The 115,343-nt window shown below is 63.4% G+C and carries 93 protein-coding genes, 1 tRNA gene and 1 riboswitch (2 of these 95 running past the window's edge); of the genes, 67 read left to right on the plus strand and 27 right to left on the minus strand.

Features of this window, described 5'->3' with window-relative positions:
- The 6 genes from murC to lpxC form a co-directional block, all read left to right on the plus strand.
- Window positions 1-1,275 carry the 3' portion of a UDP-N-acetylmuramate--L-alanine ligase gene (gene murC, locus OUZ45_RS02775; protein ID WP_266168394.1) on the plus strand. Its footprint begins 168 nt before the window's first position, so 1,275 of the gene's 1,443 nt are visible here — the last part of the coding sequence; its start codon lies off the left edge, out of view; it ends in the stop codon at window positions 1,273-1,275.
- Window positions 1,272-2,219: a D-alanine--D-alanine ligase gene (locus OUZ45_RS02780; protein WP_266168395.1), complete on the plus strand. Its 948-nt coding sequence runs from the start codon at window positions 1,272-1,274 to the stop codon at window positions 2,217-2,219. The genes murC and OUZ45_RS02780 overlap by 4 nt, the downstream gene beginning before the upstream one ends.
- On the plus strand, window positions 2,216-2,959 hold the full coding sequence (locus OUZ45_RS02785) for a cell division protein FtsQ/DivIB (RefSeq protein WP_266168396.1): 744 nt from the start codon (window positions 2,216-2,218) through the stop codon (window positions 2,957-2,959). The genes OUZ45_RS02780 and OUZ45_RS02785 overlap by 4 nt, the downstream gene beginning before the upstream one ends.
- Window positions 2,956-4,188 carry a cell division protein FtsA gene (ftsA, locus tag OUZ45_RS02790; RefSeq protein WP_266168397.1) on the plus strand — a complete coding sequence of 411 codons (1,233 nt, stop codon included), beginning with the start codon at window positions 2,956-2,958 and terminating at the stop codon, window positions 4,186-4,188. The genes OUZ45_RS02785 and ftsA overlap by 4 nt, the downstream gene beginning before the upstream one ends.
- A 151-nt stretch (window positions 4,189-4,339) precedes the next feature.
- On the plus strand, window positions 4,340-5,527 hold the full coding sequence (ftsZ, locus tag OUZ45_RS02795; protein WP_266168398.1) for a cell division protein FtsZ: 1,188 nt from the start codon (window positions 4,340-4,342) through the stop codon (window positions 5,525-5,527).
- Window positions 5,528-5,969: 442 nt separating this feature from the next.
- A complete protein-coding gene (gene lpxC, locus OUZ45_RS02800) occupies window positions 5,970-6,884 on the plus strand; it encodes a UDP-3-O-acyl-N-acetylglucosamine deacetylase (RefSeq protein ID WP_266168399.1) in 915 nt (304 codons plus the stop codon).
- Between the two features lie 237 nt (window positions 6,885-7,121).
- On the opposite strand, the gene OUZ45_RS02805 is transcribed toward lpxC, so the two are convergent.
- Window positions 7,122-7,604: a DciA family protein gene (locus tag OUZ45_RS02805; protein ID WP_266168400.1), complete on the minus strand. Its 483-nt coding sequence runs from the start codon at window positions 7,602-7,604 to the stop codon at window positions 7,122-7,124.
- A 29-nt stretch (window positions 7,605-7,633) separates the two neighbouring features.
- On the opposite strand from OUZ45_RS02805, the gene OUZ45_RS02810 reads away from it, so the two are divergent.
- Both OUZ45_RS02810 and secA read left to right on the plus strand, forming a co-directional pair.
- Window positions 7,634-8,563 (plus strand): peptidoglycan DD-metalloendopeptidase family protein, encoded by a 930-nt coding sequence (locus OUZ45_RS02810; protein WP_266168401.1) that lies wholly within the window; start codon window positions 7,634-7,636, stop codon window positions 8,561-8,563.
- Between the two features lie 242 nt (window positions 8,564-8,805).
- Window positions 8,806-11,541: a preprotein translocase subunit SecA gene (secA, locus tag OUZ45_RS02815; protein ID WP_266168402.1), complete on the plus strand. Its 2,736-nt coding sequence runs from the start codon at window positions 8,806-8,808 to the stop codon at window positions 11,539-11,541.
- A 93-nt stretch (window positions 11,542-11,634) separates the two neighbouring features.
- On the opposite strand, the gene OUZ45_RS02820 is transcribed toward secA, so the two are convergent.
- The 6 genes from OUZ45_RS02820 to OUZ45_RS02845 all read right to left on the minus strand — a co-directional run bounded on the left by OUZ45_RS02820 (window position 11,635) and on the right by OUZ45_RS02845 (window position 18,673).
- Window positions 11,635-12,486 carry a symmetrical bis(5'-nucleosyl)-tetraphosphatase gene (locus OUZ45_RS02820; RefSeq protein ID WP_266168403.1) on the minus strand — a complete coding sequence of 284 codons (852 nt, stop codon included), beginning with the start codon at window positions 12,484-12,486 and terminating at the stop codon, window positions 11,635-11,637.
- Complete coding sequence (apaG, locus tag OUZ45_RS02825; RefSeq protein ID WP_266168404.1) at window positions 12,486-12,869, minus strand: Co2+/Mg2+ efflux protein ApaG; 384 nt, start codon at window positions 12,867-12,869, stop codon at window positions 12,486-12,488. Before apaG ends, OUZ45_RS02820 begins: the two co-directional genes overlap by 1 nt.
- A gap of 83 nt (window positions 12,870-12,952) precedes the next feature.
- Complete coding sequence (rsmA, locus tag OUZ45_RS02830; RefSeq protein WP_266168405.1) at window positions 12,953-13,741, minus strand: 16S rRNA (adenine(1518)-N(6)/adenine(1519)-N(6))-dimethyltransferase RsmA; 789 nt, start codon at window positions 13,739-13,741, stop codon at window positions 12,953-12,955.
- Between the two features lie 26 nt (window positions 13,742-13,767).
- On the minus strand, window positions 13,768-14,769 hold the full coding sequence (pdxA, locus tag OUZ45_RS02835; RefSeq protein WP_266168559.1) for a 4-hydroxythreonine-4-phosphate dehydrogenase PdxA: 1,002 nt from the start codon (window positions 14,767-14,769) through the stop codon (window positions 13,768-13,770).
- 14 nt (window positions 14,770-14,783) lie between these two features.
- Window positions 14,784-16,124 carry a peptidylprolyl isomerase gene (locus tag OUZ45_RS02840; protein ID WP_266168406.1) on the minus strand — a complete coding sequence of 447 codons (1,341 nt, stop codon included), beginning with the start codon at window positions 16,122-16,124 and terminating at the stop codon, window positions 14,784-14,786.
- Between the two features lie 38 nt (window positions 16,125-16,162).
- On the minus strand, window positions 16,163-18,673 hold the full coding sequence (locus tag OUZ45_RS02845; RefSeq protein WP_266168407.1) for an LPS-assembly protein LptD: 2,511 nt from the start codon (window positions 18,671-18,673) through the stop codon (window positions 16,163-16,165).
- A gap of 123 nt (window positions 18,674-18,796) precedes the next feature.
- Between OUZ45_RS02845 and msrB the strand changes: the two genes are divergently transcribed.
- On the plus strand, window positions 18,797-19,201 hold the full coding sequence (msrB, locus tag OUZ45_RS02850; RefSeq protein WP_266168408.1) for a peptide-methionine (R)-S-oxide reductase MsrB: 405 nt from the start codon (window positions 18,797-18,799) through the stop codon (window positions 19,199-19,201).
- A 7-nt stretch (window positions 19,202-19,208) separates the two neighbouring features.
- On the opposite strand, the gene OUZ45_RS02855 is transcribed toward msrB, so the two are convergent.
- The 3 genes from OUZ45_RS02855 to OUZ45_RS02865 are packed head-to-tail and all read right to left on the minus strand — an operon-like array spanning window position 19,209 to window position 21,316.
- On the minus strand, window positions 19,209-20,126 hold the full coding sequence (locus OUZ45_RS02855) for a histone deacetylase family protein (protein WP_266168560.1): 918 nt from the start codon (window positions 20,124-20,126) through the stop codon (window positions 19,209-19,211).
- Between the two features lie 9 nt (window positions 20,127-20,135).
- Window positions 20,136-20,702, minus strand: a complete 567-nt coding sequence (locus tag OUZ45_RS02860; protein ID WP_266168409.1) for a cob(I)yrinic acid a,c-diamide adenosyltransferase — start codon at window positions 20,700-20,702, stop codon at window positions 20,136-20,138.
- Between the two features lie 8 nt (window positions 20,703-20,710).
- The gene (locus OUZ45_RS02865; RefSeq protein WP_266168410.1) at window positions 20,711-21,316 is read right to left on the minus strand and encodes a hypothetical protein; all 606 of its coding nucleotides are present in this window, start codon (window positions 21,314-21,316) and stop codon (window positions 20,711-20,713) included.
- Window positions 21,317-21,419: 103 nt separating this feature from the next.
- On the opposite strand from OUZ45_RS02865, the gene ubiH reads away from it, so the two are divergent.
- The 3 genes from ubiH (at window position 21,420) to OUZ45_RS02880 (ending at window position 24,812) form a co-directional block, all read left to right on the plus strand.
- A complete protein-coding gene (ubiH, locus tag OUZ45_RS02870; protein WP_266168411.1) occupies window positions 21,420-22,685 on the plus strand; it encodes a 2-octaprenyl-6-methoxyphenyl hydroxylase in 1,266 nt (421 codons plus the stop codon).
- Window positions 22,682-23,899 carry a UbiH/UbiF/VisC/COQ6 family ubiquinone biosynthesis hydroxylase gene (locus OUZ45_RS02875; RefSeq protein ID WP_266168412.1) on the plus strand — a complete coding sequence of 406 codons (1,218 nt, stop codon included), beginning with the start codon at window positions 22,682-22,684 and terminating at the stop codon, window positions 23,897-23,899. The genes ubiH and OUZ45_RS02875 overlap by 4 nt, the downstream gene beginning before the upstream one ends.
- A 124-nt stretch (window positions 23,900-24,023) precedes the next feature.
- Window positions 24,024-24,812, plus strand: a complete 789-nt coding sequence (locus OUZ45_RS02880) for a dienelactone hydrolase family protein (protein ID WP_266168413.1) — start codon at window positions 24,024-24,026, stop codon at window positions 24,810-24,812.
- Window positions 24,813-24,943: 131 nt separating this feature from the next.
- Here the strand turns inward: OUZ45_RS02880 and OUZ45_RS02885 are convergent, their stop codons facing one another.
- Entirely contained in the window at window positions 24,944-25,945 is a 1,002-nt protein-coding gene (locus tag OUZ45_RS02885; protein WP_266168414.1) for a polyprenyl synthetase family protein, read from the minus strand.
- 186 nt (window positions 25,946-26,131) lie between these two features.
- On the opposite strand from OUZ45_RS02885, the gene OUZ45_RS02890 reads away from it, so the two are divergent.
- From OUZ45_RS02890 to OUZ45_RS02900, 3 genes are all read left to right on the plus strand, one after another.
- The gene (locus OUZ45_RS02890) at window positions 26,132-27,334 is read left to right on the plus strand and encodes an MFS transporter (RefSeq protein WP_266168415.1); all 1,203 of its coding nucleotides are present in this window, start codon (window positions 26,132-26,134) and stop codon (window positions 27,332-27,334) included.
- A 94-nt stretch (window positions 27,335-27,428) separates the two neighbouring features.
- Entirely contained in the window at window positions 27,429-28,418 is a 990-nt protein-coding gene (locus OUZ45_RS02895) for a DedA family protein/thiosulfate sulfurtransferase GlpE (protein ID WP_266168416.1), read from the plus strand.
- A 370-nt stretch (window positions 28,419-28,788) separates the two neighbouring features.
- Entirely contained in the window at window positions 28,789-29,517 is a 729-nt protein-coding gene (locus OUZ45_RS02900) for a response regulator transcription factor (RefSeq protein ID WP_266168417.1), read from the plus strand.
- Here the strand turns inward: OUZ45_RS02900 and OUZ45_RS02905 are convergent.
- A complete protein-coding gene (locus OUZ45_RS02905) occupies window positions 29,514-29,804 on the minus strand; it encodes a hypothetical protein (protein ID WP_266168418.1) in 291 nt (96 codons plus the stop codon). The genes OUZ45_RS02900 and OUZ45_RS02905 overlap by 4 nt on opposite strands.
- Window positions 29,805-29,838: 34 nt before the next feature.
- On the opposite strand from OUZ45_RS02905, the gene OUZ45_RS02910 reads away from it, so the two are divergent.
- From OUZ45_RS02910 to OUZ45_RS02935, 6 genes are all read left to right on the plus strand, one after another.
- Window positions 29,839-36,177, plus strand: coding sequence for an ESPR-type extended signal peptide-containing protein (locus tag OUZ45_RS02910; RefSeq protein ID WP_266168419.1), 6,339 nt, complete (start codon window positions 29,839-29,841; stop codon window positions 36,175-36,177).
- Between the two features lie 148 nt (window positions 36,178-36,325).
- Window positions 36,326-38,227: a S8 family peptidase gene (locus OUZ45_RS02915; RefSeq protein WP_266168420.1), complete on the plus strand. Its 1,902-nt coding sequence runs from the start codon at window positions 36,326-36,328 to the stop codon at window positions 38,225-38,227.
- Between the two features lie 509 nt (window positions 38,228-38,736).
- A complete protein-coding gene (ssb, locus tag OUZ45_RS02920; protein WP_266168421.1) occupies window positions 38,737-39,279 on the plus strand; it encodes a single-stranded DNA-binding protein in 543 nt (180 codons plus the stop codon).
- 564 nt (window positions 39,280-39,843) lie between these two features.
- Window positions 39,844-41,547: a P-loop NTPase fold protein gene (locus OUZ45_RS02925; RefSeq protein ID WP_266168422.1), complete on the plus strand. Its 1,704-nt coding sequence runs from the start codon at window positions 39,844-39,846 to the stop codon at window positions 41,545-41,547.
- Window positions 41,548-41,832: 285 nt separating this feature from the next.
- The gene (locus OUZ45_RS02930; RefSeq protein WP_266168423.1) at window positions 41,833-42,831 is read left to right on the plus strand and encodes a hypothetical protein; all 999 of its coding nucleotides are present in this window, start codon (window positions 41,833-41,835) and stop codon (window positions 42,829-42,831) included.
- Between the two features lie 132 nt (window positions 42,832-42,963).
- Window positions 42,964-44,004 carry a hypothetical protein gene (locus OUZ45_RS02935; RefSeq protein ID WP_266168424.1) on the plus strand — a complete coding sequence of 347 codons (1,041 nt, stop codon included), beginning with the start codon at window positions 42,964-42,966 and terminating at the stop codon, window positions 44,002-44,004.
- A 318-nt stretch (window positions 44,005-44,322) separates the two neighbouring features.
- On the opposite strand, the gene OUZ45_RS02940 is transcribed toward OUZ45_RS02935, so the two are convergent.
- The 4 genes from OUZ45_RS02940 to OUZ45_RS02955 all read right to left on the minus strand — a co-directional run bounded on the left by OUZ45_RS02940 (window position 44,323) and on the right by OUZ45_RS02955 (window position 48,912).
- On the minus strand, window positions 44,323-45,540 hold the full coding sequence (locus tag OUZ45_RS02940) for an AGE family epimerase/isomerase (RefSeq protein ID WP_266168425.1): 1,218 nt from the start codon (window positions 45,538-45,540) through the stop codon (window positions 44,323-44,325).
- A complete protein-coding gene (locus tag OUZ45_RS02945) occupies window positions 45,537-46,514 on the minus strand; it encodes a carbohydrate kinase family protein (protein WP_266168426.1) in 978 nt (325 codons plus the stop codon). Before OUZ45_RS02945 ends, OUZ45_RS02940 begins: the two co-directional genes overlap by 4 nt.
- Before the next feature lie 9 nt (window positions 46,515-46,523).
- Window positions 46,524-47,756, minus strand: coding sequence for an L-fucose:H+ symporter permease (gene fucP / locus OUZ45_RS02950; protein ID WP_266168561.1), 1,233 nt, complete (start codon window positions 47,754-47,756; stop codon window positions 46,524-46,526).
- A gap of 103 nt (window positions 47,757-47,859) precedes the next feature.
- Entirely contained in the window at window positions 47,860-48,912 is a 1,053-nt protein-coding gene (locus tag OUZ45_RS02955) for a LacI family DNA-binding transcriptional regulator (RefSeq protein WP_425601663.1), read from the minus strand.
- 142 nt (window positions 48,913-49,054) lie between these two features.
- On the opposite strand from OUZ45_RS02955, the gene OUZ45_RS02960 reads away from it, so the two are divergent.
- The 4 genes from OUZ45_RS02960 (at window position 49,055) to OUZ45_RS02975 (ending at window position 55,619) form a co-directional block, all read left to right on the plus strand.
- Entirely contained in the window at window positions 49,055-51,421 is a 2,367-nt protein-coding gene (locus OUZ45_RS02960; protein WP_266168428.1) for a GH92 family glycosyl hydrolase, read from the plus strand.
- Window positions 51,422-51,754: 333 nt separating this feature from the next.
- On the plus strand, window positions 51,755-53,551 hold the full coding sequence (locus OUZ45_RS02965) for a sensor histidine kinase (RefSeq protein ID WP_266168562.1): 1,797 nt from the start codon (window positions 51,755-51,757) through the stop codon (window positions 53,549-53,551).
- Window positions 53,548-53,994, plus strand: coding sequence for a response regulator (locus tag OUZ45_RS02970; protein WP_266168429.1), 447 nt, complete (start codon window positions 53,548-53,550; stop codon window positions 53,992-53,994). The genes OUZ45_RS02965 and OUZ45_RS02970 overlap by 4 nt, the downstream gene beginning before the upstream one ends.
- Before the next feature lie 50 nt (window positions 53,995-54,044).
- Window positions 54,045-55,619, plus strand: a complete 1,575-nt coding sequence (locus tag OUZ45_RS02975) for a response regulator (RefSeq protein WP_266168430.1) — start codon at window positions 54,045-54,047, stop codon at window positions 55,617-55,619.
- Between the two features lie 489 nt (window positions 55,620-56,108).
- On the opposite strand, the gene OUZ45_RS02980 is transcribed toward OUZ45_RS02975, so the two are convergent.
- Together OUZ45_RS02980 and OUZ45_RS02985 are read right to left on the minus strand one after the other, a co-directional pair.
- Window positions 56,109-57,524 (minus strand): sigma-54-dependent transcriptional regulator, encoded by a 1,416-nt coding sequence (locus tag OUZ45_RS02980; RefSeq protein WP_266168431.1) that lies wholly within the window; start codon window positions 57,522-57,524, stop codon window positions 56,109-56,111.
- 94 nt (window positions 57,525-57,618) lie between these two features.
- Window positions 57,619-59,295 (minus strand): sensor histidine kinase, encoded by a 1,677-nt coding sequence (locus OUZ45_RS02985; RefSeq protein WP_266168432.1) that lies wholly within the window; start codon window positions 59,293-59,295, stop codon window positions 57,619-57,621.
- 403 nt (window positions 59,296-59,698) lie between these two features.
- Between OUZ45_RS02985 and sucC the strand changes: the two genes are divergently transcribed.
- From sucC to OUZ45_RS03015, 6 genes are all read left to right on the plus strand, one after another.
- On the plus strand, window positions 59,699-60,862 hold the full coding sequence (sucC, locus tag OUZ45_RS02990) for an ADP-forming succinate--CoA ligase subunit beta (protein WP_323137512.1): 1,164 nt from the start codon (window positions 59,699-59,701) through the stop codon (window positions 60,860-60,862).
- 11 nt (window positions 60,863-60,873) lie between these two features.
- Window positions 60,874-61,746, plus strand: a complete 873-nt coding sequence (gene sucD, locus OUZ45_RS02995; RefSeq protein WP_266168434.1) for a succinate--CoA ligase subunit alpha — start codon at window positions 60,874-60,876, stop codon at window positions 61,744-61,746.
- A 236-nt stretch (window positions 61,747-61,982) separates the two neighbouring features.
- On the plus strand, window positions 61,983-62,507 hold the full coding sequence (locus tag OUZ45_RS03000) for a Csu type fimbrial protein (RefSeq protein ID WP_266168435.1): 525 nt from the start codon (window positions 61,983-61,985) through the stop codon (window positions 62,505-62,507).
- A 13-nt stretch (window positions 62,508-62,520) separates the two neighbouring features.
- Window positions 62,521-63,243, plus strand: a complete 723-nt coding sequence (locus OUZ45_RS03005; RefSeq protein ID WP_266168436.1) for a fimbrial biogenesis chaperone — start codon at window positions 62,521-62,523, stop codon at window positions 63,241-63,243.
- Window positions 63,244-63,252: 9 nt separating this feature from the next.
- Window positions 63,253-65,646 carry a fimbria/pilus outer membrane usher protein gene (locus OUZ45_RS03010; RefSeq protein ID WP_266168437.1) on the plus strand — a complete coding sequence of 798 codons (2,394 nt, stop codon included), beginning with the start codon at window positions 63,253-63,255 and terminating at the stop codon, window positions 65,644-65,646.
- Window positions 65,643-66,590 carry a Csu type fimbrial protein gene (locus OUZ45_RS03015; protein ID WP_266168438.1) on the plus strand — a complete coding sequence of 316 codons (948 nt, stop codon included), beginning with the start codon at window positions 65,643-65,645 and terminating at the stop codon, window positions 66,588-66,590. Before OUZ45_RS03010 ends, OUZ45_RS03015 begins: the two co-directional genes overlap by 4 nt.
- Window positions 66,591-66,993: 403 nt before the next feature.
- Here OUZ45_RS03015 and OUZ45_RS03020 read toward each other — a convergent pair whose 3' ends face one another.
- Window positions 66,994-67,896, minus strand: coding sequence for a LysR family transcriptional regulator ArgP (locus tag OUZ45_RS03020; protein ID WP_266168439.1), 903 nt, complete (start codon window positions 67,894-67,896; stop codon window positions 66,994-66,996).
- A gap of 120 nt (window positions 67,897-68,016) precedes the next feature.
- Here OUZ45_RS03020 and OUZ45_RS03025 point away from each other — a divergent pair, with 120 nt between their 5' ends.
- The 3 genes from OUZ45_RS03025 to OUZ45_RS03035 all read left to right on the plus strand — a co-directional run bounded on the left by OUZ45_RS03025 (window position 68,017) and on the right by OUZ45_RS03035 (window position 71,458).
- Window positions 68,017-68,634: a LysE/ArgO family amino acid transporter gene (locus OUZ45_RS03025; RefSeq protein WP_266168440.1), complete on the plus strand. Its 618-nt coding sequence runs from the start codon at window positions 68,017-68,019 to the stop codon at window positions 68,632-68,634.
- A gap of 62 nt (window positions 68,635-68,696) precedes the next feature.
- Window positions 68,697-70,328 (plus strand): NAD+ synthase, encoded by a 1,632-nt coding sequence (locus OUZ45_RS03030; protein WP_266168441.1) that lies wholly within the window; start codon window positions 68,697-68,699, stop codon window positions 70,326-70,328.
- 359 nt (window positions 70,329-70,687) lie between these two features.
- Window positions 70,688-71,458 carry a GNAT family N-acetyltransferase gene (locus tag OUZ45_RS03035; RefSeq protein WP_266168442.1) on the plus strand — a complete coding sequence of 257 codons (771 nt, stop codon included), beginning with the start codon at window positions 70,688-70,690 and terminating at the stop codon, window positions 71,456-71,458.
- A gap of 72 nt (window positions 71,459-71,530) precedes the next feature.
- Here OUZ45_RS03035 and OUZ45_RS03040 read toward each other — a convergent pair whose 3' ends face one another.
- Window positions 71,531-72,370 (minus strand): outer membrane protein assembly factor BamD, encoded by an 840-nt coding sequence (locus OUZ45_RS03040; protein WP_266168443.1) that lies wholly within the window; start codon window positions 72,368-72,370, stop codon window positions 71,531-71,533.
- Window positions 72,371-72,440: 70 nt separating this feature from the next.
- Here OUZ45_RS03040 and rluD point away from each other — a divergent pair, with 70 nt between their 5' ends.
- Together rluD and pgeF are read left to right on the plus strand one after the other, a co-directional pair.
- The gene (rluD, locus tag OUZ45_RS03045) at window positions 72,441-73,418 is read left to right on the plus strand and encodes a 23S rRNA pseudouridine(1911/1915/1917) synthase RluD (protein WP_266168444.1); all 978 of its coding nucleotides are present in this window, start codon (window positions 72,441-72,443) and stop codon (window positions 73,416-73,418) included.
- Entirely contained in the window at window positions 73,405-74,175 is a 771-nt protein-coding gene (pgeF, locus tag OUZ45_RS03050) for a peptidoglycan editing factor PgeF (protein ID WP_266168445.1), read from the plus strand. The genes rluD and pgeF overlap by 14 nt, the downstream gene beginning before the upstream one ends.
- Window positions 74,176-74,291: 116 nt before the next feature.
- On the opposite strand, the gene otsA is transcribed toward pgeF, so the two are convergent.
- Genes otsA through otsB form a run of 3 tightly spaced genes read right to left on the minus strand, consistent with a single transcriptional unit; the run spans window position 74,292 to window position 78,281 of the window.
- Window positions 74,292-75,674, minus strand: coding sequence for an alpha,alpha-trehalose-phosphate synthase (UDP-forming) (gene otsA / locus OUZ45_RS03055; RefSeq protein WP_266168446.1), 1,383 nt, complete (start codon window positions 75,672-75,674; stop codon window positions 74,292-74,294).
- Between the two features lie 2 nt (window positions 75,675-75,676).
- Window positions 75,677-77,506 carry a glycoside hydrolase family 15 protein gene (locus OUZ45_RS03060; RefSeq protein ID WP_425601664.1) on the minus strand — a complete coding sequence of 610 codons (1,830 nt, stop codon included), beginning with the start codon at window positions 77,504-77,506 and terminating at the stop codon, window positions 75,677-75,679.
- On the minus strand, window positions 77,478-78,281 hold the full coding sequence (otsB, locus tag OUZ45_RS03065; protein ID WP_266168447.1) for a trehalose-phosphatase: 804 nt from the start codon (window positions 78,279-78,281) through the stop codon (window positions 77,478-77,480). Before otsB ends, OUZ45_RS03060 begins: the two co-directional genes overlap by 29 nt.
- Window positions 78,282-78,462: 181 nt before the next feature.
- On the opposite strand from otsB, the gene clpB reads away from it, so the two are divergent.
- Window positions 78,463-81,051, plus strand: a complete 2,589-nt coding sequence (gene clpB / locus OUZ45_RS03070) for an ATP-dependent chaperone ClpB (protein ID WP_266168448.1) — start codon at window positions 78,463-78,465, stop codon at window positions 81,049-81,051.
- 507 nt (window positions 81,052-81,558) lie between these two features.
- Here the strand turns inward: clpB and OUZ45_RS03075 are convergent.
- Entirely contained in the window at window positions 81,559-83,574 is a 2,016-nt protein-coding gene (locus tag OUZ45_RS03075) for a phosphocholine-specific phospholipase C (protein ID WP_266168449.1), read from the minus strand.
- A 619-nt stretch (window positions 83,575-84,193) separates the two neighbouring features.
- Window positions 84,194-84,412: riboswitch (cobalamin riboswitch) on the plus strand.
- Between the two features lie 110 nt (window positions 84,413-84,522).
- Between OUZ45_RS03075 and btuB the strand changes: the two genes are divergently transcribed.
- From btuB to OUZ45_RS03130, 11 genes are read left to right on the plus strand one after another with little or no spacing between them, the layout of a single operon-like run.
- Window positions 84,523-86,403, plus strand: coding sequence for a TonB-dependent vitamin B12 receptor (gene btuB / locus OUZ45_RS03080; protein ID WP_266168450.1), 1,881 nt, complete (start codon window positions 84,523-84,525; stop codon window positions 86,401-86,403).
- A gap of 30 nt (window positions 86,404-86,433) precedes the next feature.
- The gene (locus OUZ45_RS03085; RefSeq protein ID WP_266168451.1) at window positions 86,434-87,015 is read left to right on the plus strand and encodes a hypothetical protein; all 582 of its coding nucleotides are present in this window, start codon (window positions 86,434-86,436) and stop codon (window positions 87,013-87,015) included.
- 20 nt (window positions 87,016-87,035) lie between these two features.
- Complete coding sequence (cobO, locus tag OUZ45_RS03090; RefSeq protein WP_266168564.1) at window positions 87,036-87,635, plus strand: cob(I)yrinic acid a,c-diamide adenosyltransferase; 600 nt, start codon at window positions 87,036-87,038, stop codon at window positions 87,633-87,635.
- A complete protein-coding gene (locus OUZ45_RS03095) occupies window positions 87,632-88,927 on the plus strand; it encodes a cobyrinic acid a,c-diamide synthase CobB (protein ID WP_266168452.1) in 1,296 nt (431 codons plus the stop codon). Before cobO ends, OUZ45_RS03095 begins: the two co-directional genes overlap by 4 nt.
- Window positions 88,928-88,929: 2 nt before the next feature.
- The gene (cbiB, locus tag OUZ45_RS03100; RefSeq protein ID WP_266168565.1) at window positions 88,930-89,868 is read left to right on the plus strand and encodes an adenosylcobinamide-phosphate synthase CbiB; all 939 of its coding nucleotides are present in this window, start codon (window positions 88,930-88,932) and stop codon (window positions 89,866-89,868) included.
- Window positions 89,861-90,862, plus strand: coding sequence for a threonine-phosphate decarboxylase CobD (gene cobD, locus OUZ45_RS03105; protein ID WP_266168453.1), 1,002 nt, complete (start codon window positions 89,861-89,863; stop codon window positions 90,860-90,862). Before cbiB ends, cobD begins: the two co-directional genes overlap by 8 nt.
- Window positions 90,859-92,334, plus strand: a complete 1,476-nt coding sequence (locus tag OUZ45_RS03110; protein ID WP_266168454.1) for a cobyric acid synthase — start codon at window positions 90,859-90,861, stop codon at window positions 92,332-92,334. The genes cobD and OUZ45_RS03110 overlap by 4 nt, the downstream gene beginning before the upstream one ends.
- On the plus strand, window positions 92,322-92,843 hold the full coding sequence (cobU, locus tag OUZ45_RS03115; RefSeq protein ID WP_266168455.1) for a bifunctional adenosylcobinamide kinase/adenosylcobinamide-phosphate guanylyltransferase: 522 nt from the start codon (window positions 92,322-92,324) through the stop codon (window positions 92,841-92,843). The genes OUZ45_RS03110 and cobU overlap by 13 nt, the downstream gene beginning before the upstream one ends.
- Window positions 92,840-93,886 carry a nicotinate-nucleotide--dimethylbenzimidazole phosphoribosyltransferase gene (gene cobT / locus OUZ45_RS03120; RefSeq protein WP_266168456.1) on the plus strand — a complete coding sequence of 349 codons (1,047 nt, stop codon included), beginning with the start codon at window positions 92,840-92,842 and terminating at the stop codon, window positions 93,884-93,886. Before cobU ends, cobT begins: the two co-directional genes overlap by 4 nt.
- Complete coding sequence (locus OUZ45_RS03125; protein WP_266168457.1) at window positions 93,883-94,458, plus strand: histidine phosphatase family protein; 576 nt, start codon at window positions 93,883-93,885, stop codon at window positions 94,456-94,458. The genes cobT and OUZ45_RS03125 overlap by 4 nt, the downstream gene beginning before the upstream one ends.
- The gene (locus OUZ45_RS03130) at window positions 94,455-95,177 is read left to right on the plus strand and encodes an adenosylcobinamide-GDP ribazoletransferase (protein WP_266168458.1); all 723 of its coding nucleotides are present in this window, start codon (window positions 94,455-94,457) and stop codon (window positions 95,175-95,177) included. Before OUZ45_RS03125 ends, OUZ45_RS03130 begins: the two co-directional genes overlap by 4 nt.
- A 24-nt stretch (window positions 95,178-95,201) precedes the next feature.
- Here OUZ45_RS03130 and OUZ45_RS03135 read toward each other — a convergent pair whose 3' ends face one another.
- Complete coding sequence (locus OUZ45_RS03135) at window positions 95,202-97,643, minus strand: TonB-dependent receptor plug domain-containing protein (protein WP_266168459.1); 2,442 nt, start codon at window positions 97,641-97,643, stop codon at window positions 95,202-95,204.
- A 231-nt stretch (window positions 97,644-97,874) separates the two neighbouring features.
- On the opposite strand from OUZ45_RS03135, the gene OUZ45_RS03140 reads away from it, so the two are divergent.
- The 19 genes from OUZ45_RS03140 (at window position 97,875) to OUZ45_RS03230 (ending at window position 114,086) form a co-directional block, all read left to right on the plus strand.
- Window positions 97,875-98,147, plus strand: a complete 273-nt coding sequence (locus OUZ45_RS03140; protein WP_266168460.1) for an FmdB family zinc ribbon protein — start codon at window positions 97,875-97,877, stop codon at window positions 98,145-98,147.
- A gap of 105 nt (window positions 98,148-98,252) precedes the next feature.
- Window positions 98,253-98,846, plus strand: a complete 594-nt coding sequence (locus OUZ45_RS03145) for a DUF3011 domain-containing protein (RefSeq protein WP_266168461.1) — start codon at window positions 98,253-98,255, stop codon at window positions 98,844-98,846.
- Window positions 98,847-98,974: 128 nt separating this feature from the next.
- Complete coding sequence (gene aspS / locus OUZ45_RS03150) at window positions 98,975-100,747, plus strand: aspartate--tRNA ligase (RefSeq protein ID WP_266168462.1); 1,773 nt, start codon at window positions 98,975-98,977, stop codon at window positions 100,745-100,747.
- 182 nt (window positions 100,748-100,929) lie between these two features.
- Window positions 100,930-101,571, plus strand: a complete 642-nt coding sequence (locus OUZ45_RS03155) for an esterase/lipase family protein (protein WP_266168463.1) — start codon at window positions 100,930-100,932, stop codon at window positions 101,569-101,571.
- Window positions 101,572-101,682: 111 nt separating this feature from the next.
- Entirely contained in the window at window positions 101,683-102,417 is a 735-nt protein-coding gene (locus OUZ45_RS03160) for a YebC/PmpR family DNA-binding transcriptional regulator (RefSeq protein WP_266168464.1), read from the plus strand.
- 41 nt (window positions 102,418-102,458) lie between these two features.
- Window positions 102,459-102,980, plus strand: a complete 522-nt coding sequence (gene ruvC / locus OUZ45_RS03165) for a crossover junction endodeoxyribonuclease RuvC (protein ID WP_266168465.1) — start codon at window positions 102,459-102,461, stop codon at window positions 102,978-102,980.
- The gene (ruvA, locus tag OUZ45_RS03170) at window positions 102,977-103,576 is read left to right on the plus strand and encodes a Holliday junction branch migration protein RuvA (protein WP_266168466.1); all 600 of its coding nucleotides are present in this window, start codon (window positions 102,977-102,979) and stop codon (window positions 103,574-103,576) included. The genes ruvC and ruvA overlap by 4 nt, the downstream gene beginning before the upstream one ends.
- A gap of 1 nt (window position 103,577) precedes the next feature.
- Window positions 103,578-105,482, plus strand: a complete 1,905-nt coding sequence (locus tag OUZ45_RS03175; protein WP_266168467.1) for a potassium transporter Kup — start codon at window positions 103,578-103,580, stop codon at window positions 105,480-105,482.
- 109 nt (window positions 105,483-105,591) lie between these two features.
- A complete protein-coding gene (gene ruvB, locus OUZ45_RS03180) occupies window positions 105,592-106,641 on the plus strand; it encodes a Holliday junction branch migration DNA helicase RuvB (RefSeq protein ID WP_266168468.1) in 1,050 nt (349 codons plus the stop codon).
- Entirely contained in the window at window positions 106,634-107,068 is a 435-nt protein-coding gene (gene ybgC, locus OUZ45_RS03185) for a tol-pal system-associated acyl-CoA thioesterase (RefSeq protein ID WP_266168469.1), read from the plus strand. The genes ruvB and ybgC overlap by 8 nt, the downstream gene beginning before the upstream one ends.
- A gap of 24 nt (window positions 107,069-107,092) precedes the next feature.
- On the plus strand, window positions 107,093-107,782 hold the full coding sequence (tolQ, locus tag OUZ45_RS03190; protein WP_266168470.1) for a protein TolQ: 690 nt from the start codon (window positions 107,093-107,095) through the stop codon (window positions 107,780-107,782).
- A gap of 15 nt (window positions 107,783-107,797) precedes the next feature.
- The gene (gene tolR / locus OUZ45_RS03195; protein WP_266168471.1) at window positions 107,798-108,244 is read left to right on the plus strand and encodes a protein TolR; all 447 of its coding nucleotides are present in this window, start codon (window positions 107,798-107,800) and stop codon (window positions 108,242-108,244) included.
- Window positions 108,231-109,169 carry a cell envelope integrity TolA family protein gene (locus OUZ45_RS03200; RefSeq protein WP_266168472.1) on the plus strand — a complete coding sequence of 313 codons (939 nt, stop codon included), beginning with the start codon at window positions 108,231-108,233 and terminating at the stop codon, window positions 109,167-109,169. The genes tolR and OUZ45_RS03200 overlap by 14 nt, the downstream gene beginning before the upstream one ends.
- Window positions 109,170-109,176: 7 nt before the next feature.
- On the plus strand, window positions 109,177-110,493 hold the full coding sequence (gene tolB, locus OUZ45_RS03205) for a Tol-Pal system beta propeller repeat protein TolB (RefSeq protein ID WP_266168473.1): 1,317 nt from the start codon (window positions 109,177-109,179) through the stop codon (window positions 110,491-110,493).
- A 243-nt stretch (window positions 110,494-110,736) separates the two neighbouring features.
- Window positions 110,737-111,246 carry a peptidoglycan-associated lipoprotein Pal gene (gene pal / locus OUZ45_RS03210; RefSeq protein WP_266168474.1) on the plus strand — a complete coding sequence of 170 codons (510 nt, stop codon included), beginning with the start codon at window positions 110,737-110,739 and terminating at the stop codon, window positions 111,244-111,246.
- Window positions 111,247-111,248: 2 nt separating this feature from the next.
- Window positions 111,249-112,142 (plus strand): tol-pal system protein YbgF, encoded by an 894-nt coding sequence (gene ybgF / locus OUZ45_RS03215; protein WP_266168475.1) that lies wholly within the window; start codon window positions 111,249-111,251, stop codon window positions 112,140-112,142.
- Between the two features lie 260 nt (window positions 112,143-112,402).
- Complete coding sequence (gene queE, locus OUZ45_RS03220; RefSeq protein WP_425601665.1) at window positions 112,403-113,104, plus strand: 7-carboxy-7-deazaguanine synthase QueE; 702 nt, start codon at window positions 112,403-112,405, stop codon at window positions 113,102-113,104.
- 165 nt (window positions 113,105-113,269) lie between these two features.
- Window positions 113,270-113,950, plus strand: a complete 681-nt coding sequence (gene queC / locus OUZ45_RS03225) for a 7-cyano-7-deazaguanine synthase QueC (RefSeq protein ID WP_266168476.1) — start codon at window positions 113,270-113,272, stop codon at window positions 113,948-113,950.
- Between the two features lie 60 nt (window positions 113,951-114,010).
- Window positions 114,011-114,086: transfer RNA gene (locus tag OUZ45_RS03230), tRNA-Lys, on the plus strand.
- A gap of 177 nt (window positions 114,087-114,263) precedes the next feature.
- Here the strand turns inward: OUZ45_RS03230 and OUZ45_RS03235 are convergent.
- Window positions 114,264-115,106 (minus strand): isocitrate lyase/PEP mutase family protein, encoded by an 843-nt coding sequence (locus OUZ45_RS03235; protein ID WP_266168477.1) that lies wholly within the window; start codon window positions 115,104-115,106, stop codon window positions 114,264-114,266.
- A gap of 52 nt (window positions 115,107-115,158) precedes the next feature.
- Window positions 115,159-115,343, minus strand: the final stretch of a protein-coding gene (locus OUZ45_RS03240) for an SDR family oxidoreductase (protein WP_266168478.1). Its footprint extends 523 nt past the window's final position; 185 of the gene's 708 nt are visible here — the last part of the coding sequence; the start codon falls outside the window, past its right edge; the stop codon is at window positions 115,159-115,161.

Consider the following 115,343-nt stretch of genomic DNA (forward strand, 5'->3'; position numbering starts at 1 on the left):
TTGCAGCGGCTGGGCGTTACCGTGCATGTCGGTCACGCCGCCGAACACATTGGCGACGCGGACGTGGTGGTGACTTCCAGCGCGATCCGCCAGGACAACCCGGAATTGGTCGCCGCGCGTGCCGCACGTATCCCGGTGGTGCCGCGCGCCGAGATGCTTGGCGAGCTGATGCGCTTCCGCCGAGGCATCGCCATTGCTGGCACGCATGGCAAGACCACCACCACTAGCCTTACCGCCAGTGTGCTGGCCGAAGCCAACTACGATCCGACCTTCGTCATCGGTGGGCAGCTCAACGCCGCCGGTGCGAATGCGCGGCTCGGCACCGGCCAGTATCTGGTCGCCGAAGCGGACGAGTCGGACGGCTCGTTCCTGATGCTGTCGCCAGTGATTGCCGCAGTCACCAATATCGACGCCGATCACCTGGAGAACTACCAGGGCGATTTCGCGCTGGTGAAGAAGGCCTTCGCCGATTTCCTGCATCGCCTGCCGTTCTACGGCCTGGCCGTGTTGTGCGTGGACGATGCGGAAGTGGCCGAACTGGCCAAGGCCACCACGCGCCGCGTGATGACCTACGGCATCGACGCGAATGACGCCGACGTGCGCGCGATCAACCTATCGCAGCGCGGCTTCGAAATGCATTTCGACCTGCTATTGCCGGGCCGTGCGAAAGCGTTGCCGGTGAAGCTCAACCTTCCGGGTCGGCATAACGTGCTCAACGCGCTGGCTGCGGCAGCTATCGGCTGGCAGCTGGGCGTGGAAGCGGAAGCGATCGCGCGCGCGCTGGAGCATTTCCAGGGCGTGGGCCGCCGCTTCCACCGTCGCGGCGAAATCGCACTCGATAAGGGCACCGCGCTGCTGGTCGACGACTATGGCCACCATCCGCGTGAGCTCGCCGCGGTATTTGCTGCAGCGCGCGGCGGCTGGCCGGAGCGACGACTGGTGGTGGGCTTTCAGCCGCATCGCTATAGCCGTACGCGCGATCTGCTGGACGACTTCGCCAATGTGCTGGCCGAAGCCGACGTTCTGGTCTTGACGGACGTCTATCCGGCCGGCGAGGCGCCGATTGCGGGCGCCGACGGTCGCGCGCTTGCTCGTGCGGTGCGCGCGCGCGGCAAAGTCGACCCGGTGCTGATCGATCACCCGCGTGAGTTCAAAGACACCCTGCCGGCGCTGTTGCGCGACGGCGACCTGTTGCTGCTGCTCGGGGCCGGCGATATCGGCTCGGCGGCGGTGGAGCTGGCCCTGGCCGGCCATTTGAAGACGAGCAAAGCATGAAGACCATTACCGATCCCGCACAGTTTGGCCGCGTCGCCGTCGTTTTGGGCGGAAGCTCGGCCGAGCGTGAGGTGTCACTGGATTCCGGCCGCAATGTGTTGGCGGCCTTGCAGGCGCGTGGCGTGGATGCGCATGCCATCGATGGCATCCCGGCGCTGCTCGACGCCGTGCGGGCAGGGCATTTCGCCCGCGTGTTCAACATTCTGCACGGCGGCGGCGGCGAAAACGGCGAGCTGCAAGGCGCGCTGCAGTCGTTGCGTGTGCCGTTCACCGGTTCGGGCGTGCTCGGTTCGGCGTTGTCGCTGGACAAGATCCGCGCCAAGCAAGTGTGGTTGTCGCTGGGTCTGCCGACGCCGCGCTTCAAGGCGCTGCCGCGCGGTGCCGATGTGCATGCCGCCGCGCGCGAGATCGGTTTTCCGTTGATTGTGAAACCCGCCTGGGAAGGTTCCAGTGTCGGTGTCACGCGGGTCTTCGATGAGAAGGATCTTGATGCTGCCGTGGCGTTGGCTCAGCGTTATCCCGGCGATCTGCTGATGGAAACGCTGATCGAAGGCGATGCCAGCGAAGGTGGCGAATTCACGGTCGGCATCCTCGGCCGCGAAGTGTTGCCGACCATCAAGATCGTGCCGAAGGGCGACTACTACGACTACAACGCCAAGTACATCGCCGAGGACACGCAGTACATCTGCCCCGGCTTGAACGGCGGCGCTGAGCAGGAGATGCGTCAGCTGGCGCTGACTGCATTCGATGCGCTGGCCTGCAGCGGCTGGGGTCGCGTCGATGTGATGCGCGACCGTCACGGCAAGAACTGGCTGCTGGAAGTCAACACCGCGCCGGGCATGACGTCGCACTCGTTGGTGCCGAAGGCCGCCAAGGCCGTGGGAATCGACTACGAGACGCTGTGCTGGCGCGTACTGGAATCGAGCTTCCAGGAGGGTTCGTGAGGGGAACCATCCGCCTCGTTGCCTGGTGTCTGGCCATCGCGTTGGTGGCACTGCCGATTGTCGGCGTGCTGCGCGGGTGGTTTGCGGCCAATCGTTGGCCTGTGACCCAGTTGACGGTGCAGGCCGAGTTCAAGCACGTGAGTGCGGATGACGTCCGTGCCGCCGTGCTGCCGCGTCTCGGCAAGGGTTTCTTCGCGCTCGATCTGGATGCCGTGCAAAAGGCCGTCGCCGCGTTGCCATGGGTGGAATCGGTCGAGGCGCGCAAGCGCTGGCCCGACATGCTGCTGCTGCGCATCTATGAGCGCCAGCCGTTTGCGCGCTGGAACGACAAGCAATTGATCAGCCGCCAGGGCCTGGTGTTCGACGCGCCGCAAGCCGATGCCAACGAGAACCTGCCCAGCTTGCATGGTCCCGACGCGCGTTTGGCCGAGGTGGTGAGTTTCTACGCCGAAACGCAGAAGGCATTCGGCGGCACGCACGTGGGCATTGCCGGCGTGTCGCTGTCGGAGCGCGGCAGCTGGAGTCTGACCACGTCGACCGGCGCGCAGATCGTACTCGGCGATCGGGACCAGGCAGGAAGGCGTTTGCGTCGCTTCCTTGATGTCTATCCCCAATTGATGGCAGGCCGCACCGATGGTTTCGCCTATGCCGATCTTCGCTACACCAACGGATTTGCCGTGCGATGGCCGCAGTCGCAAGCACCGGCCGCCGTCACTACCAGAGGCACGCCCCGCACATGAAAACCCGTAACGACAAGCAGCTGGTCGTTGGCCTGGATATCGGCACCTCCAAGGTGGTGGCCATTGTGGGCGAGTACGAACCGGGCGAGCCGATCGAGGTGATCGGCATCGGCACCCACGTGTCGCGCGGTCTCAAGCGTGGCTCGGTGGTGGATATCGAATCGACCGTGCACTCGATTCAGCGCGCGGTGGAAGAGGCCGAGCTGATGGCGGGCTGCGATATTCGCTCCGTCTATGCCTCGATCTCCGGCAGCCACCTGGAGACTAAGAACTCGCACGGCACGGCGCCGATCCGTGATCGCGAAGTGACGCCGGGCGATCTGGACCAGGTGCTGGAGGCCGCCAGCGCGGTGGCGATCCCGGCTGACCGCAAGGTTCTTTATAAGGAGTCGCAGGAGTACCGCATCGACGGTCAGGACGGTATCCGTTCGCCGGTCGGCATGAGCGGTGTGCGTCTGGAGGCCAGCGTGCATCTGGTGACAGGCGCGGCGGCTGCGGTGCAGAACATCAGCAAGTGCATCCAGCGCTGCGGGCTCACGGTGGATGAACTGGTGCCTTCCTCGGTGGCCAGTGCGAAATCAGTGCTGACCGATGACGAGCGCGAGCTGGGCGTGTGCCTGGTCGATATAGGCGCTGGCACCACCGACATCGCTATCTACACCCAGGGTTCGATCCGCTATACCAAGTCGCTGCCGGTGGGTGGCGATCAGGTCACCAACGATATTGCCTACGGCGTGCATACGCCGACCGCACATGCGGAGGAGATCAAGATCAAGTACGCCTGCGCGCTGGCGCAGCTTGCTCACGCGGAAGAAACCATTCAGGTGCCCAGCGTCGGCGATCGACCGCCGCGTCGCCTGGCCCGCCAGTCGCTCGCGCAGAGCGTGCAGGCGCGCTACGAGGAAATTTTCGAAATGGTGCAGGACGAACTGCGCCGCTCCGGCTACGAGAGTTTGGTAGCGGCGGGCGTTGTGCTCACCGGTGGCGCCTCGCGCATGGAAGGTGCGCTGGAGCTGGCTGAAGAGATTTTCCACAAGATGGTGCGCATCGGCGTGCCGCAGCACGTGAGCGGTCTCGGCGAAGTCGTCGCCACTCCCCTGCATTCCACCGGCGTGGGCCTGCTGCTGCATGGCGCGCGTTCGGGTGGCATGCGCTCGGGCGGTACGGGCGGTGGCAGCGTCGGTGGGCTGGTCGAGAAGCTGCGCGGCTGGTTGGCCAAGAATTTCTGAGCGGATAAGGGCGTAGCTCTTTCCGACTGACGACTACGAGTGGCGCAGGAGGCGCCGCCATGGGTGAATGGATGTTCACCCACCACCACCGGCCGACAGGAGTTGGACCGCGTGGTTACAACGACAACGAAAGCTCTACGGAGGACGGGAAATGTTTGAACTGATCGAAAAACTCGCACCAAATGCAGTGATCAAGGTCATTGGCGTCGGTGGCGGCGGCGGCAACGCTGTGGCCCACATGCTCAATGCAAACATCGAGGGCGTCGAGTTCGTCGTCGCCAACACCGACGCGCAGGCCATGAAGAGCTGTGGCTCGCGTACCCATCTACAACTCGGCGGTAACGTCACCAAGGGTCTCGGTGCCGGTGCCAATCCGGAAGTGGGCCGCCAGGCTGCACTGGAAGATCGTGAGCGCATCGAGGAAATGCTCGAGGGCGCCGACATGGTGTTCATCACCGCTGGCATGGGTGGTGGCACCGGCACCGGCGCTGCGCCTGTGGTGGCGCAGCTGGCCAAGGAGAAGGGCATCCTGACCGTGGCCGTGGTGACCAAGCCGTTCCCATTCGAAGGCCGTCGCCGCATGCAGGTCGCCCTGAAGGGCATCGAGGACCTGTCGCAGCATGTCGACTCGCTGATCACCGTGCCGAACGAGAAGCTGCTGTCGGTGCTCGGTCGTGAGGTCACTCTTCTTAATGCGTTCAAGGCCGCCAATGACGTGTTGCAGGGCGCCGTGCAGGGTATCGCCGACTTGATCACCGCCCCGGGCCTGATCAACGTCGACTTTGCTGACGTGCGCACCGTGATGTCCGAGATGGGTATGGCCATGATGGGTTCGGGCACCGCTCGTGGCGATGACCGCGCTCAGGCCGCCGCAGAGGCTGCGATCAACAACCCGCTGCTGGAAGACGTCAACCTCAATGGTGCCTGCGGCATCCTGGTGAACGTCACCGCGGGTCCGAACCTGACCATGCGCGAGTTTGATGAGATCGGTCGCGTCATCCATGATTTCGCCAGCGAAGACGCTACCGTGGTCATTGGTACCTCGCTCGACCCGGAAATGCAGGACGACGTGCGCGTGACAGTGGTGGCCACCGGCCTCAACCGCGCCACGGTTCGCCAGCCGGTGCGTCCGGTAGTGACCCAACAGGTGGAGATGCGCCAGCGTCCGCGCCCAGTGGTGCTGCGCACCGGTACCGGCAACGAAGTGGTCGACTACGCTCAGCCGGATGTCGTCGCCAGCACCACCAGCCGCCACGACACAGCCGCACCGGCCAAGGGCTCGGATCCCAGCTTCGACTATCTGGACATTCCGGCCTTCCTGCGTCGCCAAGCCGATTGAGAAAAAAATGTTCAAAAAGGAGTGAACAAACGTCAGATTGACTTGTCAGTCACACAACCCATTGGGCGCGTACTGCAAAGTTTGCGTTCAAGTCGCCCTGGTTTCGTCAGGGGGAAGGGCTGACGCCAGTCTGGATTGCTCCAGGAAGTTGTGACAAGACTGTGCGTCTGGGATGACGCATGACTGGCCAGAAACAACGTTTCTTGGCGGGTCCAATGCTCCGCCGCCGGATTCCCGTCCCGGCGCGGGGCATTGTGTCGACCCTAACCATCTGACGGAATTGAGGTATTTAGCTGTTCATGGCGCCAATGGCTACCTTTCAAGGATGAAAGGAAGATGAAAGCGTGGACAGTCTGTACGGGCCGGTTTGCTTTTTCAGTGGTTAAGACTGTGTTAGCATCCGTCCCCTGTTGGCTGCTGCCCCTTGCAGGTACCAAATAAAATGATCAAGCAGCGTACGCTCAAGAACATCATCCGTGCCACCGGAGTCGGTCTGCATACCGGCGACAAGGTGTACATGACGCTTCGGCCGGCCGCGCCAAACACGGGCATCGTGTTTCGCCGCACCGACCTCAATCCTCCGGTAGAAATCGCTGCACGCCCCAACAACGTCGGCGACACGCGTTTGTCGACCACGCTGGTCAATGGTGATGTGCGGGTCTCCACGGTGGAGCATCTGCTTTCCGCGATGGCGGGCTTGGGCATCGACAATGCTTATGTCGATCTGTCGGCGCCGGAAGTGCCGATCATGGACGGCAGCGCGGGTCCCTTCGTGTTTCTGCTGCAGTCCGCGGGTATCGAAGAACAAACCACCGCCAAGCGCTTCATTCGTATCAAGAAGCCGATCAAGGTGCAGGAAGGCGACAAGTGGGCGAGCTTTGAGCCATTTGAAGGCTTCAAGGTCGGCTTCTCGATCGAGTTCAATCACCCGATCATCAGCAAGCGTACTTCGCGTGCCGAAATCGACTTCTCCACCACCTCCTTTGTGAAGGAAGTGAGTCGCGCACGTACCTTCGGCTTCATGCGCGACATCGAAATGCTGCGCGAACACAACCTCGCGCTCGGCGGTTCGATGGACAACGCCGTGGTGCTGGACGACTACCGCGTGCTCAACGAAGACGGCCTCCGTTACGAGGACGAGTTTGTGAAGCACAAGATTCTCGACGCGATCGGCGATCTTTACCTGCTGGGTCACAGCCTGATCGGTGCCTACTACGCGCACAAGTCCGGGCATGAGCTCAACAACAAGCTGCTGCGGACCTTGATGGCGGACGCTTCCGCCTGGGAAGAAGTCAGCTACCAGGACGATCCGGCCACCTCGCCGATCTCTTACGCGCATCCGGCTCAAGCCATCTGATTCATTGGGCCTGGTCCCAGTCTGAACAAACTGAACGGCCGCGTCGAAAGACGCGGCCGTTTCTTTTGTGATATACCTCGCCCCCTTGTGCTGCCGTGATTCACGTCCTGGAGATGTCACCGTCTTTCAGACCCGTGAGTGCATGCTATAAACCTGGCACCGCCAAACGGGTGCCGGGATGGCACGTTGCCTCACGGCGGCAATTCGACCTGTTAGTGCAGGGGCGACGGGCTGGGATCAGTCGCCTGGGTTTTTCCTGGAACCAGAAATTTCGGCGATGGACGCCAGCTCGAGGAACAGGCGCCGCAATTCGGGGTCTGAAGTCGAGATTGCCGCGGCCTTTAGATGGTCTGCGGCAGCGGGCGAAAGCGGTTTTGACCGATCCGGTGCGATTTCGACCGGCGGAGGGGGGGCCACTTTCACGGTGATGTATCCGGCGCGCACGCCAATGGCATGCGCGGCAGCGAGGATTTGCGCCTGCATTAGGCGGAGCCTCGAAGCCAGCGCCGGGGATGGAGCCAAGAATGCGAGACGGCCGTCGTGCAGGTTGGCAAACCTTACCTGTTCGCGGAGTGGTGACGGCAACGTCTGGCGCAGGGCGCGGTCCAACGCCTCTAGCTCACCGGCCTTACGGGCCAGTGCGGCGAAGGGGCCGCATTCGGTGAGGGATTTCGGTCCTGATCCGGTGCGGCGGGAAGCGTGGGATACGACGCGCTGCATGGGTGCCGACATCTTCGACGTGGAAAAACATGCAAATCATACTCGTCTCACGCACCAAGCGGGTGCCGAAAACCTTCAACCTCACCGATCGGCGCTTGCGCTATCGGTTGATCGGAATCGCAGCTGGCGCCGTGCTCGCTTGTGCCGGCCTGGGCGCTACGGTGGCGCTGGCGGTGGCCAGTCCGCGTGACCAGGCGTTGTCCGAACTCCGCCTTCTGCGCCAGCAGGTATCGCAGCAGAACGGTCAGCTCGGCGATGTTCGCAAGGACGCCCAGCGTGAGATCGATGCACTGGCGATGAAACTGGGCCAGCTTCAGGCGCAGTCGACCCGTCTCAACGCCCTCGGCGAGCGGCTTACCCAAGTGGGCAAGCTCGACGACGGTGAGTTCAATTTCGATGAGCAGCCAGCGGTCGGCGGCGTCGAGGACACGACCGACAGCGCCTACGCGCTACCTTTGGCTCTCGACACCAGCATCGATCAGTTGGCTAACCAGTTCGATAGTCAGCAGGCGCAGCTTTCAGCGCTACAGAGCTTGCTGCTGGATGCCAAGGTTGAATCCAATCTCAAGCCGACCGGCATGCCGGTGCAGGGCTACATCTCTTCCTATTTCGGTGGTCGCCCCGATCCGTTCAGCGGCCACGCGGCGCACCATACCGGCATCGACATCTCCACCCCCACCGGTACGCCGGTGCAAGCGGTGGCCGAGGGGATGGTGACGTTCGCGGGTATCCGCAGCGGCTATGGCGACGTGATCGAGATTGACCATGGCAACGGTTACATGACCCGCTATGCGCACAACAGCGCGTTGTTGGTGCGTCCGGGGCAGCGCGTGCACGTGGGCGACGTAGTGGCGAAGGCGGGTTCCACCGGTCGTTCGACCGGCTCCCACGTGCATTTCGAGGTTTGGTACAAGGGCAATGTCGTCAATCCGCTGGCGTACGTGCGCAATCACCGCTGAAGTCGGGCCTTCCCTTGGGTTGCCCTCTTGAAACTCCTTCCCGGCGACGCCAGACAAGAGGGCCGGGAACGATGACGGGGCGCCTCCGCAAGAGGTTGCGGGAAATCTAGGCCGATTCCGATATAGGTAGCCGTACGTCAGGCTTTCGTTTGGGATCGTCGACCGACCCTAGTATCATTATTCCTTTCGTCCCGCCCGTTTACGTCGGCGGGCCGCCAACGACTCCAGGATTCGGAAGATCGATGCTCAATCGCGCCCTGACCAGCCTTTTCGGTAGCCGCAACGACCGCGTGCTGCGCCAGCTTTCCAAGTCCGTTGCACGTATCAATGCGCTCGAGCCTGAGTTCGAGAAGCTGAGCGACGAAGCGCTGCGCGCCAAGACCGATGAATTCAAACAGCGTATCGCCGCCGGCGAGTCGCTGGACAAGCTTCTGCCGGAAGCCTTCGCTGTCGTGCGCGAAGCCGCCAAGCGCGTGCTCGATATGCGTCACTACGACGTACAGATGATCGGTGGAATGGTGCTGCATTCCGGCCGCATCGCCGAAATGCGTACGGGTGAGGGCAAGACCCTGGTGGGCACGCTGCCGGTGTACCTGAACGCGCTGGAAGGCAAGGGCGTGCACGTGGTCACCGTGAACGACTACCTGGCTCGCCGCGACTCCGCGCAGATGGGCAAGCTGTACAACTTCCTCGGCCTCTCGGTGGGTGTGGTGTGGCCCGGCATGGACCATGCCGACAAGGGCGCTGCCTATGCCGCGGACATCACCTATGGCACCAACAATGAATTCGGTTTCGACTACCTGCGCGACAACATGGCGTCGAGCAAGGATCAGCGCTATCAGCGCGGCCTGAACTACGCCATCGTCGACGAAGTGGACTCCATCCTGATCGACGAGGCGCGCACCCCGCTGATCATTTCCGGCCCGGCCGAGGATTCCCCGCAGCTGTACATCGCGGTGAACAAGATCGTGCCGAAGATGCTGCGCCAGGAGAAGGAAGACGGCGCCGGCGACTATTGGGTCGACGAGAAGCAAAAGCAGGTACACCTGTCCGAAGAAGGCATGTCGCACGCCGACGAGCTGCTGCGTCAGGCCGGTGTCATCGACGCCGACAGCGGTCTGTACGACTCCAAGAATCTGGCGATCGTTCATCACCTCAATGCTGCGCTGCGCTCCAATGCCATCTACCACCGCGACGTCGACTACATCGTGCGCGACGGTGAAGTTGTCATTGTCGATGAGTTTACCGGCCGTACTCTGCCGGGCCGCCGCTGGTCGGATGGCCTGCACCAGGCCGTGGAGGCGAAGGAAGGCGTGCCGATCCAGCGCGAAAACCAGACGCTGGCGACGATCACCTTCCAGAACCTGTTCCGCATGTACAAGAAGCTGGCCGGCATGACCGGTACGGCCGACACCGAAGCCTACGAGTTCCAGCAGATCTACGGTCTTGAAGTGGTGGTGATCCCCACCCACAAGCCAATGATCCGCCAGGACAACTCGGACATGGTCTTCCTCGGCCAACAGGCCAAGTACGAAGCGGTGATCGAGGACATCCAGGATTGCCACAAGCGCAAGCAGCCGGTGCTGGTGGGTACCACCTCCATTGAAGTGTCCGAGCTGCTGTCCAAGCTGCTCAGCAAGGCCAAGATCCCGCACGAAGTACTGAATGCGAAACAGCATGAGCGCGAGGCGCACATTGTGGCCCAGGCGGGTGCGCCGGGCTCGGTAACCATCGCCACCAACATGGCCGGTCGCGGTACCGACATCGTGCTCGGCGGCAGTTTGGAGGCGGCTCTCGCTGCACTGCCGGAAAGTGCCAGCGATGCCGATCGGGTTCGCGTGAAGTCCGAATGGAAGAAGAAGCACGAGCAGGTGCTGGAGGCCGGCGGCTTGCACATCGTGGGTACTGAACGCCACGAATCGCGCCGTATCGACAACCAGCTGCGTGGCCGTTCCGGACGTCAAGGCGATCCGGGCTCCTCGCGCTTCTACTTGTCGCTGGAAGACAACCTGTTGCGCATTTTCGCTGGCGACTGGGTCGGCCGCTGGATGCGCATGTTTGGCATGAAGGAAAACGAGGCGCTGGAAGACCGCATGGTCAGCCGCCAGATCGAAAAGGCGCAGCGCAAGGTCGAGCAGCACAACTTCGACATCCGCAAGCACCTGCTCGAGTTCGATGACGTGGCCAACGACCAGCGCAAGGTGATCTATCGCCAGCGCGATGAGTTGCTGGAAGTCGACAACGTCTCCGACACCATCGCCGATATCCGCGATGACGTCGTCAACGAGCTGGTGCATCGCCACGTGCCGGCCGACAGCATCGACGAGCAGTGGGACATCGCCGGTCTCGATCGCGAGCTGGAAAGCGAGTTCGGCCTGTCGCTCGACCTGAAGCATTGGATCGAGCAGCAGCACGAGGCGGACTCGGGCACGATCCTCGCCCATGTGCGCGAGGCGGCAGAGGGGCTGTTCAAGGCCAAGGAAGAGCAGATCGGCGCCGACACCATGCGCCAGCTCGAAAAGCACATCATGCTCAGCGTGGTGGACAACGCCTGGAAGGAGCATCTGGCCAGCATGGATTACCTACGTCAGGGCATCTACCTGCGCGGCTATGCGCAGAAGCAGCCCAAGCAGGAGTTCAAGCGCGAGTCGTTCGAACTGTTTTCGAGCATGCTCGATCGCATCAAGATCGAAGTCGTGCAGATGCTGGCGCGCATCCGTATCCGTAGCGAAGAAGAAGTCGCCGCGATGGAAGTGGAGCAGCAGCGTTTGGCTGAGCGTTTGGCGCGCCAGATGCACGCCACGGGTGGCGGTGCGCCGGTGGGTGCATTAGGCGCCGACCCGGAGGCTATCGCGGCAGGCAGCCTCGCCATCGCGCAGGCGGTAGATCAGCAGGACGGTCCCAAGGTGGGTCGTAATGATCCCTGCCCCTGCGGTTCGGGCAAGAAGTACAAGCACTGCCACGGTCAGTTGAGCTGAGTTTTTCTGATAGCGGAATAAAGGAAGGGGCGGCACGTGTCGACGTGCCGCCCCTTTTTGTTTCTGGCATCTACAGAAGTGGTTTTGCCTGGCTCAGTCGCCACCGCCCGGCACACGCTTGCGGTAAGGCTCGGCATCCACCGCGGTGTATTGGGGTTCTTCGCTGTCCAGGCGCATGGCGGTGAGTTGACCGCCCCATACGCAGCCCGTGTCGATGGCATACACACCCATGCCGGCAAAGCGGCCGAGCGCCGACCAGTGACCGCAAACAATCCGCGTCTCGCGACGGCGCATGCCGGGCACTTCGAACCAGGGATACATGCCGGGCTTCTGCGTGCCAGGGATGCCCTTGCTCTCAAAATCGATACGGCCATGGATATCGCAATAGCGCATGCGCGTCAGCGTATTGATCGACGCGCGCAGACGCTCGATGCCTTGCAGGCGGCTGGACCATGCGGCGGGGCGATTACCGAACAGATTCTTGAGGATGCGCGAATGACGCGGGCCGGACAGTTCGCGCTCCACTTCCAGAGCGGAGCGCTGCGCCTGACGCAGCGTCCATAGAGGTGCGAGGCCGGCGTGGACCATGGTCCAGCCCAGCTGTTCGTCATGATGCAGGAGTTTTTGCGAGCGCAGCCATTCGAACAACACCGGCGCATCGTCTGCAAACAGCACTTCGCGCAGCTCGGGGTTGACCTTGGACTGCGCCTCAGGCCGGCGCTGGGCGATGGCGAGCAGGCTCAGGTCGTGGTTACCCAGTGTCACCACAGACTGCTCGCGCAGGCTGTGGATCAGACGTAGGGTATCCAGCGATTGGCCGCCGCGGTTCACCAGGTCGCCGCAAAACCACAGGCGGTCGCTAGCCGGATCGAAACGCAGTTTGTCGAGCAGACGCTGCAACTCGGGCTGACATCCCTGCACGTCGCCGATGGCGTACGTAGCCATCAGTGCAAGGTACGCGGAATAGAGAGCGTGAACGGTGGGATCGGTGCCTCGAAACGGGTGCCGTCGTCGGCCAGCATGTCATAGCTGCCGCACATGGTACCCACCGCGGTTTCGAGCACCGCGCCGGAGGTGTATTCGAAATCGTCGCCAGGACGCATCCACGGCTGCTCGCCGACCACGCCGTCGCCACGCACTTCCTCGACCTTGCCGTTGGCGTCGGTGATTACCCAATGCCGCGCCATCAGCCGCGCCGGCACGTCGCCGTCATTGCGCAGCGTGATGGTGTAGGCGAAGACGTAGCGGTTGTCACCGGGCTTGGACTGGTCGGGGACGAAGCGTGTTTCGACCTGCACGTCGATCGTGTAGGAAGCTTTCTCAGTCATGTCACGATTGTAAGGCTTGCTGCCATGCATGGGGCAAGCGTGTGCATTGATGGCTGAACCACGACAACGCGACGAGGTGCGTTTCAGCCGCCCGTCGGAACTTTGGCCAACCGCACGAAATCCATCGGGGCCAGGGTCTCCGCGCGAGCCTTGGGGTCGACGTCGGCCGCCCTGATGGCCTCGCTGTCCATCAGCTGGCGCAGGGCATTGTTCAGCGTCTTGCGGCGCTGGGCAAACGCGGCCTTCACAACCGCATACACGCGCGCCGGGTCGGCATCGTGCAACTGTGCCACCGGCAGCGGCGTCACGCGCACCACCGCCGAGTCCACCTTTGGAGGTGGTCGGAATGCGCCAGGCGGCACGGTGAACAACGGCTCGACACGGCAGGCCAGCTGCAACATCACGGACAGACGTCCATATACCTTGCTGCCGGGCTCGGCGGCCATGCGATCGACCACTTCCTTCTGCAGCATGAAGTGCATGTCCTGGATCGCCGCGGCATGCTCGACGCAGTGAAACAAGATGGGGCTGGAGATGTAATACGGTAGATTGCCCGCGATACGCAGGCGCTCCACGCCATGGCGGTGGGCGAGGGCGGTGAAATCCACCTTCAGCACGTCGGCATGGATGATGCTGAGTTCGCCCACTGCGGCGGCGCGGGCCTGCAAATCGGGAATGAGGTCGGTGTCCAGTTCGATCGCGGTGAGTTTGCCGGCGACGGCGAGCAGCGGCAGCGTCAAGGCGCCTTCGCCGGGGCCGATTTCCACCACGAAATCATTCGGCTTGGGCGACACGGCGCTCACGATGCGCTCGATGTAGCGCTTCTCATGAAGGAAATGCTGGCCGAAGCTTTTCTTGGGGCGGGCGCTCATGGGTTTCCTGAAAAAAGCGGGCAGGCTCAAGCCTGTCGGATCGGCACGTTGCGGCGGGCCACCAAAGCCAACGCCATGCTCGCCGCGGCGATCAGGCTGGATGGATCGGCGCGGCCGCTGCCGGCGAGATCCAACGCCGTCCCGTGGTCCACCGAGGTGCGGATGAAGGGCAGGCCGAGCGTAAGGTTGACGGTGCGATCGAAGGCTTCGCTCTTGAGCACCGGCAGCGCCTGGTCGTGATACATCGCCACCACGGCGTCGTAGCGCTCCCGCTGGGCGGGCACAAAGGCGGTATCGGCAGGTAGCGGTCCGATCAAGGTCAAGCCGCTGGCTCGAAGGGTCTCCAGCACGGGGATCATCGTGTCGATCTCTTCGCGTCCGAGGTGGCCCTCTTCGCCTGCATGTGGATTGAGGCCAAGCACGGCAATGCGCGGCTGCGAGTAACCGAACTTGTCGCGCAGCTCGGCATGCACGATGCGCAGCGCGCGCGCCAGCGATTCGGATGTGATGGCAGCCGAAACCGCGGATAACGGTAAATGCGTGGTGACCAGGGCGACCCTTAACTCGGGGCTCGCCAGCATCATCACCACATCGCTGCGGCTGCGTTCGGCGAAGAACTCCGTGTGTCCGCTGAAGCGGATGCCGCTGTCGTTGATCGAGGATTTCTGCAGCGGCGCGGTGACCACGGCGTCGTAGCGCCCGCTCATGCAGCCGTCCGCGGCCTCGGCCAGCGTCGTCAATACATGGCGGGCATTGAGCGGGTCCGGGTGGCCCGGGCGTTCCGTCGCCGCCAGCGGTACGTGTTGTACGCGCAGCGTGCCTGGCCTGCGCTGTAGCAAGGGGCTGCTGTCGTCGTCGGTCAGTTCGATGGTGGCGCCGCAACGTTGTGCGGCGCGCTCTAATAACGCGCGATCGGTGACCGCAACGAAATTGGCCGCCAGCGAAGTGGCGGCCAATCGAATCAGCAGTTCGGGGCCGATGCCCGCCGGCTCGCCAGCGGTAACGGCGAGCCGAGGTAGCGCGCCTATGTTCAAGGCATCTCTCAGGAAGACTTGCCCTGCTGCGCAGGCTCGCGCAGTTCCGGCACCAGAATGTTGACGTAGGCGCTTGAGCGCATTTCGCGCAAGTAATCCTCGTAAGCCTGCTCCGCCTTACGATTGCCGATGGCCTGGCGGGCCTGGTCGCGCTCGATCTGGTCGGTGAGGTCGCTCTGGCGCACGCCCAGGCGCTGCAAGATGTGCCAGCCGGCTTCGCTCTGGAACGGCTGCGACACCTGGTCGTCCTTCAGCTGAGCGATTTGCTGGCCGATGATCGAGCCCCAGGCCTGCTGCGGGAACCAGCCCATCTCGCCACCAGCGTTGGCGGTGGTGTTGTCCTTGGAGTTGTCCTTCGCCAGTTTGGCGAAGTCCTCATGCTTGTTGACGATGCGGTTGTATAGATCCTGCGCCTTCTGCTGGGCCTGTTCCGGCGTCATCAGCTCGCTGGGCTTGATCAGAATCTGGCGAGCATGGAACTCCGGCACGACCTGGCGGCTCGGTGCACGCTGCTCCATCAGCTTGAGGATGTGGAAACCGGTGGGGCCGCGCAGCGCCGGGCTGATGTCGCCAGGCTTCATACCGGAAACGGCATCCGCGAAGGCCGGAGGCACTTCGTCCATGCGGCGCCAGCCGAGATCGCCACCGTCCAGCGCGTCTTGCGCATCGGAATAGCGAATGGCCGCGGCGTGGAAATCCATGCCGCCCTTGGCCGCCGCGATGGCCTCTTCGGCCTTGTGCTGCGCAGTCTGGATTTCGGTGGCGCCAGCGCCGGAGGGCAGGCTGATCTGGATGTGCGCCAGGTGGATCTCGCCGGCCTTGTAGGTCGGGCTGGCCAGCAGGTTGTTGATCTCGCTGTCGGTCACGTTCACCGAGTCACGTACCACGCTTTCGTGCAGGCGCTGGGCGATCAACTGCTCGGAGAGCTGCTGGCGGAACGCGGCGAAGCTCGAGCCTTCCTGCTCCACAGCGGCGCGCAGCTGTTCCGGCGACATTTTGTTCTGTTGGGCAACGGCATTGACGGCCTGGTCGATATCGGCGTCGGAGACGCGTATGCCCTGGTCGTTCGCCTTCTGCACTTGCAGCTTCATCAGGATCAGGCGATCCAGCACCTGCCGCTGCAGCACGTCCATCGGCGGCAGCTGGCCCGGCTGGCTGGCGTACTGCTGCTGCACCGAGCGCACGGCTTCGTTGAGTTCGCTCTGCAGGATCACGCCCTCGTCCACCACCGCCACGATGCGGTCGAGCGGTTGCTTGCCGGAAGCTGCCTGCGACAGCAGCTGGGCATGAACGGGAAGGGCGGTCGCGGTGGCGACCGCGAGCAGGAACAACGCGAGCGGCTGCTTCATTCGGTGAGGGCCTTCAATCGCCTCTGGCGACCGGAAAGTTATTGATAGCCAAGGATACCACGGCGCAACAGGCCTTCTGCCTGGCTGTTGAACGCGCCCAGACCCTTGAACTGCAGTTCGAACATGATCGCGTTGTTGGCGTTGGCATGCTGCGTATTGAAGTTATAGGTGTTGACGTAGTGACGGCCGATCACACGCACGGCTACACAGCAGCTGTCGTACTCGATGCCGGCCAGCGCCTCGACAGTGCGCTTCTCCAGCACCGAATATGTCCAGCGTCCAAGGATGCGCCAGCGATCGGAGATCGGGTAGACCGCGGAAGCGTCATATTGTTCCAGTAGGCCGCGGCGATAGCGGTAGGAGAAATTGACAATGCCATCGACGCCGATGCGGCGCTGCAATTCCACGGCACCCAGATCGGTGTTGCGGCCGACAAAATAGGGTTTGCCCGTAATGTCATTGCCCGCCAGCATCCGGGTGTGGGGGTTCCACTGATAGGAGCTGTTGAGGCGCCATTGGTCGTTGAGCTGGACGCTCAATTGGGCCACATAGTCCGATCCAGACCAGTCCGTCGGTGCGCTGACGGTGTTGGCACCGTTGGGCAACTGCACGCGCTGCTGGTTGAAATAGCGAATTTGGCCAAAGCTGGCCGACAGCCGCTCCACACCGTTGTCGTCCAGTAAACGCGTGGTCACCGCGGCGGTCAGGTTGTTCGCATTCATTTGACGATCCGCGCCGGAGTACTTGTTCGGCGAGAACAACTGCCAGTAGTCGAACGACATCAGATTGGTGTCGAACAGCGGCAGGTTGTTCTGGTCGCGGTACGGCACGTACAGGTAGTACAGGCGCGGCTCCAGCGTTTGCGTATAACTGTTGCCGAACAGCGACGTGTTGCGGTCGAAAACCAGGCCGCTGTCCAGGCTCACGATCGGTAGCGAGCGGCTGGGCGAGCGTTGACTGAAAGGTGTGGTGATGCCCGGGCTATTCGGATTGTTTGGATTGAGAAAGCCGAAATAGCCGTAACGCTGGTAGCCGCCAGTGAGCTCATAGCCGGTATAGCGATAAGCCACCTTGGGTCGTACGAACCAGGCTGCACCACGGAAATCGGCGGCCAGGTAGGGGTACAGATCCAGGCGATTGCCCTCGACCACATCGTTCTTGCGGAACGCCACCGCCTCCGTATCGGCGCCGAACTCCAGCCATCGCTCGACCGGCAGGTTCAGGTTGAAGGTGGCGCGCGGCCAGCGCTTGTACTGCACGACCGAGTCGGGCAGGTTGGGGTCGACGTTCTGGTAGGTATCCGCGCCGAACGAGGCACTCCACCACCTGCCGCCGCCGTTCACATAGGCGCTGGAGGTCAGCGTGCCGATGGCCGAGGTGTACAAGTCGTTGCCGAAATCGCGCAGATAATTGCGGTCCGACGAGCGGTTGATGCTCGTGTTGAACGACCACGGGCCGATCAGGTGCGAGCTGTCGTTGAACTTCACCAGGTAGCGGTCGGTGCCCTTGGTCTGCTCGACGCTGTTCGGAGCGGTCTTGCCATTGTCGTTGGGCAGGTATTCGATGTTCAGCTGACCGCTGGAGCCTGGGATCAGGTTCAGATAGCGGAACTCGCCCGCCAGCATCAAGCCGCGATCGACATAGATGCGCGGATCGAGCGTGGCGTCGTAATTCGGCGCCAGGTTCAAATAATAAGGCGTGCTGAGCATGAAGCCCGAGCGGTTGGAGCTGCCGAAGGTCGGGTTCAGGAAGCCACTCTGGCGCCGGTTGTCCACCGGAAAGCTGAAGTAGGGAAAGTACATGATCGGCACACCGCCAAGGCTCATGGTGGCGTTGCGAGCTGTACCCCTGCCGCTTTCCTTGTCGATGCGTAGATCCTTGGAGCGGATTTCCCACAGATGGTGGCCGACGTCGCAGGTGGAATAGGTCACCGCGGTGTAATGGGTGCGCTGGGCGTCGAGCATCTGGCCGCGTTTCGCCACGCCGTTGCCGCGCGACTCCAGCATTTGATAGCGCACGTCGTCGGCGATGCCGGTGCTGGCGTCGGTGTTCCCGCGCATATGTTCGGCCGACATCAGCTGACCGGCTTCCTGGTAGCGCACGTTGCCGCGCGCGTCGTAATCGGTGGTGTCGCTGTTGTAATCGGCGGTGTCCGACTGCATGCGCTGGTCGGCGCGTTCCAGCTTTACGCGGCCCTGCAGGTGATAGACGGTCTGGTCCGAGCTATCGACCTGTTCGGCGTATACCTCGGTGTTGGAGGTATCGCGCAGGGAGCTGTCCTTGCTCAAGGTCGGGTCGTAGAACTCAAGCATCGCGTTCGGGCGGCACATCGCGTAATTGAGCGGCCGCCGCGCGCAGTGGAACGAGCCCAGAGCGCAGGTCGGCGTGGCGTTGGCCTCCGAGTTCTCCGTCGGTGCTGGCGCTGGCGCCGCGCCTACATCAGGAGCGGTCGACTGGGCTTCGGCTTGGCCGCCGAACAGGGCGAGGGCCGCGGCTACCGCCAGCAGGCGGCGCGGGGGCAGGTGGCGCAAGGTCAGCTTAGGCGTCACGATGGCAATCTGTCGGCTCGGGAAGGTCGTTAAGCTAGCAGAAAGACCCCATATTCGGCAGGCGCGGCCTATACGGGCCATGAGGACAGACTCTTTCCTTTCCCCTGCACGTGAGGATTCAGCATGAGCCAGACCAAGCTGGGCAAGACCGACGCCGAATGGCGTGCCGAACTGACGCCTGAGCAGTACGCCGTGTGCCGCTGCTCGGCCACCGAGCCGCCGTTCAGCGGCAAGTGGTATCGACACAAGGACGCTGGAACCTATGTTTGCGCGGCTTGCCATGCCCGCCTATTCGCGTCCGAAGCCAAATACGACTCCGGATCGGGCTGGCCGAGCTACTTCCAGCCATTGACCCGTGCCTCGGTCAGTCTGCACAAGGATGAGAGTCACGGCATGAGCCGCACCGAGGTGCGTTGCTCGGAATGTAGCTCGCATCTGGGGCACGTATTCCCGGATGGCCCCAAGCCGACCGGGCTGCGCTACTGCATCAATTCGGCGGCGCTGGATTTCGTCCCGGCCGGCAAATAACGCCAATTCAAAGCATCAGCTCGCTGACATGCGCGCTGGCACTGGCGGCCAGCGCGTTGAGGTCGTAGCCGCCTTCCAGGCTGGAGACCAGCCGCCCGTCAGCATGAGCCCGGGCCAGGTCGACCAGGCGGCCGGTGATCCAGGCGTAGTCCTCGGTGCTGAGCCGCAGATCGGCCAATGGGTCGTTGCGATGCGCATCGAAACCCGCGGAGACCAGCACCAACTGTGGCTTGAACGCGTATAGCCGGGGTAGCAGGGCGCCTTCCCATAGTTCGCGGAACTCGTAGGAGCCGTCACCCGGGGAAAGTGGGGCGTTGACCACGTTGCCCACCCCTCGCTCATTCTCGCGCCCCGTTTCCGGATACAGCGGCGATTGATGGCTGGAGATGAACAGCACGCGCGGTTCGCGCTCGAAGATGTCCTGCGTGCCATTGCCGTGATGCACATCGAAATCGGCGATGGCTACACGCTTGAGGCCATGAGCCGCCAGCGCGTGGGCGGCAGCCACGGCGATGTTGTTGAACAGGCAGAAGCCCATCGCCCGATTCGGTGTGGCGTGATGGCCGGGCGGACGGACGGCGCAGAAGGCGTGCCCGCCACGGTCGCCCATCACCGCGTCGACAGCAGCGACTGCCGCACCTGCTGCATGCAGGGCGGCCTCGGCTGAGGCGGGCGACATCAGTGTGTCCTCGTCTAGGCGCATCGTGCCCGAAGCCGGAGCGGTCGCGAGGATGCGGTCGACATAATCGGCATCATGCACGCGCAGCAATTGTTCGCGTGTGGCGCGCGGTGCCTCGATGCGATCAATGGCGGCGAAGCGATCGTGATCCAGCGCTTGCAGCACGGCACGTAGTCGCGCGGGCGACTCGGCGTGTCCAGGGCCGGGATCGTGCTGCAGGCAGCTGGGATGCGTATATAGCCGCAGCATGCGGCGTCAGGCTTTCGGTTTGCGGCGACGCTCGTGCTGCCACAGCACTTCGCCATGGCCGCTGGCACGGGCCAGTACACGCGCGATCACAAACAGCAGATCGGACAGTCGATTGAGATAGCGCTGCGCCTGCGGGCGAACATCTTCCACGCGCGCCAGCGCAATCACCTCGCGCTCGGCGCGGCGGCACACCGTGCGCGCCAGATGGCAGCTGGACGCGGCCATGCCGCCACCCGGAAGGATGAAATCCTTCAGCGGCGGCAGCGGTTCGTTGAAGCCGTCGAGCACATGCTCCAACCGCTCGATGTCCGCATCTTCGACCATCGCCATGCCGGGAATGCACAGCTCGCCACCAAGATCGAACAGATCGTGCTGCACCTGGGTCAGGGCTTCGCGCACAGCGTCGTCCACACCCTCGGCGGCCAGCACCATACCGATGGTGCTGTTGAGTTCGTCCACGGTGCCGTAAGCGGCGACGCGCAGCGAATCCTTGGCTACGCGCGAACCGTCGCCGAGGCCGGTGCTGCCGTCGTCGCCGGTGCGCGTGTAGATTTTCGAGAGGCGGTTACCCACGTGCTACCTCAGTGCGGCAGCTTGGGCTGGCTGACGTGATTCAGCGTGCGCGTCAACTGCAGGACCAGTGCGTGTACCGCCAGGCCGAGCGCGGCATACAGCGCCATGGTCTCGAGGAAGAACAGATACCAGTCACCCAGGTTGGAGAACCAGGCGGCCATGCTGCGCGGCTGCGGCACGCTGCTGCTCAGCCAATAGAAGCTGCCGTTGGAAATCACGTAGCACACGGCCCAGCTGGCCAGCATCGCCATGGCAGCGAGGCCCAGGCTACGCAGGTTCAGGCCGGTCTTCTGGCCGGCCAGCCAGCTGCCGCCCATCCACAGGCTGAAATACGACGGCACCAGGAACCAGTAGGCCGCTGACACACAGTAGTGGTCCCAGAAATTGATGCCCTGGTTGCTGATCACCAGGTAGTCGACCAGCACTGCCTCGGCCATCAGCAGGGGGAAGGCCCAGCGCACCGAGCCGCGCAGCCAGAAGCCAGCCAGGAAGAAGATGCCCCAGGAGGCGTCCCACACGTCGTGATGGAACAACGAGAGATGCACGCGGGTGGCGGCCATGACCAGGGCGAGAGCCAGGAAGATGCCAAGCCGCTGGTTTTGCGTCGTAGCCATGAGTTGCTCCAAAGTGTTGCGCAAAATTCAGGCAGCAAGTCTATCCCAATTGGATGTGGCCCAGATGGGGTGAGCCGCCTCTTGGCGCGTATCATGCGGCCCCATGACTACCCCACTCATCTCCAGTCATACCCCTGTTCGGCAGCCTGCTCTCATCCAGCCGGCTCTCACCCAGCCCGTCCTCATCGTCGGCGGTGGCCTGGTCGGCGCCAGCCTCGCGATTGCGCTGGATGCCGCTGGTTGCGATGCCATCCTGGTCGAAGCCGCCGCCCCGCGCGTCGATACCCAACCCAGCTACGACGAGCGCAATCTCGCGCTGGCTCGCGCCACAGTGAACGGTCTCGATGCCATTGGCGTCTGGCGTCACGCGGCGGCGCAGGCCACGCCCATCAAGCACATTCATATCAGCCGCGCTGGCGACTTCGGCAGTGCACGCATGGATGCCGAGCGCGAGGGCGTCGATGCGCTTGGTTGGACGCTGCCGGCCCGTGAGTTGGGTGTGGCGCTATTACGCCGCCTGGACGAATGCACGCGATTGCGGCGGTTGGCACCGGCGAAGCTGGAGGCGCTGGAACCCCTCGCCGATGGCTGGCGTGCACAGATACGTACCGCCGAGGGGCTGCAGTCCATCGACGCGGCGCTGGTGGTCGGCGCCGACGGCACGGCGTCGTACGTGCGTGAGCAGCTGGGCATCGAGGCCGAGGTACACGATTACCAGCAAACACTTTTCGTCTGTACCGTGACGCCCGAGCGTGCTCATGCCAACCGTGCGTACGAACGATTCGCCGACAACGGCCCTGTGGCGTTGCTGCCGCTGACCGAGCGTCGCTGCGGCTTGGTTCTAACCGTGCCTTCCGAAGAAGCCGATGCAGTCGTCAAGCTGGATGACGCCGGCTTCATCGCGTTCGCCCAGCAGCGCTTCGGTTGGCGCCTGGGCAGACTCGGCCGACCAGGCAAGCGTCATCCTTATGCGATCAAACGTGTCGCCGCGCAGCGGCTGATCGGGCCTCGCGCGGTGCTGGTCGGCAATGCCGCGCAGACCGTGCACCCCATCGGTGCCCAGGGGTTCAACCTCGGTCTGCGCGATGCGCTGACCTTGGCCGAGCTAGTCGCAGACGCTGACGATCCTGGTGCTGCCGATTTGCTGGAACGCTACGCCGCACGTCGCGTCCCGGACCGCGAAGGCACCATGACGATGAGTCACGGCCTGGTGCAGCTCGCCTGCTTGCCACAGCCGCTGCTGGGACCGTTGCGCTCACTGGCGCTGCTCGCCTGTGATCGCGTGCCGCCGTTGCAGCGTCTGCTGGCGCGGCGCGGCATGGGTTTTCGCGGTGAATCGCCACGTGCTGTGCTGGAGCGCTTGCCATGAATGCCTTGTCTTCCGTACGCGGCGAATCCACACGCCGACGCGGCCCCGCACTCGATGTCGCCGTGGTGGGTGGTGGCATGGTCGGAGCGGCGGCAGCATTGGCATTCGCTCGTGCCGGGTTCGCCACCGCACTGCTGGAGGCGCGCGAACCAGCTCCCTGGTTGGCGACGGATGAAGTGGATTTGCGCGTGGTGGGTCTGGCGCCGTCCTCAATCGCGCTATTGGATGATATGGGCGTCTGGACGTCCATCCGCGATTCGCGAGCCGGCCCCTATGCGCACATGCATGTTTGGGATGCCGAGAACGGCGCCTCCATTCATTTCGATGCCGCGACCGAGGGGCACGATCTGCTCGGCTACATCGTCGAGAACAGCCTGGTGCAATGGCGGCTCTGGCAGGCGCTGGAAGCTGCCGGCGTGCGCCGCCTGTGTCCGGCCGAAGTGCGTGGCTTCGAAGCTCAAGCGGATCGCATCCAGATCGAGTTGGCCGATGGCGAGTCGATCGCTGCGAGGTTGCTGGTGGCTGCTGATGGCGCCGGTTCGCCGCTGCGCAAATTGGCGGGCATCGAGACGCATGGGCGCGACTACGCGCAGCGCGCCGTCGTAGCCCACGTCTCCACCGAGCGGCCGCACGAAAGCACAGCATGGCAACGTTTTATCGGCACCGGCCCGCTGGCGCTGCTGCCGCTGGCGGATGGACGCAGTTCGATCGTGTGGTCGCTGCCGGAAGATGAAGCACGGCGCGTATTGGCTCTAGATGATCAGGCTTTTCTGGACGAACTGGGCATAGCCAGCGATTTTCGTCTCGGTCGCATCACCAGGAGCACGCCGCGCGCCGCATTTCCGCTCAAGCTGCAATTGGCCGAGCGCTACCAGGCCGAGCGTTTCGTGCTGCTTGGCGATGCCGCGCACGCGGTGCATCCCTTGGCCGGGCAGGGCGTCAATCTCGGCCTGCGCGATGTGGCCGAGTTGCGCGACACATTGGTCGACGCACGCGACGCCGGTCGCGACATCGCTGCGGAGCATGTATTGCGGCGCTATGCGCGCCGCCGGCGCAGCGCCGACACGCTGGATGCCATGAGCTTCGATGCGCTGGCGCGTGTGTACGCCTGGCAAGCAGCGCCGCTGGTGGCTGCGCGTGGTCTGGGTGTGCGCCTGATCGATTGTCTGCCGCCGATCAAACGCCGCCTGGCGGAACATGCCTCGGGGTTGTAAGGGGTAGGGATGTAAGAAGTAAGGTGCAAGCATGATGGGGCAAAGGAAGGATGGGGTGCTTCGGCTCGCGCCTTGCTCCTAACCCTTTGCCTCTTACCGGCTCTTAACCATTTGAGGGTAGACCATGCGTATCGCGCAACTTGGTTGTCTGCTGTTGCTCTCCGGTTTTGTCTTCGCCGCACAGGCGAAGATGGTGCACAAGCCCGTCGAATGGACGCAGGACGGCACCCGCTTCCACAGTGTGCTGGTCTACGACGATGCCATAGCCACGAAGCGTCCCGGCCTGGTGATGGTGCCGAACTGGTACGGCGTCAACGACATCGCATTGCAAAAGGCCGAGGGCATCGCCGGCAAGGAATACGTCATCCTGGTCACTGATATGTACGGCGAGCAGATCCGCCCGACCAACGACGACCAGGCCATGGCGGCTGTCAAACCGCTCTACGCAGACCGCGCCTTGATGCGTAAGCGTGCGTCGTTCGCGCTGGACCAACTGAAAGCGCAGGCCAAGACCGCGCCGATCGACCTGGCCAAGCTCGCCGCCATCGGCTTCTGCTTCGGTGGATCAGCGGTGCTGGATCTGGCCCGCAGCGGTGCCGACGTGGCTGCCGTGGTGTCATTCCACGGTGGTCTGGATACCGATAATCCCGAACTCGCCAAGCAGATCAAGGCGCGCGTGCTGGTGATGAACGGCGCCGACGACAAGGGCACCATGCCAGACGCCGACAAGTTCATGGACGAGATGCGCAGCAGCAAGGCCGATTGGGAATTCGTGGTGCTCGGCAACGCCGTGCATTGCTTCACCGAAACCGACCGGCACAAGGAAGGGTGTGCCTATGACGAGCGCGCCGCCAAGCGTAGCTATCGCCTGATGAGCGACTGGCTGCATGGTGCGTTCACCGGTACACCTTGATCGAATCATGTCCGTGTCCTGCGCAGGACACGGAAATCAAGACGTCACCCAAACTGACTGTAGGAGCCCACCCTGTGGGCGACCCGCGCCGTGCAAACCGGCAGTCCTGCCGGTTTGCACGGCGCGGGTATCTAAAACGTCCGCTGCACCGAATAATCAGCCAGCGCCATCAACGCATCGCGATGCGTCGATGCCGGCAGCGCAGCAAGGGCTGCGCGGGCTGCATCAGCATGCGACACGGCACGTGCATGCGTGCGCTCCAGCGCGCCGGAATCGCGGATGGCGGCAATGATGCGATCCAGCGAATCCAGCCCGCCGTGCTCAATGGCATGGCGCAGCGACTGCACCTGTTCGGCGCTGGCGTTTTGCAGCGCGTAGATCAGCGGCAAGGTCGGCTTGCCTTCGGCGAGGTCGTCGCCGATGTTCTTGCCCAACGTGTCGGCGTCACTCACGTAGTCGAGCAGATCGTCGGCGATCTGGAAGGCGTAGCCCAGCTCCATGCCATAGCGGCGCAGCGCGATGATTTGATTGTCAGGCAGGCCGCCGAGGATGCCGCCCAGCTCGGTGGCGGCGGCGAACAGTACCGCCGTCTTGCGTTCGATCACGGCTAGATAGGCAGCTTCGTCCACATCGGCGTTGCCGATATTGAGCAACTGCAGTACCTCGCCCTCGGCGATGGTGTTGGTGGTGTCGGCGAGGATGCGCATGATGCGCATGTCGTCCAGTTCCACCATCAGCTGGAATGAGCGCGAGTACAGAAAGTCGCCGACCAGCACGCTGGCCGCGTTGCCCCATAGCGCGTTGGCGGTCTTGCGGCCACGGCGCAGGTCCGACTCGTCCACCACGTCGTCGTGCAGCAAGGTGGAGGTGTGGATGAACTCGATCACCGCAGCGAGCTTGATGTGCTGGTCGCCCCTGTAGCCCGCCGCACCCGCTGCCAGCACGTGCAGCATCGGCCGCAAGCGTTTGCCGCCGCTGGCGATGATGTGGTCGGCGATCTGGTTGATCAGCACGACGTCCGAGGACAGCCGGTGGCGGATCAGGCCATCCACTCGCTGCATGTCGGCGGCGGCAAGCGCTCGCACGGCGGCGAAGTCGGTGGGGCGGATATCAGCGGCGGGCATCGTGGTCATGGGGTGGTCGCAGCATCGTAGCGTTCGATTATAGGGGCACGGCAGCGGAGTTTCGTTGCATCCGGGCCCAGGGCGCATGCCGCGACGCCTCGTCGCAGGTCGCAACCATGGGGCGCCCGTATAATCGGGGTTTACCACGTGCCGAATCGGCACGTCAGGCCGTTCCTTTCGATAAGTGGTTCCCCGGTGAGCAAACTCTCCAGCCTCGAACTGCGCAGCGCGCTCGCCCTGGCCTGCGTCATCAGCCTGCGCCTGTTCGGCCTGTTCCTCATCATGCCGGTGTTCTCGCTGTACGCGCAGCAGATGACGGACGCGACACCGCTGCTGATCGGGCTGGCGCTGGGTGTCTACGGCCTGGGCCAGGTCATGCTGCAGATCCCGTTGGGTCTGCTGTCCGACCGCATTGGTCGCAAGCCGGCGATCACGCTGGGATTATTGGTGTTTGCTGCGGGTGGCCTGGTCGCTGCGTTGTCGCACACACTGGTCGGCATCGTGGTCGGGCGCGCACTGCAGGGCATGGGTGCGGTGGCCGGCGCAGGGACCGCACTCGCTGCCGATCTCACCGCGGAGGAAAACCGCGGCAAGGTGATGGGCATCATCGGTGTATCGATTGGTATCGCCTTTCTGCTCGCGTTGATCCTCGGTCCGCCGCTGGAAGCACTGCATGGTCTGTCTGGATTATTCGGTGCCACGTCGATCCTTGCGCTGGCCTCGCTGGCGCTGTTGTGGCTGATCGTTCCGACGCCGGCGCGCCGGAGAGCGCCCGCCGCGGCCTCGTTCGGCCACGTACTGGCGATGCTGCGCGATGGCCGCATGCTGGTGTTGAACGGTTCGGTGTTCTTCCTGCATGCCTTGCTGACGGCAAGCTTCGTCGGCTTGCCCTTGCTGCTGGCGGACAAACTGCACCTGCCCGTGAACCGGCACTGGGAGCTCTACCTGCCGGTGATGACGATTGCCGCCTTCGTGATGGGTGCCTGCATACACCGCATGCGCGAGGTGGCGCAAAGCCTGCGCATTGTCGCTATCTGCGTAGTGGCTATTGGCGTGTCGCTGCTCGGCTTCGCCTTCTCCGGTGATCACCTGGCTGCGCTCGGTGTCATGGCGGCCGTGTTCTTTTCTGCCTTCAACTTGCTGGAGGCGGCTTTGCCGAGTCTGGTGTCCCAATTGGCGCCGACCTCGTTGCGCGGTGCGGCGATGGGCGCGTATTCCACCAGTCAATTCCTTGGCGCTTTCGTCGGTGGCGCGATCGGTGGCATCGCCCTGGGCAAGCTGGGTACGGGTGGTGTTTTCGTCTGCGCGGCGGCGCTGACTCTGGTGTGGTTGCCGCTGGTATGGGCAGGTGCTCGCCGTATGGCCGCAGCACCGGCCGCAGCAGGCGTGACGGCCTAGGCGGTAACCCGCAGAAAGGGTTTGCAAACCCTCGGGTCCGGCCCAATGATGAGCATCCTCGATGGCGCGGAACCGGGTGCTGGGGTGCGGTCCGATGGCTCATGAAATCATTGCGTTGCTGGCCCAGTACGGGCTGATTCTCGTCTTCCTCAATGTGTTGGTGGAGCAGGCCGGCGCGCCGGTACCTGCCGTACCCACTCTAGTGGTGGCCGGTGCCCTCACCTCGAACGGGCAGTTGCCGCTGGCCGGCGTGTTGGGTGTGGCCTTGCTGGCCTGTCTGATCAGCGACTTGGCTTGGTACTGGGCGGGGCGCCGCTTCGGTTCCGGGGTGATGCGCACTATCTGCCGCGTCTCGCTGTCTCCCGATTCCTGTGTGAAGCAGTCCGAACTGCGCTTCCAGCGCTGGCGCGGGCAAGTGTTGCTGGTGGCGAAGTTCGTGCCCGGGCTATCCACCGTGGCGCCGCCGCTGGTGGGCGCACTGGGGCTGCGCCCCATGGCGTTCGTGGTCCTGGATGGGCTTGGCTCGCTGCTCTGGCTCGGCGTGGCCGTGGGGCTCGGTTATGCGCTGGCGCCGGAAATCGACAAGGTGCTCGACGCGCTGGGCAATGCCGGCACCATCGCGCTCGAACTGGTCGGCAGCCTGCTGGCGCTCTACATCCTGGCCAAATGGTGGCAGCGCCACCGCCTGCTGGTCTCGCTGCGCATGGCGCGCATCACCGTGGACGAACTCGCACAGGCCATCGAAGAGGAGCCGCTGCCGGTAGTGATCGACGTCCGTTCGCAGGCGGCGCGGCTGGTGGACACACGCATCATTCCCGGCGCCCTGCTGGCTGACATCTCCGGCATCGACCGCACCGTGCACGATATTCCGCTCGACGCCGAGCTGATCATCTATTGCAACTGTCCCAACGAAGCTTCCGCCGCCGTTGCCGCCAAGAGTCTCATGCAGCAGGGTTATCGTCGCGTGCGTCCTCTGCTAGGCGGATTGGATGCCTGGGAAGCGGCGGGTTACACCATCCACCGGTTGTCATCCGACCAGGCCGATGCTCTGGCTGAAAGCCTGCCGACGCAGAACGCGGCCTGAGGCAATCCGGCAGGTGCCGACCGAACCGGCACTTCGCTTCGAATGGCGCTGCGGGCGCCCTCTGGAGATCATGCCGCCTACGTGGAATAGATCAGAGGGTCCCTAGCAGAGCATCGCTGTTGGCGAGCATGCGCGGGCAGGCCTCTAACGACGGATAGGCCTCCATTTTGGGCATCGCCCCGGTGCGGCCCTGTTTGATCACGCCATGGACAGCAGTGCACAGATTTCAGGTCAGTCCTATGGCTTGGACCGGTCTAACCCTTGAAGGTCTCACGTCCATGACGCAGGGACCATGTTGCCTGCGTGTTGGAGACGATGGATCGGCGTTCGATCTGATCTATTGCGCAAATAACCGCCAGGGGAAATACGGATGACTCAATGGATGCCCCAGGGGTTGGTGGCGATGTCCGCTTCACTCGGCGTTGTCCCGATCGGATCGCGCATTGAGCCTGATGACCTGACGCTGATGCATTCACTCATCGACTACGGTTTCGCCGTGTCTGAAATCGATATCGGAAAGTTCAGTCAAGCGCCGTCGATGGACGCGTTCAGCGTCATCATGCTTATGGCGGACCGATCTTCCGTTTCTGATAACGACTGGATTCGACAACTTCGCGAATCCACATCGGGTGGCATTGTCGTACTCGCCGATATCGACACGAGCGCAACGCGCGTTCATGCACTCAATAGTGGTGCGGATGCTTATTTTTCACGACCAGTCGATGCTGAAATTCTGGCGGCCACGCTGCTGAGTCTTACGCGCCGCATTCGAATGCAGCACAAGACACAACCCTCTTTTCGCCCATGGCGGTTGAGTAGTGATGGGTGGCACATCACCTCACCCAAGAGCGAATGCATTCGTTTGACGCATCTGGAGCGTTGCCTCATGAGGCTGTTGGTCGACGCCAACGGCGAAACGCTCGAACGCGAGGCGCTACTCGCCGCGCTCGCCGAAAAATCTCATTCGCTCGATTCGCCGCGGCTCGATAGGCTCATTCATCGCTTGCGAAGAAAAATGGCTTGCCTGAGCGCTGAGACTTTTCCTCTTCAAACCGTGCGTGGCTCTGGTTACTGCTTCAGAGCGCAGTCGACCGGCTAACGCACGCCGCATAACGCTTTCTTCAGTTCCGCGCGCAGCATCAAATGGATGGTGCGTCGGATGATCGTGTCTGTCTTCTTCTTCCCTTTGGTGAAGTACGCGGAGGTATGGGAAGGCGGCGTGAGTGACTTGCCTTGTGGGCTGATCGATTCTGCTTGCGGGAACGGAGAGGTTGAGTGTTTGGACATCCAGACACCCAAAAGGTTGAGGTCATCGAAGGATGCGTCAATCGACTTCTCTGCATTGTGGGCGACCGGATGAAACATTCGGATGACATGCAGGGGCATGTCGTAAGCCCCGTTAATCAGCAGGAGAGATGGCGTGAACAGGATTTTTAGCAAGGTTTGGAACAAGTCGTTGGGGATGCTGGTTGTGGCATCGGAATTTGCGCGTGCGAATGGCAAAGGCGGCGCCTCTCGTCGGTTGCGCGCTGCCGTGGGCGCAGTCGCGCTGACCTTCGGTGTGGCCGCCGCTGGCGTGCATGCCACCGATAACCAGGTCGCGAAATTGGCGGCGGACACCACCGTGACACCCGAATCGGCGAGCGATGGTCAGCCGAACCCGGACGGTAGTTTTGCCACGGGTGGCGGCACCGCGACAGGAGCCAATGCCACGGCCATCGGTCATGACAGCCAGGCTATGGGCGCAGGCACCACCGCCGTCGGCGGCAACGCCAAAGCGTTGAAGGTCAGCGCCTCCGCTTTTGGTAGCAACGCGAAGGCAGCGGAAACCAATACGACCGCGTTGGGCACAAACGCCCAGGCCTTGCAGGCCACCGCAACGGCAGTCGGTGCGAATGCGCAGGCACGCTCCAACGCGGCTACCGCCGTAGGTTATGACTCGCGTGTGCTCGATGCGGCCACCAATGGCACGGCTGTGGGCTCGCGCAGCCAGGCACAGGCCGACAACAGCGTGGCGCTGGGTGCCGGCTCCATCGCCAATCGCGTCAATACCGTTTCTGTCGGCTCCGCCGGCAACGAGCGTCAGATCGCGAACGTCGCCGCCGGTACTCAAGCGACCGACGCAGTGAACAAGTCACAGCTCGACGCTGTCAGTGACAGCGTCAGCGACGCGCAACACTACTTCAAGGCCGATGGCGCGCACGACGGCAGCGACGATGCGGTGATTAACGGTAACGGCGCGATTGCTGTGGGCCGTAACAGTCAGGCGACCGCCAATGCGGCTACCGCGGTTGGTGGAGACAGCTCGGCCAGTGGCATCGGCAGTTCGGCCTTCGGTCAGAATGCGATGGCCTTTGGGGACGCCTCGGTTGCCGTTGGTCAAAGCGCGCAATCGTGGGGTTTTGGTAATACCGCGGTTGGCGCCAGCGCTGTGGCTGACGCTGATCAGGCCGCTACGGCACTAGGTGCATTGAGTGCGGCCTCGGGCACCGGCTCCACCGCGGTGGGTGGCATGGCTAACGCGGTCGGCCCGGGCAGCTTGGCTGCTGGCTTCAGCGCGATCGGTTACGGCGCGGCCAGTGTGGCGAATGGTGCTTACAGCGCTGCGATCGGCGACTTCAGTGTGGCTACGGGTCATGACGCCTGGGCGCTCGGTAAGGCATCCATTGCTATCGGTGATACATCTGCCGCTGTTTCCGACGGCGCTATCGCCATCGGTGGAAGCAGTAACGCTAATGGTCAGCAAGGTCTGGCGTTGGGTGATCAAGCCCTGGCCGACGGCGACTATGCCACCGCTGTTGGCGGCACCAGTTATGCCAGCGGCACCGGCGCTTCCGCGTTTGGTAACGGGGCGGTGGCTATGGGTGACTTCGCCAACGCCATCGGTTACGGCAGCGTGGCAACCGGCGAGAACGGTATTGCGATGGGCAACGGCGCCACGGCGAGTTCCGATTATTCCATCGCTCAAGGGTGGAATAGCAACGTCGGCGCAAATGCGAAAGGTGGCACTGCCATCGGTACGCTAGCTGGTATCGGCGACGGCGCTTCGGGTGGTCTGGCCATCGGCACGGTCGCCTATGTCGGAAAGAACGCGCTCAATGGACTGGCTATGGGCACGCTCGCGGGTGTCGCCAGTGGTGCGCAGAACGCGTTGGCTATAGGTACGTGGACGCTAGCTTCTGCCGATTCGGCGGTCGCTATCGGTGGCATTTATGCCGGTAGAGGCAATGTGATCCGCAGTACATGGGCGGATGGTGCCGAAAGCGTGGCCGTGGGCGCTGGTGCCCGAGCCTTCGGCGAACATGCCGTCGCACTCGGTGCGATGAGCTACACGACGGCGGACAATGCGATTGCCCTGGGTGATTTCTCGGTCGCCGATCGCGCCCACACCGTCTCGGTCGGCAGTGCCGGCAGCGAGCGTCAGATCACCAACGTGGCAGCTGGCACGGAAGCCACCGATGCGGTGAACAAGTCGCAGCTGGATGCAGTCGCTGCCGAAGGTCACGCCACCAGCAAGTACTTCAAGGCCAATGGCGTTGTCGGCCTGTTCGACGACGCTATCGCCGATGGCGACCGTGCGATTGCCGTAGGCAGTGACAGTCAGGCCCTGGGCTCGCATGCGACGGCGATCGGTGCGGGATCACACGCCAGTGGTGAACAGTCGCTGGCCATTGGCGACGATGCCAACGCCGCGAACTACAACGCGATTGCGATCGGTTCCAACGCGGTGTCCAGCGGCTGGGCGTCGATGGCGATGGGTCTTGGCGCCGTGGCGGATGGCGCACGCGGCATCGCCATCGGCGAAGGTGCGCACGCTTCAACCATGGGCACTGCCATGGGATGGGGCAGCCAGTCGACGGGCATGTACTCTACCGCTCTGGGTGGTGCTGCCTATGCCACCGGCTACAGCACGCTTGCCGCCGGTGCAGGTGCAACGGCGCTAGGCAACAACGCGACGGCGCTGGGTGCCGGAGCGGGTAGTTCCATCACCGTCGATCAGATCACCGCTGTCGGCTCCAATGCAGTAGCGAATGCCTTCCGGGGCACCGTTGTGGGTGCCGATAGCTATATCGCGGCGCCACAGAGCACGGCGATTGGCGCCAATGCCTTCAGCTTTGGCAACAATGGCACCGCCATCGGCGAAAGCAGCGAAGTGGCTTACGGTGCGGACAACGCGGTAGCACTGGGTTCGGGTTCGTATGCGGATCGCGCGAACACGGTTTCGGTCGGCGCTTCGGCGACCTGGACCGACGGCTATGGCGTTGAGCATCCGGCACTACAGCGACAGATCACCAACGTGGCGGCTGGCACGGAAGCCACCGATGCGGTGAACAAGTCGCAGCTGGATGCAGTCGCTGCTGAAGGTCACGCCACCAGCAAGTACTTCAAAGCCAATGGCGTTATCGGCCTGTTCGACGACGCTATCGCCGATGGCGACCGTGCGATTGCCGTAGGCAGTAACAGCCAGGCCTTGGGTTCGCATGCGACGGCGATCGGTGCGGGATCACACGCCAGTGGTGAACAGTCGCTGGCCATTGGCGACGATGCCAACGCCGCGAACTACAACGCGATTGCGATCGGTTCCAACGCGGTGTCCAGCGGCTGGGCGTCGATGGCGATGGGTCTTGGCGCCGCGGCGGATGGCGCACGCGGCATCGCCATCGGCGAAGGTGCGCACGCTTCAAGCACGGGCACGATTGCCTTGGGTTGGGGCAGTCGGTCGACAGGCAGGTTCTCCACCGCTGTGGGTGGCGCTAGCTCTGCCATCGGTTACAACACGCTCGCCGCTGGTGCGGGTGCATCGGCGCTAGGTAACAACTCGACGGCGCTGGGTGCCGGTGCGGGCAGTCGTGGCTACGTAGTCGATCAGATCACCGCTGTCGGCTCCGGTGCATCAGCGGGTGCCTACCGAGGCACTGTTGTGGGTGCCGGTGGCTATATCGCCGCCTGGGCGCCGCAGAGCACGGTAATCGGCGCCAATGCCTTCAGCTTTGGCAACAATGGCACCGCCATCGGCGAAAGCAGCGAAGTGGCTTACGGTGCGGACAACGCGGTAGCACTGGGTTCGGGTTCGTATGCGGATCGCGCGAACACGGTTTCGGTTGGCGCTTCGGCGACCTGGACCGACGGCTATGGCGTTGAGCATCCGGCACTACAGCGACAGATCACCAACGTGGCAGCTGGCACGGAAGCCACCGATGCGGTGAACAAGTCGCAGCTGGATGCAGTCGCTGCCGAAGGCCACGCCACCAGCAAGTACTTCAAAGCCAATGGCGTTATCGGCCTGTTCGACGACGCTATCGCCGATGGCGACCGTGCGATTGCCGTAGGCAGTAACAGCCAGGCCTTGGGTTCGCATGCGACGGCGATCGGTGCGGGATCACACGCCAGTGGTGAACAGTCGCTGGCCATTGGCGACGGTGCCAACGCCTCGAACTACAACGCGATTGCGATCGGTTCCAACGCGATGTCCAGCGGCTGGGCGTCGATGGCGATGGGTCTTGGTGCTGCGGCGAACGGTTACTACGCATCAGCCTTCGGCACAGGTAGCTTGGCCGACGGCGATTTCACGACGGCAGTAGGTGTGGGGGCGATGGCCATCGGCAATGCAGCCACGGTCTTCGGTGCTGAATCTTATGCCAGTGGCAACTACGGCCTGGCCGTGGGCGCTCGTGCTAATAGCGGTGGCGAAGACTCGATTGCCCTGGGCCATACCGCCATTGCCGGCGCCGACGGTGCGGTTGCGATCGGTGGCATCTACGTGCCACCGCCGGGTGAGGTGGGCTTTCTGGAATCCACGATAGCAACCGGACGTAATGCGGTTGCCCTGGGAGCCAGCGCAATGGCCAACGGTGCGGACAGCGTCAGCCTGGGTGCGGCTTCGGTCGCGGCTGTTGACCATGCCACCGCAGTGGGTGCGGGGGCGCAGGCCGTTGCCTCTGGCTCGACGGCGATTGGTTACAACTCGACCACCACGCGCGACAACACGGTATCGGTAGGTAGCGATATCAGAGGCATCAACCGTCAAATCACCAACGTAGCGGCTGGCACCGAAGCCACCGATGCGGTGAACAAGTCGCAGCTGGATGCAGTCGCTGCTGAAGGTAACGCCACCAGCAAGTACTTCAAGGCCAATGGCGTTACCGGCCTGTTCGACGACGCTATCGCAGACGGCGATTTTGCGATTGCCGTAGGCAGTGACAGTCATGCCTCGGGCTCGCATGCGACGTCGATCGGTGCGGGATCACACGCCAGTGGTGAACAGTCGCTGGCCATCGGAAGCATGAGTTCAGCCTCCGGTTTGAACAGCACAGCCATCGGTGCGGACAGCCATGCGGGTGGCGATTGGGGGACGGCCACCGGCGCATTCAGCAATGCCGGTGGTCTTGGCGCCACTGCCTACGGAGCCAATGCGCAAGCGGCGAATACCTTCGCGCTGGCGCTTGGCAGCAAATCCTGGGCACTCGCGGAAGGCTCGATCGCTGTCGGTACGGAAAGCTTAGCCAGGGCGACTCATGCGGTGGCCATTGGCACGGCGGCTCAGGCGAGCTCCTTTGGCGCGGTCGCCATCGGCGGTAAGTCTGGCAGTGACGGCGGTTTGGCCCAAATCACCTGGGCGGCTGGCACCGAAAGCGTGGCACTGGGTGCCGGTGCGCAGGCCTTCGGCAAACAGGGAGTCGCGTTGGGCGCGATGAGCGAAGCACGGGCAGACGACTCCGTCGCCCTTGGCAGCTTCTCCATCGCCGATCGCGCCCACACCGTCTCTGTCGGCAGTGCCGGCAACGAGCGTCAGATCACCAACGTGGCAGCTGGCTCGGCTGATACCGATGCCGTCAACGTGAAGCAGTTGAACACGGCCATCGAAGGTGTCGGCGGCGATCTGGCCAATGCGGTGAAGTACGACGATGCCAGCAAGTCGAGGATCACGCTGGAAGGCTCGGGTGGCACGGTGATCGGCAATGTGGCCAGCGGCAAGCTGAGCGCAAGCAGCAGCGAAGCCGTCAACGGCAGTCAGCTGTTCAACCTCGGCGATCAGACGGCCCAGCTGCTGGGCGGCGGTGCGTACATGACAAGCGCCGGTCTGGTGGCACCGAACTACATCATCCAGGGCAGCTCCTACTACAACGTAGGCGACGCGCTAAGTGCACTGGATGGTGCCTTCGGTTCGCTGGACTATCGCGTGGGTCAGCTGGAGGATGGGCATTCATTTGCATCGACGCCTAACCCGGCGGACAAGCCGACGACGGCACCCGTGGTCGAAACACCGACTGCTGTTGCTCCAGCGGCGGCACCGGCCATCGTCAGCAACGTCGCCAACGGTGTGGCCCCGACCGACGCGGCCAATGTCAGCCAGGTGGACGAAGCGCTGGTGACGGCCAAGTCCTATACCGACTCGACGGCCCAGCAGACGCTCACCGACGCCAAGTCGTACACCGACCAGAAGACCGCCAACCTGGTGAGCAACTCGGACTTCAATGCCTTCAAGTCCGACGTCAATACGCGCTTCAGCACCCTCGACACCCGCTTGAACCGCGTCGGTGCGATGGGTACGGCGATGGCCGGTATGGCGGGCGCTATTGCGGCAGCTCCAGGCACCGATAACCGCGTCAGTGCGGCCGTCGGTGGCTATCGCGGTCAGGGTGCGTTGGCAGTGGGTTATGCCGCGCGCATCCCGGGCAATGGCGCGATCTTGCTGGGTGGCTCCGTCGCTGGTGGTGGTGAATCCAGCGGCACGGTCGGCGTCAGCTTCGGCTGGTAAGGCAACACGCTCCCTCTCCGTTGGAGGGGAGAGGGAGTTCCTTCGTTTTTCCTCACGCCGCCATGCCATCCAGGGCATGGCGGCCGTCTGTCGGTTTTTCACCTTCCGGGCAGGGAAAACCCTACTCATGTTCCTCAAGGAGCCGTACATGAAGTCACCCCGTTCCTTCCGCATCCGCGCCATCGCTACGGCCGCGGCATTGGCTTTGGTCGTTCCGGCCATTCATGCCGCCGATGCTCCGAAGCTGGCCATGCCCAAGGCGCCGTCCAGCACGCAGACGACTGAAAGCTACAACCGCTTCATCGTTACCTATCGCAATGGCACCACCGAGCAGCGGGACAGCAAAGCCGCGTTGCAGAACGTGAAGGCCGCCGTGAGCCGTGCCGGCCTCGACGGCGCCACGCGTTTGGCCACCGGCGCTACCACGGCGCCGCTCAGCGTGTCGCATCTACGCAAGCTGGCGATCGGTGCGGAGCTGGTGCGTACTTCGCGCAACCTCAATCAGACCGAAGCCAACGCCCTCATGCAGCAGATCGCTGCCGACCCGGCGGTGTCCCATGTGGAACCGGACGTGATGATGCGCGCGGTACGCGACATCGCTGCACCGACGAATGCCACCCCGCAGACATTCACGCCTGACGATCCGTACTACGCGAAGTACCAGTGGCATTTCAGCGATCCGACCGGCGGCGCCAACATCAACAATGCCTGGGATCTTGCCGACGGTACCGGTGTGACCGTGGCCGTGATCGACACCGGTATCACGCAACATCCGGATCTCGATCTGTCGTTGGCCGATGCCGGCTACGACTTCATTTCCGATGCCACCGTGTCCGGCCGCGACAGCGATGACCGCGCGCCGGGCGGCTGGGACCTGGGCGACTGGACCACGGCAGGCCAATGCGGTCCTGGCTCGTCCGCAGACAACAGCAGCTGGCACGGCACCCACGTGTCCGGCACCATCGCCGAACTCACCAACAACGGTGAAGGCATGGCCGGTATCGCATACAAGGCCAAGGTGTTGCCGGTGCGCGTGCTCGGCCATTGCGGTGGTTACACCTCCGACATCGCGGATGCCATCGTTTGGGCTTCGGGTGGCCAAGTAGACGGTGTGCCGGACAACCAGCATCCAGCACGGGTCATCAATATGAGCCTGGGGGGTTCTGGCTCCTGCTCGGCCGGCAGCGTTACCGGCCAGGCGATTGCCGGTGCGATCAGTCGTGGCACCACGGTGGTGGTGGCAGCCGGCAACAGCAATGCGGACGCAGCCGATTTCTCGCCGGCCAATTGCCCCGGCGTGATCGCGGTGGCCTCCAACGGCATTGCCGGCAAGCGTGCGTTCTATTCCAACTACGGCGCGGGCGTCACCCTTTCGGCGCCGGGTGGTGGCGTGTATCCGAACGATGGCAGCAATGGCACGCCAATCAACACGGGATTCGTGTGGTCAACCATTAACGAGGGCACGACCGTGCCGGGCGATGCGGGCTACGGCGGCATGGCTGGCACCTCGCAGGCATCTCCTCACGTTGCCGGCACGGTGGCGATGATTTTGAGCGCTACGCAGGAAGCGCGGAAGGCCGCGCCGACACCGGCCGAGATCAGGGCACTTCTCACCAGCACAGCGCGTCGCTTCCCGGCTGCCACTGACAGGCCGATCGGCGCCGGCATCGTCGATGCCTATGCCGCTGTCAACAAGGCGCTGGGCAATGACGATGGTGGAGTCGAACCAGTCACTGCACTGACCAAGGGTGTGCTGCTGGGCAATCAGGCGGGTGGCACCTATGCATCTTCGGTGTACTCGATCAACGTGCCTGCCGGTGCTCGCAATCTCAACATCCGCACCCTGGGCGGCACCGGGGACGTCACGTTGTTTGTGAAGGCCGGCGCCCTGCCAGGGACGGAAGGCGAAGGTGCCGACTTCACCTCGGCCAAGCCGGGCAACAATGAAGCCGTGGTGATCGTTCAGCCGAAGACGACGACGTACTACATCCGCGTGTACGGTGCGCAAGCCTTCGGTAACGTCTCCGTGTTGGCGACATACACCAACTGAGTTATCGGTCTCCGAAGAACGAAAGCCCCCGGCGCGAGTCGGGGGCTTTTTGGTGTGTGGTGCTGATGAAAAGCGTAGATGACTACGAGGAGGCGATGCGGACCGAGCAATGGCAGCTCAAGTACTTCCTTCCCTTTGAACAAAGCGGAGCGGCCGACTCGGCGCGGGTACGCAAGCTATTTAAGATGTGAGGCTGGGCCCGATCCTGCCGGTAGCGACTACACCAGCCGCGGATGGGCCTGCCGTTTGCCTCCGTGGCGACTTGGCGGACCAGCTCCCTCGTTGACTATCAGCGACTTACGGCAATCTCGCCGAGCGCGTTCAGGCAGGGTGCGGCCGTTACCTCAGCGGCGCAGGCAGGGGTGGGTAAGGCCACCCTAAGCCAGCTATAATCAACCGGTTGCACTCACCTGCATGGTCACATGCCTTAACCGTGTCGACGTCATGCGTCGCACTGGTTCTTCCAGCGCTGTGACAATAACTAGCTTGAGACACAGGAAACAAAACCCATGGCACGCGGCATCAACAAAGTCATTCTGGTCGGCAACCTCGGCGCGGACCCCGAGACGCGCTACACCGGCAGCGGTACCGCGATCACCAACCTGCGTCTGGCGACGTCCGAGCAGTGGACCGACAAGCAGACCGGCGAAAAGCAGGATCGCACCGAGTGGCACCGCGTGGTGCTGTTCGGCAAGCTCGGCGAGATCGCTGGCGAATATCTGAAGAAGGGCCGCCAGGTCTATATCGAAGGCTCGCTACGCACCAGCAAGTACACCGACAAAGACGGCGTCGAGCGCTACACCACCGACATCATCGGCAGCGAGATGCAGATGCTCGGCGGCGGCGAAGCCGGCGGCGCGAGTGGTGGTGGCGGTGGCGGCGGTGGATACCGCGAGCGCCCCCAGGGCGGCGGTCAGCGCCAAAGTGGTGGCGGTTACGGTGGTGGCGGTCAGCAGCAGCGCAGTGGCGGCGACTACGGCAACCAGCAGCGCCAGTCCGCACCGCCTCCGATCGAGAACAACAGCTTCGACGACGACGATATTCCGTTCTGACCTTGATGAACTTTAGATTGTTAGGTTGAGAAGGTCGCCGTGCGAGGCTTTGATCTTCTGAATCAATGATTTGTGTCGTATGAAGCCGCGCCCTGATTTGTAAGATTGGGGCGCGGCTTTCTTTTGTCTTTTTCCAAGGAAAAGACTTGCGGAAATTTAAACTGTCAAGATAAAAGTGTGGCCAACATCCTTGTGAAGTTGGTGACGTGAGAGTTGAGACCTTAAGGCATCCGAGCGGGCAACAGATTCCCATACTTCTCGATGATGCTGACTTGCCTATGGTGGCTCCGAATGAATGGGTGCTCAAACGTTATGACCGCTCCGAAAACACGCTTTCCAGGAATCTACGTGAGCTAACGGTGCTCTATCGGTGGGCAAGGAGTATCTCTAACACCCTGCCGTGGCTCGCATGCCTGTACTCACAAGGGCGGAACCATCAGGTCCGCCTATGAATTCGGCCGCGCGAACTAGTCGAAGCCATCCCTTGGGGAGCCTGCCGTGCCCAACACTGCCGCCCAGCGGTCGTCGTAAACTGGAGCCGCCCCGGTCTTCAGAGGTCTGCGCATGTCACTGTGGTCAACGAAGCCCCAACTCATTGATGCCTTAAACGACCCGGATAACAAGGTCATTGCACTGACTGGAAAATGGGGAACCGGGAAGAGCCATCTATGGCAGGACGTAAAGGGCGAATCAAAAGAACCGGAAGTCACCAGGGCGCTCTATGTCTCGCTATTTGGCGTGGCAGACATGAACCAACTCAAGGTGAAAATTGTCCAGAGCGCCGTCCCTAACGCTGACGCAAATCGCGCGATGTGGCAGAGGGTAGATGCTGCCATTGCCGGCTTTAAGAAGTTGGCAACCTCATTTCATAAGGGTTTTTCGGCGCTTGATGACCTCGCGCTACTTGCCGTGCCTTCAATTCTCAAGAATCGCTTTCTAGTCTTGGATGACATCGAAAGGAAGCATGAGAAACTCAGCATCGACGAAATTCTTGGTTTTATCGACGAGGTTACCCAACTCTACGGAACGAGACTTGTCCTTATTCTGAATAGCGACCAGCTTTCAGATAAGGCAATGTGGGAAAAACTTCGTGAAAAAGTAATCGATCAAGAAATTCAGTTGGATACGTCGCCCGGCGAAGCCTTTGACATCGCCGCAAGCTCTACGCCGACACATTACGGCAGACCTATCAAAGAGGCTGTCGAAACGTGTGATCTAACCAACATACGAATAGTCCGAAAGGTTATCCGCGCCATCAACCGCATTTTGGGTGACAGAATCCATCTTCCAGCGTCGGTACTCGGCCGCATCATTCCCTCTACGACCCTACTAGCGTCTATCTACTACAGGGGAATTGAGAACGGACCAACCTTCGACTTCGTGTTACGAGCCGGTTCGCCAAGAGATGAGGAAGTAACTAACGCAGATTCGACCGAAGATGCTCACGAAAACAAGCACCGTACCCAGTGGAGGTCGCTGCTACACCAGCTCGGCATCAATTCGACCGATGAATACGAAATGCTCGTTGTGGACTATCTCGAAACCGGCCTCTTAGACGCTTCTGCAGTAGGAGTCATCATTGATCGGTATGTTGCCGAAACAGAGTTGATGGAAACTCATCAGCGCGTCCATGAATTTCGCGAGCATGCCCTTTGGCATCACAATCTGACCGAAGAAGCGCTTGTGGCCGAGGCGCGGAGCTTGGCGGCCGAAGCTAGTAGGATTGACCCTTACACAGTGACGTGGATACACGACCTCATCAGCGAGTTTCCTGGCGGAGAGGAGGTCGGGAATCTCATGCTTGATAACTGGCTCACCGCATTTTCCTCGAAGCCAGATCGCGGCGCCCCGGAGCGGGACTTCTTGTCTCGAAAGTTACATCCGCGCATCAAAGCGGAATTCGAGGCTCTCGCCAACGAGATTCAAGCAGAAACCACTTTGTACGATGCATGCGAACGCATTGCAGTCCACCGATCGTGGGGAACGCGTCAGACGTTAGCGCTTAGAGGCGCGACAGTTCAAGATTTCGAAGTGGCCATTCGGACGCTAGACATCGACAAGTTCAAACTGTTCATGTCTCAACTTATCGAGATGTGCGCGCATCCATCAACTTATAGTGAGCACTTCGGCACGGCGACTGAGCGCTTCATCGAGGCATGTAGAGGAATTTGCGCTGACCCTTCCTCTGGGCGACTAGGCAAGCTCATCCGAGTGCTCTTTGAGGACGGAAAGCTCTTGTCGCTTCTCGATCAAGAGCGAGCAACCTAACTACGACAGGACCAGCGCTCACGATCACGAGTAGTGGAAAGATCGACCCCAAGAGATCTAAGCATCACCAGCAACAACGATCACGACCAGCGGGAGGGATCACGATCAGCGTGAGCGATCGCTGGCAGCGCCTCGATAGAGAATCTCAGCAACAGAAGACAGGTCAGCCAGTGTCACCAGGGCGGTATCCCTTCAGCGGGAAATCCAGCCTCTCGATCGCATACGGTCTTGCCGCGCCGCTCGCAGAGTGCATCTATCAAATCAATCAGGTACGAAACAGCCTCCATGGACGACGAACTGCTGGCTAATCTCACCCAACTGGACAATGTCGGCTCCGATGATCTGGCTTCTGACCTTCCGTACCTAAGCTATTGGCTTCTGACTCCTGCGCGTGACGATGGGTATACGCCGTTCCAAGGCTTCAGCCTCGACATTGCCATTCCGGTGTTCTCCGACTTGATCCGGCTACTCTCGGTGCTGCCTGCGTCGCCCATGGAGATCTTTGCGCCCCCCGAAGCGCTGCCAGGTTTGCGACGCCCAGTTTCTAGCAAGCGCGCCGAGATAGTGGGCATGCCTTCTTTTCTGGAATTGCAAAAGAGACCAAGGGGGAAGAACGTCATCTCGATCATCCTCGGCCTTCCTCCCCAAATCGAGATCGCACTTGGTATTGCAGAGAACCCGCGTCCCATCTTCGTAACGACGACGTCGGTCGATGGTGCACTCGCAATAGAGGGGTATCAGGGACATCCCGCGCAGCTTCTCGACTCGGCAATTCGTGATGCGCTCCTCGCGCGACTGACACCAATACGCCATGAAGAAATCAGGGCTTTGAGTCTTAGGGAGCCATTTCAAGGGGGACGCCATCCCTCTCGCGTGGCTGGTGTCACACGGCCCAATGAGACCTTGGCCGAGTCCTTGGGATACGCCTATGCAGGTTTCGATCGCATTCGACAAGATGCCAAAGATTCCTACGTCGAGGCGATCCTTGATTCCTCCGACCGAGCGCGGGAACTGATCGACGATTCATCCACTGATGCGATCCTGTACGCACCGTCGATCGTGCGCCATTTGTATGCGTTCGGTAGCGCGTTCTGGAACAACTTGCTCCGCAAGATCCGGTCCCGAGAGCTACGAGACCTGATCAAGGATGGTGTGTTCCGGAACCCGGGATACTCTGGCTTCACGTTCACGTACGAAGGTCCGGAGACTATCAACCCCCATGAAGATGAGACTGCTAGCGTCATGTTATCCGTGCGCCGAGCCGAACTGCTCCTCACTGCGTAGGGTATCGGGGCACTCGCCGCAAACGGACTGAAGCCGGCCCTTCGGCTTCCGAACGCAGTCAACCTTCACAACGCCACCCTGCGGGAGATCGAACGACACGCCGACCGCTCGGATCTCCGTGGCCGGCAACTATTGCAGCGCAACTACATAAAGCTCACCAAAGATCTGCACGAAGTGATTCATCCGCGCATCTTCGATGACCTCCGACTACGCACCGAGGCCATCACCCTTGTGTCGGACGCACCGCTTGAATGGTTACGAGTCGATGGCCTGCCGTTGATGATCCGCCATGAGCTATCCCGCATTGGAATGACACCGGGTAACTTGATGCTCACGCAGTGCATCCATGCAGGGGGCATGATCCTCCCATCGAGCGCGCTGGAAGAGATCTTGATCATTCGTTCTTTCAGTGCCAATGACCCCATTCGACATGCCTTGGAAGTTGCCATTGAAGGTTTCAACCTTACGCGAGTAAGGACAACATTCGTCGATGTCAAAAATGGGGAGGAATTGATCGCCGCTCTGAACGGATTCCGGGGGGCACTCGTCGTCTTCGATTGCCACGGCGGCCACGGAGGCGATGATAGCCATGGCTGGCTGAGGATGGTCTCTGAGAAAGTGGATGTTTGGAATCTTGCGCATGTGGCGCGAGTTCCTCCGATCGTGATACTCAGCGCGTGCTCCACATTCTCACTTGCGGGGTCGCATGCCTCAGTGGCCAATGGACTTATAAGGTCCGGCGCCATCACGGTAATCGGGACATTTCTTCCCGTGAATGCAATTAGTTCCGCAATTTTTGTTGCGCGGCTTCTCTACCGGGTTGACAGCTTCCTTCCGGCGCTTAAACGGATGGACAGGAACTTCCTTACGTGGCGTACCTTGATCAGTACATTCCTGAGAATGAGCTATGCAACCGATCTGATGAAGTTCTTCATCGAAGAAAAGCAATGGATGGACAATTCGATGTTCGGCCGCATCGGCGAAAGGACGAACCACGACATCAATCGTCTGCACCCTGCTTGGTACCAGCGCCTCCTGCGTCGCATGTCACGAGCAGCACGCCGACCGATCATCGACATCCAAACCACTATCGACACTGAGTCGCCCCTGATGGAGACAATGTACTACTGTCAGACCGGACGACCTGAAACGATTGGCATCTTTCTCGATTGAATCGTTTGACCATAAGCTGAAGCTTGGCGTCCGGAACCGCAACGCTGACAGTGCTGAGATCCTTGCTCTGCATCATGCCCACTACAACAGTAAGCCTTCCTTTGCTGAGGCGACCTTCATCAACGATCACCATGGCGGGCGGGTGAACGACTAGGTTTATCGCTTGCCCGTGCGATAAATGACCTAAAAATAGGTTGTCTACGTAACTTTACATGTAATTTTGTCAATACTTCCGTTCTGAGGAACATATCGTTCCGATTCAAAAAAGCCCGCCAGAAGGCGGGCTTTTTCTTGGTGCGTTTCTGCGCGATATGGCTATCAGGGCACACCGCCCGCGCGAACCAACTCCATCACCTCATAACACGCGCCCATGGTGTGGTAATCGGTTTTGCCGGCGGGGCTCTTCTCGTCGTCGACCTTGCGGTTGTCGCGGGTGAGGATGCGGTACCAGGCGCCGTAGCGATGGTCGATGAAGTGCTGCCACGCGTACGCCCACAGTTTCTCGTACCACTCGTCGTACACGGCCAAGCCGGTGCGCGCGCGCAGCAGGGCCGCGGCGGCGAGCGATTCGGCTTGCACCCAGAAATATTTGTCGTCGTCGCAGACGCTGCCGTCGGGCGCGAAGCCGTAGCAGATGCCGCCGTGCTCGTTGTCCCAGGCGCGAGCCAAGGCCGTGTCGAACAGATGCTTCGCGGTCGGCACCAACCAGTTTTCCTCGCGGCCGCGTTCCAGCAACAGGGGTTCCATGATTAGCAGCAGCTTGGCCCACTCGGTCTGGTGGCCAGGCTGGAAGCCCCACGGGCGGAACAGGTGTTTGGGATCGTCGCGGTGATAATCCCAGTCGATGTTCCAGTGCGCATCGTAGTGCTCCCACACCAGCCCGTCCGCCTTGGCGGCCTGGCGACGCGTGATGTGATCGGCGAGGGTGAGCGCGCGTTCCAGATAGCGTGGTTCGTCGCAGGCCTGGTACGCCGCCAGCATCGCCTCGCACATGTGCATATTGGCGTTCTGGCCGCGGTAGGTGCTGAAGTTCCAGTGCTCGTCAGCCTCGTCGCGGTAGAGGCCGGCGTCGGCATCCCAGTAGCGCTGTTCCAGCAGGTTCCAGGTTTCGTCCATCCAGGCTGCGGCTTCGGCGATGCCGGCCTTCAAGGCAGTGGAATAGGCGAGCAGCACGAAGGCGACGCCATAGGCGTGGTTGGTGCGGTCTTCCGGTTTGCCGTCGCGGATGGTCCAGGCATAACCCCCCGTGTTGAAATCGCGATGGACTTCGCGCAGGTAGCGCAGGCCATGGCGTGCCGCGTCGAGATAGGCCGGGTCTTCGAATTCGCGCCATGCCATCGCGTAGTTGAAGACGAAGCGCGTGCTGCTCACCAGATGACGGTGGCTACGATCGTAGATCGCGCCGTCGTCTTTGAAATAGTGGAAGAAGCCGCCGGCCGGATCGATCGCGTGTGGATGGTAGAAGGCCATCGTTTGCGCGATGTGCCCGCGCAGGAAGGTTTCGCTGCGGAAGTCGGGAGGGGTTTCGTCGTTCATGCGTGGGTTTCCATGAAAGCAAGCACTTCGGCTTCGTCGGGCATCGCCACGAACGAACCCTGGCGGGTCACAGTGAGGGCGCCGCAAGCAGCGGCGAAGCGCAGCATCGCGTGCAGGCGGGGTAGTTCGCTCACCAGGTGATCGAGCTGATCGCTGCCGGGCTCCAAGGTGGCCAGCCGATGCAGCAAGCCACCGACGAAGGCATCGCCCGCGGCCGTGCTGTCGACGTTGGGCACGTCATAGACAGGCATCTCGCCTTCGGCATCGGGATGGAACCAGCGCAACGACCGCGAGCCGTCGGTGACTACTAGCAGACGCGCGCGCCCGCGCCAGAGCTGTTCGAGTGTGGCCTCTTCGCCATCCACGGCGAGCCATTCGAATTCCTCTGCGCTGAGCTTCACCACATCGGCGAGGTGCAGTGCCGGCCACAGCAAGGGGCGCGGGTCGGCGTCGCGCGGCCACAGGGCAGGGCGCAAGTTGAGATCGAAACTGACCCAGGCGCCAGCTGCCTGCGCGCGCCGCATGCCTTCGCGCGTGGCCTCGGCTAGGGGCATCTCGGTCATGCTATTGGAGCAGACGTGGAACACCGCGGCGTTGCGAAAGCTTTCCTCACGGAAATGCGTCGGACGAAACAGCAGGTCGGCCGAGGGCGGGCGATAGAAGCTGAAGCTGCGTTCGCCATGACTGTCGAGCGCGACGAAAGCCAATGCGGTGTTCGCCTCATCGGTGCGCGCCACGGCGGTGGTGTCCACGCCCGCGCGATGCAGGCTGTCGAGCAGGAAGTCGCCGAACATGTCCTGGCCGAGCATGCCGGCGAACGCTGCCGACCCGCCCAGGCGAGCCACCGCTACGGCGACATTAGCCGGCGCGCCACCCGCAAACGGTACGAAACTGCGAGGAAAGCCTTGCGGGTCGCGGCCTTCGCTATGGAAGTCGATCAGTGCTTCTCCGAAGCACAGGATGTTGCGTGGCATTGAGTGGTCTCAGTGGGTGACGGCGGTGCGGATCTGCGATCCGCGCAGGCCGTAGAAAACGATGTAGCCGTAGCACAGCATCGGCAGTATGAAAGCGTGTTGCACGCCGATATGGTCGGCCAGGATGCCCTGCGCCAGCGGCACCAGCGCGCCGCCGACGATGGCCATGATCAGCAGGCTGGAAGCCTTGCCGGTCAGCGGCCCCAGGCGCTCGATACCGAGCGCGAAGATGGTGGGGAACATGATCGAGTTGAACAGGCCGATGGCGATCACGCTGTACATCGCCGTCGAGCCCGTAGTCATCATGGTGGTCAGCACCAGCAAGGCGGCGATGCCGGCGAAAACCGCGAGCAGGCGGCGCGCATCGAAGCGCACCAGCAACACCGCGCCAGCGAGGCGGCCGATCATCGCGCCGCCCCAATAGAACGACACGTAATGCGCGGCTTCTTTCTCGCTCATGTGGCCGATGTCCGGCAGCGACAGGTAGTTCACCAGGAAGCTGCCGATCGACACTTCGGCGCCGACGTAGAAGAAGATCGCCAGCACGCCGAACAGTACGTGCGGGTGGCGCAATGCTTCGGCCAGCGTGTGGCGCTGATGGTCGGCCTTCTCGGTGGTTTCGGTCAGCGCGGGCAGGCGGAACAGCCATACCAGCCCGGCAAGCAGGATAAGCACGATCGCCAGGCCAAGGTACGGTCCCTGCACCGACTGCGCTTCATGCGCGCGATACGCCAGCTGCTCCGCGGCGGGCAGCGCATCCACGTCGGCTGCGCTCTTCACTGTCGTGGAGAGAATCAGCAGGCCGCCGAACAGCGGCGCCAGTGTGGTGCCGAGCGAGTTCATCGCCTGCGCGAGAGTGAGCCGGCTGGGGCTGCTTCGCTCGGGGCCGAGCAGGGCCACATAAGGATTCGCCGCCACCTGCAGCACGGTGATGCCGGTGGCGAGCACGAACAACGCGGCCAGGAACACTTCATAGTTGTGCAGCGCCGCGGCCGGCCAGAAGCCCGCAGCGCCCAGGCCGGCGACGCTCAGTCCAGCCACGATGCTCTGCTTGTAGCCCAAATGCGCCACCACGCGTCCCGCCGGTAGCGACATCAGGAAATACGCGCCGAAGAAGGTGAACTGCACCAGCATGGCGCGTGCGTAGTTCAGTTCGAACACCGCTTTCAGATGCGGAATCAGAATGTCGTTGAGGCAGGTGAGGAAACCCCACATGAAGAAGATCGTGGTGATTACGCCCATCGCCAACGGGTAGTCGGTGTAACGCTCGTTGGTCGCCTCAGAGCGCGATGAAATCGATGAGGTGGGCGGTGAGGCGAAGGCCATGAGGGTTCCTCGGTCGGGGTCAGGAGTTGCGCGGTGCAGCGCTGCTTTCGCGCACTACCAGCGTCACCGGAGCGACGATGGTGGTCGCATCCGCTTGCGGTTTGCTCAGTCGGGCAAGCAGCAGTTGGGCGGCCTGGCGACCGCGTGCGCGCGGATCGGTGGCGAGCGTGGTCAGCGGTGGCGTGCTGAAGGCGGCTTCGGCGACGTCGTCGAAACCGGTAACGGCGAAATCCTTGCCGGGCTGCACACCGCGCTGGTTGAGGCCAAGCATCAGGCCCAGCGCAACGGCGTCGTTGTAACAAACCGCCGCCGTCGGCGTCGGTTGGGCGGTGAAGAGTTCGCCACAGGCGCGCACGGCGTCCATGCGGGTGGGGGCGGTTTCGACCCGCCAGTGCGCTGCGATCGGCAGGCCCGCGGCGGTCATCGCGTCCACGTAGCCGGCGTAGCGCTGGCGGCACGAACTGGAATCGCCGTGCCCGCCGTAGAACGCGATGCGTCGGTGTCCTTGCGCGATCAGGTGCAGGGTGGCCAGTCGCGCACCGTGCTGGTTGTCCAGCATCAGTCGATCCCAATGCGCGTATTCCGGCAGGCTGCCGCCAAGTTCGCGGTTGAACAGCAGCACCGGTGTCTGCGCACCGACCGCATCGAGCACATGTCGTGCGTCGCTGCCCTCGGCGGGCGAAAGGATGATGCCGCCCGGGCCGTGCTCGATCAGCGAGCTCAGCACGGCCTGTTCGCGCTCCACCGATTCGCCGGTGTTGCCGAGCAGGGTGACGAAGCCAGCCTCGCCCAAGGTCTCGTCCACGCCGGACGCGAACTCCGCGAAGAACGGGTTGGCCAGTTCATTGAGCACCAGGGCGATGCTGGATGAAGTGCGGCGGCGCAGGTTGGCGGCCGCGCGGTTGTACACATAACCTTGGCGACGCAATTCGTCTTCCACCCGCGCGCGGGTGTGTTTGTTCACCAGCGGACTGCCGCGCAACACCAGGGACACGGTGGCGCGCGACACGCCGCAGCCGGCGGCAATATCGTTCAGAGTGATCTTGCGGCGGATTGATGTGGTGCTTTCCATGGCGCTCACGGGTGATTAGAACGATCCAAAAGTAGTCGATCCGCCAAGGATAGTGATCTCGCACTGCAACATGCGCGACGCCGGACGGCGGTGCTAGCGTGCGCTTATTTGGAACGATCTAAATCATTTAGGGGAAAAGTCGATGGCGAAGCTCCTGTTTCAAACCGGCCTGTCCCAAACCCGCCTGTCCCAAATCCTGATATCGACGCTGCTGGCGGCCGCCGTATCGCTGTCGCCCTGCGCCAGCTATGCCGCCGCCGGCCATGCCGCCGACGTCGATCCGCGCATAGGCACCGGCGGTGACGGGCACACCTTCCCCGGCGCAACGATGCCGTTCGGCATGATCCAGCTTTCCCCCGACACCGCCATGCCGGACTTCAAGCACGCCTATAAATGGGCGGCCGGCTACCAGTACGGCGACAGCAGCCTGCTCGGCTTCTCGCACACCCATTTCTCCGGCTCGGGCCATTCGGACCTGGGCGATGTGCTGGTGATGCCGATCGCTGGCGAGGTGCGGCTGGAGCCGGGCGACGCCGCCAAGCCGGGCAGCGGCTACCGCTCGCGCTTCAGCCACGACAGCGAAACAGTGGAGGCCGGTTACTACGCCGTCACCCTGAGCGACTACGGCGTGCGCGCCGAACTCACCGCCGGCCGTCGCATTGGCTGGCACCGCTATACCTTCCCGGCGGGCAAGCCGGCGCATCTTCTGCTCGACCTGCGTCCCAGCATCTACGACTACCCGGGCAAGGTGCTGTGGTCGAGCTTGCGCGTGCACGAGGACGGCACCGTCACCGGATGCCGGCAGACGCGCGGCTGGGCGCCCGGCCGCGAACTGTGCTTCGCCATGCGTTTCTCCCAGCCGCTGTCGTCGCGTCGCTTGTTCGATCGCGAAAGCGACGTGGCGTACAAGGGTTTCAAGGGGCCGGGCTATGAGGCGGAAGACAAGGACGCGCAGCAAGGGCGCGCCTTGGTCGGCGTGTTCGACTTCGGCCAGCTGAAGCAGCCGCTGGGTGTGAAAGTGGCCATCTCGTCGGTGAGCGAGGCCAACGCCATCGGCAACCTCGACAGCGAAGGCCAGGGCTGGGATTTCGACGCCCGCCGCGCCGAGGCGCGCCATGCCTGGGATAAAGCCTTGGCGGTGATCGACATCGACGCGCCCAAGCCCGAGCGCACCAGCTTCTACACCTCGCTGTACCACGCCATGCTGTCGCCCACGCTGAGCATGGACGTCAACGGCGACTATCGCGGCCCGGACCATGCCGTGCATCGCGCCGAGGGGTTCGAGTTCCATTCCACCTGGTCGCTGTGGGATGTGTACCGCGCGCAGCAGCCGCTGATGGTGTTGCTGCAGCCCAAGCGCAGTGTCGATTTCGTGCGCTCGCTGATCGCCGCGCGCGAAGCGAGCCCATTCGGCATCCTGCCGGTATGGGCGTACCAGGGCCTGGAGACGTGGTGCATGATCGGTTACCACGCTGTGCCGGTGATCGCCGATGCCTACGTCAAAGGCATCCGCGGTTTCGATCCCGATGCGGCCATGAAGGCGATGGTGGCCAGCGCCACCTACGCACCCTATGGCGGCCTCGGTGACTACATGAAGCTCGGCTACGTGCCGATCGACAAAGAACCCGAAGGCGCCTCCAAGACGCTGGAGTATGCCTACGACGACTGGTCCATCGCACAGATGGCAAAGGCCATGGGCCGCGGCGACATCGCGGCGACCTACAACCAACGCGCTGGCAACTGGCGTAACGCCTACGATCCAAAGACCCGCTTCATGCGCGCCCGCAAGACCGACGGCGCCTTCCGCGAACCGTTCGACCCGGATGTCGCTGGCTATGGCAGCGACTACACCGAAGGCAATGCGTGGCAGTACTCCTGGTACGTGCCGCAGGACGTGGCCGGCTTGGTCGCCGCGATGGGTGGCGACGCACCCTTCGTCGCCAAACTCGACAGCGTATTCGACGCCAAAGTCGACCCCACGCGCTTCGCCCACGTGGAAGACATCACCGGCTTGATCGGCTGGTACGCCCACGGCAACGAACCCAGCCACCACCTCGCCTACCTTTACGACTACGCCGGTGCCCCCTGGCAAACGCAGAAACGCCTCAAGCAGATCATGGACAGCCAGTACGCACCGCGCCCGGATGGACTCGCCGGCAACGACGACCTCGGCCAAATGTCCGCCTGGTACATCTTCACCGCCCTCGGCTTCTATCCCGTCACTCCCGCCAGCGACGAATACGCCATCGGCCGCCCCTTCCTCGCGCGCGCCACGTTGAACCTGGCGGATGGCAAGACCTTCACCGTCACCGCCTCCCCGTTGGATGACGCCCATCCCTACGTCGGTGCCGTCACCCTCAACGGCAAACCACTGGACCGCGTCTTCCTCCGCCACGGCGACATCCTCGCTGGCGGCGAACTGCACTTCAGCATGCAGGCCGAGCCGAACCGCGCGTGGGGTCAGTCGGCGGCCGCACGTCCCAGCTCGATGAGCGCCTACCAGCCCTGATAGCGCGTAGGAGCTCGTGTAGGAGCGCACCTTGTGCGCGAAAGCCCTGCGCTAGCAGGGCAGCTGTTGGACCGTGGAGCACGGCCCTATCGGACCGTTTCACTCGGGCCATCCATGGCCCTCGCCCTGCGGGCGGCTTCGCCGTGCAAACCGGCAGTCCTGCCGGTTTGTCGCGCACAGGGTGCGCTCCTACAGGGGGAGGTTTGCGTGCAGACGGGCCCTCTCCACGGAACTGAGGGGGAGATAACCTGCTGGCAGCCATAAGACGATTCTGTAACCATGCTCCGCATGCCACACCCATCGTGGAAACTCGCGTCGGCCACCCGTCCGCGGATGAGGGACCGGGTCGCCTTGCGTTGGCGCCTGGGCGGGCTGCTGTTTGCTGTGCTGGTGATCGTCGCGCTGCCTTATATCGTCACGCGCAGCGGCGCCCGCGATGCCCTCGAGGCAAACGCGCGGGTGACGCACTCCTCCGAGGTGAAATCGCTCACCTATCGCATCGCCTATGTCACCCGCGATGGCGAAGCGGCGATGTATCGCCTGCTCGGTGGCGATGACAACCCGCAGGTGCAATTGCGCGCCAATCGCGCCGGCAAGGACATTCCCGGCCTGCTGGCGCAGTTGCGAGACATGACGCGTGACAGCGCCGATCAGCAGGCACGCATCGGTGCGCTCGGCAGCACAGTGACCGGTCGCCTCGCGCTGACGGATCAGGCCATGCTGCGTTTCCAGCACGGCGATATCCGCGGCGCTGGTGATGCCCTGCGCGATTCCGGCACGCTGTTCAAGATGGACGACCTGATCGAAGGCATCGTGCAAAGCGAGGACGCCATCTTGCTGGCGCGCCGCAACGAAGCGAAGCAAGCTTCGTTCAACAGCAGCCTGGCGTTGTCGATCACCGCTGCCGCGCAGATCCTGTTGCTGGCCATTGTGGTGATCGTTTCGGAACGGCAGATCAGCCGCCGTCTGCGCGCCGAGGCGCGCGAAGGGCAGGCAGTGCAGCGTTCGCAGCTGATCGTACAGGCGGTGCGCGAGCCCATTGCCCTGCTCGATGCCAAGCTCGGCACCTTGTTGGTGAATGCGGCCTTCGGGGAGCTCTACGGCTTGCCGCCGACCCAGCGGAAATCGCTTGCGTTGACCGAGATCGGCGAGGGTGCCTGGCGCGACAGCGCGCTGTTGCAACGGCTCAACGATGTGTTGCTACTCGACCGCGAGCTGTGGGATTACGAGCTGATCCAACGCACGGTGGATGGCGTCGATCGCCACGTGGTGATCAACGCCCGCCGCCTGCAACAGGATGGCGGTGGCGATCCTGTCTTGCTATTGACGGTGAGCGACGTTACGGCGCGCGCCTTGGTCGAGCAGCAAGTGAAGGAGCTCAACCGCCAGCTGGAAGGCAAGGTGGCGCAGGTCTCCGACGTCAATCGCGAGCTGGAGGCCTTCAGCTATTCCGTCTCGCACGACTTGCGCGCGCCGCTGCGGCACATCGCCGGCTTCGCCAGCAAGCTGGACCAACATCTGGGCGAGCAGGCGGACGAAAAGACGCGGCACTACATCGAGGTCATCAGCGACGCGGCCCGCCGCATGGCGTTGCTGATCGAGGACCTGCTGGTGTTCTCGCGCCTTGGTCGCGGCGCGTTGCGTCTGCAGCCGGTGGACATGCAATCGCTGGTGGAGGAAGCGCGCGTGCTGGCCGAATCGGAAGTGCATGGCCGGCGCATCCAGTGGTCCATGGCGCCGCTGCCCATTGTGATCGGCGACGAGAACATGCTTCGCACGGTATGGCAGAACCTGCTGGGCAATGCAGTGAAATACACCGGCAAGTGCGAGGTCGCGCGCATTCATGTGGACATGCACCGCAGCGGCAACGGCGACTACGAATTCGTGGTGAGCGACAACGGCGCCGGTTTCGACATGCAATACGCGGGCAAGTTGTTTGGTGTGTTCCAGCGCCTGCACCGGGCATCGGAATTCCCAGGTAACGGCATTGGCCTGGCCAACGTGCGACGCATTGTCCTGCGTCATGGCGGCAAGGTATGGGCGGACGCGCAGTCAGGGCAGGGCGCGCGTTTCCATTTCACCTTGCCTGCCTCCGACCTGGCAGACGCTTTTGCGCAGGAACGGCAATGAAGCATCGCCACATACGCACCATTTTGTTGGTGGAGGACAGCCTGGCCGACGCCGAGATGTCGATGGAGGCCCTGCACGGCGCGAATCTCGCCAACCCGGTGGTGCATGTGGAAGACGGCGTCGACTGCATGGACTATCTCTATTGCCGCGGCGACTGGGCGAACCGTGAACCATTAGATCCCGCGGTAGTGCTGCTGGATATCAAGATGCCGCGCATGGATGGGCTGGAGGTGCTGACCCAGATGCGCGCCGATGAGCGCTTGCGGCGCGTGCCGGTGGTGATCCTGTCGTCTTCGCGCGAGGAGCGCGACCTGGCGCATAGTTGGGACCTGGGTGTGAATGCCTATGTGATCAAGCCGGTCGACGTCGATCAGTTCTTCGATGCGGTGCACACCCTGGGCCAGTTCTGGGCGGTGCTGAATCAGGGGCCCGAAGGGGATTGAGCAGGTCCTGAGTCGTCCATGCAAGGCACGGACGTGGAGAGTGGTTTCAGATGCCGGACAAGTCGAATTTGTCGTTGCCGAAGATACGCGTGCTGCAGATCGAGGACAGCCAGCCCGATGCTGAGCTGGTGCTGTCCGAGTTGGATGCCGACGCGATCGACTTCGACGTGCGTCTGGTCGACGACGAGGCGGGTTACCTCCAGGAGTTGGAACAGTTCAAGCCGCACATCGTGCTGTCCGACCTCAGCATGCCGGGGTTTTCCGGCGAACGTGCGCTGGAACTGCTGCGCGACCGCGATCGCGACCTGCCTTTCATCTACGTCTCGGCCACGCTGGGTGAAGAGGCCGCCATCAAGGCGCTGCGCAACGGCGCCACCGACTACATCCTCAAACACAATCCGGCCCGCCTGGCCAGCGCAGTGCGGCGTGCCTTGCGCGAGGCCGAGGTGCAGCGCGCACAGCGGCGTGCCGAAGCAGAGCTGATCCGCGCGCAGCGCTTCGAGAGTCTGGCGATGCTCGCCGGCGGACTCAGCCACGACTTGCGCAACCTGCTGCAACCGCTGCTGCTGGCGGGCGAGAGCCTGCAGGATTACCAGGACGACCCGCGCCTGGCGCGTCTGGGCAACCTGGTGCGCGACTGCGGCAAACGCGGGCTGGAGATGGTGCAGTCCATGCTGTCGTTCGCGCGTGGCGCGCGCCGCGCCGAACAGGTGCGTCTCGGCGGCCTGCTCGATGCGCTTGATCTGTTGCTGCAAGGTAGCGTGCCAAAGTCGGTCTCGCTGGAAATCGCCGTGGATGATCCGGAACTCAGTTTTTCGGGCAACCACACGGAGCTGCAGCAATGTCTGCTCAACCTTTGCCTCAACGCTATCCAGGCCATGCCTGCCGGCGGCCGGCTACGTGTCGAGACCGCACAGATCGTCCTGCCGCCGGAGTTCTTTGAGGACGGAGAGGTGTCGGACGACTGCCGTTACTTGCGGTTGAGCGTGATCGATACGGGCGTGGGAATGGACAGCGAAGTGATGAGCCGCCTGTACGAACCCTTCTTCACCACGAAGGAGACCGGCACCGGGCTCGGCCTGCCATCGTGCCAGCGCATCGTCACCAGTCACGGCGGCGTGATGCGAGTGGAAAGTACCCCCGGGCTCGGCACGAGCTTTCATCTGTACCTCCCGCTGATCGAACTCGCCAATGAGGCGGTCGAAAGCGATAGCAGTCATCTGCAGGGCGAGGCCGAGCGCGTGCTGGTGGTGGTGGAGGAGGCGGCGCAGCTGTCGCTGTTGGTGGATACGCTCGACGCCTGGGGCTATCAGACGCACGCGAGCCAGAGCGGCACCGCCGCGTTGCAATGGATCGAGGCGCACGGCATGCCCGATCTGGTGGTGATGGATGCCGACATGAACCTGTTCACGGGCGTGCGTACGCTGGCGGCGCTGATCGAACATGGTTATCGGAATGCTGTGTTGTTGCTGGCGCGACCGGATGCGCCGCCAGAGTTGGATGAGATTCCGGGGATGGAGCATCTCTATCTGGTGGATAAGCCGGTTTCGACTTTCCGCTTGTTGAAGACGTTGCGGGAGGCGTTGGTGGCGAGTGAGGCGGGTGGGTTGCCTGGGGCGGATTGAATTGAGTGCCGCATCAATGTGGGCTCCCTCTCCCCGTTGGGGAGAGGGTTGGGGTGAGGGGCGGGTGCTCGAGACGCCACTTCTATTTCGTCACCCCGGCGCAGGCCGGGGTCCAGTGGCGTTGCCGTTTAATGTTCGCGTTATCGCGACCTGGCTCGCCTGCCGCGGGCTTCCGTCCTCCTGCCGGAGGCCGGGTCACTTTTCTCTGTTTGGCCAGAGAAAAGTAACCAAAAGAGAGGCCACCCCGGTTCCGCGCTCTGCGGGCTTCGCCCTCCGAGTCCGTGAGGTCTGGCCGGGCTTTTCGACACGACGTCCCTGTCGTGTCGAAAAGGCATGGGCATCCGTGCCCATGCCCCTGCGGGCCTGATCGTCCAGCCCTCACCGCTGCACAGGGGACCCGGAGATCAAGAGCGGGAGCGGCGCGCTTTGCGCGCAAAAAAAAAGCGCACGTTTGGCGTGCGCTTTTTTGTCCATCGATTTGTGTGCGGGTTAGTCGATGCCGAGTTTCTTCAGCTTGTACCGCAGCGCGCGGAAGGTGATGCCGAGTTTCTTTGCGGCGGCGGTTTTGTTGTAGCGGGATTCTTCGAGCGCTTTGATGATGGCGGTGCGTTCGATGTTGCTGATGTAGTCGTCGAGGCCGCCATCGGCGGAGGGCGCCGGTGCGGGGGCGTTCGGTGCGGGTGTGGCCGCGGAGTGGTGTGCGTTGACGGTGTGCGATGCGGCATGTTCGGTGGCGCGAGGCGTGCGCTGCGGCAGCATCAGATCGATGGTGTCGATCTGGTCGCCGTCGCACATGGCCATGGCGCGTTCGAGGATGTTCTCCAGTTCGCGCACGTTGCCGGGGAAGTCGTAGCCTTCCAGCGCTTGCTGGGCGTTGGGCAGCAGGCTGCCGGGGGCGCCGCCGCTTTTGGCCGCCAGCTGGCGCAGGATGTAGTTGGACAGCAGCGGGACGTCGCCGCGGCGCTCGCGTAGAGGCGGCACGCGCAGTTCGATGACGTTGATGCGGTAGAACAGGTCCTGGCGGAACTCGCCTTGCTCGACCAGTGCCGCAAGGTTTTTGTGTGTGGCCGATAGGATGCGTACGTCGACCGGGATTTCCTCGCGCGCGCCAATCGAGCGCACGGCTTTTTCCTGGATCGCGCGCAGCAGTTTCACCTGCATGTGCAAGGGCAGTTCGGCGACTTCGTCGAGGAACAGGGTGCCGCCGTTGGCGGCCTGGAACAGGCCTTCCTTGTCGCTCACCGCGCCGGTGAAGCTGCCTTTGCGATGACCGAAAAATTCGCTTTCCATCAGTTCCGACGGAATCGCACCGCAGTTGACCGGCACGAACGGGCCATTGGCGCGCGGGCCCTGCTCGTGGATCAGGCGGGCCACCAGTTCCTTGCCCACGCCGGATTCGCCGGCGATGTATACCGGCGCCTGGTTGCGCGCGAGTTTGGTGATGGTGGCGCGCACTTGCTGCACGGCAGGCGAGTCGCCGATCAGGCGATCGCTGGAGTTGCCGGTTTTGGCGGTGGCGCCGCCGCTGCGCTTTTCTTCGGTCAGGCGCAACGCCGTGCGCACCAGCTGGCGCAGCATTTGAATGTCGACGGGCTTGGAGACGAAGTCGAACGCGCCTGCCTTCAGCGCGTTCACGGCGGCATCGACATTGCCATAGGCGGTGATCATGGCCACCGGCGTATCGGGATGCTTGGTAGCGATCAGCTCGATTACCTCATGCCCGTTGCCGTCGGGCAGGCGCATGTCGGTGAAGCAGAGATCGTAGCTACGCTCCTCCAGCGCACGCCGCGCATCGGTTACGGTGCCTACGGCATCCACCTGCAGGTCCATGCGACCCAGGGTGATGGTAAGCAGTTCGCGAATATCGCGTTCGTCGTCGATGACCAGAACGGTCTGTTGGCTCATGTCGTCATGCTGGGCTGTAGTCCGGGCTAGGATACCCGCCCCCCTCCCGGGGGGCAAAGGCTGGCGCTGATCCACGACGAGGTGGTGCTGCCGATCAGTTTGATCGTTCGCGCGACCTGACTTCTCCGCTACTTGAGGTGCCTGGGTCGCCCGGACCACGGGCGGGCGGCGTGAGCACCAATCGGAAACAGCTGCCGCCGCCGGCCACGCGCACGTATTCCAGCGCGGCTTGATTCGCCTCGCTCATCTGGCGCGCCAGATAAAGGCCGAGCCCGGTGCCGTATTCGTGCGTGGTGTAGAACGGCTCGAAGATCTGCGCGGCCACTTTGGGCGCGATGCCTGGGCCGCGGTCGATCACCTCGAGGATGGGCACGCCATGCTCGCCATGCCGCGCCACCACCATCACCCGCGCCGCTTCACCCGGCATGCGCCCATAGCGCAGGGCGTTTTGCACCAGATTCCACATGACCTGCTGCAACTGCTGCGGGTCGGCCACCGCGGCTACGGGCTCGTTGCCATTGCTGATCACACGCAAGGTGTCGCTGCCGAGGTCGTTGCCCTGGCGATATTCATCGACGAAGCCTTGAGCCCAGCGACCCAGGTCCAGCGTTTCCGGACGCGAGCGCTCGCGCCGCGACAGCTGCAGGATGTTTTCGATGATCTCGTTGAGGCGCACGCAGTGGTTGTTGATGATTTCCACCATACGGTGGTCGGTGGGCCCGAGATCGTGCGATTCGGCCAGTAGCTGCGCGGAATAGCGGATGGCCGCCAGCGGGTTGCGGATCTCGTGAGCGATCGATGCTGACAGCCGGCCCAGCGAACTGAGCGTGAGTTCCTCGGCGCGGCGCGACACCAGCGAGGTGTCGTCCAGGAAGATCAGTACGTGCGAGTCGTCATTCGGCGCGAGACGGCTAAAGCGCGGCACCACTTCCGGCACGCCATCGGCGAGCTGGGTGGCGGTCTCGTCCAGCTTGCCTGAGGTGATCCAGTGGTAGAGCCGCCGCGACAGCTCCGGCGCCACCCGGCCCAGGTCGCGCTGTTCGGCGGTGGGGTTGCCCAGCAGCATCCACGCCGATTCGTTGATCTGGTGAATGCGGTTGGCGTCGTCCACCAGCAGCACGCCGGTCTTCATGCGGCGAATGATAAGCTCGTTGACCTGGGCCAGGCTCGCCAGGTCGATGCTGCGCTGCTCGGCCAACGCCTCAGTTGCGCGCAGCTGCCGGCTGAGCACGTAACACAGCATGGTGATGGCGAAGTAGGCCAGGCCGAACAGGCTCGATTCGAGCAGCTGTTGGTCGGTGATGGCGCTGTCGGTCCGCGTACTCAGCAGCGAATGACCGAGCATGCCCAGGGTGGCCAGCGCGGCAAAGAACAAGGCCAGGCGCAGCGGCAGCAGCAAGGCGGCCGCCGCCAGGTTCACCGCCAGCATCATGGCGATACCGATGCGCGCGTCCTGCATCGCGCCGACGGCCAGCACGGCGACCACCACGTCCACGACCAGTGACGCGGAGGCGACCAGCTTGGTCCATGGCATGGCGCGCCGGGTCAAGCCGATGTTGACGATCGCGAAGGCCAGATAAGCCAGTGCCACGATGCGGGCGAAGTTGGTGTCGCCCATCCGGGGCCAGCCCAGCGCTGGCGGGCTGAAGGCCAGGCCGGCATAGATCAGCGCCTGGGCCAGCCGGAAATAATTGAGGAAGAACAGCTCGTGCCGCACCGCTTCAGTGGCCGTGCGAGGATGGACGAAAGCGGGGGGCGCGGTATAGGGCACTTGGCCTGGCACTCTCGAAGAGGGCGGGAACACGGTTGGTGGCCAGTATAGACGCGCCTTTGGCCGTCGATGGAGAGGGTTTAAAGGGGCTGGAGCCAATCTTTCCTGCTTCGTCCATTTCGGCTTTCGCCAGGATGGCGGGGTAGGGCGAGCCAGCGCCGGCCACGTGTGTTGCAGCCCCTCTGAGACGACGTCTCAAGGATTCGCCCCTTTCCATCGGAGCCCGCTTCCGCGAAAATACCCGGCCGTATTGCGCAGTTTTCGTCATGTTGATGCATGGCGGTGGCAATGCATGCCGGTAGCGCATACAGACATAGTGTCCGTTCGCCGTCCGCTCCCCCATGCCCGCCCAGGCTATCTGGGCGCGGTCGCCATGTTTTTCCCCGTTCGCTCGAGGTATCGAATGAATTTCCACGAGTACCAGGCTAAAGAATTGTTCGCGAAGTACGGCATCGCCGTACCCCCGGGCAAGATTGCCAACTCTCCCGACGCCGCCGTCGACGCCGCCAAGCATCTCGGTGGCACCCAGTGGATGGTCAAGGCGCAGATTCATGCAGGTGGCCGCGGCAAGGCCGGCGGCGTGAAGTTCTGCAGGAGCCTCGATGACGTCCGTGCTGCCGCCAAGGGCATGCTCGGCACCAACATGGAGACCTACCAGTCCGCCGGCCGTGCGCTGCCGGTGAACCTGGTGCTGGTCACCGACGCCACCAACATCGCCAAAGAGCTGTACCTGTCGATCCTGGTGGACCGCGATACCAAGTCGGTGTCGTTCATCGCTTCCAAGCACGGCGGCGTGGACATCGAGCAGGTCGCCAAGGACACCCCGGAAGACATCCACACCATCGTGGTGGATTTCGTCGAAGGTCTGCAGCCGTACCAGTGCCGCCAGCTCGGCTTCGCGATGGACCTCAATCCGAAGCAGGTCACGCAGCTGACCAAGATCATGCTGGGCCTGTACAAGCTGTTCAACGAGAAGGACCTGGCCCTGGTTGAGCTGAACCCGCTCGCCATCCTCGAGGACGGCAACCTCGCCGCGCTCGACGGCAAGGTCAATTCCGACGACAACGCCGAGTTCCGTCACGCCGATCTGGCCGCCATGCGCGACCTGACCCAGGAAGACGCCGCCGAGGCCGCTGCCGTGCAGCACAACCTCAACTACGTGACCATGGACGGCACCATCGGCTGCATGGTCAACGGCGCCGGTCTGGCCATGGCCACCATGGACGTGATCAAGCTGGCAGGCGGTGAGCCGGCCAACTTCCTCGACGTGGGCGGCGGTGCCACCAAGGAGCGCGTCACCGAGGCGTTCAAGCTCATCACGTCCTCCGACAAGGTGAAGGCGATCCTGGTCAACATCTTCGGCGGTATCGTCCGCTGCGACATGATTGCCGAGGGCATCATCGCCGCGGTGAAGGAAGTGGGCCTGACCATCCCCGTAGTGGTGCGCCTGCAGGGCACCAATGTCGAGCTGGGCCGCGAACTGCTGGCCAACTCCGGCTTGGCGATCACGCCGGCCGATGATCTCAACGACGCGGCGCAGAAAGCCGTGGCTGCGGCCAAGGCCTGAGGAGCAATCGAATGAGCGTTTTGGTCAACAAGAACACCAAGGTGATCGTGCAGGGCTTCACCGGCCAGCAGGGCACCTTCCATGCACAGCAGGCGCTGGACTACGGCACCAAGATCGTGGGCGGCGTCACTCCGGGCAAGGGCGGCAGCCAGCACATCGGCCTGCCGGTCTTCAACAGCGTTGCTGATGCCGTGGACGAAACCGGCGCCGACGCGTCGGTGATCTTCGTGCCGCCGCCGTTCGCGGCCGACTCGATCCTGGAAGCCATCGATGCGGGCATCCGCGTGATCGTGGCGATCACCGAGGGCATCCCGGTGCTCGACATGCTGCGCGTGAAGAACGTGCTGCAGCAGCATCCGGAAACCGTACTGATCGGTCCGAACTGCCCCGGCGTCATCACCCCGGGCGAGTGCAAGATCGGCATCATGCCGGGTCACATCCACAAGCCGGGCAAGGTCGGTATCGTGTCGCGCTCCGGCACGCTGACCTATGAAGCCGTGTTCCAGACCACCAACGAAGGCCTGGGTCAGTCGACCTGCATCGGCATCGGCGGCGATCCGATCAACGGCCTCAGCTTCATCGACTGCCTGAAGCTGTTCCAGGACGATCCGCAGACCGAAGGCATCATCATGGTCGGCGAGATCGGCGGCAGCGCCGAGGAAGACGCCGCCGAGTTCATCGGCGAGTACGTCAAGAAGCCGGTGGTGTCGTTCATCGCGGGCGCTTCGGCTCCGGCCGGCAAGCGCATGGGCCATGCCGGCGCGATCATCTCCGGTGGCAAGGGCACCGCGGCGGCGAAGTTCGCTGCGCTGGAGAAGGCGGGCGTCACCACGGTGAAGTCGCCTGCCGATCTGGGCAAGACGCTCGCGAAGCTGATGAAGTAAGTCGATCGTCACGATCGATCGAGCATGCTCGGTTGAACATGCTTGAATGAACAAGGGCCGCAGCGATGCGGCCCTTTTTTCTGAGGCGTTCCGAAACAGGCTCTAAAGATTCGGATGTATGCACCGCGTTGACATTGAGGGGTCTACACATACGCGCAGCGTAGATTCCGGGGGTATCGAACGCCGCCGCCCGAAAGCAGAAGCATCGCTCTTCACCGCAACCCTTGGGGGGATTCATGAAGCGCTGGCAGCTCTGTTCCGCATGTTTCGCGGCCGCTTTGGCTGGTTCCGCCGCTCCGTTGGCCGATGCCGCTACCTATAGCAATGGCACTGGCACAGCGACATTCACCGTCACCCTGATCTTGCAAGCGAATTGCGCGATCACCGCCAATCCGCTGAGCTTCGGCACCCAGGGTGCGCTGACCGCGGCCGTCAATCAGCAGACCACGGTATCGGTTACCTGCACCAACACCACGCCGTACAACGTGGGCCTGGACGCCGGTACGGTCTCGGGATCCACCGTGGCCGCCCGCCTGCTGGCCGGTACCGCTACGGGCAATACCGGCACCACGGTGGACTTCGAGCTCTATCAGGATTCTGGCCATAGCACGGTATGGGGCAACACCCAGGGCACCAACACCGTGGCCGGCACCGGTAACGGCTCGGCGCAGTCCATCAATGTGTATGGGCAGGTGCCGACCCAGGTCACGCCAAAGCCCGACACCTACCAGACCACGGTCACCGCGACAGTCTATTTCTGACGCGCCGCCGACCGTGCGACGGATCGCTCTAGGCATCACGCTGACATTGGCTGCAGGGCTGGCCGTGCATGCGTCTTCGCTGCAGATCTCACCGGTGATGGTGGACCTGCAGGCGGGGCAGAATGCAGCCGGCATCCGTTTGCGCAATCCGGGCGATCAGCCTTTGTACGGTCAGGTGCGCGTGTTCCGCTGGGATCAGACCGGTGACGACGATGTGCTCGAACCTACCGAAGAGGTCGTCGCGAGTCCGCCGTTGATCCGCATTCCATCGCGAGGCGAGCAACTGGTGCGGTTGATCCGTCGCGATGCGGCCGACATCTCGGCTGAGCACAGTTATCGCGTGCTGGTCGATGAGATCCCCAGCCCCGAAAGTGCAACGACCAATGGCGTCACCATTCGCCTGCGTTACTCGGTGCCTGTGTTTGTCGAGCCGCCCGGCCAGCCAGGTGCGCTGCAACTCGCCTGGAGTATCCAGCGCGATGCGCAGGGATGGCTGCTGCGGGTAAGCAATCGAGGTAGTCGGCGAGGACAGCTGAGTGCGGTGCAACTGGTCACCGCCGACGGCAAGCTTCATCCGATCAATCGCGGGTTGCTGGGCTATGCGCTTGCCGGAAAGACCCGGCAATGGCGAATAGCGCTGGAGGAAGGCATCGCCTTGCAGGCGCCCTTGAAGATTCGCGCGAATATCAATGCGCAGCCCGCAGAGGCGGAGCTGAGTGTCGATCCTCAGCGGTGATCCATACCCATGGCGCGCAGACCAGGCCATGGGCATGCGCGACACCACACCAATGAGCGGCGTCGCGGCATCCGGACGCTACATGGCTGCGTGCTCGTCCTGTTGGCACCGATGATGGTGGCTGGCCGGGCTTGGGGAGGTGATGTTCCCGAGTCGCTCGCACTCGGTATGAGCCAGCCGCAGGAGGTGTACCTGGAGGTGGTGCTCAACGGTCAGCCCACGGGGCAACTCTTGCGCTTTCAGGCCACTGGCGATGCCTTGTCATGCAGTGCGCGGGATCTCTCCGCGATCGGCATCGACATCGGCAAGCTAGGCGCGGAGCCGTCGAGCGAGGTTGCATTGAATGCCATCGATGGCCTGCGTTATCGCTATGACACGGCCGCGCAGCGGGTCGAGCTGAGCGTGCCGGATCGATGGCGGCGTCCGTATGTCGTGGATGCTCGCCAGCTATCCAGCGTCCCGGCAGCCAGCTCCGGTCGCGGTCTGTTGCTCAATTACGATGCTTATCTACAAAACGACAGCGGCTCGCGGCTGGCGCTGTGGTCGGAGCTGCGCTACTTCGCTCCATCGGGCGTGTTGAATAACACCGGTACGTTCTATGCGAACGACGCCAGTCGTCGTTATGTGCGCTACGAAACGGCTTGGAGCCGATCCGATCCGGCCACGCTGAGCACGTTGCAGTTGGGCGATGCCATCACCGCCTCGCTGGCCTGGTCGCGCTCGGTGCGTTTTGCGGGATTTCAGTGGCGCAGCAATTTCGCGCTGCGCCCTGATCTGATCACTTTTCCGCTGCCGTCGCTCAGCGGCTCCGCGGCAGTGCCTTCCGCCGTGGATCTGTACGTCAACAACGTGCGTCGGGCCAGCGTGGACGTGCCCAGCGGCCCCTTTGTGTTCAACAGTGCTCCCGGCATCCATGGTGCCGGCCAGGCCACACTGGTGACGCGCGATGCGTTGGGACGCAGCGTGACTACATCGCTGCCGCTCTACATCGATACGCGCATGCTGTCCGACGGACTCTCCAGTTACGCCGTGGAAGCGGGCTTCCTGCGTCGCCGCTACGGCGAGGTCTCATTCGACTATGCACCGAAGTTGGCTGGCAGTGGCTCCTGGCGGCACGGCATGAGCGATGCGTTGACGCTCGAAGCGCATGCGGAGGCCACCAGCGGTTTGCTCAATAGCGGTATAGGCGCCCTGGTTCGCCTGGGGCAGGATGGCGTGCTCAGTGGTTCGATCGCCGTGAGTGGCGGTAGCGGATTCCAAGGCAGCCAGGCGAGTATCGGCTATCAATGGATTCTGCCCCGTCTGTCGATCGATACGGGGGTGACGCGAAGCTATGGCGATTACGGTGATCTGGCCTCGCGCGATGGCTCGCCACCGCCACGCTCGCTGGAGCGGATCACGTTTTCTCTGCCGTTCGCCGATGGACAGAATCTCGCCTTGAGCTATATCGGGCTCCGGCAGCGAGGGGTGTCGGCCTCGCGTATCGGTTCGTTGTCCTACCTTTGGTCGATGGCGAGGCGCCTGTCGCTGAACCTCAGTGCGTATCGCGATTTCGCCCACACGGCATCCCGTGGAGTTTTCCTCAGCATCAACCTTTCGCTGGACAACCAGCAGACGGCCAGCGCGCTGGTGGGTAGTCAAGGCGGGCGGTCGTACTACAACCTGCAGGCGCTGCGCCCCGCCGACTACACCGGTGGCTGGGGCTGGGGTGTGCAGGACGGACGCAGTGGCGGGATCGGCTTTCGCCAGGCGCAGCTGCAATACCTCGGTACGGCGGGACAGCTGACCGGATTGGTGCAGTCGGCCGCCGGCCATACGGTGACATCCGTCGATGCGCTGGGCTCGGTCGTCTGGATGGATGGCAGCCTGCAGTCGGCGCGACGCATCTACGACGGCTTCGCCATGGTTTCCACGGATGGTGTCGCGAACGTGCCGGTGCTGCACGAGAACCGCGTTATCGGGCATACCGATGAAGGCGGGCATCTGCTGGTTCCGGATCTCAATGCTTACCAGAACAACCTGCTGGCGATCGACAGCCTGGGGCTGACGCCCGACATGCGCGTGGACGCCACCGCTTTGAACGCCGTGCCGCAAGCGCAATCCGGCGTGCTGGCGCGCTTCCCGACGGCGCGCTACGCCGCCGCATCGATCCTGTTGCGCGACGCCGAGGGTCAGTCGCTGCCACCAGGCACGCGTGTCCATCACCAGGAGAGCGGCGCCGACACCGTGGTCGGTTACGACGGGCTGACCTTCATCAGCGAGTTGCGCCCTGAAAATCACCTGCGCCTCGACGGCACGGACTGGCATTGCGCGGTGAACTTCCGCTATGAGGCACCCGCCGACCATTCGTTGCTGGTGATCGGCCCGCTGGTGTGTAAGCGGCAAGCCGGGGCGACGCCATGAAAGTCGTCTTCTTCGCCTTGCTGATGAGCCTGCTGCTATGGGCGGGCGCAGCGAAGGCGCAGAGTTGCACCGCCACGCCGACAGACATCGCTTTTGGCAGTGTGAGCCCGATCAGTGGCGCGGCGATTTCGGGCTCCAGTACGGTTGCCGTCAACTGCACCTGGCCACTGATCTCGGCGCAGCCCTTCGTGCAGGTGTGCTTGAATCTGAATGCATCGAGCCCGCGCTTGCTCAGCAATGGCAGCAACACGATGCAGTACGACCTGTATCTGGACAGCGCCCATTCGCAGTCCTGGGGGGCGAGCGCCACAGCGATTTCCCTCAGCATTCCCAAGCCGCTGCTGGGCACGACCGCTGGCCAGTCGGTGACCTATTACGGGCTGATCGGTGCGAACCAGTTGACGGTGCCATCGGTGGCGAACAGCAATACGGTCTATAGCCAGAGCTTCAGCGGCACCCAGACGTCACTGACGTACCAGTTCTACACGCTGTCCGCGCCATCCTGCAGTTCCATCAGCACCCCCGCCACGGCCTTTCCATTCAACGCCACCGCAACGGTGGTGAACAACTGCAACATCAGCGCCGGCAAGCTCAGTTTCGGTACGGCGGGCGTTTTGAGTTCGGGGCTTTCCGCGACCAGCACCTTGTCGGTCCAGTGTACGAATGGCGATGCCTACCGCATCTCGCTCAATGGCGGTGGCAGCGGCAATGTCGCCGCGCGCACCATGCAACGACAAGGTGGTGGCGGCTCGGTGAACTATCAGCTCTATACCGATCTGGCGAATACCGTGGCATGGGGTGATGGCAGCGGGGGTACCAGTCGAGCCACCAATACCGGGACTGGCAACACACAGGCCATCACGGTCTATGGAAACGTGCCGGCTCAGACCACGCCCATGCCGGGCAATTACAGCGACACCATTACGGCCACCATCGAGTTCTGAGTGTGCTTAGAACGTCACTTGCCACAAGCTTGGCGTGAGTGCGATGGTCTGTGGTGAGGCAGGAGCGCGCGATGGGAGGTGTGAACGGGTTGCGCTGGGCTGCACCAGATAGGGAGAGTCCAGATCGCACGAGACCGTGGGCGCGGGCTCTGTTCTGGCCGGCCGGGCTTCCTGTCGTACCAGGCAGCTTTCCTGGACAACGAGGCTGACCTCGACCGAAGCGACTTCAGCGGCAGCGATGTGATGGGTGGCGAACATCAACGATAGGGTGGCGGCAAGACGCAGGTATTTGGGCATGCGATGGGGCGGGTGGACCGTTCAATGTGTCGGGCGGACTCACTGAAGCAAGTCGGCCGTTGTGGGGGAATCTTTAAGCGAGGAACCATGACGTGATGGCCTGCGCTCAACCGCGCGGACGCAAATCCCGGCGCGCCGCGGCGATCAAGGCATTCGTCAGCCGATCCAGCATTACCGAGCGGACCGACCAGTGCTGCCAGTACAGCGGCACGTCCAACCAGCGATGGGGTGCGATGGCTTGCACGGCACCTTCGGCCAGCGCCTTTTGCAACATCGACTCAGGCGCCATCGCCCAGCCGAGGCCGAGTGCGGCGGCCTCCACGAAGCCTGTCGACGACGGCAGGTAGTGCATGGGCGGCGCCAGCCGTGCACGAGTGACGCTGCGCATGAAGCGCCACTGCAGCGCGTCCTTGCGGTTGAACACCAGCATCGGCGCTTGCCCCAGCGAGGTCGCGTCGAGGTCCTTGGCGAAGTGTCTCGCGACGAAATCGGGCGAGGCCACCGGCAGGTATCGCATCACACCCAGCTTGCGCACGGTGCAGCCCTGCACGGGGTGCGCGTCGGCCGTGATGGCGCCGAGCACGGAACCGTCGCGTAGCAGGTCGGTGGAGTGGTCCTGATCCTCGACGCGTACATCGAACAGGAGTTGGTGTTGTTGATGCAGCTCGGCGAGCGCGCCAAGGAACCAGGTCGCCAGCGAATCCGCATTCACGGCGATCACCACCGTGGTGGGGCTGGTCTTCGTGGTTCGTTCGACGGCGAAATCTTCCAGCGTTTCGGCTTCCAGCAGCTGCATTTGCTGCACGCTGCGTAGCAGGCGCTGCCCTGCCTGTGTGGCGCGGCAAGGCGATTGGCGAAGGATCAGCACCTGGCCGAGTCGATCTTCCAGCGCCTTGATGCGCTGCGAGATAGCAGAAGGGGTGATCGACAGGCGTCGTGCCGCATTCTCGAAACTGCCTTCGCTGAGTACGGCGGCGAAGGCGGACAGCTGGGGGTTGAGCAGGCTCATTGGCGTGGTCCGGGCGAGGATTTTCCATCATTAGTAGAACTGAACTTGGATAAGAATAATTAGTTTTACTGAACTGACGAAATGCCGGACATTGCCCGTCTTCGTTATTGAGATTCCCCCATGCAGACGTCCGCCTATTTCGCTGGCCTCGCCGCCGGCGCAGGTTTGATCATTGCCATCGGTGCGCAGAATGCTTTTGTGCTGCGCCAGGGATTGCAGCGGCGCCATGTGGGTTCGGTGGTGCTGGTCTGCGTACTGGCTGACGTGGCCCTGATTCTGCTCGGCGTGGGCGGTATGGGCTTGGCGGTGAAAAGCCAGCCGGGGCTGCTGCAGTTGCTGCGTTTTGCCGGCGCCGCCTTCCTGGCCAGTTACGGCGTGCTGGCGGCGCGCCGGGCATGGCGCGGGGAAAGCGGCCTGCAACCTGCAGGCAACGGGACGCCGGATCGTCGTCGCGTGATCCTCGCCTGCCTGGGCTTCACCTTGCTCAATCCGCACGTGTACCTCGATACCGTGGTGCTGCTTGGCAGTCTGTCCACGCATTACGACGGGCGGGGGCGCTGGGCCTTCGCGTGGGGCGCATGCACGGCGAGCGCGCTGTGGTTCCTGGCCCTGGGCTATGGTGCCCGCGCGCTGTTGCCGGTATTCCGCAGCCCTATCGCCTGGCGCGTCTTCGATGTGCTGGTCGCGGCTTTCATGCTCACCTTGGCTTTGCTATTGCTGGTTCAGCCCGTGGGGTGAGCACGGTGGCGGTGAGGCGCTCGGGTATCATATGAGGCCATTTCAGCCACGGACCCCAAGGCATGGCCACCCTACGCCTCGCGCTAGCGCAGTTCGATTTCCCTGTGGGCGCGGTTGCGGCCAACGCCGCCCGGGTGGGCGATGTGATGGCGCAGGCGCGCGAAGGCGGCGCAGATCTGGCGGTGTTCCCCGAGCTGACCTTGAGTGGCTATCCGCCGGAAGATCTGCTGTTGCGCCCCAGTTTTCTGGCTGCCTGTGACAGCGAGCTGCATGCGCTGGCCGGCGCCACCAATGGTGTGGCCGCGCTGGTCGGGCACCCGCACAGCGAGGGTGAGGTCTACAACGCCGCTAGTCTGCTGCGCGGCGGCAGCATCGAACTGACCGCCCACAAGCAGGCACTGCCCAATTACGGTGTGTTCGACGACAAGCGCTACTTTCGCCCGGGACACGAAGCCGCCACGGCGGTGATCGAAGGCGTATGCGTCGGCATCGTGATCTGCGAAGACATCTGGCAGCCGGAGCCGGCCGCGCAAGCCGCGAAAGCAGGGGCCGAGCTGATCGTGGTGATCAATGCCTCGCCCTGGGATAGCGCCAAGCAGATGGAGCGCGAAGCAGTGCTGCGCGCCCGCGCGCAGGAAACCGGCTGCGCCATCGTCTATCTCAACTTGATTGGTGGCCAGGACGAAGTGGTGTACGACGGCGGTTCGCTGCTGGTGAACGCCGACGGAGAGATCGCTGCGCGTGCGCCAGCCTTCGTCGATGCCTTGCTATGGGCCACGTTCGATGCCGACACGCGCACGCTGCACGCCGAGAACTGGCCGGAAACGGTGGACCGTGCGCCGGAAGCGACGCTTTATGCCGCGCTGGTGCGCGGCATTCGCGACTACATCGACAAGAACGGGTTTCCGGGCGTGCTGCTCGGACTCTCCGGCGGCATCGACTCGGCGCTGACCTTGGCGCTGGCAGTGGATGCCCTGGGGCCGCATCGGGTCACCGCGGTGATGATGCCCTCGCGCTACACCTCGCAGCTGTCGTTGGATGGCGCCCGCGCGCAAGCCGAGCAGCTGGGTGTGGACTACCACATCATTTCGATCGAACAGACATTCCAGAGTTTCGTCGAAGCGCTCACCCCGGCCTTTGCCGGCAAGCCTGCCGACACCACCGAGGAAAATCTGCAGTCGCGCACACGCGGCGCGATGCTGATGGCGCTGAGCAACAAACATGGCCGCCTGCTGCTCGCGACCGGCAACAAGAGCGAGATGGCGGTGGGTTACGCCACGCTGTATGGCGACATGTGCGGCGCCTACGCGCCGTTGAAGGATGTCTACAAGACCGTGGTGTACCGGCTGTCCCGCTGGCGCAACACGCACAGTGCGCGTCTAGGCGAAGGCGACGCGATTCCATCGGCGGTGATCGAGCGTCCGCCCTCCGCCGAGTTGCGCGACAACCAGACTGACCAGGATTCACTACCACCTTACGACGAGCTGGATGCCATCCTCGCTCGCTTCATCGAAGGCGAGCAGTCGCAGGCGGAGATCGCCGGGCAGGGCTACCACGCCGACACTGTGCGCCGTGTGGTGCGCCTGGTGTTGCTCAATGAGTTCAAGCGTCGTCAGTCGGCGCCGGGGCCCCGTGTCACCACGCGCGCGTTTGGACGCGAGCGGCGTTATCCCATCACTTCGGGTTGGCGTTGAGTGGGGAATGAGACGTGAGAGGTGAGGAGTGAGTTTCGTGTTCGGCAACGAACCACTCATTTCTCACGCCTCACTATTGAATCTCTGCCCATTCGCACTTGACAGCGTGCGGCTGACTTGGAACGATCCAAACTCGTTCTCGAAGGAGGGTGCGCCCATGATTGTCATCGCTACGCACAACCCCGCCACCGCTGCTGTCGGGCAGCTCGTCGCCTGCTAAGGCCGCTCTCGTTTTCCGAGCGGACGCTTACCTCGCCGACTTCCACGCACGCCTGACGGTCGCCTTGTCGCGGCCCCATTCCCGAGCCTGAGCTTCGGGTATTCCGCGCGCCGTTCGCGGCGCCAGCAGAGTGCACATTATGACGATTCATACCCGCACGGCCCTGGGCCGTGTCTCCGCCTATCTGCGTGCCCGCATGGGTTTGCAGAGCGGCCAAATGCGCTTGGCGCCTTTCACCCTCACGTTCGACGCGGCCAGCGCCGAGCCTTCTCGCAACTACGCCACACCGGACGACGGAGCGGCGCTGGACGCATCAGCGGTCGCCGCGCTGATCGCGTCGTTCGAGAGCCGTCAGCGAACACCGCGGCTGGAATACATCGGCGAACTGGCGCCCGCCGTATTGCCGTGCTTGCTGTCGGCAGGGTTCATGGCCGAGCCGCCGCTGTCGCTGATGACCTGCACGCGAACCAGCCTGGCGGCTGACGGCGATCTGGCGGGTGTCGAGTGGTTGTTGGCCGAGCGTGAGGCGGATCTGCACGCTGCCGCGTACGTCCAGAACGCGGCTTACGGTGTGGCCGAGACCACCGAGACGGATGTGGAGCGGTTGTCGCTCCTGGTCGATCAGGGCGGCGCAGTCGCACTGGCACGTGCCTGTGGCAGCAAGTCGGCGTTGGGTGCGGGCCTTTACTCACCGCCGCTCGACGGTGTCACCGAGATCGCTGCCATCGGCGTGCATGCGGACGCACGCGGTCGTGGTGTTGGTGGCGCGGTGGCTGCGTTGCTGGCCGAGCACGCCCTGGTGCAGGGCGTGGAGTTTCCGTTCCTGATGACCTCCCGCGAAAACGAAGATCGTGTCTACGGCAAGGCGGGTTTCAGCCGGTTCGGCGAACTGCTCGGTGTCATGCGCTGAACGCTATGTTCCAAACAAGAAAACGCCGCGATCCTTGCGGATCGCGGCGTTCTTTAATCGGAACTGGCTGGCTTAGTGGTGACCGGAGAACGGCACCATCTTGCGCAAGATGGATGGTGCATGCGGCCACTTGGCATCGGTCAGATACGGGTGGTTCGGATAGTTCAGGGCCAGCACCTGGCGCGTTTGCTCGGCCAGCTTGGGCTGCTCCAGGCCGATGTAGCTGCGGGTGAGGATGGCCAGCGCGTCGCCGGTCTGCGGCGCCTGCTGGTAGTGCTCGATCACGTACTGGGCGCGATCGGCCGAGGCGACGTAGGCCTTGTTGCGCAGGTAGAATTCGGCCACGTTGACTTCGTACTGGGCCAACACGTTGCGCAGGTAGATCATGCGCTGACGGGCATCGGCCGAGTAGGCGCTGTCCGGGAAGCGGCGGGTCAGCTCGGAGAAGTCGTCGAACGCCTGCAGGTTGTAGCCCTGGTCGCGGCGCGCCTGCGACTCGCTGCGCTGGACGATGCGCTCGATAAAGCCACCCGTGCGATCGAAATTGATCAGGCCGCGCAAGTAATAGGCATAATCCACGTGTTTGTGGGTCGGATACGTCTTGATGAAGCGGTTGATCGTGGAGTAAGCGTCGTCCGGCAGGTTGTCCTTGTACTGCGAATAGGCCAGATCGAGCTGGGCCTGTTCGTTGTAGTCGCCGGACGGGAAGCGCGCGATCAGGCGCTGGTAAGCCTTGGCCGAGGCCGCATAGTCGGCGTGTTCCATCGAGTTGTGCGCGTTGGCGTACAGCTTGTCCACCGGCAAGGTGTCGATGGTGTCCTTCTTGTGGCCGAACAACGAGCACGCGCTTATCGAAGCGGTGACGGCGAGCACAAGGAGTACTTTGAGGGCCTGCAGCTTGGTTACGCGCATGAGAAAGGGTTCAGATGTTTGATCGAAAAGGGATGATAGCCGAAACCGCCGGGCACCCGGGCAGGCAGTCATGACGACCATCCGTCATGAAGCCACCGTGCCGCTGTCCGCTGCAGGTTGGCGTTTCGACCGGGCCTTGGCCGAGATGTTCCCGGAATATTCTCGATCGCGCCTGACGGCCTGGGTCAAAGCCGGGGCGGTGACCCTGGACGGCGCCCTGGCGCCACCTCGCCAGCTGTTGCGGGGCGGGGAGCAGGTGCGGCTGGAGGTGGAGCTGGAGGCCGAGGTGGAGCTGGCCCCGGAGGCCATCGAGCTGGAGATCGTCCACGAGGACGAATACGTCCTTGTGCTGAACAAGCCGGCCGGGCTGGTGGTGCATCCCGGTGCCGGCAACGCCGCCGGCACCTTGCTGAACGCCTTGCTGCATCACGATCCGAAGCTGGCCGAGTTGCCGCGCGGCGGCATCGTGCATCGGCTGGACAAGGACACCTCCGGCCTGATGGTGGTCGCCAAGACCCTGGCGGCCCACACCGCCCTGGTCGAGATGCTGTCCCGTCACGACGTGGAGCGCCAATACGAAGCCGTGGTGCTGGGCACCCTGGTGGCCGGCGGCACGGTAGACGCGCCGATCGGCCGCCACATGGGCGACCGCCTGCGCCAGGCCGTGCGCGACGAGGAGGACGGCAAGCACGCCGTCACCCACTACCGCCTGCGCGAGCGTTTCCGGGCGCACAGCCTGCTTCAGTGCAACCTGGAAACCGGGCGCACTCATCAGATCCGCGTGCACCTGGCGCATATCAATCATCCACTGGTGGGCGACCCGCTTTACGGCGGCGGCCTGCGCCTGCCCAAGGGCGCCACGCCGGAACTGGTCGCCGCGCTGCGCGGTTTCCGCCGGCAGGCCCTGCATGCCGAACGGCTGGCTTTCGAGCATCCCATCAGTCACGAACCGCTGTCCTTCAGTGCGGCACGTCCGGCCGACCAGCAGGAATTGATCGATGCCTTGCGTGCGGATACACAGCAAGCCGATCCCGATGACTGGAGCTGAAGTGGTGGCGACGCTCGAGGGTTGGCTGTTACCCGCCTGGTCGGCGCCGCCCGGTGTGCGCGCGGCGGTCAGTACGCGACAGGGCCCGGGGGTATCGCAGCCGCCGTACGAACGCTTCAACCTGGGCAGCCGCTGCGGCGACACGCCGGAAGTGGTGGCAGCGAATCGCGAAACGGTGCGGTCCGCGCTGCAACTGCCGCGCGCGCCGCACTGGCTGCGGCAGGTGCATGGCGTCGACGTGGCCGAGTGTGATCCGTCGAGTCTGTCCGATCCGGAGCCAAACGCCGATGCATCGGTCACCCGCAGCATCGGCGAGCCGCTGGCGATCCTTACCGCCGATTGCATGCCCGTGTTGTTCTGCGCCATCGATGGCAGCGAGGTCGCCGCCGCTCACGCCGGTTGGCGCGGCCTCGCGGCCGGCGTGTTGGAGGCCACCGTCGCGCACATGCAGGCTGAGCCCGCTGATGTGATGGCCTGGCTGGGGCCGTGCATCGGCGCCGCTTCTTACGAAGTAGGCGAAGAAGTGCGCAGCACCTTCGTGAATGGCGACAGCGGCGCAGCGAGCTGTTTCGCTCCGACCCGGCCCGGGCACTGGTTGTGCGATCTCGCTGGATTGGCACGGCGGCGACTGGCCCAAGCGGGCGTCCTGCAGGTCTACGGCGGCGGATTCGATACGCTGACCGACCCGCGCTTTTATTCCTATCGCCGTGATGGCGCGCAAAGCGGACGCTTCGCCACGTTGATCTGGCTGGAGTGATCAACGCTTTTGTAGGAGCCCACCCTGTGGGCGAAACGGCCCGATAGGGCCGCGCTCTGGTCAACAGCGGCCCTGTCGGGCCGTTTCGCCCACAGGGTGGGCTCCTACAAGGTCGGTCAATCCGCCAGCGCTCCAAGAAACGACTGCCGCCACGCGGTGATGTCATGCCGCTCCAACACATCCATCATGCCGCGCCAGCGTTGGCGGCGTTCCGCCAGTGGCATGCTCAGCGCCTGTTGCAACGCGTCGGCCACTTCCTCGGTATCCGCCGGATTCACCAGCAGTGCCTGGGTCAGTTCCTGCGCCGCGCCGGCAAAACGCGACAACACCAGCACACCGGGATTTTCCGGGTCCTGGCTGGCGACGTATTCCTTGGCGACCAGATTCATGCCGTCGCGCATGGGTGTCACCAGGCCGACCTTGGCGTTGCGGTAGTAGCCGCTGAGCACGCTGTGCGGAAAGGACTTGTTGACGTAGCGGATCGGTACCCAGTCCGGTGCTGCGTAGAGGCCATTGATATGACCGGCACTACGTTCCAGTTCGCGGCGGATCTGCCGGTACTCCGGCACCGTGGTACGCGAGGGCGGTGCGATCTGCAGGAAGCTCACCTGGCGGTGCAGCTCCGGTGCGCGTTCGAGCAGCCGCGCGTAGGCATGGAAGCGTTGCGGCAGACCCTTGGAATAGTCCAGGCGGTCGACGCCGATAATCAGTGCGCGGCCTTCCAGGCTAGTGCGCAGATCGGCGATTTCTTCGAGCGATTCGGACTGTTCTGCATCCTGCGCCACGTGCTTTGTGTCGATGCCGATCGGAAACATGCCTGCACGAAATCGCCGGCCTTGGCTGCTGCGCAAACGATGGCCACGCCCTAACGATGCGCCGGTCTCGTGCACGAAGTATTCCTCCAGCGAACGCAAGTCGCGCGCGGTGTGCAGGCCGATCAGGTCGTAGCTGGAAAGGGTTTCCAGCAATTCGCGATGGCGCGGCAGGGCGATCAGCAGGCCGGCGGCCGGCAGCGGCGTGTGCAGGAAGAAGCCGATACGGTTCTTGATACGGCGTTGCCGCAGCAACGCCGCCAATGGAATTAGGTGGTAATCATTCACCCAGATCGTGTCATTCGGTTCGATCAGGTCGATAAGCCGTTCGGCAAACACGTTATTGACACGCAAATAGCCGTCCAGATGGCCGCGGCTATAGTCGACAAGGTCGGGTCGATAATGCAGCAGTGGCCATAGTGTGCGGTTGGCGTAACCATCGTAGAAATGGTCGTGGTCGCTGCGTGAGAGGTCGATGGTGGCGTAGCGCACCGGCCCGTCCTGCCGGTGGTGTACCGTGCTCGCGGTCTGGCGGGCGATCTTGCCGCTCCAGCCGAACCACAGGCCGCCGCGTTCCCGCAGCGCCTCGCGCATGGCGGATGCGAGCCCGCCGGTGGCCGTCTGCTTGGGTAATGCCACGCGGTTGGACACCACGATCAGCTGACCCGCGCGCGATGGCGGTGCCATGCTCACAGCGCATCTTCCCAGCGGCGCGACAAACGCATCGCGGTCTGGATCAGGCCAACCAGTGAATAGGTTTGCGGGAAGTTGCCCCAATGCTCGCCGCTGGCCGGCGCGATGTCTTCCGACAGCAGGCCCAGTGGATTGCGCATGGTCAGCATGTGCTCGAACATCATGCGCGCCCGTTTCCTGCGCCCCGTCGCGGCGAGTGCTTCGATGTACCAGAACGTGCAGATGTTGAAGCTGGTTTCGGGTGTGCCGAAATCGTCTGGCGCGATGTAGCGGAACAGATAGTCGCCACGGCCGAGCGCCTTGCCGATGGCGTCGACCGTGGCGATGAAGCGCGGATCCTTGCCGCGCACGAAACCGATGTCGGCCAGCAACAGCAAGCTGGCATCGAGATGTTCGCTGTCATAGGCATCCACAAAATGCCCCAGCCGTTCGTTCCATGCGCGCTCCATGATGCGTGCATGCAGTTGCACCGCCTGCTCATGCCAGTAGCGGGCGCGGTCGGGCACGCCGAGCTGAGTCGCGATATGTGCCAGGCGATCGCAGGCCGCCCAGCACATGGCCGCGGAATAGGTGTGCACGGCGGCGCGCCCACGGAATTCCCACAGGCCGGCGTCGGATTCTTCAGCCATGCGCAGCGCCATGCGGCCCATGCCTTCGAGACGCTGGAAGGTGCGCTCGTCGCCGGGATGTTCCAGGCGGCGGTCGAAGAACAACTGCGCCGAGGCCAATACCACCGAGCCGTAGACATCGTTCTGGCGCTGGCGCCATGCATCGTTGCCCACGCGCACCGGCCCCATGCCGCGATAGCCGGCAAGTCCCGTCGCCTCCCGTTCGAGCAATTCGCGTTCGAACGTGATGCCGAAGACGGGGCCTATTTCGTGGTCGTCTTCCGCAGACACGATGTTGAACACGTAGCGGATGTACTCCTCCATGCTGCGCGTCGCGCCCAGCCGGTTCAGCGCGCGCACGGTGAGGGCGGCGTCGCGCAGCCAGCAATAGCGATAGTCCCAGTTGCGCTGGGTGTGCGGTGCTTCGGGAATCGAGGTGGTGAGTGCGGCCACGATGGCGCCGGTGGCTTCGTACTGGCACAGCTTCAGCGTGATGGCGGCGCGGATCACGGCGTCCTGCCATTCATACGGCACCGACAGGTTGCGCACCCATTCGCGCCAATAGGCGATGGTGTATTCCAGCGCGGTGTGGATGAAGTCGGCGGGAGAGGTGGCGAGCGTTTCGTCAGGACCGAACACGAAATGCGCCGGCCGGTCGAGATGGAAAAACAGGCCGCGCTCGACCAGCGGCACGGCCACATCGCTGGTCAGTCGTTGCGTGACTTCGCTCAGCAGATAGCGGATGTGGTTGCTGCCCGCGCTGGTTTCCGGCTTGCGCGAGCCGTAGTCGCACAGGGGGCGCAACAGGACGCGAATGCGCGGACTGCCATGGATCGGCCGTACGCGGCGGGCCAGCAGCACAGGGTGATAGAAGCGGCCATGCGAGCGGTGGCGCGGGGAGAAATCGACGATCTCGATGGCGCTGTCTTGGCGGTCGTAGATGCGCGTGACCAGCACCGCCGTGTTGGGAAGATAGTGCTGTTCGGCGCGAACGGCGTCTTCCAGTTCGATGCTCCAGTCGCCGCCTTCACCGGACGGTGAGAGCAAGGCGCAGAAGCTGGCGTCACTGTCGAAACGCGGCAGGCAGGACCACACGATGCGGCCATAGCCATCGATCAAGGCAGCGACGCTGCCGTTGCCGATGACACCCAGGGTCAGGCTCTCCTGGGCAGATCCAGCCTGAAGTGATTTAAGCATCTCCTCCGAACGGATAGGCATGAGGGTGGACTCCTTGCTTGAGCACGTTCAAAACGCGGAACAGCCAGGCCTGCGCGGAAGACGGACCCGGCAAGCTGTACTGGGCGAGACTGGGCTCTCGTCCTTCGCCCACGCGGACACTGATGCCGTTCTCGAGATTGGTGGCGGCAAAGCCGTATTCGTCGGTCAGGTCGTCGCCGAGGTAAACCGGCAGGCGACCCGCAAACGGCGCGCGCTCCAGCAGCTCAGCCAACGCCTTGCCCTTGTCCATGCCGACCGGCTTCAGTTCCAGCACCTGGCTGCCGACTTGCAACTCATAACCGTGCAGCTCCGGCAGCAAGTGCTTCACGGCCGCCTTCAACGCATCGAACTGATCGGGAACGCCGCGGGTATGCAGGGCAACGGTTAGGTCCTTGTTCTCCACCAGCACCCCGGGAAACGCGCGGGCCAGCGTTTCCGCCGTATGCAGCACCAAAGTGCGCCGGCTCGCGCTGACTCGGGTTTCACGCTGTTCCCCGTTAGCGTGGCGCAATTGCAAGCCGTGGAGACCGGCCATGGCCCAGGGGGGCGTGCCGAACAGTGCATCGAGACTGTTCATGCTGCGGCCGCTGACCAGGGCCAATGCGCCGTCGAGCACGGCATAGAGTTCGGCGAGCAAGGCATACAGTGAAGGCTCGACACGCACTTCGTCGGGACGGTCGGCAAACTCGAGCAAGGTGCCGTCGACATCGAGAAACAGCGCCCAGCGATCCTCGGTGCCCGGAAGGGGCGGGGCCGGCAGAGGTGTTACAGACATGGCAGAAGCGGGCAAGGACGCAGACATCGAAAACAGCCTAGCAGGGCGAATGTGAAGATCAGCTTTGGATCCATCTACCATGACCTGAAAGATGCTGCGGACGCTTGAATCGCCCGGCGTCGGCCGCATTTCGCGATGCAGTGGCGGTACGTCCGCCAAATCAATCAACGGGGATATGCCCATGCGGATGGACAAACTCACGTCGCGTTTCCAGCAGGCGTTGGCTGATGCGCAATCGCTGGCGGTCGGTCGCGATCACAACATGCTAGAGCCCGTGCACGTGATGGCGGCACTGCTTGACCAACAGGGCGGCTCGACCGCACCGATGCTCACTCAGGTTCAAGTCAATGTGCCAACCTTGCGCCAGCGCATCGGCGAAACGCTTGAGCGCCTACCGCGCGTCAGCGGGCAGGAAGGCAATGTGCATGTCGGCAATGAGCTGACGCGCCTGCTCAATCTCACCGACAAGCTCGCACAACAGCGCGGTGATCAGTTCATCGCCAGCGAGCTGTTTGTGCTCGCCGCACTGGACGACAAGGGCGAGCTAGGTGCAGCGCTGAAAGCCGCTGGCGCTACTAAAGCCAATGTGGAAGCCGCTATCGACAAGCTGCGCGGCGGCGAGAAAGTGCAGAGCGAAAACGCCGAGGAGCAACGTCAGGCGCTGGAGAAATACTGCGTCGATCTCACCTCGCGCGCCGAAAGCGGCAAGCTCGATCCGGTGATCGGTCGCGACGAGGAAATTCGCCGCACCATCCAGGTACTTCAGCGTCGCACCAAGAACAACCCTGTGCTGATCGGCGAGCCCGGCGTGGGCAAGACCGCCATCGTCGAAGGCCTGGCCCAGCGCATCGTGAAGGGCGAGGTGCCCGAAGGCCTGCGTGATCGCCGTGTGCTCTCGCTGGACATGGGCGCGCTGATCGCCGGCGCCAAATTCCGTGGCGAATTCGAAGAGCGCCTGAAGGCGGTGCTCAACGATCTCGCCAAACAGGAAGGCCGGGTGATCCTGTTTATCGACGAGCTGCACACCATGGTCGGCGCCGGCAAGGCCGACGGTGCGATGGACGCCGGCAACATGCTCAAGCCCGCGCTCTCTCGCGGCGAACTGCATTGCATCGGCGCCACCACACTGGATGAGTACCGCAAGTACATCGAGAAGGATGCCGCGCTGGAGCGCCGCTTCCAGAAAGTGTTCGTCGGTGAACCCAGCGTGGAAGACACCATTGCCATCCTGCGCGGGCTGAAGGAGCGCTACGCCGTGCATCACGGCGTGGAAATCACCGACCCGGCGATCGTCGCCGCAGCCACGCTGTCGAATCGCTATATCACCGATCGTCAGCTGCCGGACAAAGCCATTGACCTGATGGACGAAGCGGCCAGCCGCATCCGCATGGAGATCGATTCCAAGCCGGAGGAGCTGGATCGCCTGGAGCGGCGCCTGATCCAGTTGAAGATCCAGCGCGAGATGTTGAAGAAAGAAACCGACGAAGCGTCCAAGAAGCGTCTCGCCGGCCTGGAATCGGATATCGAAAAGCTCGAGCGCGAGTTCTCCGATCTCAACGAAATCTGGAAGTCCGAGAAGGCCGCATTGCAAGGCGCGACCAAGGTGAAGGAGCAGATCGAGCAGGCGCGCGTGGAACTGGAATCGGCGCAGCGCCGGCAGGACTACGCCAAGATGAGCGAGATCCAGTACGGCCGCCTGCCGGAGCTGGAAAAGCAGCTCACCGCCGCCCAGGCCGCCGAGAAGCAGGAGTTCAAGCTGCTGCAGGATCGCGTCACTGACGAAGAAATCGCCGAAGTCGTCTCGCGCTGGACTGGCATCCCGGTCAGCAAGATGCTCGAAGGCGAGCGCGACAAACTGCTGCACATGGAGTCTTCGCTGCACAAGCGGGTGGTTGGTCAGGACGAAGCGGTGCGTGCGGTGTCCGATGCGATCCGCCGCGCGCGCGCGGGTCTCTCCGATCCCAACCGTCCGTACGGTTCGTTCCTGTTCCTTGGTCCCACCGGTGTGGGCAAGACCGAGCTGTGCAAGGCGCTGGCCGAGTTCCTGTTCGACGCGCAGGACGCGATGGTGCGTATCGACATGAGCGAGTTCATGGAGAAGCACTCCGTGAGTCGCCTGATCGGTGCGCCTCCGGGCTACGTCGGTTATGAGGAAGGCGGTTATCTCACTGAGGCGGTGCGTCGGCGTCCGTACAGCGTGATCCTGCTGGACGAGGTGGAGAAGGCGCATCCGGATGTGTTCAACATCCTGTTGCAGGTGCTCGATGACGGCCGGCTCACCGACGGCCAGGGGCGCACGGTGGATTTCCGCAACACCGTGATCGTGATGACGTCCAACCTTGGTTCGCAACTGATCCAGGAAATGGAGTCGGATGAGAGCGACGAGAGCTACACCAAGATGAAGGCAGCGGTGCTTGGCGTGGTGCAGGCGCACTTCCGTCCGGAGTTCATCAACCGTCTCGATGAGCTGGTGGTGTTCCGTCCGCTGGAGAAGAAGCAGATCCGCAGAATCGCGTTGATCCAGCTGACTTATCTGGAGAAGCGTCTGGCCGAGCGTCAGCTGCGGTTGGAGATCAGCGACAAGGCGCTGGATCTGCTCGGCAATGTCGGGTTCGATCCGGTGTATGGGGCGCGGCCGTTGAAGCGGGCGATCCAGCAGCAGTTGGAGAATCCGCTGGCGAGGGAGATTCTCGAGGGGCGTTACGCTCCGGGTGACACGATTGTTGTGGATGCCGAGAGTGGGCAACTGGTGTTCCACACGCAGCGCTGATCTGACAGCTCTGCTCCCTCTCCCCCAAGTGAAATAAGAGCAGGGGGAGAGGGTTAGGGTGAGGGGCGGGTGCTCGCGACGGCATCTCTACTTCGTCACGCCGGCGTAGGCCGGGGTCCAGTGGCGTTGTCGTTTGATGTTTGCGATATCGCAACCGGGCTCGCCTGCCGCGGGCTTTCGAACCGCTGCCGCGGTCCGAGTCACTTTTCTCTGTTTGGCCAGAGAAAAGTAACCAAAAGAGAGGCCACCCCGGTTCCGCGCCCTCCGGCTTCGCCTGCGGGTCCGTGAGGTCTGGCCGGGCTTTTCGACACGACATCCCTGTCGTGTCGAAAAGGAACCGCCATCCATGGCGGTCCCCCTGCGGGCCTTATCGTCCAGCCCTCACCGCTGCACAGGGGACCCGAAGATCAAGAGCTGAAGAGCAACAGCTGAAGAGCAACAGCTGAAGAGCAACAGCTGAAGAGCAACAGCTGAAGAGCAACAGCTGAAGAGCAACAGCGAAGTGCGTTATCTCGGCTCGCTGAAGCTCGCCGCGCCGTTCTCCATGTGTCCGGCAATCCTTCGTGACCAACCGCTGGCTTCTGCGACGGTGATGTTGAGGTCGTACCAGTTGGCGAAGGTGCTGAGGTCCCAGGTGTCGGTGTGGCTGCCGTGGGCGGGGACGGAGTAGATGCGGACGTCGGCGCCGAGGTAGCCGTTGCTGACGGTGAAGGTGCAGGTGTTGGTGCCTGCGTTGGTCATGATCAGTTGCAGGCTGTTGTTGCTGGGGTTGTAGCTCAGCGAGATTTCCGGCATTACCGCGGCATTGGCGACGCCGCCTTTCCATACGCGCAGAAAGCCGTTCGGGCCGTGGGCTTCGAGTTGGTAGATGCCTTTGCTATAGGTTTTTGCGGTCCAGTAGTCGGAGAGTGTCTTGCCCGCTTCGACGGTGTAGCGCCACGGGCCGTCGCTGCGATTGGCGGCGTACACCTGGAATACGGCGCCGACGGTGCCGGTGTTGATGAATTCGAGTACGTAGCGGCCGGTGGAAGTGTTGACGCTGCCCTGGATGTCCAGTTCATACGGCAGGGCGCGCGCCGGTCGCGTGTTGGTGGATTCGGCGCCGGGCATGGACTGCGTGCTCGGCACGGTGGGGGCGGGCAAGGTGGAGCACTGGCTGTCGGCCTGCGCGGGGTATCCGCTGGTGGCGGGTAGGCTGGGCCAGGTGGTGGTGCTGCCGCTGAAATCGAAGGCCGAGGTGAGGTCGCCGCAGACGGCGCGGCGCCAGGCACTGATATTGGGTTCGGCGACGCCGAAGCGGTTTTCGAGGAAACGCAACACCGAGGTGTGGTCGAACACCTGCGAGCAGACCCAGCCGCCGGTGGACCATGGCGAGACCACCATCATCGGCACGCGGAAGCCGAGGCCGATCGGTTTGCCGCTGGTGATTTCGCCGGTGGTGCTGACGGTGGAAAGTCCATTGGACGACGACGATGGCGGTGTGGGTGGCGGCACGTGGTCGAAGAAGCCGCCGTTCTCGTCGTAGTTGAGGATGAAGACCGTCTTGGCATACACCGCAGGATTGGCGACCAGGGCAGCCAGCAGCTGCGAGGTGAGGTTTTCGCCGTAGGCGGGTTTGTAGTTCGCGTGCTCGGACAGATAGTCGGGCGCGACGATCCACGACACCTGCGGCAGTGTGTCGTTGGCCACATCGTTGGCGAACGCGCTCACCAGGTCGGGCACCATCGCCATGCCACGGTCGTACAGCGGCTGCCCGGGCGAGGACTGCTTGAACGAGGTGAACCACGCCAGCGCGTTGTCGTCGAAGTTGTTGCTCTGCTGGTAGACCTTCCAGCTGACGCCGGCGATCTGCAGGCGCTCGGCGTAGGTGGTCCAGCTGAAGCCGGCGCTGGGCTCGGTGTTGTCGAGCACCGCGGTTTGTCCCACGGACAGTCCGTTACTGCCGCTGAAGAAATGCAGGCGGTTCGGATTGGTTTGGGTGAGGGTGGAGCAGAAATACTGGTCGCAGATGGTGAAGTGATCGGCCAACGAGTAATAGAACGGCAGGTCGTTGCGCGTGAAGTAGCCCATGCCGAGGCCGGGCGAGCGAGCGGTGTTCCACGCGTTGTACTTGCCGTTGTTCCAGATGGCGGTATCGACCGGATAGTTCATGGCCGGCGCATTGATGCAGATGCCGCTGGTGGTCGTCGTGTCCATATGGAACGGCAGCATGTAGCCGGCCGAATTGCCGGTATACGGCTGGTGCCACACGTTTTGCGTGCCGCCGGGCAGCGGTGCCGGCACGCGGTCTGCAAAGCCGCGCACGCCGGCCATGCTGCCGTAGTAGTGATCGAATGAACGGTTTTCTTGCATGAAGATCACCACGTGCTGCACGTCGGTGATGGTGCCGTTTACCGTTGCCGCGGGGGTGGCCAGGGCTTGCCGGATGGCCGGTGGTAGGACTGACATGGCCGCTAGGCCGCCGGCCGAGGCGGCTGCCATTTTGAGGAAATTGCGTCGCTTGACGTCGTCGATCTCGCTCATGCCGCACTCCAGGTGAGTGCCGGCTACGCGAGCCGGCGGCAGGTGGAATTCCCCGCCGCCAAGTGCAACTGATGGGTGTTGCGGATCGATGCCACTGTTGAGACAGTTTTTTGTCGGGGGTTGGATGGGTGGGATGGGGTGTCTATACGTTGGGCGCGCTGGGCGCTCGCGACACCACTTCCTACTTCGTCATCCCTGCGCAGGCAGGGATCCAGTGCCTTGCCGCTCGGTTGTCGCGTTATCGCGTTCTGGTCGCCTTCGGCGGGTTCCGTCCTCCTGCCGGAGGCCGGGTCACTTTTCTCTGCTTGGCCAGAGAAAAGTAACCAAAAGAGAGGCCACCCCGGTTGCGCGCCCTTCGGGTCCGTGAGGTCTGGCCGGGCTTTTCGACACGACGTCCCTGTCGTGTCGAAAAGGCGCAGGCATCCATGCCTGCACCCCCTTCGGGGCCTGATCGTCCAGCCCTCACCGCTGCACAGGGGCCCATGTACGGCTCGCTTACGCATCGCCTTTGCTTCTGCTCCCTCCCTTGCTTGCAGGGGAGGGCTGGGGAGGGGTGAGTACTTGAGACGGCGTATCAGCTAAGTCATCAGCGAATCCAACCAAGCCTCGCGCTCTGCGCTAAGATCGCCCGGCCTGAGGTGACTGCCGGCGTTGGCTGGTGGTTGAAACGGGAATCCGGTGCGTCATGTGTGTATGGCAATTCCGGAGCTGCCCCCGCAACGGTAGGCGAGTAAACGACTGGCGAATGCCACTGTGCTTAGGCATGGGAAGGCGCCAGTCGGGAAGGCATCAGCCTTCGCTCGCGAGCCCGGAGACCGGCCTTGAGGTGAACCGGACATGCGGTGGGCAATGTCGTGGATGGCATGCGTCCGCGTGTCCGCCAAGTCTCCCTCCGTCTGTCCTGACCCCATGCGTTCCGCGCGGGCAGGCGCGGTGTAGGAGCTTTCAGTGTCTTTGCATTCTTCTTTTGCGCGCCAGTCCGCGTTGGCGGCGGCGTTGTGTTGTGTCGCGCTCCCATGTGTATGTTCTCCTTTGTTCGCTGCTGATGCGGCGGCGGATTCGGCCAGTGATCTCAACGGCGTGGTGGTGACGGCCACGCGTACGGAGCAGACGCAGGCGAGTACGTTGGCGGCGGTCACGGTGATTGATCGCGCGGATATCGAGCGGCTGCAGCCGCAGTCGGTGCAGGATTTACTGCAGGGTACGCCGGGGATGTCGATCGCCAACAATGGTGGTCTGGGCAAGTCCACGTCGCTGTTTCTGCGTGGCACCGAGGCGGATCACGTACTGATCCTGGTGGATGGGGTGAAGATCGGTTCGGCCACGTTGGGACAGGCGTCGATCCAGAACATTCCGGTGGATCAGATCGAGCGGATCGAGATCGTGCGCGGTCCGTTTTCCAGTTTGTACGGCTCCGAGGCGCTGGGTGGCGTGATCCAGATTTTCACGCGACGTCCGCAGGGGGGCTTCGCGCCGAATTTCAATCTGGGCTATGGCACCCAGCAGACGGTGCGCGCGGGCGCCGGTGTGGGCGGCAAGGTCGGCGACGGCTGGTATGCCGCCGAGGCGACACACGAAAACACGGACGGCATCAACGCTTGCCGCGGCAAGCCCTTCCCCCATGGCGCGGGTTGCTATGTCTATGAACCGGATCGTGACGGTTTCCGCAATCACTCGGTGTCGCTCAAGGGTGGTTATCGCTTCAGCGAGGCGTGGGACGCGGATGCGCAATGGCTGCGTACCTGGGGCTTCAACAAATACGACGGTTCGTACACCAACCAGTCCGAAGTGGTGGATCAGGTAGCCGGTGCGCGGCTGCATTACCGCCCGAGCAAGGCGCTGACGCTGACCTTGAACGTGGGGCAGAGTGCGGACCTCAGTGACGACTACGAAAACCGGGTCTACGTCGACACCTTCAATACCCGCCGCGATCTTGGTTCACTGCAGGGCGATCTCTCGCTGGGCGGCGGGTTGTGGAGTCTGGGTTACGACTGGCAGCGCGATCGGGTAAATAGCACCACGACCTATGCGCGCACCCGTCGCCTTGACCGCGGCGTGTTCGCCCAGTGGCAGCAGACCTTCGGTGCGCAATCGCTGCAAGCCAGTGTGCGCCGCGACGACAACCAGCAATTCGGAGGCAAGACCACGGGCAGCCTGTTGTGGGGTTGGGATTTCACTAGCGTGCTGCGGCTGACGGCGAGCGCGGGCACGGCTTTCAAAGCGCCAACCTTCAACGAGCTCTACTACCCCGGTTACGGCAACGCGGCTTTGAAGCCGGAGACTTCGCACAACTATGAGCTTGGCCTGCGCGGAACGCATAGCTGGGGCAACTGGTCGCTCAACGCCTTCGAAAACCGCATCCGCGACCTGATCGCGTATGACGCCTCGATCGGCCTGCCGGGCAATGTGGAGCGTGTGCGCATCCATGGCGTGGAGGCGGTGGCGAATACCTCGCTGGCCGGCTGGGATCTTCGCGGCACCGCAACCTGGCTCGATCCACGCAACGAGAGCAATGGACCCAATCACGATAAGTGGTTGCCGCGCCGTGCCGGCCGCAGCGCGCGCATCGATGCCGATCGCCGCTTTGGGGCTTTCAGCGTGGGCGCCAGCGTGTATGCCGCGGATGATCGTTACGACGATCTGGCCAACAAGCAGCACCTTGGTGGGTACGCATTGACCGATCTGCGCTTTGCTTACGCGATCGATCGCGCGTGGAAACTGCAGCTCAGTGTGCGCAACGTGTTCGACAAGCGCTACGAAACCGCGGCTTATTACAACCAGTTGGGCCGCACGGCGATGTTGAGTGTGAGTTACCAGCCCGCTCTGTAAGTCCTTTGTTGTCCACACGAGATCCTGCCGATGAAACCACCGTTATCCCGTTTTTCCATTGTGCTGTTCGTATCGCTGATCGCTGTGATGATCGCCACGCGCTTCCATCATTTCGGTACCGCGCTGAATTTGCCGGACGCCTCGATGGCGGTGTTCTTCCTTGGCGGGCTGAGTCTGCGCAAGCACCTCGGCTTTGGCCTGTTCATGGCATTGGCTGTAGTGCTGGACTGGATCTCGGTGTCGTATGCCGGCGTCAGCGATTTCTGCGTGACGCCGGCCTACTCCTTCCTGCTGCCGGCCTATGCGGTGCTGTGGTACGGAGGCCGCTTTTATGCCGACCGCCTGCAGGTCGGTTTGGTTTCGCTGGCGGGTGCTCTCGCGATGGCGCTGTTGGTGTCGTCGCTCTCGTTCGCGATTTCCAACGGCGCGTTCTACTGGCTGGGCGGCCGTTATGCGCAACCCCATATGAGTGAATACCTGGCGCGCCTATGGCAGTGGGGTCCGCTGTTCGTGCGTACTACGCTTACCTACATCGCCGTGGCGCTGGTTGGCTTCGCCGTCTATCAGCGTGCGGCCGGCGTTCGTCACGACCATCGCATCACGGGAGTTTGAGCATGCCACGCAACGAGGATATGACACCGGAAGAGCGCCATCGCGAGCGCATGCAGCGCAAGAAGGAGCTGGTGGATCGCAAGATTGCCCGCGCCACCATCGAGCGCGGTGTGCTGGTGGTGAACACGGGTAACGGCAAGGGCAAGAGTTCGTCCGGCTTCGGCATGCTGGCGCGCTCGCTGGGGCACGGCTTCCGCTGTGGCGTGGTGCAATTCATCAAGGGAAGTTTTTCGACCGGCGAGGAAGCGTTCTTCCGCCGCTTCACCGACGAGCTGGATTACCACGTGATGGGCGAGGGCTTTACCTGGGAAACCCAGGACAAGGCGCGCGACATCGCTGCGGCGCAGGCGGCATGGGACGTCGCCGCTGGCATGTTGTCGAATCCGGCGTACGACTTCGTGCTGCTCGATGAACTGAATATCGCCTTGGTAAAGCAATACGTGCAGCTCGATCAGGTGCTAGCCGCGGTCGCCGCACGGCCGCCGAACCAGCATGTGGTGATTACGGGTCGTGGTGCCCCGAGTGGGCTGGTCGAGGTGGCTGACACGGTCACCGAGATGCGCGTGGTCAAGCATGCATTCGAGGCTGGCATCAAAGCGCAGAAGGGCATCGAGTTGTGAACACTCCACGCCATTGTCCTGCGTTATTGGTCTCTGCGCCGGCATCGGGGCAGGGCAAGACCTCGTTCACCGCCGCGCTGGCCCGTGCACATGCGCGGCAGGGGCGGCGTGTGCAGGTGTTCAAGACCGGGCCGGATTTTCTCGACCCGATGGTGCTGGAGCGGGCCAGCGGCCGGCCGGTGTATCAGCTCGATCTGTGGATGGGTGGCGAGGCCGATGTGCGAGCACGCCTTTACCAGGCGGCCGGCGAGGCCGATTTGATCCTGGTGGAAGGCGTGATGGGGCTGTTCGATGGCGGCTTGTCGAGCGCCGACCTCGCACAACAGTTTGGCTTGCCGGTGCTGGCGGTGATTGATGGTTCGGCGATGGCCCAGACCTTCGGCGCGGTGGCCACCGGCCTGGCGCGTTATCGCGAAGGCCTGCAGGTCTACGGCGTGGCGGCTAATCGCATCGGCAGTGCCTATCACGCGCAGTTGCTGGTCGGCAGCCTTCCGCCGGACCTGCATTGGCTCGGCGCCTTGCCGCGCGATCCGAAGCTCGCTCTGCCGGAACGCCACCTGGGATTGGTGTCGGCAGGTGAGTTGGCGGATCTGGATGCGCGCATCGATGCGCTTGCGGATGCGCTGGAGGCGCATGTATCGATCCAGCTGCCTCCGCCGGTGGCATTCGCTGCCGAGAACGCGGAGCCGGTGCAGCCGTTGTTGCAAGGGAAGCGCATTGCGATCGCGCGCGACGATGCGTTCTGTTTCCTCTATCCCGCCAATCTCGACTTGTTGCAGAAAGCGGGCGCGGAACTGCGCTATTTCTCGCCCCTGGCCGGCGACGCGTTGCCGGACTGCGACGCAGCGTGGCTTCCTGGTGGCTACCCCGAGCTGCATTTGCCGGTGTTGTCCCAACAGGCCGAGCTGCACGCGGCGCTGCATGTCCATGTCGATGCGGGCAAGCCGTTGCTGGCGGAATGCGGCGGCATGTTGTTCTCGCTCGATGCGCTTGGAGCGAGCGAAGGGGATTCGCATCCGATGGCGGGCCTTCTAACGGGCTCGGCGGTCGTGCAGCAGCGGTTGGCGGGTTTGGGCATGCAATCGGTGGATTTGCCAGAAGGCACGTTGCGCGGGCATACCTTTCACTACGCCCATGCCCAGATCGATCACCCGGTGTTGGCGGTGGCGATGAACCCCGACAAGGGGCCGGGTCGCGAGGCGGTTTATCGCCGCCGGCGCATGACGGCGAGTTTTGTGCATTTCTATTTCCCCTCGAATCCGGAAGCGGCGATGCGGTTGTTCCTGCCGTGAGCATGCCCGCTACGAGTAGTGCGCTCGCCATGTCGCTGGCGGTGTTGCTCGACGCATGGCTGGGCGAGCCGCGCCGTGCGCATCCGCTGGTGGCTTTCGGGCGCATGGCCCAATGGATCGAGGCGAAGGTTTTTCGGGACAACCGCAGCGCAGGTCTGCTGGCCTGGGGGCTGGCCGTGCTGCCCTTGGTGTGCGTGGCATGGGTGTTCGTCGACCGTCTCGGCGAGCCGCTCCGCTGGCTGTCGATCCTGGTCGGCGCCGCGGTGCTGTACCTGGCGATAGGACATCGCAGTCTTGCCGACCATGCGCTGCCCGTAGCCGATGCCTTGCGACGTGGCGATCTGTCCGCGGCACGTGCGGCCGTGGGGCGCATGGTCAGTCGCGACACGGCGGTGCTGGATGAAACCCAGGTGGCCGCCGCGGCGACGGAGTCCGTATTGGAGAACGGCAGCGATGCCGTGTTCGGCGCACTGTTCTGGTTTGCCGTGCTGGGTGCCCCGGGCGCCGTGCTCTATCGATTCGCTAATACGCTCGATGCCATGTGGGGCTATCGCAACGCTCGCTACGAGCGATTCGGGTGGGCAGCGGCGCGCATCGACGACGTGCTGAACTTCGTGCCGGCACGCCTCACGGCACTGACTTATGCACTACTCGGCGACCGTGCGCGCGCATGGCGTTGCTGGCAACGACAGGCACCGTTGTGGGACAGCCCCAACGCCGGCCCGGTGATGGCTGCCGGTGCCGGTGCACTGGGTGTGCGCCTCGGTGGCGCCGCACCCTATGACGGTGTGTGGGAAGCGCGCCCCGATCTGGGCGAGGGCGATCCACCGAATGCGGAATCGATCCGGCGAGCCCTGCGGCTGGTTCGCCATGGTGTCGTGTTATGGCTGCTGGTCGCATGGCTCGCAGCGTGGATAGCGCACGGAGGTTGGCATGCTTGAACATGGAGGACGCCTGCTGCGCGCGGCACGCGAGTACGGCATAGCGCCGGAGGCATGGCTGGATTTATCGACCGGCATCAGCCCCTTTGCCTGGCCAGTGCCACCCATTCCTGCGGAAGCTTGGCATCGTCTGCCGGAGGATGACGATGGCCTGATCGACGTGGCGCGGGCGTACTACGGCACGGTATCGCTGTTGCCAGTCGCTGGTTCGCAGGCGGCGATCCAGATGTTGCCCATGTTGCGTTCGCGCTCTCGCGTAGGCGTGCTTTCGCCTGGCTATGCCGAGCATGCGCATGCGTGGGAGCAGGCCGGGCATCGGGTCGAACGCTGTTCCGCCATCGAGCTGTTCGCGCGTGCGGCCAGCTTCGACGTGATCGTGTTGATGCATCCCAACAACCCCGGTGGCGAATGCTTCGAACAGGAGCAGCTGCTGGGGCTGCATGCTGCGCTTGCAGGGCGCGGTGGATGGCTGATGGTGGATGAGGCCTTCATCGACGCTACGCCCGAGCGCAGCCTATGCGCGCTTCCGGCGCGGCCGGGGCTGATCGTGCTGCGCTCGATCGGCAAGTTCTTTGGTCTGGCCGGTGCGCGTGCCGGCTTTGTGAGCACGACCACCGATCTGCTGGTGGCGTTGGGTGAGCGCCTGGGGCCATGGACACTCACTGGCACGACGCGGCATGTACTCAAGCTCGCCCTAGCGGATCGCGACTGGCATGCGCAGGCGCGCGAGCGTCTTCATGCATCGAGTGTGCGGCTGGCCGAACTGCTGACTCGTCACGGTTTGCCGCCGAGCGCCAGTAGCGCGTTTTTCCAGTGGTGCTGCGACGAGCGCGCTCCATCCCTGCAGCGCGCGCTGGCGCGCCAAGGCGTATGGGTACGCCGATTCGAGACGCCGGCCAGCCTCCGCTTCGGGCTACCGGGCGACGACGCGGCCTTCGCGCGGCTGGATACCACGCTGGGTCTGATGGCCGAGGCCAAGGAATGCGCGCCATGACGGCACGCGTGTTGATGGTGCAAGGCTGCACTTCCGATGCCGGCAAGAGCACGCTGGTCGCGGCGCTGTGTCGCTGGCTGCGTCGGCGCGGCGTGTCGGTGGCGCCCTTCAAGCCGCAGAACATGGCCCTGAACTCTGCGGTGACCGTGGATGGCGGTGAGATCGGCCGTGCGCAGGCGGTGCAGGCGCAAGCGGCTTGTGTGCCGCCACATACCGATTTCAATCCGGTCCTGCTCAAACCGAATTCCGATATCGGTGCGCAGGTGATCGTGCATGGGCATGCCATCGGCAACATGGATGCACGCGACTATCACGCTTACAAGCGCATCGCGATGGAAGCCGTGCTGGCCTCGCATGCGCGGTTGATCGAGCAGTATCAGGCCGTGGTGGTCGAAGGCGCGGGCAGCCCGGCTGAGATCAACTTGCGCGATCGCGACATCGCCAATATGGGGTACGCCGAGGCGGTGGATTGTCCCGTGTTGCTGGTGGCCGACATCGACCGCGGCGGCGTGTTCGCTCATCTGGTCGGCACGCTGGCCTTGTTGTCGGAAAGCGAGCGTGCGCGCGTCGCGGGTTTCGTCATCAACCGATTCCGTGGCGATATCGCGCTACTGCAACCGGGTCTCGACTGGCTCGAACGCGAAACCGGGAAGCCGGTGCTCGGTGTGTTGCCCTACCTGCACGGTCTGCAGCTGGAGGCGGAGGACGCGTTGCCGCGCGAACGGGTGGCCCGAGCGGATGCACAGCTTCGTGTGGCGGTGCCCGTGTTCCCACGCATCAGCAATCACACCGACCTGGATGCATTGCGTGCCCATCCGCAGCTCGATGTACAACTGATAGGTCCCGGGGAGCCGCCGCCGGCTTGCGACTTGATCGTATTGCCTGGTTCCAAGTCGACCCGCGCCGATCTGGCTTGGTTGCGCGCGAATGGCTGGAGTGATGCCATTCGAGCGCATCTGCGCTACGGCGGCAAAGTGATCGGCATCTGTGGTGGTTTCCAGATGCTGGGGCGGGCCGTGCATGACCCGCAGGGGATCGAGGGTGAGCCGGGTTCGAGCGAAGGGCTCGGTTGGCTGGCGCTGGAGACGACGCTTGAGTCCGGCAAGCAATTGCGCGCGGTGCGCGGACGGCTCTCGCTGGGCGATGCCGACGTCACCGGCTACGAAATTCATTGCGGCACCAGCCGCGGGCCGGCGCTGCAAGCGCCCGTTTGCGCACTCGACGACGGACGCACGGACGGCGCGATATCGCCGGATGGTCGGGTGCTCGGCACGTATCTGCATGGTCTGTTCGATGAGCCGGCGGCGCTGGAAGCGCTGCTGCGTTGGGCGGGGCTGCGTCACGTCGAAACCGTCGACATGAAGGCCTTGCGCGAAGCCAGCATCGAGCGCCTTGCCGATGCGGTCGAAGCGCATCTGGATACGGCCGCCCTTTCGCAACTGTTGGGAGTGCAACACGCATGCGCAGTCTGATTCTTGGCGGCGCCCGTTCGGGTAAAAGCGCGTTGGCCGAGCGCATGGCCATGGCGTCCGGCAGCGACGTGGTGTATCTCGCCACGGCGCAGGCGCTGGACGAGGAAATGGCGGCGCGCATCGCCCATCACCGCGCGCAACGTCCCAAGTATTGGCACAGCGTGGAAGAGCCGCTGGCTCTGGCCGACGCTTTGCTAGCGCACGCACGGCAGGGCCGTTGCGTGCTGGTGGATTGCCTCACGTTGTGGCTCAGCAATGCGCTTGGCGAAACGGATACGCAGCGCTATGTGCGCGAGCGTGATGCGTTGTTAAACGTGCTTCCCGATCTGCCCGGCGACATCCTCCTGGTCAGCAATGAAGTCGGGCTCGGTGTGGTGCCCATGGGTGAACTCAGCCGCCGCTTCGTCGACGAGGCGGGGCGATTGCACCAGGCGCTCGCCACGCATTGTGAGCGTGTGTTGTTCGTCGCTGCCGGCCTTCCGCTGGCCCTCAAAGGAACCTTGCCATGAGCCACGATGGGCTATACCAGCCTTGCCTTTCTATCGATGCCGCCTGCGAAACGGCGGCGCGCGAACGCCAGCTCCAACTGACCAAACCGCCGGGATCGCTGGGCGCACTGGAGTCGGTGGCGACACGGCTTGCGGGTTTGCAGCGCACGGCTCAACCAAGCGTCGAGCGCGTGTGGATCAGCGTGTTCGCTGGCGATCACGGTGTCACCGAAGAGGGCGTGTCGGCTTTCCCCCAAGTAGTCACTGGCGAGATGGTGCGCAACTTCGCCCACGGTGGCGCCGCTATCAGCGTGCTGGCACACGAACTGGGCGCCTCATTGGAGGTGGTGAACCTTGGCACCGTGAACGACCCCGGTGAGTTGCCGCAGGTGCGTCGCGCGATCATCGCCGCGCAGACGGCCAATTTCGTTTCGCACGAAGCCATGACCGTTGGGCAGCTTGAACTCGCCCTGCAAGCGGGGGTGGACAGCGTGCACGTCGCCAAGCATGCGGGTGCGCAGTTGTTCATCGGTGGCGAGATGGGCATCGGCAACACCACGTCGGCCTGCGCACTCGCCTGCGCTTTGCTGGGCGAGAGACCGGAGGCGCTGGCGGGTGCGGGAACCGGGCTCGACCGCGGTGGCATCGCGCGCAAGATCGCGGCGATCGAGCGTGGGCTGGCTCGACATCGCGCCGTTGAGACGCCGCTCGATCAACTGCGATGCCTGGGTGGCTTCGAGATCGCCGCGTTGACCGGAGCTTATATCGCCGCCGCGCAGGCGGGACTGCCGGTGCTCGTCGACGGTTTCATCGCCACGGCGGCTGCTCTCGCTGCCGTTCGTATCCAGCCTGCATGCCGCGAGTGGATGCTGTTTTCGCATGTCTCGCACGAGCGTGGGCATGCGCGATTGCTCGCCGCGCTGGATGCCGTGCCGCTGCTCGATCTTCAGTTGCGTCTAGGCGAAGCCAGTGGCGCTGCGGTAGCCGTGCCGCTACTGCGGCTGGCCTGCGCGCTGCATAACCGCATGGCGACGTTCGCGCAGGCGGGGGTATCGAGCGCATGAGCGTTGCCATTGAAAGTATGGCCATCGACTTGCTGCGGCATGGCGACACCGGCCAGCGCAGTTACCGCGGCCAGCTCGACGACCCTCTCAACGAGGCGGGTTGGGCGCAGCTGCGCGCCGCCGTGGTGGGGTACGACTGGGATCTGGTGGTGTCGTCATCGCTGCGGCGTTGTGCCGATTTCGCACGTGAGCTGACAGCGGCGCGCGGATGGCCGTTGCGGTTGGATGCACGCCTGGCCGAATACCACTTCGGCGACTGGCAGGGCGTGCCTATCGAAACGCTGGCGGAAGAACAGGGCGAGGCGCTTGGGCGTTTCTGGTCCGATCCGGTGGCGCATCCGCCGCCGGGCGCGGAGAGCTTCGAGCAATTTCGCACGCGACTCGGCGCTGCGCTGGATGATGTCGTGCGTGAGGCGAACGGCCGGCGTGTGCTGATCATCACGCATGGCGGGGCGATCCGCCTGCTGCGTTGTCTGGTGGAAGGCCGAGGCTACGGGGACATGGCGGGCATCGATGTGCCGCACGCTTCGATTCATACCGTGACATGGCCGGCCGTGGAAGCGCTTGCGTGATGCGCGGCCTGCTGATCGCCATCGGCTTCCTCACGCGTATTCCGGTGCCGGCCGATGGCTTCGGCGATCCGCAGGCACGATCCCGCTCGTTGCTGTGGTATCCGCTGGTCGGTTTGCTGATCGGTGCGCTGTTGTATGCGCTGGCCTGGGCCGCGCATGGCTGGCCGCCGATGTTGTCGTCCGCGATGGTGCTTGTCGCCTGGGTGGCAGTGACGGGTGCGTTGCATCTGGACGGTCTGGCCGACAGTGCGGATGCATGGATCGGCGGTCTCGGCGATCGCGAGCGCACGCTGGCGATCATGAAGGATCCGCGGTGTGGCCCTGCTGGCGTGGTGGCGCTGGTCTTGGTCTTGCTGTTGAAGTTTGCTGCGCTGGCTAGCGTGCCGGTGAGTTTGGGCTTGCTGTTGGCGCCGTTGCTAGGGCGCGCCGTGCTCACCGTTGCGTTTCTGACGACGCCATATGTGCGTAGCGGTGGACTTGGTAGCGGTTTGATGGATGCGCCGCGCGTGGCCTGTTTAGGCATGCTCGCGCTGGTCGCGTTGGGATGCGTCGTCACAGGATGGCGTAGCGTGCTGGCGCTGACCGTTGCCATGCTGGTGGTTGCCTTGTGGCGGCGGGCTGGTATGCAACGTCTCGGTGGCATGACCGGCGATACCTGCGGCGCGCTCACCGAACTGACCGAAGCGGCTGTGCTGGTGGCACTAGCGGCGAGTGCGTGAACACTCGCCGCCAGTGCGTGGTGCTTACCAGCGGTAAGCCACCTTGCCGTACACATAGGCGCCGTTGAAGCCGAATGGCGAGAACACCGAGTAGGGCAAGGTGCCGTTGTTGTCGTTGGCGTGGATCACCTTGTCGGGATAGGTGTTGAACACGTTGTCCGCGCCCAGGCTGAAGGTCCAGCGATCCAGGTTGTAGTTCAGCGCTAGGTCGAGCAGCCACTTGCTGCTGAAGGTCTGGTCGAACTGCGCGCTGGTCGAGTTGTACGAAGTGAACTTGCCGTACCGGGTCACCGTGCCGCTCACGCTCCAGCGGTCGATGCTGTACAGGCCGTTGAGGATCAGCTTGCTGCGCGGGGTGGAGTCGGCGAGCAGGCCGAACTGGTCGCGGCGGTCGATACGCTTGAGGTTGAGCCCCAGCGTGTTGAGGATGGCCGGGTTCGGCTTGACGTCGATGACCTTGTTCTTGTTGTAGTTGTAGCTCAGCGTGGTCTGCAGCGTGCCGGCGTTGCCGAAGTCGAAGCGATAGCTGCCGACCAGGTCCACGCCGCGCGTGCGGGTGTCCACCGCATTGGTGAAGTAGGCGATGCCGCTGTAGTTGAGATCGGTGACGCCATTGGCCGACAGGTAGGCATGTACTTGGGGTGAGTTGGTGGCGAGGTTGCTCGACAGCGAAATGCGGTTGTCGATCCTGATCTGGTACAGGTCGATGCTGAGGTTCAGCGGATCGATCGGGTTCCACACCGCACCGACGGTGAAGTTGCGCGACTTCTCCGGCTTCAGCGCTTGTCCGCCAAGTAGCTGAGCGACTTTGCTGGTCGAGGGCACGATGCCGGTGTTGTAGATGCCCGGTGGCAGACCGAGCGAATTGCCTGCGCCGTAGTACAGCGACGAGACGTAAGAGTAGTTCTGCTGGGCCAGCGACGGCGCGCGGAAGCCGGTGGACGCACTGGCGCGCAGGGCGAAGCGGTCGGTGAAGTCGTAGCGTCCGGCCAGCGAGCCGGAGGTGGTGCTGCCGAAGTCCGAGTAGTCCTCGTGCCGCACCGCGATCGAGGTGCCCAGCTTGTCGGTGAGATTGGTTTCCAGGCTGATGTACTCGGCCACGTCATGACGCGAGTGCGAACCCGCGTTGGCCGGCTGGAAGCCACCGAAACCTTGCGCGCCGCCAGAGACGCCCGAGGTGCCGGTGTAGTACGAGGACAGATCCCCCGCGACGATCTTGTAGCTCTGGCGCAGGTATTCCGCACCGAACGCGAGCGTCACCGGATTGGGCAGGAAGCTGGTGGACAGCTCCTTGGCGATGTCCACGTCGAACGACTGCTGCGCGGCGGACAGGATGCCGTCGTGGAACTGCGTGGGGCTGTAGCCGAAGTCGTGCAGGAAGGCGCGGTTCACGCTTTGCCGGGTGCCGTAGGAGACGCGATTGCGCCCATAGTTGCCGCTGACGTCCCAGCGCCAGCCGCCGCTGGTCTTGCCGCGCAGGCCGAGCACCAGCGATTGGTCCAGCGAATCGGCGTTCTCCAGCGGCAGGTAGCCGTTGGGGTAGAGCGACGGCACCGAGTTGCTGTTGGCCAGGTTGCGGAAGAACGCCGGCGAGGTGCTGTCACGCTTGCCGACGTGGCCGAACGCATAGAGCTCCACGGCGGGTGTGATGTTGTACTGGCTATTGAGGAACAGGTTGTGGTCGCCGACGACGGGGTCGCCGAAGCGCTGTGTAGTGCCTTCCCAGGCGCGGGTGCGATTGGGTGCCGCGCGGTTGGTGTAATCCTGGTGGCCGTCCTGCACGGTGAAGCGCAGCCAGCCCTGGTCGTTGTTCAGCGGGATACCGAAGTTGGCCGAGGCCTGCCATTGCCGGCCATCGCCCGCGGAGTATTGGCCGCCGCCGACTTCGGCGCTGCCGCCTTTGGCACCGCGCTTGAGCACGATATTGATCACGCCAGCGATGGCGTCGGAGCCGTATTGTGCGGAAGCGCCGTCGCGCAGCACTTCGAGGTGATCGATCGCTGCCATCGGGATGGTGTTGAGATCCACCGCCTGCGAGCCGCGGCCAAGCACACCGTTGGTCAGGATGATGGCGCCGGGATGCCAGCGCTTGCCGTTCACCAGTACCAGTACCTGGTCGGGCGACAGGCCGCGCAGCTGCGCGGGGCGCTGCGAATCGGCGGTGTCGGCGGCCGCGGGGCGCGGAAAAGTGAGCGAAGGAATGATGCGGGCGAGTGCGGTGGACAGCTCGGTGGTGCCGGTTTCCTGCAGGACCTTGGCCGAGACCACATCGATGGGCGTCAGCGAGCTGCTTTCCGTGCGATTGTCGGCGCGGGTGCCGGTGACGATGACGGGTCCGAGGTTCTTGGCTTTGTCCGCGGCGGGGCCGGGCGTAGCATCTTGCGCTTGAGCGGTGTGGGTCGATAGAGCGAGTAGAAGGGCGATAGCGAGCGTAGTCGGTGCGGTCTTGCGATAAGGCCTGTACATCGGTTCTCCCCAGTGATGCTGTGTCGCAGCAATGGCAGGCTAGATCCCGCCAGCTTGTCGCGTCAATAGCCGTTTAGACGTCCAAGTAGTGTCGCGCTTCTGCTTCTGGGCTCCGTACGGAGTCGAGGGCAGGGGTATCTTCAAGGGGGCGAGGACATTGAAATCCCGCCCGCTGACTCGATAATGCCGGGGTGCCGGCGCCCGCGCCGGTCAGGTAAACCTGGAGTCTCCATGCCGATCTATGAATTCGAATGCAGCGGTTGCGGCCATCGTTTTGACCGCCTGCAGAAACTGTCCGACCCCGATCCGACCGATTGCCCGCAATGTGCCGTGCCCAAGGTGCAGCGCCGGTTGAGTGCGCCCTCATTCCGCCTGGCCGGCGGTGGCTGGTACGAGACGGACTTCAAAAAGGACGGGGACAAGAAGCGCAACCTGGCCGGTGACGCCGGTGCCGCGCCGAGCGCGCCAGCCCCTGCCAGCACTCCGTCGACGACGACTGAATGACGTCCTACCGGCCGCAAATTCATGGCGGCCGGACCGCAAAATATTCAATCCCGGTTGCCTGAGTTCCGGTAGCGTGGTGCCACGATCAACACATGGGTGGACACAATGAGCGCGATGGGTAGGGGGATGTGGATGGTGGCTGCGGGTGCCATCGCCGGCTTAGGCATGATGATGGCGCCGCCGGTGCAGTCCCAGGATCGCGGTGACGTGGTCTATTGCGCCAGCGGCGACGGTCAGTTCACTCGTTGCCGGACGCCGTGGCCGGAGTCCGATCTGTCCCAGCAGCTGTCCAAGGCCAGTTGCGTGCGCGGCCAGAGCTGGGAATCGGAGCGCTACACGGTATGGGTGGACCATGGCTGCCGCGCCAACTTCATCCCGGCGCGCGGCTGGGGCAATGGCCGCCGGGAGCGGGATGACGATGATGACGACCGCGGCCGCGACCGCGATCGCCGCCCCGACTGGGATGGCGGCTGGCGTCCGGGGCCGGACTGGGATCGTCCGATCCAGTTGCGTTGCGAGAGCCATAGCGATCGCTACCAGATGTGCCAGGTCGACGTAGGCCGCAACGGCAACGTGCGCCTAGTCCGCCAGCTCTCCGACAGTAGCTGCCAAGAGGGCGAGACCTGGGGCTGGAACCGCGCTGGCGTATGGGTGGACGACGGTTGCCGCGGCATCTTCGTGGTCGATCGGCGTTGGTAAGCGCCTGATGGCCCAGGGCGTTGAGCCCTGGGCTGCCACCGTGGAGGCCGTGTTCGCCTGCCACGGTGTTAACATTCCGGGTCTTTTCACCGTCTCACGCCGCCGCGGCGGCCCGGAGTTCCAAGCGCATGCGCACGCATTACTGCGGCCTCATCGACGAGGCCCTGGTTGGTCAGACCGTCACCTTGTGCGGCTGGGTCAATACCCTTCGCCTGCAGAGCCACGTCGCCTTCGTCGACCTGCGCGACCATGAAGGCATCGCCCAGGTGGTGGTGGAGCGCGAGAACACCGGCGCGTTCGCAGTGGCTGGCGAGATCGGCTACGAGTACTGCCTGCGCGTCACTGGCACCATCCGCAAGCGCCTGTCGGTGAACGACAAGCTCAAGACAGGTACGGTGGAGCTGGTCGCCGACACGGTCGAGATACTCAATGCCGCGAAGGATCTGCCGTTCGCGCTGCACGAGCATCCCAACGAGGACATGCGGATGACCTACCGCTACCTCGACCTGCGCCGTCCGGAGATGCAGCGCATGATGCGTACCCGCATCAAGCTGGTGCAGACGCTGCGCCGCTATCTGGATGCGCGCGGTTTTCAGGACATCGAGACGCCGATTCTCACCAAGGCTACGCCGGAAGGCGCGCGCGACTACCTGGTACCCAGCCGCGTGCACCCGGGCCAGTTCTACGCGCTGCCGCAGTCGCCGCAGCTGTTCAAGCAGATCCTGATGATGGCCGGTTTCGATCGCTACTATCAGATCGCCCGCTGCTTCCGCGATGAAGACCTGCGCGCCGACCGCCAGCCGGAATTCACCCAGCTCGACCTGGAATTCGCCTTTGTCGAAGAAAAGGACGTGCAGGATTTCGTGGAGGAGTTGATCCGCCATGTGTTCAAGGAAGTGCAGGGCGTAGAGCTGAACCCCACTTTCCCGCGCATGACCTGGGCGGAAGCCATGCAGCGCTTCGGTTCAGACAAGCCCGACCTGCGCATTGCACTGGAACTGGTCGATGTCGCCGACGCGCTGAAGCAGGTCGAGTTCAAAGTGTTCGCCGAGCCGGCCAACGACCCGGCCGGCCGCGTCGCTGCGCTGCGCCTGCCGGGCGGCAGCACGCTGACCCGCAAGGAGATCGACCAGCTCACCGAGTACGTCGCCAAGTACGGCGCGAAAGGTTTGGCCTGGCTGCGTATCGACGACTTGTCCAAGGGGCGCGAGGGCATCAATTCGCCGGTGGCGAAGTTCCTCGATGACGTGGCGCTGGACGCCGTGCTCAAGGCTACCGGTGCGCAGAGCGGCGACATGGTGTTCGTGGGCGCCGGCAAGTGGAAGACGGTTACCGACTTCATGGGCGCGTTGCGCTTGAAGGTCGGCAAGGATCGCGGCCTGGTGGAGAACAGCTGGAAGCCGTTGTGGGTCACCGACTTCCCGATGTTCGAGTACGACGAGGAAGAGCAGCGCTTCGTCGCCCTGCATCACCCGTTCACCGCGCCCAAGGCCGATGACATCGGCGAGTTGCGCGCGAACGCGGCGAATGCGGTGAGTCGCGGCTACGACATGGTGCTCAACGGCGCCGAGATCGGCGGCGGCTCCATTCGTATTCATCGCCCGGAGATGCAGAGCGCGGTGTTCGAGCTGCTGGGCATTGGCGCGGAAGAAGCCGAGATGAAGTTCGGTTTCCTGCTCAAAGCGCTGAAGTTCGGCGCTCCGCCACATGGCGGCCTAGCCTTTGGCATCGACCGTATCGCCGCGTTGATGGCTGGCACCGAGTCGATCCGCGACGTGATTGCCTTCCCCAAGACCACCAGCGCGCAGGATTTGATGACCGATGCGCCGTCGATGGTCTCCGATCCGCAGCTTAAAGAGCTGCATGTGCGTATCGCCGCGGCGGACAAACTGCACGGTTGAGTCATCGCGGCGAGGCATCGTCGGGCACCTGCGGGTGGGTTCGCATCACGTATGCGGGCCCGCTTCTATAGTTTCATTCCTCCCGACGCGCTCTCCCAGGCCTAAGGATGCTCTGATCTATTCAACGCAGGCGAGCTGACACAGCGGTGACGCCTACGTCGAATAGATCAGAGCATCCTTAAATGACCGATCACGTAATCCTGTTGCATGGCCTGTGGATGCGCGGCTTCGCGCTGATCAGGCTGCACCGCCGGCTGATGGAGGCGGGTTTTCGCGTGCATCGCTTCGACTATATGAGTGTGGCGGCCACGCAGGAGCGTATCCTCGGCCGCCTGCAGGCGCACATGCAGGAGCTGGCGCCGGAAGAGGGTTCAGTGCACCTGGTGGGTCATAGTCTGGGTGGCCTGCTCGCCTTGCGCGCCTGCGCCGATGACGTGCCACTGCCGCCCGGGCGCATCGTCTGTCTTGGTTCGCCGCTCAAGGGCAGTGCTGCGGCGCGGGCGTTTGCCGATCTCGGCGGGCGCGGCGGCGGCGTGTTGCTGGGGCATAACCGGGCGTTGCTGGAGCACGGCTTCGACCAGTGGACCGGTGCGCGCGAAGTGGGTGTTATCGCCGGCCGCATGCCGATCGGGCTGGGCGTGGTGCTGGGTCAGTTCGCTGGCGAACACGACGGCACGGTGGCGGTGGCCGAGACCGAGTTGCCTGGCGTGGCCGATCATTGCGTGGTTGAGGCCAATCATACGGGGCTGCTGTTCTCAGCTGAGGCGGGGCGGCAGATCACGCAGTTTCTGCGGCACGGGCGTTTCGAGCACGCCGGAGCCTGAGCGCTCGTATTTGGGGCATCTGATCCATGCGATTTGTGCCGCCTTGCCAGCTTGTGGGCCGAAAGAGATAAAATTCGCCCCTTGTCCTATACATAAGTTCAGGAAATCGTCATGGGTAGAGGCCCGTCCATCGAAGGTCGCAAGAATGCCGAAGACGCCAAGCGCGCCAAGGTGTTCACCAAGCTGATCCGCGAAATCACCGTAGCTACGCGTGCCGGTGTCGCCGATCCTGCGGCCAACCCGCGCCTGCGCGCTGCGGTGGACAAGGCGCTGTCGGCCAACATGACCAAGGACACCATCGAGCGCGCGATCAAGCGCGGCTCCGGTGCCGATGGCGGCACTGCCATGGAAGAGCTGCGCTATGAGGGCTACGGCCCGGGCGGTGTGGCGCTGATCATCGACTGCTTCACCGACAACCAGACGCGTACTGTCGCCGACGTGCGCAGTGTGCTGAACAAGAACGGCGGCAATCTGGGCACCAGCAATTCCGTGGCATTCCAGTTCACCCGCTGCGGCGAGCTGGTGTTCGCCACGGGTGGTGACGCGGCGAAGGAAGAGAAAGTACTGGAGGCTGCGCTCGACGCCGGTGCCGACGACGTGATCAATGAGCACGGTGAAAGCACCGTGGTGTGCGCGCCGGAACATTTCGAAGCCGTGCAGCAGGCGCTGATCGCCGCCGGCCTGAACGCCCAGCACGCTGGCGTTGGCATGCGTCCGAACAATCGGGTGGCGGTAGCCGACGAAGTGCTGGAGCAGTTGCTCGTCCTGATCGAGAAGCTCGACGCACTCGATGACGTGAGCGAGGTTTCTCACAACGCCTTGCTGCCGGCCGAGGCCGCACACTAAGTCCGCACGGGCCGCTGCTGGCCCGTGGCGAACCTTCGCTCATGACGCGCATTATCGGCATCGATCCGGGCAGTCAACGCACCGGTGTGGGCATCATCGACGTCGATGCGGTGGGCAAGTTGTCCTATGTATTTCATGGTGCGCTGGCGGTCGCTGGCGAGGCCAGCTTCCCGCTGCGCCTGAAACGCATCTTTGACGAGCTGTGTGCCATCATCGCCGCGCATCGGCCGGAGGAGTGCGGCATCGAGCGCGTGTTCATGGCGCGCAATGCCGATTCGGCCTTGAAACTGGGGCAAGCAAGAGGCGCCGCGATTTGTGCGGTGGTGAGCCAGGGGATTGCGGTGCACGAATACGCAGCGACGGAAGTAAAGCAGGCGGTGGTAGGCAGTGGCCGTGGCGACAAGACCCAGGTTCAGCACATGATCGGCGTGTTGCTTGGTCTCAAGGGGCCGATGCAGGCCGATGCCGCCGATGCGCTGGCGATCGCCGTGACCCACGCACACACCCGTGCCAGCCTGGCTCGCGTGGGTATTCCGCGTACGGCCTGGAGGCGACGCCGATGATCGGTCGTCTGCGCGGCATTTTGGTGTCCAAGCAGCCGCCGTGGCTGCTGGTGGAAGTGGGTGGCGTCGGCTACGAGCTGGAAGCGCCCATGTCGACCATCTACGACCTGCCATCCACCGGCAAGGAAGTGATCCTGCTCACCCACTATGCGGTGAAGGAAGACAGCGTGGCGTTGTACGGTTTCATGCACGAAGCCGAGCGCGCGCTGTTCCGCAATCTGCTGAAAGTGAGTGGCATTGGCGCGAAGATCGCGCTGTCCGTGTTGTCCGGCGTCTCCACCAACGACTTTGCGCGTTTGGTGCAGGCCGGCGACGTGGTTGCCTTGACCAAGATCCCCGGCATCGGCAAGAAAACCGCCGAGCGCATCGTGGTGGAGCTGCGCGACCGTGTGGACGGCCTGGCCGTGAGCCTGTCGGGCGGTTCCGCCAAAACGAACGGCGCACCGCTCGATCCGGCAGGCGAGGCCACTGTGGCCTTGCAGCAGCTCGGCTACAAACCGGCTGAAGTAACGCGCCTGGTGCAGAAGGTCGCCGCCGATGGCGACAGCGCCGAATCGATTATCCGCAAGGCGCTGCGCGCCGCTCTAGGGACATGACGTGAATCCAGAAGCCACGCACGGCAGCATCGATGCCGATACCAAACGGCGCCTCGCCACGCTGGCGCTGGGCGCCATCGGCGTGGTGTACGGCGATATCGGCACCAGCCCGCTGTACACGCTGCAAACCACGCTGAGCCACGATGGCATGAAGCCCACGCCGGAAAGCATCTTTGGTGTGCTGTCACTGATCTTCTGGGCGCAGATCCTGGTGGTTTCGCTCAAGTATGTCGTGTTCATCATGCGCGCCGACAACAAGGGCGAGGGCGGCATCATGGCGTTGCTCGCACTGGCCTTGCGCAGTGCGAGAGGCGATGCGCGAATGCGCTGGATACTGGCCATCCTCGGCATCTTCGGTGCGGCGTTGTTCTATGGTGATGGTGTCATCACCCCAGCCATCTCGGTGCTTTCCGCCGTCGAAGGCGTGAAGGTGGCCATTCCCGATCTGCCGCATTGGGTGGTGCCGTCGACAGCGGTGGTGGTTCTGTTCTTGCTGTTCGCGCTACAGCGGCATGGCACGGAGCGCGTAGGCAAGCTGTTTGGCCCGGTGATGGTGATCTGGTTCGTAGTGATTGCGCTGTTCGGCGCGCGCATGATCGTCGCCAATCCGGAAGTGTTGAAGGCGCTCAGCCCTTGGTATGGGGTGAAGTTCTTCATGAGCCATGGGCTGCAGGCTTTCATTGCGCTGGGCGGCGTGGTGCTGGCGCTGACCGGTGCCGAGGCGCTGTATGCGGACATGGGGCATTTCGGCAAAAAGCCTATCCGCCTGGCCTGGTTCAGTTTCGTGCTGCCGGCCTTGATCGTGAATTACTTTGGGCAGGGCGCGTTGCTGCTGGAGCATCCGGAAGCCATCGACAATCCGTTCTTCAAGCTGGTGCCCTCGGTGTTGTTGTATCCGATGATCGGCCTGGCCACGCTGGCGACGGTGATTGCTTCGCAGGCGGTGATCTCCGGCGCCTTCTCGATGACGCGCGAGGCGATGGCGCTGGGGTACTCGATGCGCATGCCTGTTGTGCATACCTCGCGCGAGATGTCCGGGCAGATTTTCGTGCCGTGGGTGAACGCCTTCCTGCTGGTGATGGTGTTGCTGGCGGTGCTGAGTTTCCGTAGCTCGGACAACCTCAGTGCGGCTTACGGCATCGCGGTGACCGGCACCATGACGATCACCACCATGCTGGCCCTGGTGGTGGCGCGCTATCAGTGGCACTGGAGCCGCCTCACCGTGGGGGTGGCCGGTGTGCTGCTGCTGGCGATCGACCTGTCCTTCCTGGGCGCCAACCTGATCAAGATCGAGTACGGCGGCTGGTTCCCGCTGGTGCTCGGTGTGGGCGTGTTCGTAGTGATGACCACTTGGCGTCGCGGCCGCGAGCTGGTGGTGCGCGAGATCAAGCAGTCCGGTCTGGCACTGGCACCCTTCATCGAGAACGTCGGCGACCATCCGCCGCTGCGCGTGCCGGGCTCGGCGGTGTTTCTCACTGCGAACCAGCACGCGGTGCCGCATGCGCTGCTGCACAACCTCAAGCACAACAAGGTGCTGCATCAGCGCAATGTGTTGCTGACCGTGGAAATGCTGGAGACGCCGGTGGCGGATGCGGACGAGCGCATTCACATCACCCAGCTCGGCGGCGACTTCTACGGTCTGGAGCTGCGCTTCGGTTTCGCCGAAGACCCCAACATCCCCGCGGCCTTGACCAAATGCGCGCGCAGCGGCCTGCCGTTCGACATGATGGACACCACCTTCTTCCTGTCGCGCGAAACCATCATTGCCGATGAGCGTCGTCCCGGCATGGCTTTATGGCGCGACAAGCTGTTCGCCTTCATGGCCCGTAATGCGCTGCCGGCAACGGCGTTCTTCCAGATTCCCGGCAATCGGTTGATCGAGCTGGGAGCGCAGGTGGAGATCTAGGATCTAGGTGTGAGTGGAGAGGAGTGAGAAACATGGCAAAAGCAGCAGTTATCGGCCTTTCTCTCACTTCTCACCCCTCGCCCCTCTCTCTTGGTTGATAATGCGCGCCATGACTGAGCACCGCATCATCACCGCCGCCGCCCAACTGGACGACGAAGCCCTCGAGGCTTCCATCCGTCCCAAGCGGCTCGCCGAGTACCTCGGCCAGCAAGCGGTACGCGAGCAGCTGTCGATCTATATCGAAGCGGCCAAAAAGCGTGGCGGGGCGCTCGATCATGTATTGATCTTTGGCCCGCCAGGCCTGGGCAAGACCACGCTGTCGCATGTGATCGCCAACGAGCTGGGCGTGAATGTGCGCTCCACGTCGGGGCCCGTGCTGGAGCGTGCCGGCGACCTGGCTGCGCTGCTGACCAACCTCGAACCGCACGACGTGTTGTTCGTGGACGAAATCCATCGCCTCTCGCCGGTAGTGGAAGAAGTGCTCTACCCGGCGATGGAAGATTTCCAGATCGACATCATGATCGGCGAGGGCCCGGCCGCGCGTTCGATCAAGCTCGATCTGCCGCCGTTTACCTTGATCGGCGCGACCACGCGCGCGGGCCTGCTCACGGCGCCGCTTCGCGACCGCTTCGGCATCGTGCAACGGTTGGAGTTCTATACGCCCGATGAGCTGACCGCCATCGTGCGCCGCTCGGCGCGCATTCTCGGTATTCCCTGCGAAGCAGAGGGTGCTCAGGAGATTGCCCGTCGCTCGCGCGGCACGCCGCGTATCGCCAATCGCCTGCTGCGTCGCGTGCGCGACTATGCGGAAGTGCGGGCCGACGGGCATATCACCCTCGCCGCCGCCCAGGCGGCGATGAGCATGCTCAAGGTCGATGCCGAAGGTTTCGACGAGCTGGACCGGCGCCTGCTCACGGTCATCATCGAGAATTTCGATGGCGGCCCGGTAGGTGTGGAATCGCTGGCGGCCGCGCTGAGCGAAGACCGCGGCACTCTGGAAGACGTGGTCGAGCCTTACCTGATCCAGCAGGGTTTTCTGATCCGCACGGCGCGAGGCCGCATGGCCAGTGCCAAGGGCTGGCGCCATCTGGGCCTGACCCCGCCACCCCGCCAGCCGCAGCCGGCCGATCTGTTCATCACGGGCGATACCGATGTCTGATACGCCGCAGAACCCCCTCCCGGGCAGCTTCCGCTGGCCGGTTCGCGTGTATTGGGAAGACACCGATGCGGGCGGCGTGGTCTATCACGCCAGCTATCTGCGCTTCATGGAGCGAGCTCGCAGCGAATGGCTGCGCGGGCAGGGCATCGACCAGTCGAGCTTCAAGGAGACCACCGGCCTGGCCTTCCTGGTGCGCGAGATGCAGATCGATTTCTTGCGAGCGGCCCTGCTGGATGATGAACTGAGCGTAACAGTGGAAGTCAAAGAGCGGCGCGCAGCCAGTATCCTGTTCGGTCAGACGATCAGCCGGGCCGACGGTACGCAGCTGATTCGCGCGCAAGTGCGTGTGGCATGCGTGGATGTCCGTCGCATGCGCCCGGTGCAGATTCCGGCCGAGATGATCCCCGGCCTACCCCCACTCAAATAACCCGCGTCGGAGTACTTTCAAGCAATGAACGGTGGACTGAACATTTTCAAGCTGGTCGCGGAAGCGAGCATTCCCGTGCAGCTGGTGATGCTCCTGCTGCTGGTGTTCTCCTTCCTTTCGTGGGTGATCATCATCCGCAAGTACGCGCAGCTGAAGGCGGCGATGGAAAACGCCGAGGCCTTCGAGGAGCGCTTCTGGTCGGGTGGCGACCTGGCCCAGCTGTTCCGCGAGGTCAGCAATCGTGGTGCCAGTAACGGCGGCATGGAGAACGTGTTCGAGTCCGGCTTCCGCGAATTCGCCCGTCAGCGCCAGCGCAAAACGCATGACATGCGCGTGGTGATCGAGGGTTCCGAGCGCGCCATGCGCGTGGCCGGTACCCGCGAAATCAGCGGGCTGGAGCGCAACCTGGAGTTTCTCGCCAACGTTGGCTCGATCAGCCCGTACGTCGGCTTGTTCGGCACCGTGTGGGGCATCATGGGCGCCTTCCAGGGCCTGGGCGAAATGAAGGACGTGACCATCGCCGTGGTGGCGCCGCATATTTCCGAGGCGCTGATCGCTACGGCCATGGGCTTGTTCGCCGCGATCCCGGCGGTGTGGGCGTACAACCGCTACGCCAACAAGGTCGACCGCGTCGCGTCCCGTTACGAGGTATTCCAGGAGGAGTTCTCCTCCGTGCTGCAGCGTCAGATCCAGACCGACGACGCAGCGGCCTGAGGCGAGGGCAACGTCATGCGTAGCTCCCCGCGCCACAAGCGCTTCAAACTCAAGTCCGAGATCAACGTCGTTCCGTATATCGACGTGATGCTGGTGTTGTTGATCATCTTCATGGTCGCCACGCCGATGCTCAACGCCAATGTGGACGTGAACCTGCCGCAGGCGAACGCCAAGTCGCTGAAGGACAAGAAGGAACCGGTGATCATCTCGGTCGATCACAACGGACAGTTGTACCTGACCCTGGGCACGACCAAGAAAGAGCCGATCGACGCCGAAGCCATGAAGGCCAAGGTGGGCGCGTTCGTCAAGGAGAACCCCGAAGTCAGCGTGCTGGTGGCCGGTGACCGCGATGGCAAATATGACGGCGTCTATCAGGTGCTGGCCGAACTGCAGCAGGCCGGCGTGGCCAAGGTCGGTCTAATGAGCGCGCCAGAGTCGGGCACGAAGAATGGACGACAGTAAGGGTACGCCCAAGGCGGTCGTTCTTTCCGCCATTCTGCATTTTGGTATCGTGGGTTTTCTGGCCCTGGCCGTCGTGCCGTGCTCGTTCTACGAGGGCCTGTTCGAGACCTTGCACCTGCCGGCCAACTGGAACCCGATCGCCTGCGCCAAACCGCTGGAGCTACCAGGCCAGATCATCGAAGCCACCCTGATCGGCCCCACCGGCGCACCGCCGCCGAAGGCCGAGAAGGTCACGCCGGTGCCCGACTCCACGCCGCCGCCACCCGCCGTGCCGCCGCCGACACCGCAGGAACAGGCGCCCGTGGTGAAGACGCTGCCGCCGCCGCCCGAGCATCCGGACGTGAAGGAGCAGGAAAAAGTGGTGCAGGAGGCTGAGCAGAAAGCCGAAGAAGCCAAGCGCGAGCAGGAAGAAAAACAGCGCCAGCGCCAGTCCGAACTGGACGCCCAGGCAGCCAAGCAAAAACAAGAGAAGCAGAAGCTCGACGAGCTGTTCGCCAAGATGGATGCGGCCGCTTCGCAGCGCTCGAAGCTGGAGAACAAGGCCAAGCAGGCCAAGCAGCAGATGGAAGAGCTGAAGAACGCCAAGGACAACGGCGAAGCTAACTTGCCGAATGCCGAACAGCGCCAGACAGGTACCAATGGGCCGGATACCGGCCTGCTGGGTCAATACCTCGCCGCGGTTCAGAACGCGGTCACGCAGAATTGGCTGCGCCCCGATAACATGCCGAACACCCCCTGCGTCGTGCATATCGTGCAGCTGCCCGGCGGTGACGTGATGAGCGCGAAGGTCGATTCCAGCTGTCCGTATGACGAGGCTGGCAAGCGCTCGGTCGAGAATGCCGTGCTGCGCGCACAGCCGCTGCCCTACAAGGGCTTCGAGAGCGTGTTCCAGCGCAACCTAACCTTTACCTTCAGGCCGCAGTGATCAGCCCATGCGCAAATTGAGTTCAGTCTTTGCCTCCGTCCTGTTGTCCGTGTCGGCATTGTTTGCCGGTTCGGCCGCAGCCCAGTCGCTCAACGTCGATATCGTCGGCGGCCTCAAGACCGCTACCCCGATTGCCGTGGTGCCGTTCGCCCAGGCGGGTGGGGCGCCATTGGCTACTGATGCGGCCGATGTCATTCGCAACGATTTCAACCGCTCGGGCAAATTCCGCTCGCTGGCCAAGAGCGAGATCGTCGAGACTCCGTCCAAGGGCTCGGACATCAAGTTCGCCACCTGGCGACTGTTGAAGCAGGACTTCATCACCGTCGGCCGCATCAGCGACGCTGGCGGCGGCATGCTGCGCGTCGAGTACGAGTTGTGGGACGTCAACAAGCAACAGAGCCTGCTGGCCCAGGCGTTCACTGCCCCTGCCGGCGACCTGCGCGGCGTGGCGCATCAGATCGCCGATCAGATCTATGAAAAGATCACTGGCGTGCGCGGCGCGTTCTGGACCCGCATCGCCTACATCACCGCCGTCGGCCTGGGTAACAACACCACCTACTCGCTGATCGTCGCTGATTCGGACGGCTATAACCCGCAGGTAGTGGCCCGTTCCCGCGAGTCTCTGCTGTCGCCGCACTGGTCGCCGGACGGCAAGAAGATCGCCTACGTCTCCTTCGAGAGCGGCAACTCGGCTATCTATGTGCAGGACATCACCACCGGCTCGCGCCAGCTGGTGTCGGCCCGACCCCGCGGTATCAACAGCGCCCCGGCCTGGTCGCCGGATGGCAGCAAGCTGGCCATCTCCCTGTCCTACACGGGCAACCCGGAGATCTATGTGATGGATGTGGCCAGCCGCCAGGAAACCCGCCTGACCAAGACTCTGTCCATCAACACCGAGCCGGTTTGGGCGCCGGACGGCCAGAGCATCTACTTCACCTCGGACCGCTCCGGCCGTCCGCAGATCTACCAGATCTCCCCCTCGGGCGGCGCTGCTAACCGCATCAGCTTCCAGGGGCAGAACAATTTGAGCGCCAACCTCAGCTACGACGACAAGCAGATCGCCATGGTGCAGGGCAACGGGAACGTGTATCGTATCGCGGTCATGGACCGCAGTCTGGGTGGGCAGGTGCGTTTCCTCTCGCCGGGCCCGATCGACGAGTCCCCGAGCTTTGCACCCAATGCAAGCATGCTGTTGTACGCCGCTATCGAGGGACGTCGCGGCGTTCTGTATGCCGTTTCGGCCGATGGTCAGGTTCGCCAGCGCCTCGTACTTTCCGATGGCGACGTGCGCGAGCCGGCCTGGGGTCCGTACCGGCAGCATTGAGTTTTGTGGCCGTGGCGCGCGCGTCGCGGCCGTACGATTAGGGTCGGCGGGTGGGCCTTGGCCTGCTGCCGGTCCGGTCACCGACCGGGCTATGTGGCCCTGGCTGGTGAAGCTGGCGGGGTGCTTAGCGCCTTGCCGGCGCCAAGGTGTCAAAATAACAGCCGGTCCACCGGCGATCACTGTCCTGTAACCGCAATCGTTATTGACTGTCGGAACTCAAACCCGTTTGAAGGAACGTCCACCATGAATAAGACCGTTCGCGTCGCCCTGGTCGCCCTGCTCTGCGTTGGCGCGGCCGCTTGCCAGAAGAAGGCAGAAGTCAAGCCGCAGGCTCCGGTCGAGCAGACCCCTGTGACCGAGGCTCCGGCCACCAACGCTGGCAAGTACACCCCGGAAGACCTGGACCGTGACGCATGCCTGCGTCAGCGCGTCGTGTACTTCGACTTCGACAAGACCGAGATCAAGCCGGAGTTCCAGCAGATCATGGCTTGCCACGCCAAGTACCTGCAGGACCGTCCGACCTCCCAGATCCGTCTGGAAGGCAACGCTGACGAGCGCGGCACCCGCGAGTACAACCTGGGTCTCGGCGAGCGTCGTGGCAATGCTGTCTCCAGCGCGCTGACCGCTGCCGGTGGTTCGGCTGGCCAGCTCAACGTGATCAGCTACGGCAAAGAGAAGCCGGTGTGCCGTGAGCACAACGAAGACTGCTGGAGCAAGAACCGTCGCGTCGAGATCGTCTACACGGCGAAGTAAGCATGACGAAGCGACTGGCTAACAGCTTTTCAGCCAGGCTTGGCATGGCGGGCGCAATCGCGTCCGCCATGCTTTTTGCCGTTCCGGCACTGGCACAGGATTCCCGCCTCAGTCTGGCCGACCGCGTCGCGCGGCTCGAGCAGCAGGCGCAGAACCAGGACCAGGGCGGTGTCGGCATGGTCAACCAGATGCAGCAACTGCAGGCGCAGGTGCAGCAGCTGCAAGGCCAGATCGAGGAACTGCAGCATCAGGTGCAGGAACTCCAGGACAAGAACAAGGCGCAGTACGTGGATCTCGATTCGCGGCTGGGTCGCCTTGAGAGTGGTGGCGCTGCAGGCGCCGCCGCAGGCAGCAACACGGCCGCCAATGCCAACTCGCCAGCGAATGCCAACGCGGCCGCGACCGCTAACCCGGCGTCTGCACCGACGACGGCTCCTGCCGCGGATGCCAAGGGCAAGGGCGGCAAGCCCAACCCGGCGGCAAGCGCTGCTCCCGCTGCGGATGCGGCAGGTGCGCAGGCCGCTTACGACGCGGCGTTCAAGTCACTGCGTGGTGGCGACTATGTGCAGGCCTCGCGCGGCTTCCGCACGTTTATCCAGCAATATCCGGACAGCCCGCTGACGCCGAACGCGTATTACTGGCTGGGCGAGTCCTACTACGTGACCACGAACTACCCGGTCGCGCTGGAAGCCTTCCAGCGTCTGCTCAGTCAGTTTCCGCAGAGCGACAAGGCGCCCGATGCCTTGCTCAAGCTCGGCTACAGCCAGCTGGAACTCAAGCAGGTTGACGCGGGCAAAGCCACATTGAAGTCGGTCACCACCAAATATCCGGGTTCCAAGGCCGCCGGCCTTGCCCAGGAACGCCTACGCCGCCTGCAATTGCAGCCGGCCAACTGAGGTGTGAGAGTCTGTTCCATGCTTCACCATAGCTCGCGTTGCTCGCGTGCGCCCGCCAGGGAGTGGTGCGTGGCGCAGCGCCTGACTGGCTGTCGGGTCAAGCCGCGCGGCGCTTCCTGGCGGGCGCACGCGAGCAACCCTCCGGGCCGGGTCTGTTTGCCCGCATGCCGTCGTCATCACTCGGTTGTGTATCGACATACACGCCCTCGTTCTTCCTTGGCCTGCGCGCAAACAGCTTCCGGCGCGAGCTATGGTGAAGCATGGAACAGACTCTTGTGAGCAGTGCAAGCGTGGCGTCCACCACGTCGACTCCGGTCGTGGCCGAGCGCCTGCGCATCACCGAGATTTTCCATTCGATCCAGGGCGAGGCGGATGCCATCGGCTGGCGCACGGTGTTCGTGCGACTAACCGGTTGCCCTCTGCGCTGTGTCTGGTGCGATACCGAATATTCGTTCTACGGCGGCAACTGGCAGGCGATCGACGACATCCTCGCCGAAGTCGCTTCGCATGGCGCAAAGCATGTTTGCGTAACCGGTGGCGAGCCGCTGGCGCAGAAGCGCTGCCAGATCTTGTTGCAACGCTTGTGCGATGCTGGCTACGAGGTATCGCTGGAAACGTCTGGCGCGCTCGATGTCTCCGCGGTCGATCCGCGTGTTCGTAAAGTGATGGACTTGAAGGCGCCGGATTCCGGCGAAAGCAAGCGCAACCTCTGGTCCAATCTGGATCTCCTGCTGCCGCATGATCAGGTAAAGATCGTCATCGCCAGCCGTGCCGATTACGAATGGGCGCGCGCCGTGGTTGCTGAACATGCCATCGATAAGCGCTGCATGGTGCTGTTCTCGCCGGTGCACGGCGCGGTGCAGCCGCGCGAACTGGCGGAATGGATCATCGAAGACAAATTGCCAGTGCGATTCCAACTGCAGCTGCACAAGCTGCTATGGAACGATGCGCAGGGACATTAAGAGCTAGGAGTGAGTGGAGAGGAGTGAGAAACGAGTTCGGCCATCCGGCGGATCGCCTCTCGTTTCTCACTCCTCTCCACTCGTTCCTGTCTACGCGCGTCGGCCTGTGTTGCCGGTGGCGCTTTCCGGCCGGTGACCGGCCTGACTTCAGTGTGGATGCAACCCATGTCCCAAGCTTCTCCCCGCAAGGCCGTCATACTCGTTTCGGGTGGTATGGATTCGGCCGTCACCATCGCCATCGCTCGCGAACAGGGCTATCAGGTGCACGCGCTGAGCGTCGCCTACGGTCAGCGCCACAGCTCCGAGCTCGAAGCTTCCGCGCGTGTCTCGCGCCTGCTCGGCGCGGTAGAGCACAAGACGGTGAACGTCGACCTGCGCGCCATCGGCGGTTCGGCGCTGACCGCCGACATCGACGTACCCGAGCAAGGCGGTGAAGGCATCCCCGTGACCTACGTGCCCGCGCGCAACACCATCATGCTGTCGATCGCGCTGGGTTGGGCCGAAGTGCTCGGCTCCAGCGACATCTGGTGCGGCGTCAACGCGGTGGATTATTCCGGTTACCCCGATTGCCGCCCGGCCTTCATCGAAGCTTTCGAACAGCTCGCCAATGTGGCGACCAAGGCTGGCGTAGAGGGCGCGGGCATCCGCATCCACGCCCCGCTGATGCGTATGAGCAAAGCCGACATTGCACGCGAAGGCCAACGCCTGGGCATCGATTTCGCTGAGACCGTGAGCTGCTACCAGGCTGACGCACAGGGCCGCGCGTGCGGGCATTGCGATGCCTGTCGTCTGCGTGCTCAGGGGTTCCGCGATGCGGGGCTGCCCGATCCGACGCGCTACGTTTGAATCGCTTTGGCTTGTGCCGCAGGCGCGTAGACCCTAAAATTGCGGGCTTGGCTTGATGCCGGGCCGTTAGCTCAGTCGGTAGAGCAGTAGACTTTTAATCTATTGGTCCCGAGTTCGAATCTCGGACGGCCCACCAATCCATACAAGGACTTGCGGTGACGCAAGTCCTTTTTTTTGTGCGCAACCGTAGGCCAATTCCGCGGGCCACGCCGCCTATGAGGGCTGGCTCTTACGCCAGAAGAAAGTCCCCTTTACGGGACAAGCATGGGGATGGGTAAACGTCGACAGCGCGAGCGCCAGCTGGGATGGGGCGCTACTCAGATGACGGTTTGTTCCATGGCTGTGCCATCAGGGCATGGATGTCTTTGCTGCTGATGGCGCTGCTGGCATAGCCAAAAGTGCCTTGGTCTCGCAACTCACGTCCCGCGCGGAGCAGGGCGCCATAAGCGGCGCGGGCCAGCGAGCCGCCCACGCTGACGCGCTTGACACCCAGGTCGGCCAAGGCGGCCAGATCGAGCTGCGCGCCGTGAAATCCCATGATGACGTTGACGGGCCGATCTACCGCGCGCACCACGGTGCCGATGTCGGCAGCGCTGCTTAGCCCTGGTGCAAACAGCACGTCGGCACCCGCCTCCTGGTATGCCTGGAGGCGGGTGATGGTGTCGGTCAAGTCATGGCGGCCATGCAGATGATTCTCGGCGCGTGCGGTGAGCGTGAATTTGAACGGCAGGCTTTTTGCCGCTTCGACGGCCGCTCGAATGCGGTCCGTCGCCTCGGCCAGGGAGTAGATCGGCGCCTCGGGTCGGCCGGTGGCGTCCTCGATGGAGCCACCGACCAAGCCACACGAAGCGGCGGTGCGGATGGTTCGTTGCACGTCTTCAGCGCCGTCGCCAAATCCGTTTTGCAGGTCGCCGCTTAGCGGCAAGTCGGTCGCCGCGGCCAACATCGTCAGGTGTTCGATCATGGCCTCGAAGCTTGGCGAATAGTCCGGCAAACCTTGGCCAAAAGCGAAGCCGGCGCCGGTGCTCGCTAGCGCCGGAAAACCCAGACTCGCCAGCAAGCGGGCCGAGCCGGTATCCCAGGGATTGGGCAGGATGAAGCAAGGGCCTTCGTGAAGGGCGTGGAACAGGTCGGCTTTTTCGCGTTGCGTTTTCATGGTCGAAGACGATGTGGCAATGGGGACGCTGGGCAGTATGGCCAACGGCTCGTCAGGGTTTCAGCCCAGCAATGTAATGTGAAGGGGTCGAGCCGAAGCCGGCCTTCACCTGTCGCGAAATGTCGTCGGCAAGAACCTCTTCCTCGTCATTGAGCAATGCCTGGATGACTCGCGCAGCAATGTCGGCGGGGCTGCTCTTGGGTGCGGTGACGTGCGCGGCCATGTCGGTATCGATAA

This window comes from Dyella subtropica (assembly GCF_026283965.1).
GTDB classification, from domain to species: Bacteria; Pseudomonadota; Gammaproteobacteria; order Xanthomonadales; family Rhodanobacteraceae; genus Dyella_D; species Dyella_D subtropica.

Coding starts and splice junctions, on each gene's coding strand:
- OUZ45_RS03035 (WP_266168442.1), top strand. CDS start 70,688: ATGACGATTCATACCCGCACGGCCCTGGGCCGTGTCTCCGCCTATCTG.
- OUZ45_RS02810 (WP_266168401.1), top strand. CDS start 7,634: ATGCAAATCATACTCGTCTCACGCACCAAGCGGGTGCCGAAAACCTTC.
- otsA (WP_266168446.1), bottom strand. CDS start 75,674: ATGGCACCGCCATCGCGCGCGGGTCAGCTGATCGTGGTGTCCAACCGC.
- OUZ45_RS03125 (WP_266168457.1), top strand. CDS start 93,883: ATGAGCGTTGCCATTGAAAGTATGGCCATCGACTTGCTGCGGCATGGC.
- pgeF (WP_266168445.1), top strand. CDS start 73,405: ATGACTGGAGCTGAAGTGGTGGCGACGCTCGAGGGTTGGCTGTTACCC.
- ftsA (WP_266168397.1), top strand. CDS start 2,956: ATGAAAACCCGTAACGACAAGCAGCTGGTCGTTGGCCTGGATATCGGC.
- fucP (WP_266168561.1), bottom strand. CDS start 47,756: ATGGGCGTAATCACCACGATCTTCTTCATGTGGGGTTTCCTCACCTGC.
- OUZ45_RS03010 (WP_266168437.1), top strand. CDS start 63,253: ATGGCGCGCAGACCAGGCCATGGGCATGCGCGACACCACACCAATGAG.
- OUZ45_RS02930 (WP_266168423.1), top strand. CDS start 41,833: ATGGACGACGAACTGCTGGCTAATCTCACCCAACTGGACAATGTCGGC.
- aspS (WP_266168462.1), top strand. CDS start 98,975: ATGCGCACGCATTACTGCGGCCTCATCGACGAGGCCCTGGTTGGTCAG.
- secA (WP_266168402.1), top strand. CDS start 8,806: ATGCTCAATCGCGCCCTGACCAGCCTTTTCGGTAGCCGCAACGACCGC.
- rsmA (WP_266168405.1), bottom strand. CDS start 13,741: ATGAGCGCCCGCCCCAAGAAAAGCTTCGGCCAGCATTTCCTTCATGAG.
- OUZ45_RS03000 (WP_266168435.1), top strand. CDS start 61,983: ATGAAGCGCTGGCAGCTCTGTTCCGCATGTTTCGCGGCCGCTTTGGCT.
- cobD (WP_266168453.1), top strand. CDS start 89,861: ATGCTTGAACATGGAGGACGCCTGCTGCGCGCGGCACGCGAGTACGGC.
- cobO (WP_266168564.1), top strand. CDS start 87,036: ATGACACCGGAAGAGCGCCATCGCGAGCGCATGCAGCGCAAGAAGGAG.
- OUZ45_RS02975 (WP_266168430.1), top strand. CDS start 54,045: ATGCCGGACAAGTCGAATTTGTCGTTGCCGAAGATACGCGTGCTGCAG.
- OUZ45_RS02965 (WP_266168562.1), top strand. CDS start 51,755: ATGAGGGACCGGGTCGCCTTGCGTTGGCGCCTGGGCGGGCTGCTGTTT.
- cbiB (WP_266168565.1), top strand. CDS start 88,930: ATGCCCGCTACGAGTAGTGCGCTCGCCATGTCGCTGGCGGTGTTGCTC.
- ybgC (WP_266168469.1), top strand. CDS start 106,634: ATGTCTGATACGCCGCAGAACCCCCTCCCGGGCAGCTTCCGCTGGCCG.
- OUZ45_RS02900 (WP_266168417.1), top strand. CDS start 28,789: ATGACTCAATGGATGCCCCAGGGGTTGGTGGCGATGTCCGCTTCACTC.
- OUZ45_RS03110 (WP_266168454.1), top strand. CDS start 90,859: ATGACGGCACGCGTGTTGATGGTGCAAGGCTGCACTTCCGATGCCGGC.
- OUZ45_RS02915 (WP_266168420.1), top strand. CDS start 36,326: ATGAAGTCACCCCGTTCCTTCCGCATCCGCGCCATCGCTACGGCCGCG.
- queE (WP_425601665.1), top strand. CDS start 112,403: ATGGAACAGACTCTTGTGAGCAGTGCAAGCGTGGCGTCCACCACGTCG.
- tolR (WP_266168471.1), top strand. CDS start 107,798: ATGCGTAGCTCCCCGCGCCACAAGCGCTTCAAACTCAAGTCCGAGATC.
- OUZ45_RS03015 (WP_266168438.1), top strand. CDS start 65,643: ATGAAAGTCGTCTTCTTCGCCTTGCTGATGAGCCTGCTGCTATGGGCG.
- ssb (WP_266168421.1), top strand. CDS start 38,737: ATGGCACGCGGCATCAACAAAGTCATTCTGGTCGGCAACCTCGGCGCG.
- OUZ45_RS02970 (WP_266168429.1), top strand. CDS start 53,548: ATGAAGCATCGCCACATACGCACCATTTTGTTGGTGGAGGACAGCCTG.
- OUZ45_RS02840 (WP_266168406.1), bottom strand. CDS start 16,124: ATGAAGCAGCCGCTCGCGTTGTTCCTGCTCGCGGTCGCCACCGCGACC.
- queC (WP_266168476.1), top strand. CDS start 113,270: ATGTCCCAAGCTTCTCCCCGCAAGGCCGTCATACTCGTTTCGGGTGGT.
- OUZ45_RS02955 (WP_425601663.1), bottom strand. CDS start 48,912: ATGGAAAGCACCACATCAATCCGCCGCAAGATCACTCTGAACGATATT.
- OUZ45_RS02885 (WP_266168414.1), bottom strand. CDS start 25,945: ATGACCACGATGCCCGCCGCTGATATCCGCCCCACCGACTTCGCCGCC.
- tolB (WP_266168473.1), top strand. CDS start 109,177: ATGCGCAAATTGAGTTCAGTCTTTGCCTCCGTCCTGTTGTCCGTGTCG.
- OUZ45_RS02865 (WP_266168410.1), bottom strand. CDS start 21,316: ATGGCTACGACGCAAAACCAGCGGCTTGGCATCTTCCTGGCTCTCGCC.
- tolQ (WP_266168470.1), top strand. CDS start 107,093: ATGAACGGTGGACTGAACATTTTCAAGCTGGTCGCGGAAGCGAGCATT.
- OUZ45_RS02875 (WP_266168412.1), top strand. CDS start 22,682: ATGAATGCCTTGTCTTCCGTACGCGGCGAATCCACACGCCGACGCGGC.
- sucD (WP_266168434.1), top strand. CDS start 60,874: ATGAGCGTTTTGGTCAACAAGAACACCAAGGTGATCGTGCAGGGCTTC.
- ruvC (WP_266168465.1), top strand. CDS start 102,459: ATGACGCGCATTATCGGCATCGATCCGGGCAGTCAACGCACCGGTGTG.
- OUZ45_RS02780 (WP_266168395.1), top strand. CDS start 1,272: ATGAAGACCATTACCGATCCCGCACAGTTTGGCCGCGTCGCCGTCGTT.
- cobT (WP_266168456.1), top strand. CDS start 92,840: ATGAGCCACGATGGGCTATACCAGCCTTGCCTTTCTATCGATGCCGCC.
- OUZ45_RS03020 (WP_266168439.1), bottom strand. CDS start 67,896: ATGAGCCTGCTCAACCCCCAGCTGTCCGCCTTCGCCGCCGTACTCAGC.
- OUZ45_RS03155 (WP_266168463.1), top strand. CDS start 100,930: ATGACCGATCACGTAATCCTGTTGCATGGCCTGTGGATGCGCGGCTTC.
- OUZ45_RS02820 (WP_266168403.1), bottom strand. CDS start 12,486: ATGGCTACGTACGCCATCGGCGACGTGCAGGGATGTCAGCCCGAGTTG.
- OUZ45_RS03140 (WP_266168460.1), top strand. CDS start 97,875: ATGCCGATCTATGAATTCGAATGCAGCGGTTGCGGCCATCGTTTTGAC.
- OUZ45_RS03040 (WP_266168443.1), bottom strand. CDS start 72,370: ATGCGCGTAACCAAGCTGCAGGCCCTCAAAGTACTCCTTGTGCTCGCC.
- otsB (WP_266168447.1), bottom strand. CDS start 78,281: ATGTCTGTAACACCTCTGCCGGCCCCGCCCCTTCCGGGCACCGAGGAT.
- OUZ45_RS03135 (WP_266168459.1), bottom strand. CDS start 97,643: ATGTACAGGCCTTATCGCAAGACCGCACCGACTACGCTCGCTATCGCC.
- OUZ45_RS03025 (WP_266168440.1), top strand. CDS start 68,017: ATGCAGACGTCCGCCTATTTCGCTGGCCTCGCCGCCGGCGCAGGTTTG.
- sucC (WP_323137512.1), top strand. CDS start 59,699: ATGAATTTCCACGAGTACCAGGCTAAAGAATTGTTCGCGAAGTACGGC.
- OUZ45_RS02805 (WP_266168400.1), bottom strand. CDS start 7,604: ATGCAGCGCGTCGTATCCCACGCTTCCCGCCGCACCGGATCAGGACCG.
- OUZ45_RS03200 (WP_266168472.1), top strand. CDS start 108,231: ATGGACGACAGTAAGGGTACGCCCAAGGCGGTCGTTCTTTCCGCCATT.
- OUZ45_RS02980 (WP_266168431.1), bottom strand. CDS start 57,524: ATGAGCCAACAGACCGTTCTGGTCATCGACGACGAACGCGATATTCGC.
- OUZ45_RS02905 (WP_266168418.1), bottom strand. CDS start 29,804: ATGCCCCTGCATGTCATCCGAATGTTTCATCCGGTCGCCCACAATGCA.
- OUZ45_RS03145 (WP_266168461.1), top strand. CDS start 98,253: ATGAGCGCGATGGGTAGGGGGATGTGGATGGTGGCTGCGGGTGCCATC.
- OUZ45_RS03060 (WP_425601664.1), bottom strand. CDS start 77,506: ATGCCTATCCGTTCGGAGGAGATGCTTAAATCACTTCAGGCTGGATCT.
- OUZ45_RS03160 (WP_266168464.1), top strand. CDS start 101,683: ATGGGTAGAGGCCCGTCCATCGAAGGTCGCAAGAATGCCGAAGACGCC.
- ruvB (WP_266168468.1), top strand. CDS start 105,592: ATGACTGAGCACCGCATCATCACCGCCGCCGCCCAACTGGACGACGAA.
- OUZ45_RS03235 (WP_266168477.1), bottom strand. CDS start 115,106: ATGAAAACGCAACGCGAAAAAGCCGACCTGTTCCACGCCCTTCACGAA.
- OUZ45_RS02940 (WP_266168425.1), bottom strand. CDS start 45,540: ATGAACGACGAAACCCCTCCCGACTTCCGCAGCGAAACCTTCCTGCGC.
- ruvA (WP_266168466.1), top strand. CDS start 102,977: ATGATCGGTCGTCTGCGCGGCATTTTGGTGTCCAAGCAGCCGCCGTGG.
- OUZ45_RS03075 (WP_266168449.1), bottom strand. CDS start 83,574: ATGAGCGAGATCGACGACGTCAAGCGACGCAATTTCCTCAAAATGGCA.
- pal (WP_266168474.1), top strand. CDS start 110,737: ATGAATAAGACCGTTCGCGTCGCCCTGGTCGCCCTGCTCTGCGTTGGC.
- OUZ45_RS02880 (WP_266168413.1), top strand. CDS start 24,024: ATGCGTATCGCGCAACTTGGTTGTCTGCTGTTGCTCTCCGGTTTTGTC.
- apaG (WP_266168404.1), bottom strand. CDS start 12,869: ATGACTGAGAAAGCTTCCTACACGATCGACGTGCAGGTCGAAACACGC.
- OUZ45_RS02960 (WP_266168428.1), top strand. CDS start 49,055: ATGGCGAAGCTCCTGTTTCAAACCGGCCTGTCCCAAACCCGCCTGTCC.
- OUZ45_RS02925 (WP_266168422.1), top strand. CDS start 39,844: ATGTCACTGTGGTCAACGAAGCCCCAACTCATTGATGCCTTAAACGAC.
- rluD (WP_266168444.1), top strand. CDS start 72,441: ATGACGACCATCCGTCATGAAGCCACCGTGCCGCTGTCCGCTGCAGGT.
- clpB (WP_266168448.1), top strand. CDS start 78,463: ATGCGGATGGACAAACTCACGTCGCGTTTCCAGCAGGCGTTGGCTGAT.
- ubiH (WP_266168411.1), top strand. CDS start 21,420: ATGACTACCCCACTCATCTCCAGTCATACCCCTGTTCGGCAGCCTGCT.
- OUZ45_RS02895 (WP_266168416.1), top strand. CDS start 27,429: ATGGCTCATGAAATCATTGCGTTGCTGGCCCAGTACGGGCTGATTCTC.
- OUZ45_RS03085 (WP_266168451.1), top strand. CDS start 86,434: ATGAAACCACCGTTATCCCGTTTTTCCATTGTGCTGTTCGTATCGCTG.
- OUZ45_RS03030 (WP_266168441.1), top strand. CDS start 68,697: ATGGCCACCCTACGCCTCGCGCTAGCGCAGTTCGATTTCCCTGTGGGC.
- ybgF (WP_266168475.1), top strand. CDS start 111,249: ATGACGAAGCGACTGGCTAACAGCTTTTCAGCCAGGCTTGGCATGGCG.
- ftsZ (WP_266168398.1), top strand. CDS start 4,340: ATGTTTGAACTGATCGAAAAACTCGCACCAAATGCAGTGATCAAGGTC.
- OUZ45_RS02945 (WP_266168426.1), bottom strand. CDS start 46,514: ATGCCACGCAACATCCTGTGCTTCGGAGAAGCACTGATCGACTTCCAT.
- msrB (WP_266168408.1), top strand. CDS start 18,797: ATGAGCCAGACCAAGCTGGGCAAGACCGACGCCGAATGGCGTGCCGAA.
- lpxC (WP_266168399.1), top strand. CDS start 5,970: ATGATCAAGCAGCGTACGCTCAAGAACATCATCCGTGCCACCGGAGTC.
- cobU (WP_266168455.1), top strand. CDS start 92,322: ATGCGCAGTCTGATTCTTGGCGGCGCCCGTTCGGGTAAAAGCGCGTTG.